Genomic DNA, 88,370 nt, shown 5'->3' with positions numbered 1-88,370 from the left:
TGCCGGGGCCGGGGAGCTCGCTGCCGGCGCGCTCTGGGCCGGGGCCGTCGCGGCTGCCGGGGCGCTCGCCGCCGGTGCGCCCTGGGCGGGGGCGGCCGTCGTGCCGTTCACCGTCGCGCCGTTGGGGCCATCACCACCCGCCGGCTGGTAGTCCTCGAAGAACGACCACCACGCCTTGTCGACGGAGTTCTTGTCGGTCTTGTACTGCTCATAGAGCTCGTCCACGAGCCACTCGTTCGGCCCGAAGGCCGCCATGGGGTCGTTGGTCGGGGACTGGTCGGGCACGGCGGATACGCCTCTTTCGTAGCGTCGACAATGACGGAGCAAACGGCTGGTCCCAGCCTATCCCCGTCCGTGCCGGGCCGGGGAGGCAGGTCGGGGTATGCGGTGGGGCCGGTTTCCGCMCGGAAMCCGSCCCCACGACATACCCGGCAGGGGCGTCAGCTGATGTCGGCGCGCACCGTGCGCCACGAACCCAGACCGGCCATCACGGCCGCGTAGGCAGCGAGGACGAGTGCACCCGCCCACCAGGCCAGCGGCTTGACGGCGTTCTCGCCGCCCTGGCTCACACCATTGGTCATCGCCGCGGTGACGCCGGACGGCAGGTAGGGGACGATGTGCTCGCGCCCGAACTCCCACAGGCCCAGGAGGATCGAGGCAATGGGCTCGACGATCCACGCCACGCCCACGGAGATGAGCAGCGCCGCCACCTGGTTGGGGATCAGGATGCCGGCGCCGAGGCCGATGAGCGCCCAGAGCCCGAGGACGAGGAGGCTGAGCGCCAGCGTCCTGAAGACCCCGGCGGTCGGGAACGCCTCGAAGCCTCGCGCGCTGAGCACGATCGACCCCGCGACGACCGACCCCACCAGGGAGATCAGGCCGTAGAGCGCACCGATCCCCAGGAGGGAGATGACCTTGGCGCCCATGACCGTGGCCCGCTTCGGGGTGCCGAGGAAGGTGCCGGTGATCGTCTTGTGGCGGTACTCGCTGCCGATCTGCATGACGCCGATGACCAGGGTCAACAGGTAGCCCACGGACAACCCGCTGGTGTAGACGCTGTTCGCGATCTGCTCGGCATCGCCGACCGGAGCCCCCTCGGCCCCGCTCGACACGTCACCGTTGGTGAGGAAGAAGCCGAAGGCGACGGCCAGGCCGGCGCCGGCCACGAAGATGGCGATGGCCATGCCCCACCACATCCGGGTGGTGAAGAACTTGCGGAACTCGGCCCTGATGGCGTTGGTCATTCGTTGCCCCCTTCGTGTCCGGCCATGGCGTCCCGCTCGACGGGTGCCCCCTCGGCGGTCGGGAAGCCGGGTGTCTGGCCGAGGTTGCGGTTGGTGCCCTCGGTGAGCTCGAAGAACAACGCCTCGAGGTCGGTCGTCGCCCCGCGCAGCTCGTAGATGGGCAGGCCCGCGCGCAGTGCGACGTCACCGATGAGCCGCAGGTCCGAGGTGTCGGCGTAGAGCGCGCCGTCCTTGACCGACGTCGTGACGTCGGCGACGCGCAGGGCACCGGCGAGCGCGTCGGCGTCCGTGGTGCGCACGATCGACTGGGCGTCGCCGTGCAGGTCCTTCATGGCTCCCTGCTTGACGAGCCGGCCGTTGCTGATGATGACGACGTCGTCGACCGTCTGCTCGACCTCCTGCAGCATGTGGCTCGAGATGAGCACGGTCTTGCCCTGGGCCGACAGGTGGCGCAGGAAGCCGCGAAGCCAGCGGATGCCCTCGGGGTCGAGCCCGTTGGCGGGCTCGTCGAGGATCAGCACCTGCGGGTCGCCCAGCATCGCGGCCGCCAGTCCGAGCCGCTGACGCATGCCCATCGAGTACCCACCCGCGCGCTTGCGGGCGGCGGCGGGGATGCCGACCAGCTCGAGCATCTCGTCGACCCGCGCGTTGCTGACGCCTGCCGTCGCGGCGAGGACGCGCAGGTGGTCACGGCCAGTGCGGCCGGGGTGGAAGTTCGTGGCCTCGAGGGCCGATCCGACGACTGCCGTCGGCGTCGCGATGTCGTGGTAGCTCTGGCCGCCGATGGTCGCCGCGCCGCCCGTGGGCCGGACCAGGCCGAGCAGCATGCGCAGCGTGGTGGTCTTGCCGGCACCGTTGGGCCCCAGGAAGCCGGTGATCCGGCCCGGGTCGACGGTGAAGCTCAGGTTGTCGACCGCCGTGAAGCTGCCGAACCGCTTCGTGAGGTCGCGGATCTCGATGCGCGCACCCTCACGGGGTCTGGCTGTCGTCGTCGGTGTGGTCATGGGGCCCCCTGCTTCGTGAACATGCACCACAGTCTGTCAACTCCCGCCGCGTGAGGGTCAAGCGGGTTCTGGCGCGTCACACCGGCACACGGCGGCGACCTAGGATGAGCGCACTATGACCGAATGGCTGATGGTCCTCGCCGGGGTGGGGCTGACGATCGGCACCGCCGTCTTCGTCGCGACCGAGTTCTCGCTGGTGGCACTCGACCGGCCCACCGTCCAGAAGGCGATCGACGCCGGGGACATCCGGGCCGAGGTGGTCCTGGGGTCGCTGCGACGGCTGTCCACCCAGCTGTCCGCCGCGCAGGTGGGGATCACCCTCACCACTCTGGTGCTCGGGTTCATCGCGACGCCCTCGATCGGCGAGCTGCTCAAGACGCCACTGCGGGCCGTCGGCCTGGGCGGGGGGACGCTCGACTCGGTCTCCGCCGTGCTGGCCCTGGTCCTCGCGACGCTGTTCTCGATGGTCTTCGGCGAGCTGCTGCCGCAGTTCCTCGGCATCTCCGCGCCGCTGTCGACGGCCAAGGTGGTCGCCATGCCGGTCCGCGTGTTCGCCCTCGTGGCCCGGCCCCTCATCGCGGTGCTCAACGGCTCGGCCAACCTGTTCCTGCGCAGCATGGGCATCACGCCGCAGGAGGAGCTCTCCGGCGCTCGCACGCCCCAGGAGCTGGCCTCGCTGGTGCGCCGCTCGGCCGAGGCGGGCACCCTGGACGCCGGCACGGCCCGGCTCGTCACGAAGTCCCTCGACTTCGGTGAGCAGACGGCGGCCGACGTGATGAGTCCGCGGGCCCGCGCGACCTCCATCGAGCGCACCGCCACGGCCGAGGACGTCCTGCAGCTCGCCCGTCGCACCGGCCACTCGCGGTTCCCGGTGACGGGCGAGGGCTGGGACGACATCGACGGCATCGTGCACGTCAAGCGCGCCATCGCCGTCCCGCACGAGCGCCGTCCGGACGTCCCGGTGTCGGCCCTCATGGTGCCGCCGCTGCTCGTGCCCGAGACGATCCGGCTGGACCCGCTGCTGCTGATGCTTCGCGAGCACGGCCTCCAGCTGGCTGTGGTGGTGGACGAGTACGGCGGAACCGCCGGGGTCGTCACGCTCGAGGACGTCGTCGAGGAGATCGTCGGCGAGGTGTCGGACGAGCACGACGTGTTCCGCACGATCGGTCGCGAGTTCACCGACGGCTCGTGGACCGTCCCGGGGCTGTGGCGCCCCGACGAGGTCCGCGAGCGGCTGGGCGCCGAGGTGCCGGACGGGCCGGCGTACGAGACGACCGGCGGCTTCGTGATGGCCGAGCTCGGACGGATCCCCGCGGTGGGCGACGTCGTCACCATCCCAGGCTGGCAGATCGCCGTGCTGGCGATGGACGGCATGCGTGCCGACCGGCTGCGGTTCGTGCCGGTGCCGGAGGCCGAGGCGGGGGACGAGGTCTCCGCTGGCCCGGCCGCCGGCGACCGGCCGTCGGAGGCCGGCCGATGAGCGCCCTCGCGGTCTGGAGCACGATCCTGCTCCTGTTGGTCAACGCGTTCTTCGTCGGCGCGGAGTTCGCGGCGATGGCAGCCCGGCGGTCCGCGCTGGAGCCCCTGGCGGCGCACGGGTCACGACGCGCGCAGATCTGCCTCGACGCGCTCGGGCAGATGGGCTCGCTCCTGGCCTGCGCCCAGCTGGGCATCACCGTCTGCTCGGTCCTGCTCGGTGCCATCTCCGAGGCGGCACTGCACCACGCCCTCGAGCCGGTCGTCCACCACCTCGGCCTGCCGGAGGGCGTCACCGACGGCGTGGCCCTCGCCCTGGCGCTGCTCATCATCGTCTACCTGCACGTCGTGGTCGGCGAGATGATCCCCAAGAACCTCGCCATCGCGGGTCCGGAGCGCTCGGCGCTGGTCCTGGTTCCGGCCCTGCTGTTCATCACCAAGGCGATCCGGCCGGTCATCACCGTCATGGAGTCGATCGCCAAGGGGCTGGTCCGGTTGTTCGGGATCGAGCCCAAGGACGAGATCGCGTCGGCGTTCACGGCCGAGGAGGTCGAGCACATCCTCGCCGAGTCCCACCACGAGGGGCTCATCGAGGAGGGCCCGCACGGGCTCGTCGGAGCGGCGCTGGAGTTCAGCGACAAGGACGCCGTCGACGTGGCGGTCGCGCTCGCGGACCTCGTCACCCTGCCGATCACCGCGACGCCGGACGACGTCGAGCGGCTGGTCGCCAAGCGCGGCTTCTCGCGCTACCCGCTGCTCGACCGCTCCGGGCAGCTGGCGGGCTACCTGCACCTCAAGGACGTGCTCTACGCGGACGACATCGAGCGTGGCCTGCCGGTGCCGGTCAAGCGGGTGCGCAAGCTCGCGACGGTGCAGGCCGCCGACGAGGTCGAGGAGGTGCTGCGGACGATGCAGCGCACCGGGGCCCACCTCGCCCGGGTCGTCGACCCCGAGGGCACCGCGATCGGCGTCGTCTTCCTCGAGGACGTCATCGAGGAGCTCGTCGGCGAGGTCACCGACGCCTCCCAGCGCTGACCGGCTTCCCTGAGCCGGTCAGCACCGCACCGACGCGGTGGCAAACCGCCCTGACCAGACCGGGTGGGGGCGGTTTGCCACCTCCTCGACGCCTAGGTAGCGCCCCAGGCGTCGCAGCAGCGCCATGCGACGCGCAGGGTTGAAGTAGTCGTTCCTGGTCATCTCCACGTACTTCCAGTCGTCGTCCTCCGCCAGCAGCCGACGCGCGATGTCGTCATCGCCGCGCTCGAAGCTGCCGAAGTGCGCGTCGCCCTGGTACTCGCCGATCACCTTGGCCTCTCGCCAGACGAAGTCGCTGCGGCAGAGGAAGCCCGAACCGTCCGCCGCCGTCAGCGTGGCGTTGAGCTCAGGCTCGGGGAGTCCGTGCCGGCAGAACAGCAGCCTGGAGCGGGTCTCCATGCCGGAGTCCGAGCCGACCCGGACCCAGCGCAGCGCCTCGCGCAACCTGACGACGCCTCGGGGGCTGCCGCGCCGCGCGAGGGCCTCGTGGAGTGGCTCGACGGAGTCGGCGCGTCGGGCCACCCGGTCGCCGACCACGACCAGGTCCTGGACACCCAGCAGCATGGCCAGGTCGACCCAGGTGTCGGCTTCGGATACCACGCGCAGGGTGCCTCGCATCGAGACCGTGCGTAGCTCGAGCCCCCTGTGTGCGCTGACCTGCGGCCGGTCCACGGGGTTGCGACCGCTGTGCCGTATGACGTGCAGAGGCTCCACGTGCTCGCGTGGTCGGGGGAGCGGGAGGCCATGGAGGAGCGCAGCGGTGCAGTGCGAGAAGCCCGCGTCAGCCGGCAGGACCAGCGCGGCAGCCCGGGCGAGTTCCCGAGTGCGACGCTGCACGTCCGACTCGCCGCGGCGCAGTTCTGACGGGGGCGTCGCGGCCAGGCGGACCCCGTGCAGCGGCCGCAGCAGCTCACGGTGGCGCAGTCGCTTCTCGCCGACGCCCTCGAGGCGGGCGGTCGCCGGGGTGAAGGCGCCGCTGGTCAGCGCGGCGGGGAGGTCGGAAGGACGGCGGGGCATCGCACGAAGCATGCTGGAGGCGCGGCATACGGCTCTGGGGTCATCCACAGGTATCGCCGAGAGGGTGGGAAACCGGCCCCTGAACGCGTCGAAGGGGCGGTCTCCCACCCCTTCGACGCGTGGTGCCCCCGGCAGGATTCGAACCTGCGCTCCCGCCTCCGGAGGGCGGTGCTCTATCCCCTGAGCTACGGGGGCGACACGGTGCGCTCCCGGGCAGGGGGCGCCCGCAGAGGTTAGCAGCCTGCGGACGCCTGCTTGCTGACCTGCGGTCTCCACCCGGGGCATCGGTCCCGAGGGTGGAACGGCAGAGCCTAGCAGCGAGCTGGACCCACCTCAGCGCCGGGGCGGTGGCTGCCGTCCCTAACCACCTGCAGGTTCTCGCGGGTCGCCGGCACACTGTGTCAGGACGTACAGGTGGTACGGACCTTCCTCGGCGACGAGGTGGAAGGCCGACGACTGACCCACCCGGTCTATCCCGCGGTACTGCGCCAGTCGCCTGGCTCCCGCCGCGGCGAAGGGCTGCCCTCCGGTGATCGCATACTCCACGTGCTGTCGTCGTGCGGCGTCGCACACCTCGGGGGAGGTGCCGGCCCGGTCCAGCTGTGCCGCGAGCAGGGTTCGGTCCCCGGGCGTGAGCGCCTTTTCCGTCGGCACCAGCAGGCGCCGCCCGCTCGTGATGTAGAGGTAGGTGGCGCCGTTCCACGGGTTCGCGGCCGTCACGGCACCCGGTGGGATGTGCCGGGCCATCCGGTTCAGCGCGCGCAGCTCGCCGTCGCTGGCCCACGAACGCGAGGCTGGCGGGGAGAAGTAGCCGTCGACGAAGTCGCGATGTGCGCCGACATAGCCCCGCGTGACGAGGACGAGCGCGGCCAGGACAACGGTGGTGGTCGCGACCGGCGCCCAACGCCTGCTCCGGAGAGGGTGCGCGGCGAGCGTCCCGAGTGCGAGCAGGCCCGCGGAGGCGCAGAGCGCCGCGGGCAGGACGCCGATGGCCGCCAGTCGCACGGGGTCGTTGTACCAGGGCCACGTCAGGTAGCGGACGGTCGGTGAGTCCACCGCGATGTTCAGCAGGAACATGCCCATGTACAGAGCGAGTCCGGCCACCACCCAGCCCGCGCCACGGTGCCGGCGCAGCTGGGCTGCCGCTCCGAGCGCCACGACGATCGACAGGAGGACCAGGGGGAGGCCCTGACGGGGAGCGAAGAAGGCGGTGTCGACCAGAGCCGCCCGCAGGTCCTGCTCAGGGCCGAGGGGTCGGTAACGGACCATCGACGCAGGTCGTACGGCTGTGGCCGCCGCGGCAGCAACCACCGATGCGATGACGAGCCCTGCGACGAGCCCGAGCGACCGGACCGGTCTCGTCCGCACCTCCCAGGCCCTGCGAAGGGTTGCGAGGGCCGCGACGAGGTAGGCGAGGACGAGAAACGAGACCGTCGCGTTGGTGTGGGCCAGCGTCAGCCCCGGGAGCGCCGCGAGCAGCAGGGCCGCTGCGGGCACGGGCCGAAGGACCGGGTCGCGGTGCGGGGCGAAGCGGGCGATCGCGGCTGTCGCCAGGGCGAGCGTGGACGGAAGCAGCGCCTGGCCGAAGAGGTTCGGCCACAGGACGCCGTAACCCATGAGGGCGAAGGGAAAGGCCGTGAACAGGACACTGGCCACCGCCGTCGTCATGACCACCTCGGGACGGGAGCCGAAGATCGCCCGTCCCAGGAGCATCATGCCGAGGGGCCACACGACGGCCGCCATCACCAGCACGCACGCGGAGGTGGCCACGACGACATTGGTGCCACCGAGCAGGGCGGTGGTCGAGGTGACGACGTGGAAGGCCGCGGGGTAGGTCTGCGGGCCGGTACCCGACACGAACCCGTCTGCGTGGAGAACGGACGCGTCTCGATGTTCGACCATCCACCGAGCCGTACCGAGGTGGAAGATGGTGTCCGGATGCTGCGGGAAGTGGTCCGGGGTGACCGAGAGTGGGACGAGAACCGCCGCCACGAGGAAGCCGGCGACGGCGACACCACCGGCCGTCGCCCAGCCCACCAGGCGATCCGTGCGAGCCTGCGAGCCCGGCCCCTGCGCATCCTCTCCTCGGTGGGTCGACCGTGAGCGCCGACGCAAGGCCCGGCCGACGAGCGCTGCGCAGAGCCACACCCCGACGACCCCGGCTGCGAGGGGGGCCAGGCCCCAAGGAACGCCCAGCCACGCGGCGGCGACAGCGACTCCGGCGAGCATCGTGGTGCTGACCACGGGGGCGACGGAGAGGGCGGTGAGGAACGGGGCACCGGCGGCGCGAGCTGTCACGGCACCGGGGACGAGCAGCAGGGCAGCAGCCAGGAGGACCGTGGGTACCAGCTCCAGCCACGACGTGCTGCCTGGAATCACCCGAGCAACCCTACTCTGCGCCCTGACCCGGCCGCCCGGCACCACCGGCGTGCGCGGGGAGGCTCCGTGGGCTGACCATCGGGGACGCCGATTGCCAGACGGAGCAAGCGGATCGGGGATGACGGAGCGGGTGCTCGCAGACCCGGCTGCCGGTGGCGCGGACCCAGGTCGAGCGCACGTGCCAAACGTGGCAGGCTGTCGTCCCGTGGACGTGCGGACGGCACTCGAGGGACGAGATCTCAGCAACGTTGCGATCGTCGCTTCCCAGGCCGCTGCAGCCGACGTCAGGCTGGTGTTGGACGCGATCCAGACTGCTGGAACACGACGACGGACCCGGCTGCACGTCGCGCGGAGGGGACTCGCCAGTCGAGTGCGCGGTGTGCACCACCGGCTGCGAGGGTATGGCGCCCCGCCGCCCGCCTTGGAACGCCAAGGAGTGCGGGTGGTCGTGCTCTCGCCGGAGAGCCCGACTGACGGGGAGCTCCAGCGCCCGGGGGTCTCGCACATCGAGGCGGACACGCTCGTCGACCTGGACTGGCAGCTCAAGCGCCTCGGCCCGTTCGACGCGATCGTCGACGTCTCGCGGGCCGACGGGCTCCCTCATGACACCACCTGGTCCACTCTCTTCCTGCACCTTCGCCACAAGGGCGTCTACGTCTCGCTGCACGGGGGCGAGAACCCGCTGACGGCGAAGCTGGCACTCGTGATGGAGGGTCGCGGCGAGACGTGGGCCCAACCCGCCATCGAAGCAGTCAGCTCCTCCGGACCCGCGCTCGTGGTGGAGAAGAAGGGGAGGCACTACCTGAAGCTCCGCGACCACGAGGTGGATCGCCTGCTCCCCACCCGCGACGAGTCGGCCACGTCGAGGCTCCTGGTGAAGCTGCCGGCAGGCGAGTTCCACGTTCGCACCGAGCTGGTGTCGCACAGGGCCCAGACCGAGATCAGGTGGCTCGAGCCGACCCTCAAGTACCCGGACATGCGCATGCGGATCTACACGGGTCACCTGGGGATGGCCACGCATTCGCTGCTGTTCACCGAAGGGACGATGCTGCCCGAGACCTTTCGTCACCACCTGCACCATCGGCTGCAGCACAACAAGGTCCTCGACAGCACCCGCCAGTTCGGCACGTTGTCCCGCAAGCACCTGCCGGCAGCTCGTCTGGAGGGCGTCTACTACCACCTCGACTCGCCGTTCCCGGGGCACTTCGGCCACATCACCACCGAGGTCCTGTCGCGACTGTGGGGTTGGGACGAGGCCAAGCGGCAGTTCCCGGAGCTCAAGGCGGTCTGGAGGACTCGCAACCCGAAGGACCGGGACTCGCAGCTCGAGCGCAAGCTGTTCCGCGCCTACGGGATCGATGAGCAGGACATGGTCTGCGTCGACGGCCCGGTCTGGCTCAACAATGTCATCGGGGCGACGCCCATGTGGCACAACAGCCCCCCTCACTACGTCCACCCGGACATGGCGCAGGTCTGGAAGCGCATCAGCAGCAACCTCGCCGAGGATCCCGGGTTCGAGGCAGCCCGGATCTTTGTCTCGCGCAAGCCCGGAGGGGCCAGGTCCTGCCGAAACGGCGCGAAGGTCGAGGAGGTCTTCCGTCGCCACGGGTTCACCGTCGTCTACCCGGAGGACCTCTCGCTGGCACAACAGGCGACAGCGTTCCGGAACGCGAAGGTCGTCGCCGGCTTCGGCGGTTCTGCGATGTTCAACATCATGTATGCCGAGGGGCTGACCCAGCTGATCGTGCTGGCCCACGAGGCCTACACCGCCCGGAACGAGTACCTGTTCGCGTCCCTGCTGGGAGGTCGAACGGACTACTTCTGGAGCGCTCCCGACATCTACCACCCCCCGCGCGGCTGGACCCAAGAGGCCTTCACGTCGGACTGGAGCTTCGACTTCGACCGCAACGGCAGCGAGCTCGAGGGGCTTCTCGCCTCACTGGGCTAGCCGCGAATGGTGGCTGGTCTCGACGACCTCGGCGCGGAGCCGGCAACGGGACTCACGGGATCCTGGGGGGAGCAGACCCAGGGTGCACCAAGACGTCTCATCAGGGCCGTTCGCAGCCTAGGGTGACCTCCATGGAACGCGGGGGACTCGTCTACGTCTGCGACGACACCGAGCAGATCAGGCGACTCATCAGGCTGAACCTCGAGCTCGAGGGCTACGACGTCGTCGAGGCCGCAGACGGGCAGCACCTGCTCGACCAGCTCCACGAGGCCGACGAGCTGCCCGGCGTGATCACGCTCGACGCCCAGATGGCGCCCCGCGACGGGTGGTGGGCGATCGGCCGGATCCGCGCGGACCCGCGGCTGGCCGCCATACCGGTCGTCATGGTGACGGCCTCGGTGCAGGTCCACGACCGCGCCCAGGCCGTGGGCTCGGGACTCGACGCGTTCGTCTCCAAACCCTTCGACCCCGAGGAGCTCGTGCGGCTCGTCGGGCGCTTCCTGGCCGAGGGCAGGGCACGCTCGCAGGCGCCCTAGACTTGCGCGGGTGACTCCCGAAGAGCTCTCCGCAGCCATCCGCACCGCACTCACCGCCGCCGTCGACGCCGGTGACCTCCGCGTGGACGTGCCGGCGGAGGTCCGCGTGGAGCGTCCCCGAAACCGTGACCACGGCGACTGGTCGACCAACATCGCCCTCCAGCTCGCCAAGGGCGCCGGTATGCCGCCGCGAGACGTCGCCACGAAGCTCGCCGAGCGCCTCGGCCAGGTGTCCGGGGTCAAGGCGGTCGACATCGCCGGGCCGGGGTTCCTCAACATCACCCTCGACGCCGCGTCCGCGGGCGAGCTCGCGCGCACGATCGTCGAGGCTGGGGCGGCCTTCGGGCACAACGACTCCGAGGCCGGCCACGTCATCAACGTCGAGTTCATCTCGGCCAACCCGACCGGGCCGCTGCACCTGGGCCACACCCGCTGGGCTGCCCTCGGTGACGCCATGAGCCGGCTGCTCAAGGCGTCCGGGGCGACCGTGACCACCGAGTACTACATCAACGATGCCGGCGCGCAGATGGACAAGTTCGCGGCCTCGGTGCTCGCCAGCGCCAAGGGCGAGCCGACGCCCGAGGGCGGCTACCCCGGGGCGTACATCGACGACCTCGCCGCCCAGGCGCTGGCCGCCCGCCCCGACCTGCTGGAGCTCCCGGCCGACGAGGCTCTGGCTGCGGCCCGGGTGGTGGCCTACGACGCCCAGCTGCAGGACATCAAGGACACCCTCGCCGACTTCGGCGTCCACTTCGACGTGTGGTTCTCCGAGGCCGCCCTGCACGACTCCGGGGCGGTCGAGCAGGCGGTCGACCGGCTGCGCGAGCAGGGCCACGTCTACGACGAGGGCGGCGCGATCTGGCTGCGCACCACCGACTTCACCGACGACAAGGACCGCGTCCTCATCCGCGCCAACGGTGAGCCGACCTACTTCGCCGCCGACGCCGCCTACTACCTGTCCAAGAAGGACCGTGGCTTCGACGAGAAGATCTACCTCCTCGGCGCCGACCACCACGGCTACATCAACCGGCTCAAGGCCATCGCTGCCTGCGCCGGCGACGACCCCGAGCGCAACATCGAGGTGCAGATCGGCCAGCTGGTCAACCTCGGCGGCGCCAAGCTCTCCAAGCGGGCCGGCAACATCATCGAGCTGCGTGACCTCATCAGCTGGATCGGCACCGACGCGATCCGCTACTCGCTCTCGCGCTACCCCGCCGACAGCCCGCTGTCGCTCGACGGCGAGGAACTGCGCAAGCAGACCAACGACAACCCGGTCTTCTACGTGCAGTACGCCCACGCCCGGACCTCCAACGTCGCCCGGCTGGCCGGCGAGGACGGCGTGGACCGCGCCGACGGGTTCGACCCGTCGCTGCTCACGGACCCCACCGAGGCGTCCCTGCTCGCCATCCTCGGCGACTTCCCCCGCGTCGTCGCCCAGGCGGCCCACTTGCGCGAGCCACACCGGGTGGCCCGCTACCTCGAGGACCTTGCAGGCCACTTCCACAAGTGGTACGACACCTGCCGCGTCCGGCCGATGACCGCCGACGAGCAGATCACCGACCTGCACCGCACGCGGCTGTGGCTCAACGACGCCACCCGGCAGGTCTTGGCCAACGGACTGGACCTCCTGGGGGTCTCCGCACCCGACAGGATGTAGCCCATGCGCGCTCACGAGGCAGGCGCCCTCCACGCGGAGGGCTACGGCGGCCCCCCGCACTGGCTGCCCTGGCCCACCGACGTCATGGAGCTGATGCCCCAGCTCTGGCCGCTGACCGTGACGCGCGACGACGCGGGCCGGCTCGTCGTCGGGGACGTCGACGTGGTGACGCTCGCCCGCGAGTTCGGCACGGCGGCATACGTCGTCGACGAGGCTGACTTCCGCGCCCGGGCGCGGGCGTTCCGCGACGAGTTCGCGGCGCCGTTCGCCGACCTCGGCGGGGTCGACGTCTTCTATGCCGGCAAGGCCTTCCTGTGCACCGAGGTCGCCCGGTGGGTCGCCGACGAGGGCCTGTGCCTCGACGTGTGCTCGGGTGGTGAGCTCGCGGTGGCCCAGCGGGCCGGCTTCCCTGCTGCGCGAATCGGGTTGCACGGCAACAACAAGTCGGTGGCCGAGATCCGTCAGGCACTGGAGTACGGCGTCGGCCGCATCGTCGTCGACTCGTTCGAGGAGATCGAGCGGATCGCCGCCGTCGCCGCGGAGCTGCAGGTCCGGGCCCCCGTCATGGTGCGCGTGACGGTCGGAGTCGAGGCGCACACGCACGAGTTCATCGCGACGGCCCACGAGGACCAGAAGTTCGGCTTCAGCCTGTCCGGGGGCCGGGCCGCCGAGGCAGTGGCCCGCATCCTCGAGCACCCCGACCGACTCGAGCTGCTGGGGCTGCACAGCCACATCGGCTCCCAGATCTTCGACACCTCGGGCTTCGAGGTGTCCGCCCGGCGGCTCATCGGGCTGCACGCCGACGTCGCCCGGGTCCACGGCATCCACCTGCCGGAGCTCGACCTGGGCGGGGGCTACGGCATCGCCTACACCTCCGAGCACACACCCCTGCACCCCCGCGAGCTGGGCGAGCAGATGGCCGACCTGGTGCGGCGCGAGCTCAAGGCCATCGGCGACGGCAGCCCCGACACGCCCCGGCCACGCATCTCCATCGAGCCCGGCCGGGCCATCGTCGGTCCGAGCACCTTCACGCTCTACGAGGTGGGCACGGTCAAGGACGTCGACCTCGGTGGGGGAGTGACCCGCACGTACGTCAGCGTCGACGGCGGCATGAGCGACAACATCCGCACCGCCCTCTACGACGCCGACTACTCGTGCACGCTGGCGAGCCGTCGCTCGGATGCGACCCCTCGGCTGGCCCGCGTCGTCGGCAAGCACTGCGAGAGCGGCGACATCGTGGTCATGGACGAGTACCTCCCGGACGACATCGCCGCCGGCGACCTCATCGCGGTCCCGGGCACCGGCGCCTACTGCCGCAGCATGGCGAGCCAGTACAACCACACGCCCCGGCCGCCGGTCGTGGCGGTCCGCGACGGGCAGGCCAGGGTGCTCGTGCGCCGCGAGACGGTCGACGACCTGCTGGCCCTCGACCAGGGCTGACCGACCCCGCACCGAGGAAGGACTCGCCGTCGAAACCCGCCGGACCGCGCAGAATCGACGGTGTGTCGTGCCCCAGGTCGGAGAATGTCCGGATGGCGGAACAATGGGCGTCCACGAAGTGGTCACCCGTCACGATGGGCCGGACCGTGAGACAGCCCCACGAGGGCGCGAGGAGCAGGTGTGAGTGAGAGCCAGCAGGTGACGGCGGGGGAGCCCCTCAAGGTGGCGCTCCTCGGGTGCGGCGTGGTCGGGTCCTCGGTCGCCCGCATGCTGGTCGAGCACGCCGACGACCTCGCCGCGCGCATCGGACGACCCCTGGAGCTCGTGGGGATCGCCGTGCGCAGGGCTGGGCGCGACCGCTCTGACCTGCCGGTCGACCCGGCACTGTTCACGACCGACGCCGAGTCCCTCGTGACCCGGGCCGACATCGTCATCGAGGTCATCGGCGGGATCGAGCCGGCCAAGGCCCTCATCGAGACCGCCATGAAGCACGGCGCCTCGGTGGTCTCGGCCAACAAGGCGCTCCTGGCCGAGGCCGGGCCGTCGCTGTACGCGGCTGCGGCCGAGCACGGCGTCGACCTGTACTACGAGGCCGCGGTGGCCGGAGCCATCCCGATCCTGCGCCCGATCCGCGAGTCGCTCGCCGGCGACGACGTCCGCAAGGTGCTCGGCATCGTCAACGGCACCACCAACTACGTCCTCGACAAGATGGACACCACCGGCCAGGGCTTCGCCGAGGCCGTCGAGCAGGCCCAGGCGCTGGGCTACGCCGAGGCCGACCCGACCGCCGACGTCGAGGGTTTCGACGCTGCGGCCAAGGCCGCGATCCTCGCGTCGCTCGCCTTCCACACCCGCGTCAGCAGCGACCAGGTCTACCGCGAGGGCATCACCGAGGTGTCGGCCGCCGACGTCCAGGCCGCCCGCGAGATGGACTGCGTCGTCAAGCTGCTGGCGATCTGCGAGCGCGTCGACAGCGGCGTGAGCGTGCGCGTCCACCCGGCGATGATCCCGAGGTCGCACCCCCTCGGCGGGGTTCGCGAGGCCTTCAACGCCGTCTTCGTCGAGGCCGACGCGGCCGGCCAGCTCATGTTCTACGGCAAGGGCGCCGGCGGCGACCCCACGGCAAGCGCCGTGCTCGGTGACGTCGTGGCGGTCGCGCGGCACCGGGTCGGTGGCGGGCGTGGACCCGGCGAGTCCGCCTACGCCGACCTGCCCGTCCTCGACATGGGCCAGGCGTTGACGCGCTACCACATCAGCCTCGACGTGGCCGACCGTCCGGGCGTGCTCGCCCAGGTGGCCACCGCGTTCGCAGAGCACGACGTGTCGATCGAGACGGTCCGGCAGCAGATCGTCGAGGGCCGCGCGGACGAGCCCGCGAGGGCCCAGCTGGTCGTGGTGACCCACAGCGCGCCCGACGCCGCGCTCGCGGCGACCGTGCGCGCCCTCGCCGAGCTCGACACGGTGCGCGAGGTGACCTCGGTGATGCGGGTGGAGGGACTCTGATGCCGAGCCTGTGGCGCGGGGTGATCCGCGAGTATGCCGACCGCCTGCCGACGCTCGCCGGTGCACCGGTGGTGACGCTCCAGGAGGGCGGCACCCCGCTGATCCCGGCAGAGCACCTGTCCGAGCTCACGGGTGCCACCGTCTACGTGAAGTACGAAGGGCTCAACCCGACGGGCTCGTTCAAGGACCGCGGCATGACAGCGGCGATCTCGGTGGCCGCCAGGAACGGCGCGCGGGCGGTCATCTGCGCCTCGACCGGCAACACCAGCGCCAGCGCTGCGGCCTACGCCACCAAGGCCGGTATGACGTGTGCCGTGCTCGTGCCCGACGGCAAGATCGCCATGGGCAAGCTCAGCCAGGCCATCGCCCACGGCGCGACGCTGCTGCAGGTCGACGGAAACTTCGACGACTGCCTGACGCTCGCGCGCAAGCTGGCCGAGGCCTACCCGGTCGAGCTGGTGAACTCCGTCAACCCCGCGCGCATCGAGGGCCAGAAGACCGCCTCGTTCGAGGTGGTCGACGCCCTCGGCGACGCCCCCGACATCCACTGCCTGCCGGTGGGCAACGCCGGCAACATCACGGCGTACTGGAAGGGCTACCGCGAGTACCACCGCGACAGCGACCAGCCCGGCCCGGCGACGAGGCTCCCGCAGATGTGGGGGTTCCAGGCCGCGGGCGCCGCGCCCATCGTGCTCGGGCACCCCGTCGACGAGCCCGACACCATTGCCACCGCCATCCGGATCGGCAACCCCGCCTCGTGGAGGCAGGCCGAGGCGGCGCGTGACGAGTCGGGCGGGCGCATCGAGTCGGTCACCGACGCGCAGATCCTGCACGCCCACCGGGTGCTCTCTGCCCGCGAGGGGATCTTCGTCGAGCCGGGGTCGGCCGCGTCGGTCGCCGGACTCCTGCAGGCCAGCGAGGCCGGCCAGGTGCCGTCCGGGGCCACGGTCGTCTGCACGGTCACGGGGCACGGGCTCAAGGACCCGCAGTGGGCCCTCAAGAACGCCGACGGGTCGGACGTCGCCCCGACCCGGGTGCCCGTCGACGCCTTCACCGCCGCGCGGGCCCTGGGGCTCCAGGACTGATGGGCCGCGACCTCGCCCCCGGCGCCGCGGTCCGTGTGCGGGTGCCGGCGAGCAGCGCCAACCTCGGGCCCGGCTTCGACTCGATCGGCTTGGCGCTCGGCCTCTGGGACGAGTGCACGGCCACGGTGGTCGACGAGCCCGGACTGCGCATCGACGTCGAGGGGGAGGGCGCCGACCACGTGCCCCGCGACGCCAGCCACCTCGTCCACCGCACCATGCTCCGCACCTGGGACGAGCTCGGCGTGGCCGCGCCCGCAGGGCTGCACCTGCGGTGCCGCAACGGCGTCCCGCACGGCCGGGGACTCGGATCGTCCGCGACCGCGATCGTCACCGGAATCGTTGCGGCACAAGGCCTCCACGACGTATGCCGGTCGGACGAGCCTGCGTCGATGTCGGCCTCCGCGTCGCCTTCCTCGTCGGCCTCGGAGGCGGCCGCGTCCCCGGACCTCGGCTTCGTCAACACCTTGGCGGCGCAGCTCGAGGGCCACCCGGACAACTCGTCGGCGAGCGTGTTCGGCGGGCTGACGATCTCGTGGAGCGACGGCGGGTCCGACGGGACGCACACCGTGCGGCTCCCACTGCACGCCGAGGTCACTCCGGTCGTCGTCGTCCCTGCGGCCCAGCTCTCGACCGCCAAGGCGCGCTCGGTGCTGCCCTCGCACGTCCGACACGGCGACGCCGCGGTCAACGCGGGCCGGGCTGCGCTGCTCGTCCACGCCCTCACGAGCGACCCGTCGCTGCTCCTCCCCGCGACGCGCGAGTGGCTGCACCAGGAGGCCCGTCGCGAGTCGTTCGCCGCGTCGATGGCCCTGGTGGACGAGCTGCGGGCCGCCGGTCATGCCGCCGTCATCTCGGGTGCCGGCCCCTCGGTGCTCGTGCTGTCGACCCACGCCCGCGCCGACGCGGTGGAGGCCATGGTCCACGGGGGCGACTGGCAGGTACTGCGACCCGGGGTGCCGGCCACCGGTGCCCGGGTCGAACGCGTGCCGGGTTGACGACATCCGCGCGAGATGGACTCCCGCCTGCGGGACGGGTGTTACATTGTGAGAGCAGGCGCAGCCGATGCCACCTCTCGAGCATCCAGCAGCGATCTGCACCCAAACCACACGATGGCGGCCTTGACGCTGCCTCTGGCCTCCCCGTGCTTCGTGTGGCTTCCAACCGGCCAGCTCTCCGCTCGGCCCCACCACCGGCCCGGTTCTGACACCGGCCGCATACGAGGGGGAAGGATCCTTCGTGACAGACACCACCACTCTCGACGCCACTGCATCGCAGGACGCCGCAGAGAAGCCGCGCCGCTCGGGCAACCTGACCGCCATGAAGGTGGCGGAGCTGCAGGGTCTCGCCGCGAGCATGGGCATCACCGGCACGGCGAAGATGCGCAAGGGCGACCTGGTGACGGCCATCAAGGCCCGCCAGTCCGGCTCGAGCGCACCGTCCAGCGTGACCACCGAAGCCCCGGCCCGGGACGAGCGGACCGAGCGTCCCGCCGACGAGCAGCGCGAGGGCCGCAGCCAGGGTGACCGTGACGGCCGCCAGCAGGCTGACCGTGGGGACCGCCGGCAGGCTGACCGCCAGGAGCGCGACGGTCGCGGCGAGCGTCAGCAGGCTGATCGCCAGGACCGGGACAGCCGCGCAGACCGTCAGCAGGACGACCGCCAGCAGGGCGACCGCGACGTGCGGGGCGACCGTACGGGCCGTCAGCAGGGCGACCGTCAGCAGGGTGACCGTCAGCAGGGCGACCGCCAGCAGGGCGACCGCGATGCACGAGACCGTCAGGGCGAGCGTGACAACCGGGGCGACCGCGCCGGGCGTCAGCAGGGCGACCGCCAGCGCGGCAACCAGGACCAGGACCAGCGCGGCAACCAGGACCAGGACCAGGGCGGCGCCCAGGGCCAGGGCGGCTACGACGACGACGGTGACGGCCGCGGCGGACGCCGCCGCAACCGCAACCGCAACCGCAACCGTGACAAGCGCGGCCGCACCGGCCGGGGCGAGTTCGGCGGCGACTACGACAACGAGCCGCAGGTGGAGGAGGACGACGTCCTCGTGCCCGTGGCCGGCATCCTCGACGTCCTCGACAACTACGCGTTCGTCCGCACGTCCGGCTACCTGCCCGGGTCCAACGACGTCTACGTCCCGCTCGGCATGGTCAAGAAGAACGGCATGCGCAAGGGCGATGCCGTCACCGGTGCGGTCAGGGCGCAGCGTGACGACCAGCAGCAGCAGACGCAGCGACAGAAGTTCAACGCGCTGGTCCGCCTGGACACCGTCAACGGCATGACCCCCGACGACGCACGCAAGCGCGTCGAGTTCGGCAAGCTCACGCCGCTCTACCCGCAGCAGCGCCTGCGGCTCGAGACCGAGCCGGGCATCCTCACGACCCGGGTCATCGACCTCGTGGCCCCGATCGGCAAGGGCCAGCGTGGACTCATCGTGGCGCCGGCCAAGGCCGGCAAGACCATGGTCATGCAGGCCATCGCCAACGCGATCACGACCAACAACCCCGAGTGCCACCTCATGGTCGTCCTGGTGGACGAGCGCCCGGAGGAGGTCACCGACATGCAGCGCGCCGTCAAGGGCGAGGTCATCTCCTCCACCTTCGACCGTCCGGCCGAGGACCACACCACGGTGGCCGAGCTGGCCATCGAGCGGGCCAAGCGGCTCGTGGAGATGGGTCACGACGTCGTCGTGCTGCTCGACTCGATCACCAAGCTGGGCCGCGCCTACAACCTCTCCGCCCCCGCGAGCGGCCGGATCCTGTCCGGCGGCGTCGACTCGGCCGCGCTCTACCCGCCGAAGAAGTTCTTCGGCGCGGCGCGCAACATCGAGAACGGTGGCTCGCTGACGATCCTCGCGACGGCTCTGGTGGAGACCGGGTCCCGCATGGACGAGGTGATCTTCGAGGAGTTCAAGGGCACCGGGAACATGGAGCTCAAGCTCGACCGTGGCCTGGCCAACCGCCGGATCTTCCCCGCGGTCGACGTGAACAACTCCGGCACCCGCAAGGAGGAGATCCTCCTGTCCGGCGAGGAGCTCAAGATCATGTGGAAGCTGCGCCGGGTGCTCGCCGCGCTCGACCAGCAGCAGGGCATCGAGCTGCTCATCGACCGGCTCAAGAAGACCAAGAGCAACACCGAGTTCCTCATGCAGGTCCAGCAGACGAGCTCGATCCGGCTCGACGACGACGCCAACGACTGACGTCGGACCGACCAATCCGCCGCGGGGTCGGGCGCCGAAATGGTGCCGGACCCCGCGGCATACCCGTGCGCTTTCAGCGCATCTGGCGGCACACGCACGATTGACCGCGAACTGGACCCCAACACGCCGTAGATTGATGACATCGCACGGCTCGGTACGGAAGGCAGGACATGGCAATGGCTGAGGGAGCACGGGTGCTCGTCGCCGACGACGACACCGACATCCGTGACCTCGTGGAGTTCAAGCTCACGCAAGCGGGATATGCCGTCCAGGCCGTCGGCGACGGGGTCGCGGCGTGGGAGGCCTTCCAGGAGCAGACACCGGCCCTGGTGATCCTCGACGTGATGATGCCAGGGCTGTCCGGCATCGACGTGCTGCGCAAGATCCGCGAGGCCGACGGCGACTCGAGCAAGGTGCCGGTCCTCCTGCTGAGCGCGAAGTCACGCGACGGCGACGTCGACACCGGCTTCGCCGTGGGAGCGGACGACTACGTCATCAAGCCGTTCAGCCCACGAGAGCTGCTCCACCGCGTCAACGGGATGCTGGCCCGGACGCGATGACCTGGCGGGTCCTGGTCACCTCCACGCTGGCCGTCTTCCTCGCCGCGCTGGTCATGGTCGCGCTCGTCGCGGTCACCAAGACCGGCCGCACGGCCAGGGCCAGCCGTCGTCGCGCGGTCCTCGCGCCGTTCCGCCACGACCTCATCATGGTGAGCTCCGGTGAGGACGAGGGCGGCCACGCAGCCCAGCGGCTCCGGGGCTCCTCGGGTCCCGCGGGCGAGGAGGTCGACCGCGCCGTCATCCGCCTCCTAGGGAAGATCCGCGGCCTGCCGGCGGAGCAGCTCGTCGAGGTGCTCTGGCACCACGGCACCGTGCGCGCGGCGACCAGGCTGCTGCGACACCGTTCTCCCGTCCGACGAGCCCAGGCCGCCCAGGCGCTGGGTCTCAGCCGCGAGCGTGCTGCCGTCCCGGACCTCATCACCGCGCTCGACGACGACGCGATCGAGGTCCGCACCAGTGCCGCGTACGCCCTGGGCCTGATCGGCGACCGCGCCGCCGCACGCCGCCTCCTCGAGGTCGTCGACCGCCCCGACGCCGGGATCCCCTCGGGCATCACCGCCGGCGCCTTGGTGGGCATGGGGATCGAGATCGGGGACGACCTGCTGGCCGCGCTGGCCAGCGAGCGCGCCGGCGAGCGGCTGGTGGCTGCCTACGTCAGTGGGGTGGGCAGCTTCACCCGCTCCCTGCCACAGCTGCGCGAGCTCCTCACGGGCGACTCGGACGTCACGGTGCGCGAGGAAGCCGGCCGCGCGATCGGCGTGATCGGTGGGGCGGACGACGTGGCCGTGCTCGCCCACCACACCGCGCCGGGGCAGCCGGTGCCGCTCCGGCGCGTCTGCGCGGCGGCTCTGGGCGACCTCGGCGACCCCCGGGCAGTGCCCGTCCTGGCCGGGTTGCTCGACGACCCGGACCCGCGCCTGGCCGAGCTGGCGGCCCGCGCGCTGGTCGAGCTGGGCACATCCGGCCGCGGCGTCGTCGAGGGCTACGTCCAGCTCGACGACCCCGCTGAAGGGCGAGGGCGCCCGGTCGAGGCCGCCCTCACCATCGCCCGGCTGCAGGGAGCCCTGTGATGAGCCCTGTCATGAGCTGGGACGGGGCCCTGGAGTCCACCCGCTCGGCGGTCGTCTGGCTGCTCGAGGCCTCCTCGGTGCCGGTGCTCACCTACTTCTTCGTCATCAACACGTCCTACCTCGTGGTCATCACCCTCGCGGCACTCGAGTTCCGCTCGCAGGCCCGGCGGCGGGACTCCGCGGTGGCGGCGCTGGGAGGCCCGCTCACCCCCGGGGTCTCGCTGGTGGTGCCGGCCTACAACGAGGAGGCGGGCATCGTCACCTCGGTCAAGGCCCTGCTGTCGCTGCGTTACCCGCGGCACGAGGTCGTCGTCGTCGACGACGGAAGTGCCGACGCGACCCTGGCCCGCCTCGTCGAGGCCTTCGACCTCGTCGAGATCCCGCGGGCGATCCCGCAGGACGTCCCGGTCCACGCGACGGTCAAGAGCGTGCACGTGCCGCGCGACGGGCACACCCGGCTCATCGTGGTGAGCAAGGAGAACTCGGGACGCTCCGAGGCGATCAACCTCGGGATCAACGCGTCCACCGAGCCGCTCGTTGCCATGATCGACGCCGACTCGATCCTCGAGCCCGACGCGCTGCTGCGGGTCACGCAGCCCTTCACCGACGACCCGACCCGGATGGTCGCCACCGGCGGGACCATCCGCGCGGTCAACGGCAGCCGGGTCGTGTCAGGGCGCGTCGTCAAGGTCGAGCTCCCGCGCCGCTGGCTGCCCCGCATCCAGGTCGTCGAGTACCTCCGCGCGTTCCTGCTCGGCCGCACGGGGTGGTCGAGGTTCGGTGGGCTCATCCTCATCAGCGGCGCCTTCGGCCTGTTCCGCCGCGACGTCCTCGTCGAGGTGGGTGGGCTCGACCACACCAGCATCGGCGAGGACTTCGAGCTCGTCATGCGGATCCACAAGCGCATGCGCGACGAGGGCCGTGACTACCGCGTGCAGTTCGTCCCGGAGCCGGTCTCGTGGACCGAGGTCCCGAGCACCTTCGGGGTTCTGCGCAGCCAGCGGCGACGCTGGCACCGGGGGCTGTGGGAGACGCTCTGGACCTACCGCGGCATGCTGCTGCGACCGAAGTACGGCCGGGTCGGCATGGTCGCCCTGCCCTACTACTGGCTGTTCGAGCTCATCGCGCCGTTGCTCGAGGCGTTCGGAATCGTCATCGTGCCGATCGCCCTGGCCCTCGACGTCATCAACCTGCCGTTCGCGATCCTCTTCCTGCTGCTCGCCTACGGCTACGCCATCTTCGTGACCCTGTGCGCGCTCGCCGTCGAGGAGTGGGCCTTCCACCGGCACGACCGCTGGCGTGACCTCGGGGCCATCGTGGTCGCGTCGGTCCTCGAGAACATCGGCTACCGGCAGCTCACCGTCCTGTGGCGCCTCGAGGGCTGGTGGGCGAGCCTGCGGGGCAAGAAGCAGGTGTGGGGAGTGATGACCCGCACCGGCTTCGAGGAGCCTGTGACCGACGAGCCGGTCGCAGGGCGGGCCAACCGGTGAAGGGACTGGTCCAGCGGTCCGTCGCCCTCCAGCTCCGGCTCATCGGCTCGGCCCTGATCGCGCTCGTGGCCCTGGTGGCCGTCGCCTCCTACTGGAGCCTCACCTCCCAGAGCCGCGACATCCAGGGGCTCACCCTGGCCTACGGCCCGGCCTTCGACGCCAACAACGCCGTGCTCATTGACATGACCGAGGCGAACGCCGGCTGGAGCCAGCTGGTCGGTGGGTCCGCCCCCCTCACCCGGTACCGGCTCAAGCAGGAGGTCGTCGCCGCCGACCTCCAGACCCTGGAGAACTCGCTCTCCTCCTCGGCCGTGCCGGAGCGGCAGCGCGGCCGCTACCTCAAGGGGCTCACGGAGCAGCGGGCCGCCATCGACGCCTGGTTCACCGCAGCCATCAGGGCCGAGGACGCGCTGTCCACCCGGTCCCTGGCCGAACGCAGCACGCTCGAGGCCGAGGCGATCAACCAGTTCAGGCTCTTCCGCGACAGCAACCGCGACCTCAACGAGGCCGTGCGCAGCGAGCGCGACGCAGCCCGCCGGGGGTCGCGGTCCTCGATCCAGGGCGTGCTCTGGGTCTTCGCCGCGACCGCCCTCCTCGGGACCGGCATCATCGTCGGCGCCGGCGAGCTCCTGAAGCGGTCGCTGGGGGCGCCGCTCGCGCGGCTGCGTCGGGTCATGGACCGCCAGCGGGACGGAGACCGCGAGGCGCTGGCCGACGTCGCCGTCGGTGCCGCCGAGGTGCGCGCCCTGGCAGCGGACTTCAACGGCCTGACCCGTGCCAACGGCATCCTCGAGGAACGCCAGGCCGAGATCCTGCTGGCCCACCGCCTGGCCATCGACGTGGCCCGCGTCGTCCACGGGGCCAAGGACACCCGGGATGCCCTGGGGTTGGTCTGCGGGATGCTCGGCGAGGGACTGGCCGCCGACCGCGTCCTGCTCTACTCCCACGACGAGCTGGGCGAGATCGACCAGCGCACCCAGTGGCACCGCTACGACCTGCCCGACCTCGACCCGCTCCCGCCGTCGCTGGCGAGGGAGGTGCACGTGGTCAACGCCGAGCTGCGTCGCACGGCCAGCTTCTTCGCCCCGTCGGACCTCCTCGCGCCGGAGGTGCAGAGCGACGAGCGGGCAGGTCGCTTCCACGCGGCGACCGGGGCGCGCAGCCTGCTCATGGTCCCGGTCGGGGTCGGTGAGCGCGGCCTCGGCGTGCTGGCCGTGATGATGGTCGACGCCCCTCGGAGGTGGCGGCGCCACGAGGTGCAGACCGTCCAGCAGTGCGCCGGCTACCTCGCCCAGGCCGTGGTCGCGATGCGGCTCTCCGAGATGCAGGACGTCCAGGTGCGGCAGCTCACCGAGCTCGACCGGCAGAAGACCGACTTCATGGCGACGGTGTCCCACGAGCTGCGCACCCCGCTCACCTCCATCGCCGGCTACCTCGAGATGCTCGAGGACGGCGACTACGGCGAGCTGAGCGTCCGCCAGGTCGAGGCGCTCGGCACCATCGGGCGCAACGCGACGAGGCTGCGCGGCATGATCGAGGACCTGCTGGTGCTCAACAAGATCGAGGCGTCCGGCGTCCAGCCGACCCTGTCCGAGGTGCCGGTGAGCCAGCTGTTGACCGGGGTCGTCGAGGTGCTGCTGCCGACGGCCGCCATGGCCGAGGTCGACCTCCAGATGGCGCCGGTCGAGGCCGGCCTCGTGGTGGCGGTGGACCCGGCCCACATGGAGCGCACCTTCATCAACCTCGGCTCCAACGCCATCAAGTTCACGCCGGCCGGCGGTCGCGTCGAGCTGACCGCCGAGCGTGACGGGGAGCGGGTCCGCATCACCGTCGCCGACAGCGGGATCGGCATCCCCGAGGCCGACCAGCAGCGACTCTTCCAGCGGTTCTTCCGCGCCCGCAACGCCCACGACGCGGCGATCCCGGGCACCGGGCTGGGGCTCGTCATCGCCCGGACCATCGTCATCGGCCACGGCGGTGACCTGCGGCTCGAGTCGGTCGAGGGGCAGGGGACGACCGTGCGGGTGTGGCTGCCCCTCGTGGGGCCCGACGCCCCGCCCGACGCGGCCACCCCAGGAGCCCTCACGCGGCAGGACTCCCGGGTCGACTCCGGGAATGGCACGGCGGCCCCCGCCGTTTAGGAGATGTGCGCCGCTCTCTGGCACACTTGACCGCTGACCGGTTCACGGCAGGTCCACTGCTCCACAGCACGGACAGGGCATCCGCCCAGCCGACCCGGCCACACTGACTCAAGGAGCACGCTTTGAAGAAGGACATCCACCCCGAGTACGTCGCCACCACGGTCACCTGTACCTGTGGCAACACGTTCGAGACCCGCAGCACGGCGACCAGCGGCGCGATCCACGCCGAGGTCTGCTCGAACTGCCACCCGTTCTACACGGGCAAGCAGAAGATCCTCGACACCGGTGGCCGCGTGGCCCGCTTCGAGGCCCGCTACGGCAAGAAGGCCGCTGCGAGCTCCTAGCTCTTCCGATGCGCCGGTCCTGACCCTCGGGGTCAGGGCCGGCGCATTCGTTTCCCCGCAGTCCCGCCGCACGCCCCCGAAGGAGCCCTCGATGCTCGAGTCCGCCGCCGCTCTCGTCCAGGAGCACGCCGACCTCGAGAAGCAGCTCGCCGACCCGGCCGTGCACGCGGACCTCGACGCGGTCCGGACCCTCAACAAGCGGTATGCCGCGCTGGCGCCGACCGTGGCGGCATACCACGCGTGGCACGCCGCCACGGACGACCTGGCCACCGCGCGCGAGCTCGCCCAGGACGACGAGGGCTTCGCAGCCGAGGTGCCGGCGCTGGAGGCGACGCTGGCCGAGGCCGAGGGGCGGCTACGCCGCCTGCTGGTGCCCCGCGACCCCGACGACGACCGCGACGTCATCCTGGAGGTCAAGGCCGGTGAGGGCGGCGAGGAGTCCGCGCTGTTCGCGGGCGACCTGCTGCGGATGTACCTGCGGTACGCCGAGCGCAGGGGGTGGCGCACCGAGGTCATCGACGCGACCGAGTCCGACCTCGGCGGCTACAAGGACGTCCAGGTGGCGGTCAAGGCCAAGGGGACGCCGCAGCCGGGGGAGGCCCCCTGGGCGCGGCTGAAGTACGAGGGTGGCGTGCACCGCGTGCAACGGGTCCCGGTGACCGAGAGCCAAGGGCGCATCCACACCTCGGCCGCCGGAGTCCTCGTGATGCCCGAGGCCGAGGACGTCGAGGTGACGATCGACGCGAACGACCTCAAGATCGACGTCTACCGCAGCTCGGGCCCGGGCGGGCAGTCGGTCAACACGACCGACTCGGCGGTGCGCATCACGCACCTCCCGACCGGTGTCGTGGTGTCCTGCCAGAACGAGAAGAGCCAGCTCCAGAACAAGGAGTCGGCCATGCGTGTGCTGCGGGCCAGGCTGCACCAGATCGCCCAGGACGCCGCCGACGCCGAGGCCAGCGCGGCCCGGCGCAGCCAGATCCGCACGGTCGACCGCAGCGAGCGGATCCGCACCTACAACTTTCCCGAGAACCGCATCGCCGACCACCGCACCGGCTACAAGTCCTACAACCTCGACACCGTCCTCGACGGCGAGCTCGACCCCGTCGTGCAGTCGGCGGTCGATGCCGACGAGGCCGCGCGTATGGCCGCGGTCGCCGAGGGCACCGACGCGACGTGACGACGTTCCGACGCGAGGTCGCCCTGGCCAGCGCGGCGCTCGCCGACAAGGGGATCGCCTCGCCCGAGGCCGACGCGTTGGCGCTCGCCGCCTTCGTCCTCGGCAGTGATGTCTCGGACGTCCGACGTCGCATGGTGATGCTGGACGAGGCGGACGCCGGGTTCCTCGACAGGTACGCCGGGCTCGTGGTCGAACGGGCGGCCCGGGTGCCGTTGCAGCACCTGACCGGCCGCGCCGGGTTCCGCCACCTCGACCTGGCCGTCGGCCCGGGGGTCTTCGTGCCGCGGCCCGAGACCGAGTTCGTGGCCGGGCTCGCGATCGAGGCGGCGCTCGCGCTCGACGCCCCCGTCGTCGTCGACCTCTGCACGGGCTCGGGTGCCATCGCGCTCGCCGTCGCCGACGAGGTCCCCGCCGCGACCGTGTATGCCGTGGAGCTCGGCGAGGATGCCCACGCGTGGGCCGCGCGCAACGTGGTGGACACCGGCCTGGCCGTCGACCTGCGGCACGGCGACGCCACCACGGCCTTCCCCGAGCTCGACGGCCACGTGGACGTGGTCGTCGCCAACCCGCCGTACATCCCGGTCGGCATGGTGCCCCTGGACCCAGAGGTGCGCGACCACGACCCCGAGCTCGCGCTCTACGGCGGCAGCGACGACGGGCTGCGCATCCCCCTGGCCGTGGCGCTGCGTGCCGCCGCCCTGCTCCGCCCGGGTGGCCTGCTGGTGATGGAGCATGCCGACAGCCAGGGCGAGACGCTGCCCACAGCGCTGCGCCGCACGGGGCTCTGGACCGAGGTGACGGACCACGACGACCTCACGGGCCGGCCTCGGGCGACGGTGGCCGTCCGCGCCTGACGCCGGGGTGTCGGCGAGGCGTCGGCGGCGTCCCGGGGGGCCGCGAGCGGCGCACCCGAGCCGCGCACCCGAGCCCCTCACCCGAGCCGGTAGAACCGCCAGAACCCGAAGTCGTCCACCGGCAGGTCCGAGACGGTGGTGAACCCCGCGTGCTCTGCGTAGCGGCGGAGCACCGCGGGCCGCATCACCGTCCCGGTCGCCGCGCTCGGCTGGCTCGACATCCCGTCGGGGAGGCAGATGAACAGGCTGAAGCCGTACATCAGGCGTTCCAGCTCGTCACCGAGCGGGCTGAACTCGTCGGCCACGTTCTCGTCCATCACCACCATGAAGCCGCTCGGGGACAGTGCTCGTCGGACAGCGGCCAGCACGTCCACGGGACGGGGCATGTCGTGGATGCACTCGAACGCGAACGCCGCGCTGAAGTGGCCGGTGGGCAGCTCCGCGGCGTCCCCGGCCGTGAAGCGCACCCGGTCCGAGACGCCGGCGGTCTCCGCGTTGTCCCGCGCCAGGGCGATCGAGGGCTCGTCGACGTCGAAGCCGCGCAGCTGCGCCAGCGGGTAGGCCCGGGCCAGGGCGATGGTGGACCACCCGGCACCGCACCCGACGTCGGCGATGACCGCGTCGGGGCTGCCGAGGGCCTGGTCGATCGGGTCGAGGGCGGCCAGTGCGCCGCCCAGCTCCAGCTCGAACCACGGCCGGTTCATGTCCGCCTGCGACAGCCGGGCGTCGTCGCCGAGCTGGTCCCAGCTCACCCCACCGCCGGTGCGGTACGCCTCGAGCAGGTGGGGGAGCTGAGGGCCGACGGCGGCGAACATCCGGGCCAGGGGGGCGAGGTAGTTGAGGCTGAGCTCGTCGGTCATCACCTCGGCCGTGGCCTCCGGGATGGCATAGACCCTCGCGTCGCCGCGCTCCTCGGTGAGGGGCTGCACGGGCTCGTCGACCGTGAGCAGGCCCGTCACGGCCTGCTGCTCCAGCCACTCCCGGACGTACCGCGGGTGGGTGGACGTGCGGGCGGCCAGCTCGAGGGGGGTGGCGGGACCCGCCTCGACGAGGCTGCGGTACCACCCCAGCCGGTCGCCCACGTGGACCGACAGGAGGTCCGCCATGCCCAGGGCTGCGTCGAGGACGCGCTCGGCCAGCTGCTCGGCCGTCGTCTGCTCAGGGGTCTGGACCATGCGTTCCACGGTGTCCGGACGATCGTCCCGGCGACAACGTGCATTCTGCGTAGAGGCGCCCAGAGGTGGCTGCGGGCCACCCCCGCGGGGAAACTAGTCTGGGGTCCATGAGCCCCGTCTATGACTGCACGACCGAGGAGGGGCGCGCCGAGGGCGTCGCCCGGGCCAGCGAGGCCATTCGCTCCGGCGGGGTGGTGGTGCTCCCCACCGACACCGTCTACGGCATCGGCGCGGACGCGTTCTCCCCGGAGGCGGTGGCCTCCGTGCTCGCCGCCAAGGGCCGCGGACGTGAGATGCCGCCCCCGGTGCTCGTGCCCAGCGTCCGCACCGTCGACGGCCTGGCCAGCGACGTGCCGTCGTGGGCCCGCGACCTCATCAAGGCGTTCTGGCCGGGCCCGCTCACCCTCGTCTTCACGGCGCAGTCCTCCCTCATGTGGGACCTCGGCGAGACCAACGGCACCGTGGCCCTGCGCATGCCCGAGGACGACGTCGCCCTCGCGCTGCTCAGCGAGGTCGGCCCGATGGCCGTCACCAGTGCCAACCTCACCGGGCAGCCCCCGGCGACGACGGTCGTCGAGGCGGCCACCCAGCTGGGCGCCGCGGTGTCGGTCTACCTCGACGGCGGGCCGGCGACGGGCACCGAGGTCTCGACGATCCTGGACTGCACCGGCGACGCGCCCGTGGTGCTGCGCGCCGGGGCCATCAGCCAGGAGCAGATCGACGAGGTGCTGAGCCCGGACACCTCGGAAACCCACCCGGACGACGCAATAGAGTTGCCCGCGGATCCCACCGACGAGAGCACCCTCCAGGAGACCCCCGATGAGCGCTGACACCTTCTACGGCTCCGACTTCGGCGCCCTCGAGTCGTTCGACCCCGAGATCGCGGGGGTGCTCCTCTCCGAGCTCGACCGCATCCGCGGCGGTCTCCAGCTCATCGCCTCCGAGAACATGTCGAGCCCCGAGGTGCTCACCGCGCTCGGCTCGACCCTGTCCAACAAGTACGCCGAGGGTTACCCGGGTCGTCGCTACTACGGCGGCTGCTCCGAGGTCGACAAGGCCGAGACGCTGGCCATCGAGCGGTGCAAGGCACTCTTCGACGCCGACCACGCGAACGTCCAGCCGCACTCGGGTGCCAGCGCCAACCAGGCCGTCTACGGCGCGTTCATGCAGCCGGGCGACACGATCCTCGCGATGGCGCTGCCCATGGGTGGCCACCTCACCCACGGCAGCAAGGTGTCGTTCTCGGGCAAGTGGTTCAACGCCGTGCACTACGGCGTCGACAAGCAGACCGAGGACATCGACTACGCCGAGGTCGAGCGCCTCGCCAAGGAGCACCAGCCCAAGGTGATCCTCGCCGGCGGCTCCGCGATCCCGCGGCTCATCGACTTCGAGTTCTTCCGCAGGCTGGCCGACGAGATCGGCGCCATCTTCTGGGTGGACGCCGCGCACTTCATCGGTCTGGTCGCCGGCAAGGCGATCCCCAGCCCCGTGCCCCACGCCGACGTGGTCACCTTCACGACCCACAAGGTGCTGCGCGGCCCGCGCTCGGGTGCCCTCGTCTGCAAGGAGGAGCACGCCGCCAAGCTCGACAAGGCCGTCTTCCCGATGATGCAGGGCGGGCCGCAGATGCACACCATCGCGGCCAAGGCCGTGAACTTCAAGGAGTGCGCGACCCCGGAGTACCAGGACTACGCCAAGCGCGTCGTCGAGAACGCCGCGGTCCTCGCGACGGCGTTGGGGGACAAGGGGATCCGCCCGACCACCGGTGGCACCGACACGCACCTGTCCCTGCACGACCTCCAGGGCGTGGGGGTGACCGGCGCCGACGCCGAGGCGCGCTCCGACGCCGCCGGCATCGTCCTCAACAAGAACGCCATCCCCTTCGACCCGCAGAAGCCCAACATCGCCAGCGGCATCCGCGTCGGCACGCCGTGCGTCACCACGCAGGGCATGGGCACCACCGAGATGGAGCGGATCGCCGAGCTCATCGCCACGGCGGTCACGCAGGGCGACGCCGACCCCGACCACGCGGTCTCCCGCGAGGTCCGCGCCGGTGTCACCGACCTCGTGACCCGCTTCCCGGCATACTCTCGGGGCTGAGCCCACCACCCACCCGAGAGAGCCGGGAGGCACGCCCTAAGTGCGCGAGTACCTCCTCGTCCTGATGGTCGCCGCGGTCATCACGTATGCCGCGACGCCCTTCATGCGCGCGGTCGCCGTCCGCACCGGTGCCTTCACGCCGGTGCGCGACCGGGACGTGCACGCCACCCCGATCCCGCGGCTGGGGGGAGTGGCGATCTTCCTCGGCTTCGCGGCGTCGATGCTGGCCGCGAGCCAGCTGCCGTTCCTCGGACAGGTGTTCCAGCTCGGCCCGGAGCTGCAGGGGGTGCTGCTGGCGTCCGGTCTGGTGTGCCTGCTCGGCGCGATCGACGACATCCGTGAGCTCGACTGGCTCACCAAGATGGGTGGCCAGCTGATCGCCGCGGGGATCATGGCGTTCAACGGCGTCCTGCTGTTCCAGCTGCCGATCGCGGGGGTGACGGTGCTGCCGACGCCGATCACCGTCGCGCTCACGGTGCTGGCCGTGGTGTTCTGCACCAACGCCGTGAACTTCATCGACGGGCTCGACGGACTGGCCGCAGGCGTCGTCGGCATCGCGGCGGCGTCGTTCTTCGTCTACAGCTACCTGATCTCGCGCAGCTACGACCCGCCGAACGTCTTCTCCTCGGCGACCTTCATCTCGGCGGCGCTCATCGGCTGCTGCCTGGGCTTCCTGCCCCACAACTTCTACCCGGCCAGGCTGTTCATGGGTGACTCCGGTGCCCTGCTGCTGGGGCTGCTGCTGGCCGCCGCGATGATCTCGACGACCGGCGGGGTCACGCCCTCGCAGGTGAGCGCCAACCCCGTCGCGGCGACGCTGCTGCCGCTGGCGGTCCCGATGGCGATCATCCTGCTGCCCGTGGTCGACGTGATGTCGGCGGTCGTACGCCGTACGAGGCGCGGGCAGCGGCCGTGGCAGCCCGATGCCCAGCACCTGCACCACCGCATGCTCCAGATCGGACACGGCCACCGGCGGGCGGTGCTGCTGCTCTGGCTGTGGGCCGCCGTCGCTGCGGTGGGCTCGGTGAGCTTCGTCCTGCTGACCGACGCACGGCTGGCGGCCGGGGGAGTGGTGGGCCTCGTGGTCGTCGCAGGCGTGCTCACGGTCTGGCTGCCGCGGTGGGCCCCCGCAGGTCGCGTGCCGCGCAAGGACCTCTGAGGCATCTCCCCGCGGGTCCACCCCCTGCGACGTTGCCGCGGCCGGCTCACCCTGCCGCGAGCACGCCCGCGGCAACCTGCGACGACCGCGGCAACGTCGGACTGCCTGTCCACAGGGCCACCGGCTGGGGCCGCGCGACGCGCGCCGACTGGGCCACGCTGGCCCGGTGAACCTGGGGGACTTCGCCGTCGACGGACTGGTCAGCGCCGCGCAGGCGCGGGCGCTGGGGGTGGAGTGGAACACGCTGCGCCGGTGTGTGGCGTCCGGGACGCTGCACCGCGTCATCCCCGGTTGGTATGCCGTGAACCGCCTGCGAGCCCCGCCGCCCGTCACGTCCTCGAGGCGAGGGCGTGGGTGCGGCACTTCCAGGGTCACGCGCTCGCCAGCCACCACAGTGCCGTCCTGCTGCACGGCCTGCCGACCCTGGGCGTCGACCTGGCCCAGGTGCACCTCACGCGGGCCGCCGACCGTCATACCCGAGCGCGGGCCGGTCTGTCCGTGCACCCCGCGCTGGTCGTCCCCACCGTCACCGACCGCGAGTGCGGCCGCGCCCGTTCGGTGGCGGTCCACGTGGCGCTGTCCGTCGTGCAGACCGGAATGGTCAACGGCTCCCTCAACACCCTCGTGTCGGGCGACGCTGCCCTGCGCACCCGAGCGACGACCATGGCTGACATCGAGGCCGCGGTCCACGTGCTGCGCCGCATGCCGGGGCTGGCCGCCGTGCGACTCGTGGTCGGCCAGCTCGACGGCCGCCACGAGTCGGTGGGCGAGACCCGACTGGCCCACGTGTTCCGCGGGCTGGGCATCGCCGCGACGCCGCAGGTGTGGGTCCGGGGACTCCGGGACTGGCGGGTCGACTTCCTGGTCGACGGGACGCGCGTCGTCGTCGAGTTCGACGGCGGGGTCAAGTACACGGGTCCGGGCGGACGCGATGCACTCCTGGCCGAGAAGCGCCGTGAGGACGCACTGCGCGAGCTGGGGTTCGAGGTGGTCCGCGTCACCTGGGCGGACCTCGCGCAGCCGCAGGTGATCCGCGCCCGGGTGAGGGCCGCCGTCGCGCGGGCAGCGCGGCATACCGCCTGACTGCGCACGCGTTGCCCACGGTGCCGCCCACCACGCCCAACCGCCCACGCTTCGCCCACGGTGCCGCGGCCACCTCACCTTGCCGCGAGCACGCCCGCGGCAGAGAGAGGTGAGCGCGGCAACGTCCGGCGTGACCGGGAGAGAGGGCCGGGCGAAGGCCCCGGTGACGCCCCGACAGCGCTTGTGATACCTTTCACAAGCACCCGACGACGGGTGCAGACCCCCCGTTCGCCAGGCACTCCAGCCGCGACGAAACAGGCAGGCCAGACATGACGCAACCCAGCGCCTCGACGGGTTCCTACCCGTTCAGCGCCACGCTGCGTGGCTCGGTGATCCCGGCCCTCGGCGCCGGTGTGCTGGCATCGGTCGTCCTGGCCCTGTTCCGTGGTCTCGACGGCGGCGTCTCCGCCCTCGTCGGCGTCGCGATCGCCATCGGCTTCTTCGCCTCCGGCCTGCTGCTCATGGAGAAGCTGGTCAAGGACCGCAACCCGATGCTGTTCATGGCGGTGGGCATGAGCGTCTACTTCGCCCAGGTGCTGGTCCTGCTCGGAGTGCTCGTCGTGGCGCGTCGCGTCGAAGCCCTGGACTCGTTCGCCGCAGGCGTCTCGATGCTCGTCACCGTGCTGGTCTGGCAGGTCGCCCAGATGGTCGCCTGGCGACGCGCCCGCGTGCCCGTCTACGACGCCCAGCAGCTGCCGGGGGAGGAGCGTCCGTGAGCGCGATTCCCCGCGTCGCAGGGATGGGTACCCGTCCGGTAGCGTACGTCGTGTTCCGCGCCGGACAGGTGCCGGACGAGTGTCCTCACAGGTTGCCCCGCACCGACCGTGAAGTCCCCGCGGTGAACGGGTTGTTCTTCAGTTCATTCGAGGAGAGGTTGTGACACCGACCGTGGTGCTCTCACACATGATGGCCAACACCGGTGCAGTCGCCGCCGAGGGTGGCGAGGGTGGTTTCCACACCCCCGGCGTCGCGGACTTCTGGTGGCCCCTGATCGGGGGCAACAGCCCGTGGACGCTGACGCGCCCGGCGCTGGTCCTGCTGATCTCGGTCGGTGTGCTCGCGTGGTTCTTCGTCGGCACGAGCAGCAAGCTGTCGGTCGTCCCCACCAAGCGCCAGTTCATGGTCGAGGGCGTCTACAACTTCGTCCGCAACACCATCGGCCGCGACATCATCGGCACCAAGGACTTCATGCAGTTCGTGCCGCTGCTGTTCACCCTCTTCACGGTGATCCTGCTCAACAACGTGTTCGGCATCGTGCCGCTCGTGCAGTTCCCCACGATGAGCCGCGTGGGCATCCCGATCGTGCTGACGCTCATCGTCTACATCGTCTACCACACGGTGGCGATCCGCCGTAAGCACGGCGTCGTCGGCTACATGAAGTCGCTCATCCCGCCCGGTCTGCCCGGCTGGCTCAAGCCGATCCTGTTCGCGCTGGAGTTCCTGACCTACTTCGTGATCCGCCCGCTGACGCTCGCACTGCGACTCTTCGGCAACATGCTCGCCGGCCACCTGATGCTGCTGGTGTTCATCCTCGGCGGCGAGTACCTCCTGCTCCACGGCGACAACCTGTTCCTCAAGACCTCGGGCGTGCTGTCGTTCGGCTTCTCCATCGGGATGACGTTCTTCGAGCTCCTCATCGAGTTCCTGCAGGCCTTCATCTTCACCCTGCTCGCCGCCCTGTACATCTCTGACGCGGTGTCCGAGCACCACTGACAGTCGGGCCCGCCCGACTCGCGCAAGACCCCGCAAGACCAACTGAAAACAACACCCCACGACACCGGGAACTGGTCCCGGTGCCATCGAAAGGAAACGACATGACTGGCGACATCGCCTACCTCGGCTACGGCCTCGCCGCGATCGGCCCCGGCATCGGTGTCGGTCTGATCTTCGCCGCCTACATCAACGGGGTCGCCCGTCAGCCTGAGGCGCGCGGCATGCTCCAGACCATCGCCTTCACCGGCATGGCGATCACCGAGGCCCTGGCCATCCTGGGTCTGGTCTTCGCCTTCGTCTTCCAGGGCTGACACACACCATCCACGGCCCGGCACTACAGATAGGACGCGATGTGATCGCCGCATCCCTAGTCGCAGCTGACGAGGAGACCACCGGTTTCCCCTCGGGGTTCCCGCTGCTCCCGCACCCCGCCGAGATGATCGTCGGGTTGATCGCCTTCGGCATCTTGTACTGGCTGTACAAGACCAAGGTCGTCCCCCGCATGGAGGCGCTGTACGCCGAGCGCACGGCTGCCATCGAGGGCGGTATGCAGCAGGCCGAAGAGGCTCAGCAGCAGGCTCAGGCTGCCCTCGAGCAGTACCAGGCGCAGCTGGCCGAGGCCCGTGCCGAGGCCGCCCGCATCCGCGAGGAGGCCCGCGAGCAGGGTGCTGCGATCGTCGCGGAGATGCGCGGTCACGCGCAGTCCGAGGCCGCGCGCATCACCGAGGCCGCGCACAAGCAGATCGAGGCGGAGCGCCAGCAGGCCGTCGTCTCCCTGCGCAGCGAGGTGGGACGCCTGTCCACCGACCTGGCCGGTCGCATCGTCGGGGAGTCGCTCGAGGACGAGGCGCGTCAGCGCGGCATCGTCGACCGGTTCCTGGCCGAGCTCGAGGCTGGCGACATCAAGCCCGAGAAGGTCGGAGAGGGCGCCTGATGCGTGGGTCGTCGCGGGCAGCCGCCGTCGCTGGGGAGAAGGCCCTCGAGGCCGCCCTCGCCGCGGGGGCGGACCGCAGTGCGCTCGCCGAGGAGCTGCTTGCCGTCACCGCACTGATCGACGGCAGCGCCACCCTGCGACGGGCCCTCGCCGACCCGTCGCGGGAGGCCGAGGGCAAGCAGGCCCTCGCCGAGCGGCTGCTCAGTGGCAAGGTCTCGGCCGAGGCCATCGTCGTCGTGAAGTCCCTGGTGGGACAGCGCTGGTCGTCGGAGCGGGACCTGTCCGACACCGTGGAGCAGCTCGGCATCGAGTCGCTGCTCGCAGCGGCCGAGTCGGCGGGTCGCATCGACCGGGTCGAGGACGAGCTGTTCCGGTTCGAGCGCATCGTGGCGGGCAGCCCCGAGCTGCGCGACCGCCTGACCAACCGCCAGGGCGACGTCCAGGCCAAGGCCGGCGTCGTCAACGAGCTGCTCGAGGCCAAGACCGCCCCCGAGACCCAGCGCCTCGCGCGCCAGGCCGTCCTGGCACCCCGCGGTCGCAAGCTAGACCGGACGCTGGAGCGCTACCTGGCCCTCGCGGCCAAGCGGCGCGAGCAGATCACCGCGGTGGTCACCGCGGCGACCGACCTCACCGAGCAGCAGCGCGAGCGGCTCTCGAGCGCCCTGCAGGGCATCTACGGCAAGCCGGTGCTGCTGCAGGTCGTGCTCGACCCGCAGGTGCTCGGCGGCATCCGCGTGCAGGTCGGCGACGAGGTCGTCGACGGCACCGTGCTGCGCCGGCTCGACGAGGCGCGACGGCACATCGCCGGCTGAGCACCACCTCGCCGGCCGAGCGCCGACCGGCACCCAACTGAAGAGCACCACCCACCACTGGCTTTCGGTTCCACCAGGGACCGGCATCTGCACCGTTAAAGGGAGAAGAGATCACATGACGGAGCTTTCGATCCGTCCGGAGGAGATCCGGGACGCGCTGGACAACTTCGTTCAGTCCTACGAGCCCGGCGCGGCCTCCCGCGAAGAGGTCGGCCGCGTCACCGATGCCGGTGACGGCATCGCCCACGTCGAGGGCCTGCCCTCGGCCATGACCAACGAGCTGCTCGAGTTCGAGGACGGCACGCTGGGCCTCGCGCTCAACCTCGACGTCCACGAGATCGGTGTGGTCATCCTCGGTGACTTCTCCAAGATCGAGGAGGGCCAGGAGGTCAAGCGCACGGGCGAGGTCCTCTCGGTCCCCGTCGGCGACGCCTTCCTCGGCCGGGTGGTCAACCCGCTCGGCCAGCCGATCGACGGCCTCGGCGCGATCGACACGACCGAGCGCCGCGCGCTCGAGCTGCAGGCGCCCACGGTCGTCCAGCGCAAGTCGGTCCACCAGCCCCTGCAGACCGGCCTCAAGGCCGTCGATGCCATGACCCCCATCGGTCGCGGCCAGCGCCAGCTCATCATCGGTGACCGCCAGACCGGCAAGACCACGGTCGCGGTCGACACGATCATCAATCAGAAGCAGAACTGGGACTCCGGTGACCCCGAGCAGCAGGTCCGCTGCATCTATGTCGCCATGGGCCAGAAGGGCTCCACCATCGCTGCCGTCCGCGGCACCCTGGAGGACGCCGGCGCCCTGGAGTACACCACCATCGTCGCCGCCCCGGCGTCCGACTCGGCGGGCTTCAAGTACCTCGCGCCCTACACCGGCTCGGCCATCGGCCAGCACTGGATGTACCAGGGCAAGCACGTCCTCATCGTGTTCGACGACCTGTCCAAGCAGGCCGAGGCCTACCGCGCCGTGTCGCTGCTGCTGCGCCGCCCGCCGGGCCGCGAGGCCTACCCCGGTGACGTGTTCTACCTGCACTCCCGCCTGCTGGAGCGCTGCGCCAAGCTGTCCGACGACCTCGGTGCGGGCTCGATGACCGGTCTGCCGATCATCGAGACCAAGGCCGGCGACGTCTCGGCGTACATCCCGACCAACGTCATCTCGATCACGGACGGCCAGATCTACCTCCAGGCCGACCTGTTCAACTCCAACGTCCGTCCCGCGATCGACGTGGGTGTCTCCGTCTCCCGAGTCGGTGGCGCCGCGCAGATCAAGGCCATGAAGGACGTCTCGGGCCGCCTGAAGCTCGACCTGGCCCAGTTCCGCGCCATGGAGGCGTTCGCGATGTTCGCCTCGGACCTCGACCCGGCGTCCCGCGCCCAGCTCGCGAAGGGCGCTCGCCTGGTCGAGCTGCTCAAGCAGCGCCAGGCCGCGCCGTTCCCGATCGAGGAGCAGGTCGTCTCGATCTGGGCCGGCACCAGCGGCCAGCTCGACTCCGTGGCGGTCGAGGACGTCTCGCGCTTCGAGGCCGAGTTCCTCGACTTCCTGCGCCGCGAGAACAAGGGCATCCTCGACGCGATCCGCGAGTCCAAGAAGTTCGCCGATGAGACCCGCTCGGCACTCGAGGGCGCCGTGACGAAGTTCAAGGAGCAGTTCGCGGCGTCGGGCTCGGAGAACACCCCGGTCGGCCACGAGGCCGACCCCGGTGCCCTCGAGCACGAGGTCGAGCAGGAGAAGATCGTCAAGCAGAAGCGCTGACCGTATGCCGGGTGCGCACCTCGTGCGCACCCGGCACCCAGCGAACGTGCCGCCACCACGCGGCACACCCCAGACACGAACACGGCACCACCACGAACACGGCAACCTGAACACCCCCACGAACGAGAGAGGCGGCAACATATGGGAGCGCAGATGCGGGTCTACCGCCAGCGCATCCGGACCGTCCAGGCGACCAAGAAGATCACCCGGGCGATGGAGCTGATCGCTGCATCCCGCGTGGTCAAGGCGCAGCAGCGCGTCAAGGAGTCGTCGCCCTACGCCCGGGCGCTGACGCGTGCGGTGTCGGCGGTCGCGACGTACTCCAACGTCGACCACCCCCTGACCACCGAGCACGACGACGTGCGCCGCGCCGCGGTCCTGGTGCTCGCCTCCGACCGCGGTCTCGCGGGCGCCTACAGCTCCGCAGCGATCAAGGAGTCCGAGCGGCTCATCGGTGACCTGCGTGCCGAGGGCAAGGAGGTCGTGCCCTACCTGGTGGGTCGCAAGGCCACCGGTTTCTACCGGTTCCGCAAGCGTGAGTTCGCGGCCGAGTGGAGCGGGTTCACCGACCAGCCGACGTTCGACGTCGCGCGCGAGATCGGGGAGCGGCTCGTCGCCGACTTCAACCGGCCGTTCGACGAGGGCGGGGTCGACGAGGTCCACATCGTCTTCACCAGGTTCGTCAACATGGTGACCCAGACGCCCGACGTGATCCGCATGCTGCCGCTCGAGGTCGTCGAGGGCGAGGAGGCACCCGCCGAGGGCGACGTGCTGCCGCTCTACGAGTTCGAGCCGAACGCCGAGCAGGTGCTGGACGCGCTGCTGCCCAAGTACGTCACGGCGCGCATCTACAACTGCCTGCTGCAGGCCGCCGCGTCCGAGCTGGCGTCGCGCCAGCGGGCCATGAAGTCGGCGACGGACAACGCCGAAGAGCTCATCAAGAAGTACACCCGGCTGGCCAACCAGGCCCGCCAGGCCGAGATCACCCAAGAGATCAGCGAGATCGTGGGCGGCTCCGACGCCCTCGCCGACGCCAGTTGAGAAGGTAGAGAGAAACCAATGACTGCCACTGTCACTGAAGAGACCAAGGCCGCCACCCCCGGTGGCATCGGCCGCATCTCCCGCATCATCGGCCCGGTCGTCGACGTGGAGTTCCCCGCGGACGCGATGCCGGAGCAGTACAACCTGCTGACCACCGAGGTCGAGCTCGCGGGTGAGAAGAAGAGCCTCAACCTCGAGGTCGCCCAGCACATCGGCGACAACATGGTCCGGGCCATCTCGCTGCAGCCGACCGACGGCCTCGTCCGCGGCACCCAGGTCCAGGACACCGGTGGCCCCATCTCGGTGCCCGTCGGCGACCAGACCCTCGGCAAGGTCTTCAACACCACCGGCGAGGTCATGAACCTCGCCGAGGGCGAGACCTTCGAGGTCAAGGAGCGCTGGGGCATCCACCGCAAGGCTCCCGCCTTCGACCAGCTCGAGTCCAAGACCCAGATGTTCGAGACGGGCATCAAGGTCATCGACCTGCTGACCCCGTACGTCCAGGGTGGCAAGATCGGCCTGTTCGGCGGCGCCGGCGTCGGCAAGACGGTGCTCATCCAGGAGATGATCGCCCGAGTCGCCCGTGACCACGGTGGTGTGTCGGTGTTCGCCGGTGTCGGCGAGCGCACCCGTGAGGGCAACGACCTCATGGTCGAGATGGAGGAGGCCGGCGTCCTCGGCCAGACCGCCCTCGTGTTCGGCCAGATGGACGAGCCGCCGGGCACGCGTCTTCGCGTCGCCCTCTCCGCGCTCACCATGGCGGAGTACTTCCGGGACGTCCAGAAGCAGGACGTGCTGCTCTTCATCGACAACATCTTCCGCTTCACGCAGGCCGGTTCCGAGGTCTCCACCCTCCTCGGCCGTATGCCGTCCGCCGTGGGCTACCAGCCCACCCTCGCCGACGAGATGGGCACGCTCCAGGAGCGGATCACCTCGACGCGTGGTCACTCGATCACCTCGATGCAGGCGATCTACGTGCCGGCCGACGACTACACCGACCCGGCTCCGGCCACGACGTTCGCGCACCTCGACGCGACGACGGAGCTGTCGCGTGAGATCGCCTCGCTCGGCATCTACCCGGCCGTGGACCCGCTGACCTCGACGTCGCGCATCCTCGACCGCCGCTACATCGCCGAGGACCACTACACGACCGCGGTGCGCGTCAAGCAGATCCTCCAGCGCAACAAGGAGCTGCAGGACATCATCGCGATCCTCGGTATCGACGAGCTCTCCGAGGAGGACAAGATCCTCGTCAACCGTGCCCGTCGCATCCAGCGCTTCCTGTCGCAGAACACCTACGTCGCCAAGCAGTTCACCGGCATCGAGGGTTCTACGGTCCCGCTGACGGACAGCATCGAGGCGTTCACCAAGATCGCCGACGGCGAGTACGACCACGTGCCCGAGCAGGCGTTCTTCATGTGCGGTGGCCTCGACGACGTCGAGCGCCAGGCTGCCGAGATCGAGAAGAACCTCTGAGTTCTGCTCCACCAGCACGACCCTGTAGCGCCACTGGGGGCCAGCCACTCGGCTGGCCCCCACGGCATACAGGTTGGTCCGCAGCGGCGATCCGCGCGGGCCGATAGACTTGACCTGCAACCAGCACCGTGGAGGACCACACCGTGAGCACCCTGGAAGTCGAACTCGTCGCCGCCGACCGCAAGGTCTGGGAGGGCCAGGCCGACATGGTCGTCGCACGCACCGTCGACGGCGAGCTGGGCATCCTGCCCGGCCACACCCCGCTGCTGGGCGTCCTCGTCGAGGGTGACATCCGCATCAAGGCCAGCGGTGGCGACAAGGTGGCGCGCGTGGACAGCGGCTTCCTGTCGGTCGACCGCGACAAGGTCATCATCGTCGCCGAGGCCGTCGACGCCTCGCAGATCTCGGCCTAGGTCGAGCGGGCTCCACGCATGTCGCCCGTCGTCTCCGCGGAGATCGTCGCCGGCGTGCTCATCGTGGCTGCCCTGCTCACGCTGACCTTCATCTTCGTGCGCCGTCGCGTGCTCGCGTCCGGCGCCACCCTCATGCTCTGTGCCCTGCAGCCCCACGGTCGGTCCCAGTACCGCTTGGGGCTGCTGCGTTTCGCCGGTGACTCCCTGGAGTGGTTCTCGCTCGTCGGGCCGTCGCTGCGGCCCGGCCGCACCTGGGAGCGGGCGCGGCTCGAGCTGGACGCGCCCCGGGCCGCACAGGAGCCGATCGCGGGGCTGCCCGACGCCGTGACCGTGCGCTGCCACTACGGCAGCGACGAGTTCGCGGTGGCCCTGGCGCCGTCGGCCTACACGGCGATGCGCAGCTGGCTCGAGAGCTCGCCGCCGGGGTTCAACGTCAACGTCGCCTAGTCGGCCTGGGGGCTGGACCCGCGTTGGGGCGGGCCCTCGGCGCGCCCGCCACCGGGCTGCCACAGGATGTCGCCACCGATCGGCAGGTTCGCGACCCGGGCGAGGACGAACAGCAGGTCCGACAGCCGGTTGAGGTACTTCGCGGTGAGCACGTTGACCCCGCCCTCACCCTTGGTGCCGGTCCCCGGAGCGTCGCCGTATGCCGCGACGGCGGCCCACGCCGCGCGCTCGGCCCGGCGCACGACCGTGGTCGCCAGGTGCAGGTGGGCCGACCCGGGCGTGCCCCCGGGCAGGATGAAGGAGCGCAGCTTGTCGACCTCGGCCAGGTAGCGGTCGCAGTCGGCCTCGAGCTCGTCGATCCACGCTGCGTCGACGCGCAGCGGCGGGTAGTCGTAGGTCTGTTGCAGCGGCGTACAGAGGTCCGCGCCGACGTCGAAGAGGTCGTTCTGGACCCGGCGGAGCACGGTGACGACGTCGTCGCGCAGGTCGCCAGCCGCCACGGCCACCCCGATGGCGGCGTTGGCCTCGTTGGCGTCGGCGTAGGCGAGCAGGCGCGGGTCGGTCTTGCTGGTGCGGCTCATGTCGCCCAGGTGGGTCCGCCCGTCGTCCCCGGTGCGGGTGTAGATGCGCGTCAGGTTGACCATGGCCTCAGCCTGTCAGATGCCTGCTCGGGTGCGCGGATAGGGTGGGTCGGTGGCTGAGAGATTTCGCGTCGTCGGTGGATCGTCCCTGCACGGGCAGGTGACCGTCTGGGGGGCCAAGAACAGCGCGCTCAAGCTGATGGCTGCGGCGCTGCTCGCCGTGGGTCGCACGCGGCTCACCAACGTTCCCGCGATCCTGGACGTCACGATCATGGCCGAGCTGCTGCGCCGGCTCGGGTGCGTGGTCGACTACGACGCGGTCGCAGGGGTCGTCGAGATCGACGTGCCCGAGCAGATCGGTCACCGCGCCGACTACGACCTGGTGCGCGCCCTGCGCGCCTCGACCGCCGTGCTCGGCCCGCTCGTGGCCCGCTGCGGTGCTGCCGACGTGGCGGTCCCGGGCGGCGACGCCATCGGGTCCCGGGGGCTGGACCTGCACGCGGCGGGGCTCGAGGCCCTCGGTGCGCAGGTGCACGTGACGCACGGCTTCCTGGTCGCCGAGGCACCCCGGGGCCTCACGGGGGCCGAGATCAGGCTGGAGTTCCCCAGCGTCGGCGCCACCGAGAACGTCCTCACCGCGGCGGTCCTGGCCCGGGGCACCACCCGGCTCGAGAACGCCGCGCGCGAGCCCGAGATCGTCGACATCGCCGAGATGCTCGGGTCCATGGGCGCCCGGATCAGCGGCGCAGGTGGGGGAGTGATCGAGATCGAGGGGGTGTCGTCCCTGTCGCCCACCGAGCACGCCGTGGTGCCCGACCGCATCGCGGCCGGCACCTGGGCCTTCGCCGCCTCGGCCACGCGGGGCGACGTGGAGGTCGTCGGCGGCCGCGCCGAGCACCTGACCGCGGCGCTCGACCTGGTCCAGGCCAGCGGCTGCACGGTGAGCGAGACGGCCCTGGGGTTCCGGGTCGACTCCGGTGGTCGACGGCCCCGCGCGTTCGACGTCGCGACCCTGCCCTACCCGGGCTTCCCCACCGACCTGCAGCCCTTCGCGCTGGCCTGCAACGCGGTGGCCGAGGGGTCGGCGATGATCACCGAGAACCTCTTCGAGGCCCGTTTCCGCACCGTGCAGGAGCTCAACCGGCTCGGTGCCGAGACCCGCATCGACGGACACCACGTCATGGTGCATGGTGTCGAGCGGCTCTCGGGGGCCCCGGTCGAGGCGAGCGACATCCGCGCCGGCGCGGCGCTGGTCATCGCCGGGCTCGTGGCCGAGGGCGAGACGACCGTGGGCGGGGCCCAGCACATCGACCGCGGCTACGCCGGGTTCGCCGAGAGCATGCAGGGCCTGGGCGCCGACGTCACGCGTGAGCCGGACGACGACCCGTTCCTCTAGGCGGCGCCGGGCTCACCGAGCGGCTCACCGGGCGCTTCACCGGGCGGCTCACCCAGCGGCTAAACGGGCGGCTCACCCAGGCGAACCCGGTCTTTACCAGATCTTGATCTGTCCCGTGACAACCGAAGGCCCCCTGCCGGTCGTCTGTGTGGGTGAATGTCTGCCACGGACAAGGGGGTTCGGATGTCGATCAGCTCGTCGCTCAGCCGCACGGGGATCCTGCCCGTCGCCGTACGGCCGCTGCACGGGGGCCAGGAGGTCGCCATCACCGGCCGGATCGACGTGCACACCGTCCCCGACGTCCGGCTCCTGCTCCACGAGATCATCGACACCGGGTGCGGCGACGTCTTCATGCGCCTCGAGGGTGCCGAGATCGGCGACGCCACGGGCCTCGGCGTCCTGGTCGAGGCCTACAACCGGGCCCGCCGCGCAGGTCGCCGCCTGGCGGTGGTCGACATGACCGAGCGCACCGGCCGCCTGTTGCGTGCATCACGCCTCGACCGGGCGCTCGTGCTCCGCGAGGGCGACGACGAGCCGACTGTGGCCGCTGTCACCGCCTGAACACCTCCCAGCCCGCACCGGGCCGCAGGTACCTTCGGCCCTATGGCCGAGCACAGCGACGTCCCCAGCCCGCAGGCTGCCCGCCCGCAGGAACCTGCGCGCCCCGAGCGTGACCGCCCGTGGGTGATGCGGACGTATGCCGGTCACTCCAGTGCCGCCGCCAGCAACGCGTTGTACCGCCGCAACCTCGACAAGGGGCAGACCGGTCTGTCGGTCGCCTTCGACCTCCCGACCCAGACGGGCTACGACCCGGACCACCCGCTGGCCCGGGGTGAGGTCGGCAAGGTCGGCGTCCCGATCTCGCACCTCGGCGACATGCGGGCGCTGTTCGACCACATCCCGCTGGCGCAGATGAACACCTCGATGACGATCAACGCCACGGCGATGTGGCTGCTCGCGATGTACCAGGTCGTCGCCGAGGAGCAGGCCCAGGCAGCCGGGGAGGACCCCGCGCAGGCCATTCGTGCGCTCGCGGGCACGACGCAGAACGACATCATCAAGGAGTACCTCTCCCGCGGGACCTACGTCTTCGCCCCCGGTCCGTCGCTGCGGCTGATCACGGACATGGTCGCCTACACCGTGTCGGACATCCCGAAGTGGAACCCGATCAACATCTGCAGCTACCACCTGCAGGAGGCCGGTGCGACCCCCGTGCAGGAGATCGCCTACGCGATGTGCACCGCCATCGCGGTGCTCGACGCCGTCCGGGACTCCGGCCAGGTGCCTGCGGAGCGGTTCGGCGAGGTCGTGGCCCGTATCTCGTTCTTCGTCAACGCCGGCGTGCGCTTCGTCGAGGAGATGTGCAAGATGCGCGCCTTCGTGCAGCTGTGGGACGAGCTGACCCTGGAGCGGTACGGCGTGACGGACGCCAAGCAGCGCCGCTTCCGCTACGGCGTGCAGGTCAACAGCCTGGGGCTGACCGAGGCCCAGCCCGAGAACAACGTCCAGCGGATCGTGCTGGAGATGCTGGCCGTCACCCTGTCCAAGGACGCCCGGGCGCGCGCGGTCCAGCTGCCCGCGTGGAACGAGGCCCTGGGCCTGCCCCGGCCGTGGGACCAGCAGTGGTCGCTGCGCATGCAGCAGGTGCTGGCGTTCGAGTCCGACCTGCTGGAGTACGACGACCTGTTCTCCGGCTCGAGCGTCGTCGAGGCCAAGGTGGCCGAGCTCGTCGCCGGGGCGAGGGCCGAGATCGACCGCGTCCAGCAGATGGGCGGCGCGGTCCCCGCCGTGGAGACGGGGTACATGAAGTCGGCGCTGGTCGCCTCGCACTCCCTGCGTCGGCAGCGCATCGAGGCGGGCGAGGACGTCGTGGTCGGGGTCAACAGGTTCCAGACCACGGAGCCCAACCCGCTCACCGCGGACCTCGACACCGCGATCCAGACGGTCGACCACGACGTGGAGGCCAAGGCGGCAGCGGCCGTGCGCGCCTGGCGCGAGGAGCGGGATGCCGACCCGACTGGACGCGACCGTGCTGTCGCCGCGCTCGACCGGCTCCGGGCGGACTCCCGGGCCGGGGTCAACCTGATGGCGGCGTCGCTGGAGGCGGCCCGGGCCGGCGTGACGACCGGCGAGTGGGCCCAGGCCCTGCGCGACGAGTTCGGCGAGTTCCGCGCGCCCACCGGCGTCTCGGGCTCGGTCGGCGTGGCGAGCGGTGGCAGCGACGAGCTGCGGGCGGTGCGCGACGAGGTCCGGCGCACGGGCGAGGAGCTGGGGGAGCGGCTGCGGGTGCTGGTCGCCAAGCCCGGTCTCGACGGGCACAGTAACGGTGCCGAGCAGGTCGCCGTGCGGGCGCGTGATGCCGGCTTCGAGGTCGTCTACCAGGGCATCCGGCTGACGCCCGAGCAGATCGTCGCGGCTGCAGTGGCCGAGGACGTCCACCTCGTCGGCATCTCGATCCTGTCCGGCTCGCACATGGAGCTGGTGCCTGAGATCCTCGACGGTCTGCGGGATGCCGGGGCCGGCGACGTGCCGGTCATCGTGGGCGGCATCATCCCCGACTCCGACGCCAAGGCGTTGCGTGACCTCGGGGTGGCGGCCGTCTTCACGCCGAAGGACTTCGGGCTCAACGACATCATGGGCCAGTTCGTGGGCATCATCCGCACGGCTCGGGGGCTCGAGGCCAAGGCGCCGCTGCCCGCGTGACCGCGCCCTCGGGCGAGGTCAGAGCCAGGCGCCGCGGCGCAGCACCCGCTGCAGGGCGAGCTCGTGGTCGACCACGAGGACGTCGGCCCAGGCGCCAGCCTGCAGCGAACCCACGCCCTCGAGGGCGAGCGCCCGGGCTGGCGTGGCCGAGGCCATGGCCACGGCGTCGGCGAGGGGGATACCGAGCTCGCGCACGGCCCACCGCACCTGGTCGAGCAGCGTGCTCACCCCGCCGGCGAGGCTGCCACCCTCGGTGAGGCGTGCAGCGCCCTCGCTCACCGAGACGGCCAGCCCGCCGAGGCGGTAGGGGCCGTCGGGCAGCCCGCTGGCCGCCATCGCGTCACTCACGAGGACCACGTGGTCCGGTCCGACCGTGTCGTGGACCAGGCGCACGGTGCCGCCGTCGAGGTGCACCCCGTCGGCGATGACCTCGACCACCGCCTCACCGCGAGCCGCCGCCGCCAGCGCGGCGGCGGCTGGTCCCGGCGAACGGTGGTGCAGGGGCGGCATACCGTTGAACAGGTGCGTCGTGAGGGGGAGTCCTCCGCGGACCCCGAGCTCGGCCACGCTGGCGAGCGCCCGGGTGGCGGTCTCGTAGTCGGCGTCGGTGTGTCCGAGGGCCCCCAGGGCGCCCACGTCCGCCAGGGCCCCGGGGAGCCCTGCCGCGCCCGCCCGCTCGGGTGCCCAGGTCATGTGCGCCAGCGCGCCCGGGCCGGCCGCGTCGCCCAGCGCCGCGACCAGGTCGAGGTCGACGTCGACGAGTGTTGCCGGGTCCTGTGCGCCGCACCGGACCGCGGACAGGAACGGCCCCTCGAGGTGTATGCCGGCCAGCGTGCCGTCGGCGACCAGTCCGCCGAGGATGCGGGCGCCCTCGACGAGGTCGGCGGCCGGGGCCGAGACGAGGGAGCCGACCACGCTGGTCGTCCCTCGCGCGTGGTGGTGCGAAGCGGCCCGGGACGAGCTCTCGGGATCGGCGCCGAACTCACCCCCGTTGCCGCCGTGGCAGTGCAGGTCCACGAGCCCGGGCAGCAGCGTCTGTCCCGCGGGCCAGCCCGCTGGAGGCGCCTCGGCGGCCCACTCGGCCGGCAGCAGGGAGCGGGCACCGGCGTACGCGATGCGGTCACCGTCGACTGCCACGGCGCCGTCGTCCACGACGCCGTCGGGGGTCACCACCCGCCCCGTGAGGAGCAGGTGTCGGGCGGCGGCCGCGGAAGAGGTCACGTGAGGATGATGGACCGTGTCAGGTGTCGGGGTCGATCCGGGTCCACCCCGGCCTGTTCGGCCTTGGTCAGGCAGAGCCGGTGCAGGCGGACCAGGTCGGCGAGCGGGTCGATGTCGCGGTGCTCGAAGTGGGCGCCCGTGGCGCGCACGTCCTCGTCGAGCCCCTCGGGGACCTCGCCGAAGGCCCAGGTCGCCCTGCCGGTCGTGGCGATGCTGATCGGGCCGTGGCGGTACTCCATGGCGGGGTAGGACTCGGTCCAGAACTGGGCGGACTCCCGCAGCTTGAGGGCGGCCTCGTGGGCGAGCCCGACCGTCCAGCCGCGCCCGACGAAGGTGATCTGCTCCGCGTCGGCGACGCCGGCGAGGGCGGAGGCGGGGTCCTCGGCGAGCACGGCTCGCGCGTCGGCGATGGCGGGGCCGAGGTCCTCGCCGAGCGTGGCCCGCAGCAGGGCCAGCGTCGTGGTCGCGAACCGGGTCTGCACGACCGAGGACTCGTCGACCTCGCCCAGCAGGAAGGCGTGGGTGGCCAGGGCCGGGATGGCGGTTCCCTCGGTGGCGACGAACGCCGTGGTCGTGGGTGCGTCCGGCAGCCCGCGGAGCCCCTCGAGCAGGTCGATGACCTCGGTGGTGGTGCCCGAGCGCGAGATGACGACCACGTGGTCGTAATGGCGGTCCGACGGGAACTCGCTGGCCGCGAACGCATCGGTCTCGCCGGAGCCGGACGCCTCGCGCAGGGACGCGTAGGCCTGCGCCACGTAGTAGGAGGTGCCGCAGCCGGTCACCGCGACGCGGGCGCCGTGGGGCGGGAGGACGGCCAGCGCCTCGGGGACCCGCGCCAGCACCCGGCGCCAGTCGTCCGGCTGGGTGGCGATCTCGGCGGCCAGGTGGGGGGTGGGGCGCTCGACCACGACGCGGGCTCCTTGTGTGAGAGGGAAGGCGTGAGTGAATAGGACTGCAATCAATCCTGATCCATCAGATTCGATCAGTCAAGATGATGGGAAGAATGCCCTGTTTTGGCCCGATCAGTCAGGGGGGCGTGATCAGAAAGTGCCCTGGAACCCCTTGACGAGCGGGGACGGCGGGGCCAATGTGGCTGTCGAACCTCACCAGTCGTGAGCGAAGCACGCGACAACCGATTGAAAACGATCATGGCAATGGGCCGGATCGGCGAAACCGACAGAGATCGAGGTAGAGACGTGAGCACCAGACGACACCTTCGGGGAGCGGCGCTGGTCGCCGGGACCGCCGTGGCCGCCCTCGGGCTGGCCGCCTGCGGTGGCGGTCAGGGAGCGGGCACCGCCGACGGCGGCGGATCCGGCGGATCCGGCGGCAAGGCCACCACCATCAAGCTGGTCGCCGCCGAGTACTCCAAGGACCACACCAAGGCGTTCTGGGACCAGTTCGCCACGGCGTACAAGACGAAGACGGGCAACACCCTCGAGGTGCAGATCGTCAGCTGGGACGACATCGACCAGCAGAGCTCGACCATGGTCCAGAACAACAACCCGCCGGACATCCTCAACCTCAACGCCTACGCGAGCTACGCCAAGGACGACCTGCTCTACAGCTCCGACGACGTGCTCTCCGACTCGGTCAAGTCCGACCTGCTCGAGGCGTTCGTGAAGTCGGGCACCTACAACGGCAAGATGTACGGCATGCCGGACCTGTCGTCGGCCCGCGCGATGTTCTACAACAAGGCCCTGTTCAAGCAGGCCGGCATCAGCGAGCCGCCGACGACGTGGGCCCAGTTCGAGGCCGACGCGAAGAAGATCTCGGGTCTGGGCAACGGCGCGATCGGCTACGGCCTGCCGCTGGGTCCCGAGGAGGCCCAGGGTGAGTTCTCGATCTGGGCGTTCAACAACGGCGGTGACTGGAAGAAGGACGGCAAGTGGACCGTCAACAGTCCTGAGAACGTCGAGACGCTGACCTTCCTCAAGGGCCTGGCCGACAAGAAGCTGACCCAGAACAACCCCGGCAAGACCAACCGGCAGGACGTGTTCGACCTCTTCGCGTCGGGCAAGGTCGGCATGGTCGTCGGCTTCTCCCCGCTGGCGGCGACGCTCGACAAGGACGGCAAGGTCGACTACGGCGTCGTGCCGATGCCGACCAAGGCCGAGGGCGGCACGCCCCAGACCTTCGGCGTGACCGACTACCTCATGGCCTTCAAGAAGAAGGGGAACCAGGACGCGGTCAAGGCGTTCTACGACCTCTACTACCAGAAGGACCAGGTCAACGCCTTCATCAAGGCCGAGGGCTTCCTGCCCGTGACCAAGTCGGGCATCCAGGAGTTCTCGAGCGACGCCAAGCTCAAGACCTACCTCGACACGCTGCCCAACGCGCACCTCACGCCGACCGACGACCCGACGTGGGACAAGGTCAAGCTCGCCGTCCAGCAGAACCTCGGCACGGCGGTCACGGGCGACCCGAAGGCCGTCCTCGACAAGCTGCAGCAGTCCGCTGAGGCCGGCGGCTGAGGGTGACCCAGCCCATCGGTGCGGGGGCGGGTGCGGTCGGAGGTCCGGCCGCACCCGCCCCGGCAACATCGTCAGAGCCGGCCCCTGCGGCCGGTGGGTGGCGGCGCCCGGCGCGCCGACGGCATACCTCCGAGGTGTCGGGGTGGACCGCACTGCTGTGGCTCGCTCCGGCCCTCGCCCTCATCGTCGGGGTCGTCGTCTGGCCGGCGGTCGAGCTCGTGCGCGCGTCCCTCTCGCGCTACTCCATCACGGGGCTGCGCAAGGGTGACGCGGGCCTCGACAACTTCCGCAACGTCCTCGCCAACGACAGCCTGCCGACCGTCCTGACCAACACCGTCGTGTGGGTGGTCGCGGTGGTCGTCCTGACGATCCTCATCAGCCTCGGGGTCGCCCAGTTCCTCACCAAGGACTTCTGGGGCCGACGCGTGGTCCGCTGGGCCGTCATCGTGCCGTGGGCCGCCTCGCTGGTCATCACGGCCCGCCTGTTCAGCCTCATCTACAGCTACTACTACGGCACCCTCAACGCGGTCCTGCTGAAGCTGCACGTCGTCGACACCCCGATCGACTTCATCGGCAGCGACCAGCTGATCATGCCGTCGATGATCGCCGTCGGGGTGTTCGTCTCCATCCCGTTCACGGCCTACGTCTTCGTCGCGGGGCTCAACGCCATCCCGGGCGACGTCTACGAGGCCGCGCGCATCGACGGAGCCTCGCCGTGGCAGATCTGGCGGCGGATCACCCTGCCGCTGCTGCGCCCGGCGATCCTCGTGGCGACCGTCCTGAACATGATCTACGTGTTCAACAGCTTCCCGATCGTCTACACCCTCAACGAGTCCAACCCCGGCTTCAGCCACGACACCACGATCACGTTCATGTACAAGCTCGCGTTCAAGAGTGCCGAGAAGGACGTCGGCCAGTCGGCCGCGGCCGGGCTGTTCAACGTGTGCCTGATCCTGGTGGCAGTGCTCGTCTACCTGCGCGTGTCCCGCTGGCGAGAGGAGGAGTCGTGAGCACCACCTCGACCCCTATGCCGGGTGCCCCGGCCACGTCGCGGCCGCGACAGCGCGGGTGGCGGGGGATCCGGCCGTGGGCCATGCCCGTCATCGGGCTCGGCGTCGCCTTCGCGTTCCTGTGGCCCTACCTCGTGATGCTGCTCGACGCCTTCCGCCCGAGCAGCGACGTGGTCAAGACCCCACCGTCGCTGCTGCCCGAGCAGTGGAAGTGGACGACCTTCTCGGAGGTGCTCGGCGACGACCGGTTCCTCGCCTGGCTCAAGAGCTCGCTGGTGATCTCGCTGTCCTCGACGGCCATCGTGGTCGTCGTGGCGATCCCGGCCGCCTACTTCACGGCGCGGTTCCGGTTCCGCGGCCGCATGGCGTTCCTGTTCCTGGTGCTCGTGACGCAGATGTTCGCCCCCACCTCGCTGGTGGTCGGCATCTACCGCGAGTTCTACGCGCTCACCCTCGTCGACACCTACCAGGCGCTCATCCTCACGAACGCGGCCTTCAACCTCGCGTTCGCGATCTGGATCCTGCACGGCTTCTTCGCCTCGATCCCGCGCGAGATCGAGGAGGCCGCCGAGCTCGACGGGGCGGGCCGGCTCGGGCGGCTGTGGCGGGTCATGCTCCCGCTCACCCTGCCGGGCCTCGTGACCGCGACGATCTTCACGTTCATCGCGGCCTGGAACGAGTACGTCGTCGCACTGACCCTCATGCTCAGCGACGGCAAGAAGCCGCTGACGGTCGGCATCAACTCCTACGTCACGGGCTACGAGCAGAACTGGGACCAGCTGTTCGCCGCGTCGATCGTCGCCATCGTGCCGGTCGTGGTGCTGTTCGCCCTCATCGAGAAGCACCTCGTCGGAGGACTCACCTCGGGGGCCGTCAAGTGAGCGAGCCCGAGCCGCGCGGCGGCAGTGGCATGGACCGCGGCGCCCGGTGGAGCGCGTTGCTCGGCCTCCTCGCCGAGCACGGCCGGCTCAGCGTCGCGCAGGTCGTCGACGAGCTCGGTGTCTCCGAGGCGACGGTGCGGCGTGACTTCGGCGAGCTCGCGGCCCAGCAGCTCGTGACGCGCACGCACGGTGGCGTGGTCGCCAGCGCGGTGGCCTACGACCTGCCCGCCCGCTACAAGCCGGCCGACGGCGACTCGGCCAAGGAGCGCGTCGCCGCCCACGCCGCCGACCTGGTGCCCGAGGGCTCGGTCGTCGGCTTCAACGGGGGCACGACGACCAGTGCCACAGCACGCCGGCTCGCCGCGCGGGCCGACCTCGCGGCCAGCTCACGCCGTCCCGCGATCACCGTCGTCACGAACGCGCTCAACATCGCCACCGAGATGGTGCTCCGCCCGTTCATCCGCTGCGTGTCCCTCGGTGGCGTGGCCCGCCAGGAGTCCTACGAGCTGTCCGGCCCCCTCGCCGCCATGGTCCTCGGAGAGCTCTGGCTCGACACCGTCGTCCTCGGCGTCGACGGGGTCTCGGCCGCGGGCGGCGCCAGCTGCCAGCACGAGGGCGAGGCCGGCATCAACTCGCTGATGGTCCAGCGGGCCGACCGCGTCGTGGTGGTCGCGACCGGCGACAAGGTCGGGCGTCGCGCGTTCGCCCGGATCTGCGCCAGCGAGCGGATCTCGGTGCTGGTCACCGATGCCAGCGCACCCGACGAGGCCGTGGCCGACCTGCGCGCCGCCGGGGTCACGGTCCAGGTGGTCTGACGCGGGTCCGGGGTCGGGCACCCCGGTGCCCCACGGCATACAGTCGTCGGCATGGGCGACCTGCACTGCGCGGCGACGATCCTGCTGGCCCGCCACGGCGACGCCGAGTACGGCCACGCGTCCGTGCTCTCCGACGACGGCGGGTGGCTCTCACCCCTCGGGGTCGAGCAGGTGACGGCGCTCGCGGAGTCGGTGCGCGACCGGCGCGTGGCACGGGTCTACACGAGCACGATGCAGCGGGCGGCCGAGTCGGGTGCCCGCGCGGCCGAGGTCCTCGGCGTCGACTCGGTGGCGCTGGAGGGGCTCGAGGAGTTCTCGGTCGGGGCGCTCGCGGGACGACCCCACGACGACCCCGAGCTGCACTCGGTGTTCAAGGCGTGGCTGCACGGAGACCTCGGCCGGTTCATCCCCGGGGGCGAGACCGGCGAGGAGGTCGTGACGCGTTACCGCGAGGCGCTGCAGTCCATTGCCGACCTGCACCGCGGAGAGACGACCTTGGTCTTCAGCCACGGCGGGGTCATGTCGTTCGTCGTGCCCCAGCTGTCCGGCAACGTCCGGCCCGACCTCGCCGAGCGCAAGTTCCTGCCGAACTGTGCCGTTGCCGAGGTGTCGGTCGACGAGGGCGGCTTTCAGGTGGTCAGCTGGCCAGGTACGGCGGACCGCTCGGTGGTCTGAGGCTGGCCGGCCCGGCGCCTCAGAACAGGCGGTGCTCGCTGTTGTCGACACCCTTGAGGGCGTCGTAGTCGAGCGTCACGCAGCGGATGCCCCGGTCGGTCGCCAGGGTGCGCGCCTGGGGCTTGATCTCCTGGGCCGCGAAGACCCCGGTCACGGGCGCCAGGTGCGGGTCGCGGTTCATCAGCTCGAGGTAGCGGGTGAGCTGCTCGACCCCGTCGATGTCACCGCGACGCTTGATCTCGACCGCCACCGAGCCGCCGGACCGGTCCCTGGCGAGGATGTCGACGGGACCGATCGCGGTCATGTACTCGCGACGCACCAGCGTGAAGCCGTCGCCCAGGGTGTGAATGTGCTCGGCCAGCAGCTTCTGGAGGTGGGCCTCGACGCCGTCCTTGATGAGCCCCGGGTCGACGCCCAGGTCGTGGCTCGAGTCGTGCAGGACCTCGTGGATCAGGACGCGCAGTCGGTCCTCGGACTTCGCGTGCTGCACCGACCAGACTGCGGTGACGCCGTCAGCCGCCTCGTGCTCCTCGGGCGTCACCTCGGCCATCGCGCACGGAGGTGACATCCAGTTGAGCGGCTTGTAGGACCCGCCGTCGCTGTGGACGAGGACCGAGCCGTCGGCCTTGACGAGCAGCAACCGGGTCGCCAGGGGGAGGTGGGCCGACAACCGACCGTCGTAGTCCACCGAGCACTTCGCAATCACCAGCCGCACGAGGCGTCACTCTACGGGCTGGGCCATTGCATCGCGCATCGCCTCGGCGCACACTCTGAGGACGAGGAGAGTGCAATGCCGAACGTGCTGGGCAACGTGGCCGGGCTCGCCGTGGTTCTGGCCGCCATGGTGGGTGGGGTGCGCTGGATGAACACGGGCCAGCCGCCCCGCCTCCTGCAGCCTGCCGTCGACCGGGCCGCCGCCTGGCGCGACTCCCGCCGACCACACCCCGTTCCCCTGCCCCCGGTGCTGCTGGCGCTCGAGCTCAGTCGGCTCGCCGCCCACGTGAGGTTCGTGGAGGAGTCCGACCTGCCCAACAAGGCCGAGCGGCTCATGGCGGCCCGGCTGGCCTACGACCACGCCCTGCGCGACTACTGCCGCGCCGTCGACATCCCCGTGCCGCGGGCGATCCGAGGGCTGTCCCGTGAGCAGCGCTTCCACATGGAGAGCGCCCTCATCGGGGCCGGCCACGAGTGGTGAGGCAGGCGCCAGGCCCGGGAGCCTGACTCCACCTGCGAGGGTGGTGACCGTCACGCCGCCCGGGGGTCCCCGCGGCATACCCGCTCTGACAGACTCGCGGCATGGCTCGTGAGTTCAGCACAGTTGGCGTGATCGGTCTCGGCACCATGGGTGCCGGCATCGTCGAAGTGTTCGCCCGCAACGGCATTGACGTCGTGGCGGTCGAGGTCGACGACGCGGCCGTGGACAAGGGGCGGGGGGTGCTCGAGCACTCCACCGGCCGTGCCGTCAGCCGCGGCAAGCTGACCGAGGAGGACCAGGCCGCCCTGCACTCCCGCGTGCAGTTCACCTCGAGCATGGACGACCTGGCGCAGTGCCAGCTGGTCGTCGAGGCGGTGCCGGAGCACCTCGACCTCAAGAAGGAGGTCTTCGGCAAGCTCGACGCGATCGTGGGGCCCGACGCCATCCTGGCGACCAACACCTCGTCCCTGTCGGTCACCGAGATCGCCGTGGCCACGGCCAACCCCAAGCGCGTGGTCGGGATGCACTTCTTCAACCCGGCGCCGGTCCTGCAGTTCGTCGAGGTGATCCGCACCGTGGTCACCGAGGACGAGGTGTTCGAGGACGTCAAGGCGCTCGCCCTGCGGCTCGGGAAGCAGCCGGTCATCGTGGGCGACAAGGCCGGCTTCATCGCCAACGCGCTGCTGTTCGGCTACCTCAACCACGCGGTCTCCATGTTCGAGTCCAAGTACGCCTCGCGCGAGGACATCGACGCGGCCATGAAGCTCGGCTGCGGCTACCCGATGGGCCCCCTCGCGCTCATGGACCTCATCGGCCTCGACACGGCCTACGAGATCCTGGACACGATGTACAAGCAGGGTCGCGACCGCCTGCACGCGCCCAGCCCCGTCATCAAGCAGATGGTGAGCGCCGGCCTCAAGGGCCGCAAGAGCGGACGCGGCTTCTACACCTACGCCGAGCCCGGCAGCTCCACGGTCGTCGACGACTCCCTGACGCCCCGGCCGGCTGGTGACTCCGCCGTCGCACTCCGCCCGGTCAGGACCGTGGGCGTCGTGGGGTCGGGCACGATGGCGACGGGCATCGTCGAGGTCTTCGCCAAGGCCGGCTACGACGTCGTCTACGTGACCCGCAGCCAGGCCAAGGTCGACGCGGTCACGGCGTCCATCACCAAGTCGCTCGAGAAGGCCGTCCAGCGCGGCAAGCTCGAAGAGTCCGCCCGCGCCGAGGCGCTCTCGCACCTCACCGGGACGACCTCGCTCGACGACCTCAAGGACGTCGACGTGGTCGTCGAGGCCGTCGTCGAGGACCTCGCCGTCAAGCGCGCCCTGTTCGAGAACCTCGACGAGATCTGCAAGCCCGGCGCGATCCTCGCGACGACCACCTCGTCCCTGCCGGTCGTCGACCTCGCCGCGGCGACCTCGCGCCCGCAGGACGTCATCGGCATGCACTTCTTCAACCCGGCCCAGATCATGAAGCTGGTCGAGGTCGTGCACACCGTGTCGACGGACGCCGACGTCGTCGCCACGACCCAGGACCTGTGCGCGGCGGTCGGCAAGCACGCCGTGACCTGCGGCGACCGGTCGGGCTTCATCGTCAACGCGCTGCTGTTCCCCTACCTCAACGACGCGGTCAAGATGCTCTCGGCCAACTACGCCACCGCCGATGACATCGACACCGCCATGAAGACCGGCTGTGGGCTCCCGATGGGGCCGTTCGAGCTGCTCGACGTGGTCGGCAACGACGTCTCCCTGGCGATCCAGCGCGAGCTCTACCTCGAGTTCCGCGAGCCGGGCTTCGCGCCCGCGCCGCTGCTCGAGCACATGGTCACGGCGGGCTACCTCGGCCGCAAGACCGGGCGCGGGTTCCGCACCTACGCCTGAGCCTCGGGATGCCCGGGTCTCCGGGGCTTCCGGGGCTTCCCGGGCCTCCTTGGACCGCCGGGCCTGCCGCGGCCTGAGAGACTGGGCTCGTGCCCAGGGCCAACCGCCGCCGTCGTGACGACGTCCCGCTGAACGTCGACCGCGCCGTCGGTGGGCTCGTCCGGCGCGAGGCGTATGCCGGCGCCGAGTGGTTCGTTCGCCGCGTCACCGGGGCGGGGGCGACCCGTGACTACCTGTGCCCGGGCTGCCAGCAGACGATCGCGCCCGGCACCCCGCACGTCGTGGCGTGGCCGGCCGAGGGGATGGGCGGCCTCGACGACCGTCGGCACTGGCACACGCCCTGCTGGCAGGCTCGCGAACGTCGCCACACCCGGGGCTCCATCCGCTGACGCGGTGGCGAGCACCCGTCATACGACCTCGCTCGTCTCCCGCAACCCCGGCCTCACCCAACCTCTGCTAGCCGAGGTTGGGTGAGGCCGGACACCGTGGAACTTGTCCGGATTCACCTAACCCCTGCTAGCAGGGGTTAGGTGAATGGGGCGGGACGAGGGGGCGGGCGTATGGCGCCGCGTGGGGGCGGGCGTGGTCAGTGGCGGCGCTGGCGGGGGAGCAGGACCTCTTCGTAGAGCAGCAGCAGGCCGGCCGCCACGGGGATGGCCAGGAGCGCGCCGAGCACCCCGAGCAGCGTGCCTCCGGCGAGGGCGGCGACGACCGTCACCGCGCCGGGCACCGACACGGTGCGCTGCATGATCTTGGGGGCGACGACGTAGTTCTCGATCTGCTGGTAGACGACGTAGTAGACGGCGGCGATGATGGCCTTCTTGGGCTCGTCGAACACGGCGACCAGGCAGACCAGCGAGGCGCCGATGGTGGCGCCGACCATCGGGATGAGCCCGAGGAAGCCGACCGCGACGGCCAGCACCGCGGCATACGGGATGCCGACGATCACCATCATGATCCACGAGGCGATCGCGTTGATCGTGGCGACGGCGACCTGGCCGATGGCGTAGGACCCCGTGCGCCGCATGATCTCCTCGGACAGGGAGATCACGCGCGGGCGGCGGGACGCGGGGACGATCGCGTAGGCCGCCTGCTTCACCCTGGGCAGCGAACCCAGCAGGAAGAGGGTCAGGACCAGGACGGTGAACGCCTGGAAGATCCCGCCGATGACTGCGGCGCCGACGCCCAGCACCCCGCCGAAGATCTGGCTGAGGAAGTTGCCGTCGGTGAGCCGCTTGTTGAACTCCTCCTGGACCTTGTCGACGACGTCGTAGTGCCGGTCGAGGTCCTGCACCCAGCGGCTCTTGAGGATCTGGTCGAGCCAGTCCGGTGCGGCTTTCACCAGCTCGGAGCCCTGGCTGACGACCGGTGGCACGACGACGACCCCGATGAGGGCGAAGACGCCCACCAGACCGGCGAAGACGATGGCCACGGCCCCCGCGCGCCGGACCCCTCGACGGGTCAGCGTCTCGACCAGCGGGTTGAGCGCCAGGGTGAGGAAGAAGGCCACGACGACCAGGGTGAGGACCGTGGTGAGTCGGCCGAGGGTGTGCCACAGCAGCAGGGCGGTGAGCACGCCGATGGCGCCGACGAAGCCCATGTAGAACGGGGACTGCCGGTTGAGCGGGCGCCCCGCGCGGCCGTAGCGCGGCCCCGAGTTCTCGTCGTCGGCGTCACGGTCGTCCGGCGCGGGCCCGCGGTGACCGGGCTGCTCCGCCGGCGCCTGCTGCGGCGTCGGTGCCCCCTCGGACTCCTCGCCGGTCGCACCCTCCGCGGGCTGCTCCTGGTGTCCGTGCTGGCCCACACGGGTCAGCACCTCCCGCAGGATGCTGGGGTCGTCGTCCGGCCCGGAGGGCTGCTCGTGGGGGTGGTTGCTGGCCCGCAGCGCAGCACGCTGGTTGATCCGGTACTCACGCCAACGGTCCAACACAGACATGGCTCGACCCTAAGGCACCGGGTCCGGTGAGGTCGGCGTTGCCGCAGGTCAGGCGTTGCGGAACCGGTTGATCTCCGGCAGCAGCGCTGCACGCTTCTCGGGGTCGGAGACGCCCAGGCCCTCCTCCGGCGCGAGCGTGAGCACGCCGACCTTGCCCTGGTGCGCGTTGAGGTGCACGTCGAGGGCGGCCTGGCCGACCTCGTCCATGAAGTAGGTCTTCGACAGTGTCGGGTGGATCAGGCCGCGGTTGATGAGCTCGTTGGCCTCCCACGCCTCGCGGTAGTTCGCGAAGTGCGACGAGACGATCCGCTTGAGGTTCATCCAGAGGTAGCGGTTGTCGTACTCGTGCATGTAGCCCGAGGTCGAGGCGCACGTGACGATCGTGCCGCCCTTGCGGGTGACGTAGACGCTGGCCCCGAAGGTCTCGCGTCCCGGGTGCTCGAAGACGATGTCGACGTCGTGGCCGCCGGTGAGCTCGCGGATCTTCTTGCCGAGCCGCTGCCACTCCCGGGGGTCCTGGGCGGTGTTGTCGTCGTTCCAGAACCGGTAGCCCTCGGCGTTGCGGTCGATGATGAGCTCGGCACCCATGGCGCGGCAGATGTCGGCCTTGTCGGGGGAGGAGACCACGCAGATCGGCGTGGCTCCGCCGGCGAGGGCCATCTGGGTCGCGTACGACCCGAGGCCACCCGATGCGCCCCAGATGAGGACGCGGTCGCCGAGCTTCATGGCGGCGCCGTTCTTGGAGACGAGCTGGCGGTATGCCGTGGAGTTCACCAGGCCGGGCGACGCCGCCTCCTCCCAGGACAGGTGGGCGGGCTTGGGCATCAGCTGGTTGGACTTGACGATGGCCAGCTCGGCGAGGCCGCCGAAGTTGGTCTCGAAACCCCAGATCCGCTGCTGCGGGTCCAGCATCGTGTCGTTGTGGCCGTCCGCGTCCTCGAGCTCGACCGAGAGGCAGTGCGCGACGACCTCGGTGCCGGGCTTCCACTTGGTGACGCCCGGACCGGTGCGCAGGACGACGCCAGCGAGGTCGGAGCCGACCACGTGGTACGGCAGGTCGTGCCGCTTGGCGAACTCGGACGTGCGGCCGTACCGCTCGAGGAAGCCGAACGTCGACACCGGCTCGAAGATCGAGGTCCACACGGTGTTGTAGTTGATGGCGCTGGCCATCACCGCGACGAGCGCCTCACCGGGGGCGAGCTCGGGCACCGGCACGTCGTCGAGGTGGAGGGACTTGCGGGGGTCCTTCTCCTTGGTGGTCAGGCCCTCGAACATCCCCACCTCGTCCTTGTGCACCGTCACGGCGCGGTAGGACTCGGGGATGGACAACCCGGCATAAGTGTCCTGGGTGCGGTCCCCGGAAAGGATGGCGTCGCGGATTTCCTGCATCGGTGTGGCTCCTCGGCTCGCTGAACACGGGTCGTCGGCAGTCGTCGGCATGCTTCGTGCCCGAAACTACTGGCGCGTAACGGTGTTCGCAGCCGAGTGAGACTCCGGTCACGCGGTGACCTGTCTCACTTGGGTTCAGTCGGGCTCGCGGGGGCTGCCACTGTCAGGCCGCGTCGTCGAGCAGGGCCCGCAGGGTGCGCACGGCGTTCCCGGACATCGCGGGGTTGGTGGCGCGGTAGTAGTCGAGGCAGCCGACCGCCTGGGCGAACGCCCACCCCCGGCCGCGGTCCCACTGGTCCTGGGTGGGGCCCAGTGCGGCCCGGAAGGCGGCCCGGCCGGGGCCGGTCAGGAGGTTCCAGGCAGGTTGCAGGTCGATGGCCGGGTCCGCGGGCCCGACCGTGGCGACGTCGATGACGGCGGTGAGCCGGCCGGCGCTGACCAGCAGGTTGCCTGGCATGAGGTCGCCGTGGGTCATCGTGTCGGCGTCGTCACGTGGGGTCTCCCGCAGCCGCCCCCAGAGCGCCCGGAGCGCGCTGGCAGTGAACGGCGCGGGGTCGAGGACGAGGGAGCGGTCGACGTACGCGTCGACGTCCTTGAGCGCGCCGCCTCGCCCCGGGCGGTCGAAGACCCGGCCGCCGGTGTCGATAGCCCCCACGGCGGCGACGAAGAGCGCGAGGTCCCGGCCGAACCGCTCGGACCCCGCCACGTCGTCCCCGGCCGTCGTCCCGGGCAGCCAGCGGTAGACCGACCACGGCAGGGGGAACCCGGCCCCCGGCGCCCCGGTCGCCACCGGCTCCGGGGTCGCGACCGGCACCCGGCCGAGCAGCTGCCGTGCGGCGCGCTGCTCGGCCGCCACCGCGGCATACCCGTCGTCGGGCTCGGCGGGCAGCATGGGCAGGCGTGCCACGAGGTCGTCACCGAGGCGAAAGAGCAGGTGGACGGTGCCGTGCGACGGCACCGGAGCCACCGGGAGGGCGGCCCACTGCGGGAACTGGTCGGCCACGAGGCCGGCCACCGCCTCCGGCGTGACCTCGAGCTGGTCCTGGTGCATCCGCATCCGGCGAGCCTGTCGGCCCGCCGCCCGCGGATCAAGGCAGTTTTGGCGTGAGTGGGCTCAGTGGGTCTCGTGGGCCGGCTGGACGAGCTCGACGAGGATGCCGCCCGCGTCCTTGGGATGGATGAAGTTCACCCTCGAGTTGGAGGTGCCGCGACGTGGCTCGTCGTAGAGCAGGCGCAGGCCGCGGTCGCGCAGCACCTGGCTGACGACCTCGACGTCCTCGACGCGGTAGGCCACCTGCTGGACGCCGGGGCCGGAGCGGTCGAGGAACTTGGCGATGGTGGACTCCGGAGTGAGCGGGGCGAGCAGCTGGATGTGGGAGCCGCTGGCGCCGACGGCCATCATCGCCTCGCGGACGCCCTGCTCCTCGTTGACCTCCTCGTGCGCGAGCTCCATACCGTAGACGTCACGGTAGAAGGCGATCGCGGCCTCGAGGTCGCTCACGGCCACGCCCACGTGGTCGATGGCGGTGAACAGTTCGGTCGGCAGTGCGCTCATGCCGCCCACCCTAGATCGGGGCGGGTACGGCCGGAACGAGTCGTCGATCACACGCCCCTAGACTGGCGGGCATGTCCGCACTGTCCCGGGACGACGTCGCGCACCTCGCCGGCCTCGCCCGCATCGACCTGTCCGACGCCGAGCTCGACCGCATGGTCGGAGAGCTGGGCGTCATCCTCGAGTCCGTCGCGAAGGTCCAGGAGGTGGCGGCCGACGACATCGAGCCGATGTCGCACCCGATGCCGCTCACCAACGTGACCCGTCCCGACGAGGTGCGCCCGTCCCTCGGCGCCGCCGCGGCGCTCTCGGGCGCCCCGGCCCAGGAGCAGCAGCGCTTCTCCGTGCCGCGCATCCTCGCCGAAGACTGAGCTCAGCTCCCTGCCGACAGACCAAGGACCCCTCGTGAACCCCGACCTCACCCGCTCCAGCGCCGCGGAGCTCGCCCATGCCCTCGACACCCGCGAAGTCAGCTCCGTGGAGGTCGTCCGGTCCCACCTCGACCGCATCGCGGCGGTCGACGGCGACGTGCACGCCTTCCTCCACGTCGACGCTGAGGGCGCGCTGGCCGCGGCCCGGGCCGTCGACGAGCGCCGAGCCGCCGGCGACGACCTGCACGTCCTCGCCGGGGTGCCCATCGCCGTCAAGGACGTGATGGCGACCCAGGGCCTGCCGACGACCTGCGGCTCCAAGATCCTGGAGGGCTGGATCCCGCCCTACGACGCGACTGTCGTCGCCCGCCTCAAGGCGGCCGGCATGCCGATCCTCGGCAAGACCAACATGGACGAGTTCGCGATGGGCTCCTCCACCGAGCACTCGGCCTACGGCCCCACCCACAACCCGTGGGACCTCACGCGCATCCCCGGCGGGTCCGGCGGTGGCTCCTCCGCCGTGGTGGCGGCCTACGAGGCCCCGCTGGCCATCGGCACCGACACCGGTGGGTCGATCCGCCAGCCGGCCTCGGTCACCGGCACCGTCGGCGTCAAGCCGACCTACGGCGGGGTCTCCCGCTACGGCCTCGTGGCGCTCGCGTCCAGCCTCGACCAGGCCGGTCCGTGCACCCGCAGCGTCCTCGACGCGGCGCTCCTGCACTCGGTCATCGGCGGGCACGACCCGATGGACTCCACCTCCATCGACGCCCCGGTCCCGGCCCTCGTCGAGGCGGCCCGCCGCGCCGACGTCTCCGGCCTGCGGGTCGGCGTCATCAAGGAGCTCGGCGGCGAGGGCTACCAGGCGGGGGTGCGGGCCCGGTTCGACGAGTCCGTCGCGCTGCTCCAGGAGGCCGGCGCCGAGGTCGTCGAGGTGTCGTGCCCCAGCTTCGACTACGCGCTGGCGGCCTACTACCTGATCCTGCCGAGCGAGGCGTCGTCCAACCTCGCGAAGTTCGACGGCATGCGCTACGGCCTGCGGGTCCTCCCCGAGGGTGTCGACGACCCGAGCGCCGAGCAGGTCATGGCCGCGACGCGCGACGCCGGGTTCGGCGACGAGGTCAAGCGCCGCATCATCCTGGGCACCTACGCCCTGTCCAGCGGCTACTACGACGCCTACTACGGCCAGGCCCAGAAGGTCCGCCAGCTGATCGCGAACGACTTCGCGGCGGCGTTCGCCCAGGTCGACGTGCTCGTGAGCCCGACGGCGCCCACGACGGCGTTCCGGCTGGGCGACAAGCTCGACGACCCCATGTCGATGTACCTCCAGGACGTGGCGACGATCCCGGCCAACCTCGCCGGGGTGCCGGGCATGTCCCTGCCGAGCGGCCTCGCCGACGAGGACGGGCTGCCCACCGGCATCCAGATCCTCGCCCCGGCGATGGCCGACGAGCGCCTCTACGGCGTCGGCTCCGCCCTCGAGAAGATGCTGACCCAGAAGTGGGGCGGCCCGTTGCTGGCCCAGGCCCCCGAGCTCGCGAAGGGACTCTGATGTCGAACGCAGCAGGAACCACGACCGCCGGTCCCGACGAGATCGTCGACTATGACGAGGCGCTCGAGCGCTACGACCCCGTGATGGGTCTCGAGGTCCACGTCGAGCTCAACACGGCGACCAAGATGTTCTGCGGGTGCGCCACCGGCTTCGGCGCCGAGCCCAACAGCCAGGTCTGCCCCGTCTGCCTCGGCCTGCCCGGCGCGCTGCCCGTGGTCAACGCCACGGCCGTCGAGTCGGCGATCCGCATCGGCCTGGCGCTGAACTGCGAGATCGCCTCATGGTGCCGGTTCGCCCGGAAGAACTACTTCTACCCGGACATGCCGAAGAACTTCCAGACGTCGCAGTACGACGAGCCGATCGCGTTCAACGGCTTCATGGACGTCGACCTCGACGACGGCACCACCTACCGCGTCGCGATCGAGCGCGCCCACATGGAGGAGGACACCGGGAAGTCGCTGCACGTCGGCGGCTCCACCGGTCGCATCCACGGCGCCGACTACTCGCTGGTCGACTACAACCGGGCCGGCATCCCGCTCATCGAGATCGTCACCAAGCCGCTCACGGGTGCCGGCGAGCGTGCGCCCGAGGTCGCCAAGGCGTATGTCGGCGCCCTGCGCGACCTGCTGCGCGCCCTTGGCGTCTCCGACGTCAAGATGGAGCAGGGTTCGCTGCGCTGTGACGCCAACGTCTCGCTGCGTCCGCGGGCCGCGGACGGGCAGGACCAGGACGCCGTGCCGCTGGGCACCCGCACCGAGACCAAGAACGTGAACTCGCTGCGCAGCGTCGAGCGCGCGGTCCGCTACGAGATCACGCGGCACGCGGCGATCCTCGACAAGGGCGACAAGATCCTCCAGGAGACGCGCCACTGGCACGAGGACACGGGGGTCACGACGAGCGGGCGCGAGAAGTCCGACGCGGACGACTACCGCTACTTCCCCGAGCCCGACCTCGTGCCCGTCGCCCCGACCGCCGAGACCGTCGAGGCACTGCGCGGCACCCTGCCCGAGCCACCGGCCCAGCGCCGCAGGCGACTCCAGGCCGACTGGGGCTACAGCGACCTCGAGATGCGCGACGTCATGAACGCCGGTGCCGTCGAGCTCATCGAGCAGACCGTCGCGGCGGGAGCCACCCCGGCCGGTGCGCGGAAGTGGTGGACCGGTGAGCTGGCCCGGCGCGCGAACGTCGAGGGCAGGTCGGTCGAGGAGTTCGGCGTGACCCCTGCGCACATCGCCGAGCTCGACGGCCTGGTCAAGGCTGGCCGGCTCAACGACTCGATGGCCCGTCAGGTCCTCGAGGGGGTCATCGCGGGTGAGGGTGGTCCGGCGCAGGTCGCCGACGCCCGGGGGCTCGAGCTCGTCCAGGACGACGGTGCCCTCGAGGCGGCCGTCGACAAGGTCATCGAGGCCAACCCCGACGTCGCCCAGAAGGTCCGCGACGGCAAGGTGCAGGCCGCCGGTGCCCTCATCGGCCAGGTCATGAAGGAGATGAAGGGGCAGGCCGACGCCGGCAGGGCGCGCGAGCTGATCCTCGCCAAGCTGGCCTGAGGCTCTCCCACGCAAGCACGAGGGCGTGTGCCGGGTCCGGCCCGGGCACACGCCCTCGGCGCGTCTGGTGTGCGGGGTGTCAGCGGCGGCCGCCGCCGAGCAGGCCCCCGAGCACGTCGCTGATGATCGACCCGGTGTCGACGCCCCCGGACTGGCTGCCCTTGGTGGCGCCGCCGAGGACCTGACCGAGCACGTCGCCCAGCCCACCGCCGGGGGCGCCGGACGAGCCGGTCGACTGGCCGGGCTGCCCTGCGCCGCCACCGCCGCCGAGGACCTTGCCGGCCAGCCACGACAGGACGATCGGGGCAAGGATCGGCAGCAGCTTGGCGACGATGCCCTTGCTGGCCGTGCCCCCGACACCGCCGAGCTGGTTGACGACCTGCTCACGGTTGTCGCCGAAGATGTGCTGGGCGATGCGCTCGCCGTCGTTGGGGTCCACCTGGGCGAGGTCGACCCCACCCTCGACCAGCGAACCGTCGTGCTGCCCCAGTGCCTCGGTGAGCGACTGCGCGCCCGAGGGGTCTGCGGCGTTGGCCTGCAAGCCGCCGAGCAGCGCCGGCAAGGTCGTGCGCGCTGCCTGCTCCACCTCCGCGCGATCGGCGCCGACCTGCTGTGCGAGCTGGTCCAGGTCGACCGACGACAGGATCTCGTCAACTGCTGACATGCCCATACCTTTCTCCCGGGCGACGGCGACCGTGACGGCCGCGCTGGTCGCGCTGCTCGTCAAGGTAGCCGTTGCGTGCCCTGCTGACGACGGGGTCGCTCAGGCGAAGGCATCCGGCGGGCGCGCGACCAGTCGGTCGTCGCCCTTGGCCGGGGTGCCTCGGAACGTGTTGCTCGTGAGGAACCACAGCCGCCCGTCGGGTGCGTGCACGACGTCCCGCAGCCGCCCGAACTCGCCGTGCAGGAGCCGCTGCGGTTTCCCTATCCTGTTGCCCGACAACGGGATACGCCACATCGACTCACCGCGCAGGGCAGTCATCCAGACCGCGCCATCGGCCACGGCGATGCCGCTCGGGGAGGCGTCGGCGGTGGCCCACTGAGCCAGCGGGTCGTCGAAGCCGCGTCGACCCGCCCTGCCCTCGACCTCGGGCCAGCCGTAGTTGTGTCCGGGGACGATCCGGTTGAGCTCGTCCCAGGTGTTCTGGCCGAACTCGCTGGCGTACATCGTCCCGTCCGGCGCCCAGGCGATGCCCTGCACGTTGCGGTGCCCGAGGCTCCAGACGGGGGAGTCTCCGAAGGGGTTGCCGGGGGCGGGCTTGCCGTCCTGGGTGATCCGCAGGATCTTGCCGCCGAGCGACCCCTTGTCCTGCGCACGGTCCGAGCGCGAGGCGTCGCCCGTGGTGGCATAGAGGAACCCGTCGGGACCGAAGGCCAGGCGCCCGCCGTTGTGGTTCCCCGCCTTGGGTATGCCGGTGAGGATCGGCTTCGCCTCGCTCGCCGAGCCGCCGGTGAAGGTGAGCCGCGCGACCCGGTTGTCCCGAGCCGCCGTGAAGTAGACGAAGACCCGGTGGTCACTGGCGAAGGTGGGTGACACGGCGACCCCCAGCAGCCCTCCCTCGCCGTCCGGGTCGACGCCCGGGATGGTCCCGAGGACGCGGGGTGCCTGGCCCGGGCGGACGTGGAGCAGCTCGGCCCTGTCGCGAAGCGTCACGAGGGCAGTCCCGTCGGGCAGGAAGGCCACCGCCCAGGGCACGTCGAGGTTGCGCGCGAGGGTGGCGCTCACGGTCGACGTCGTGGGGGCGGTCGTCGGGCTCGAGGAGGTGGTCGACGACGGCGGCGAGGACGTCGTGGACGGCGAGGGGGTGGTCGACGGAGCAGAGATGCGCGCACTCGTCGAGGGCTCGGCGTCCGAGCCGGGGTCGGTGCAGGCACTGACCCCCAGGCCCATCGCGAGCACGGCGCCCCACAGGGCCGGTCGGCGGTGTCCCCGAGCGCGCGGCATACCCCATTGTGCGTGACGACACGGGAGGTGACGAGGAGGTCATCGAGGGGGTGGGGCTGCCCTGGCAGCCCCACCCCCTCGACGGCCCGGCGCTGGACGGTGCTCAGCGGGGCGGGAATCCGCCGAGCCGGACGAGGTTGCCGTGGACGTCGATGATGTGGAACTCCACCGCTCCCCAGTCCTCGAGCTCGGGTGCGCTCATGCTGGCCGGCTCGGGGACCGCGACTCCCGCCCACGCCGCATGGCAGGCCACGGCCTCGTCGGGCGTGTCGAACCGGATGTAGCAGGCCACGTCGTTGGTCCACCTGTCGACGGTGGCGTCGTGCCAGAAGTGCAGCTCGATGGCGAGGTCCTCGTGTCGCAGGATGAGGTACTCCCGCTCCCACCGTCCGATCTCGGCGAAGTCGAACGGCGACCAGAAGGCGGCCGTCGCGTCGAAGTCCCGGCTGGGGAGGATGGGGATCGTGATGGCGCCCACTGGTCGAGGGTGGCACACCCGCGGCTGGGGTGCGTGGTGGTCGCCGGGATAGCGTGACGGGCATGACGCTCGTGACGCTGCCGGGACGTGACTGGGTCGACCGGGTGGGGCCGATCAGCGGCCTCGAGCTGGCGGTGTGGGACATGACCGCAGCGCCGGACCGAGCCGACGAGGTGCGTGTGGTGGTGCCTCCGTACATGGGCGCCGGCGACCTGGTCCACCGGCTGTCGCTGGTGCCTCAGGTCGAGCTGGTCCAGCTGTTGACTGCAGGTTACGAGACGGTGCAGCCGGTCCTGCCCGAGGGTGCCAGGCTCGCGAATGCTGCTGGTGTCCACGACGCCTCGACCGCCGAGCTGGCTGTCACGCTGTGCCTGGCCTCGTTGCGCAGCGTGCCGGACTTCGTTGTGGCACAACGGGATCGCACCTGGTTGCCGACGACGTCGTTCCACCAGGCGCTGGCGGACAAGCGCGTGCTGGTCCTGGGCTATGGCTCGATCGGCCGCGCCATCGCAGCTCGGCTCACGCCCTTCGAGGTGACGGTGACCGCGGTCGCGAGCCGCCCGCGGGCGGGGGACGAGCTGGTCGCGTCGGTGCACGGCGTCGACGAGCTGCCGAGCCTGCTGCCGGCGCACGACGTCATCATCGTGGTGGTGCCCTTGAGCAGCTCGACGGCCGGGCTCGTGGACGACGAGTTCCTGGCCGCCATGCCCGACGGTGCCCTGCTGGTCAACGTCGCCCGCGGTGGGGTCGTCGACACCGCCGCCCTCGTCCGCCACGCGGAGGCCGGTCGGATCCGGGCCGCCCTGGACGTCACCGACCCTGAGCCGCTGCCGGGCGACCACCCGCTGTGGTCTGCCCCCGGCGTCCTCATCACGCCGCACGTGGGTGGCGCCTCGACGGCCTTCGTGCCGCGCGCGGTGCGCCTGCTGCAGGAGCAGCTGGGGGCGTTCGCTGCCGGGAGGCCGCTGCGCAACCTGGTCTAGCGGTGCAAGCTGGTGCCGATCCGGTCCACGACGAGGGCCGGGACGTGGGCGGCCTCGGCCCGGTCGCCGGGGGTGGCTCGCTCGGGGAAGTCGAAGACGGCGACCATGGACTGCATCGGGTAGTCGGGGACGAGGTCGACACTGCGCACGACCTCACCGTCGACGAGGAAGCGGGCACCGTCGGGCGACCAGTCGAGCTCGTAGGTGTGGAAGCGGCTCACGTCGACCGCCACGCGGGGCGCCGCGAAGTCGTCGAGCAGCCGGGGGTCGCGGAACGGGTGCACCCCGGCGCCCACTGCCGCCCCGTCGGGGGTGAGCGCGTCGCCGAACACCTCGACCACGCACAGCTCACCACTGCGCTCGGGCTGGTCCTCGAGCCCGACCAGCCACCAGGCCGCCATCGAGCGGGGCGAGAGGTCCATGCGGGCCCGCATCGCCAGGCGCCCGAACCGTGGGGTCCACCCCCACATCGTCTCCTGGGCCTCCCGCACCACGGCGCCGTCGTGTGACGGCTGCTGGCCGACGGTGCTGCCCACCGGGCCGGAGAAGACCCCGGACTGCACGCCCGAGACCCGCAGTGGGTCGTGGTCACCCGGGCACCAGAGACCCTGCTCGGGCGGGATGGTGAGGTGCAGGCAGGAGTCGCGCACGGCATACGTGGCGGCGCTCTCGGCGCGTGAGCTCCACTGCGGGAGGTAGTGCGGGACCCACACCGACAGGTCGAGGTCGGTGCCGTCGAACTCGTCGACGAAGTCCTGGTGGTCGCGGTCGGCGGCGTGCGTGGAGCCGGGCATGGCTCCATGGTGACGCGTGCCACCGTCAGCGGTCGGTGCCATGCTGGGGGCCATGAGCGAGACCATCGTCGGGATCGGGACACGCAAGGGGCTCTGGCTGGCCCGCAGTGAGGACCGCCGCGAGTGGCGGGCCGAGGGGCCGCACTTCCTCATGAGCGAGGTGCTGTCGCTGCTGTTCGACACCAGACGCGAGGCGCCGCGGCTGCTGGTGGGGTTCCGGTCCTCGCACTGGGGGCCCTCGCTGCAGCACTCCGACGACCTCGGCGCGACGTGGGTCGAGCACCCCGAGGGCTCCATCAAGTTCCCCGACGACACCGACACGGCGCTCAAGGCCACCTGGCAGCTGGTCGCGGACCCGCACGACCCCCAGGTGGTCTGGGCGGGCACCGAGCCACAGGGGCTGTGGCGCAGCGCCGACGGCGGCGAGACCTTCGAGCTCAACCGTGGCCTCTGGGAGCACCCGCACCGTCCCGAGTGGGGTGAGGGCTTCGGCGGGGGAGCGATCCACACCGTGCTGCCCAGCCCTGCCGACCCGAGCCGCCTGCTCGTCGCGATGAGCACCGGCGGCGTCTACAACACCCGCGACGGTGGCACGTCCTGGCAGCCGGGCAACAAGGGCATCCACGCGTACTTCCTGCCCCACGACGAGTGGCCCGAGTTCGGTCAGTGCGTCCACAAGGTCGCCCGTGACTCTGCCACCGCGACCCGGCTCTACGCCCAGAACCACAAGGGCGTCTACCGCTCCGACGACGACGGCGAGACCTGGACCTCGATCGAGCAGGGCCTGCCGACCAACTTCGGCATGACCGCGGTCGCCAACCCCGCCCGGGGCGACTCGGTCTGGCTGGTCCCGATCGCCTCCGACGGCGAACGCATCCCGCCCGACGCCACCCTGCAGGTGCAGCGCACCGACGACGCCGGTGCCACCTGGACCACCCAGTCCAACGGCCTGCCGTCGCCGAGCTTCACCAACGTGTTGCGCGATGCGGCCGGCACCGACACCCACGAGCAGCCGGGCCTGTACGTCGGCACCCGCAACGGCGAGGTCTACGCCTCGACCGACGGTGGCGAGTCGTTCTCCCGCATCGCCGAGCAGCTGCCCGACGTCCTGTGCGTCCGAGCGGTCACCCTCCCGTGACCGCTCGCGTCGTCCTGCCCGGCCTGCTGCGCGACCTCGCCGAGGGGGCCGCCGAGCTGCCCGTCGAGCTGTCGTCCGAAGCCACCCTCGCCGAGCTGCTCGACCGGGCCTTCGAGCCGTGGCCGATCCTGGCGTCCCGGGTGCGCGACGAGCGGGGTGAGATCCGCCGGCACGTCAACGTGTTCGTCGACGGCGAGGACGCCAAGCGCGCTGGCGGGGTTGAGACGCCAGTGACGCCGACGTCCACCGTGCACGTCATCAACGCCGTCTCCGGCGGCTGACCGCTCCCTACTCGCTCCAGACGCCGTCGTCCCAGGCCCGGGTCAGCACGGAGCGGTGCGGTTCGAGGTCCCACCCGCGCTCGGTGAGCCAGGCGTCGTTGCGGTACGTCCCGGCATACCTTTCCGACCCGTCGCACAGCAGCGAGACGATGCTGCCCTGCTCACCCCGCTGGCCCAGCTCGCAGGCGAGCCGGAGGGCGCCGTAGAGGTTGGTGCCCGTCGAGGCGCCGGCGCGCAGCCCGGTCCGCTCGGTGAGGAAGCGCATGGCCGCCACCGAGGCGGCGTCGGGGATGAGCATCATCCGGTCCACGACCGTCGGCACGAAGCTGGGCTCGACCCGAGGCCGCCCGATGCCCTCGATGCGTGACCCGCACGCGGCGCTGACCCCGGCGTCGTCGCCACGGAAGGCGGGCAGGAACGCCGAGTTCTCCGGGTCGACGACGCACACCTGGCTGGCCAGCCCGCGGTAGCGCACGAACCGTCCGATGGTCGCACTGGTGCCGCCGGTCCCGGCGCCGACGACGACCCAGGACGGCACGGGGTGCCGCTCGAGGGCCATCTGCTCGAAGATCGACTCGGCGATGTTGTTGTTGCCCCGCCAGTCGGTGGCCCGCTCGGCGAAGGTGAACTGGTCGAGGTAGTGCCCACCCCGCTCGTCGGCCAGCCGCCGCGCGACGTCATAGACCTCGGAGGCATCCGCGACGAGGTGGCACCGCCCGCCCTCGCGCTCGATGAGGGCGATCTTCTCCGGGCTCGTGGTCGCGACCATGACGGCGATGAACGGCAGCCCGAGCATCCGCGCGAAGTACGCCTCGCTCACCGCGGTCGAGCCGCTCGAGGCCTCGATGACGGTCGTGCCCTCGTGCAGCTCGCCGTTGCACAGGGCATAGAGGAACAGCGAGCGCGCGAGCCGGTGCTTGAGGCTGCCCGTGGGGTGGGTGGACTCGTCCTTGAGGTACAGGTCGACCTCGGGCAGCCCCGGGATCGGCACGTGCACGAGGTGGGTGTCGGCGCTGCGGTTGGCGTCGGCCCGGATGCGCCGGACGGCCTCGTCCAGCCAGGCACGGTCAGCCGGCACGGGGGAGACGGCGTCGACCAGCCCAGGGGAGGGCAGGTCCGCGTGGAGTCCGCTGGCCATGGTGGTGGTCACCTCGCGTTTCGGGAGGGGTATGCGGCTGTGCCGGGTCGCGGTCAGCGTCCACCCCTTCGTGGTGCCCCGAGGCTAGCGGGCTCTCGTCGTCGCGAACTGCGGGCGGGCCGCATCGCGGCGGGAGGTCCGGGCCGCGACGGGGAAGTCAAGACTGCCGACGGTGAGTCCGCGCCGCCGACGGGGAAGTCAAGACTGGTTGTTCCGGGGCAACAGGTCCATGCTCGAAGCATGACCCTCGCCAGCGATGACAAGGTGCTCATCCTCTTCCGTCACGCCAAGGCGGAGCAGGTCCTCGGCAAGCCCGACCACGAGCGCGAGCTGACCCCTCGGGGCATGCGCGACGCGCGGGAGACCGGCCGCTGGTTGCACGAGCACGAGCTCGGCGCCGAGCTGGTGCTCTGCTCCACCTCGACCCGCACGCGCCAGACCTGGAGCGCCGCTGCCGAGGGTGGTGCCTGCGGCGAGACGGTCGAGTACGACCCCGGCGTCTACTCCGGCGGCGAGCAGGCAGTCCTGCAGCTGATCCGCGAGTCGGCCGCCGAGGCCCAGGTCGTGATGGTCGTCGGCCACAACCCGACGATGGCGATGCTGGCCAGCGCGCTGTCCGACGGCGACGGCTCGTCCCAGGCGCACGAGTGCCTCGCCGCGGGCTTCCCGACGTCGACCGTGGCAGTCCTGCGGTACGCCGGCCCGTGGCACGCACTCGACCACGGCACCGCAACCCTCGACCGCTGCCACACCTCACGCGGATGACGCCGCGGCGTTGGCGCGTGGGCGCCGGTTTGCCACGTGAGACCGGCGTCCCATCCTGTGGACCCGGCTCCTAGACTGCCGCCATGACGACCACCGAGCACGGCGCCAGCAAGGGCGTCGACATCAAGCCGCGCAGCCGCGACGTCACCGACGGCATCGAGAAGACCGCCGCGCGCGGCATGCTTCGCGCCGTGGGCATGGGTGACGACGACTGGGTGAAGCCGCAGATCGGCGTGGCCAGCTCGTGGAACGAGATCACGCCCTGCAACCTGTCGCTCGACCGGCTGGCCAAGGCCGTCAAGGACGGCGTCCACGCGGCGGGGGGCTACCCGCTCGAGTTCGGCACCATCTCCGTCAGCGACGGCATCTCGATGGGCCACGAGGGCATGCACTTCTCGCTGGTGAGCCGCGAGATCATCGCCGACTCGGTCGAGACCGTCATGAACGCCGAGCGGCTCGACGGCTCGGTCCTGCTCGCGGGCTGCGACAAGTCGCTGCCCGGGATGCTCATGGCCGCCGCCCGCCTCGACCTGTCCAGCGTGTTCCTGTATGCCGGGTCGATCCTCCCGGGGATCGCCAAGCTCTCCGACGGTTCCGAGCGGACCGTCACGATCATCGACGCGTTCGAGGCCGTGGGCGCGTGTGCCGCGGGGCTGATGTCCCGGGCGGACGTCGACGCGATCGAGCGGGCCATCTGCCCGGGCGAGGGTGCCTGTGGCGGCATGTACACCGCCAACACGATGGCCTCCGTCGCCGAGGCCATCGGGATGTCCCTGCCCGGGTCAGCGGCACCGCCCGCGACCGACCGCCGGCGTGACGGGTTCGCCCGCAAGTCCGGCGAAGCCGTCGTCGGGCTGCTCCGTCGAGGCATCACCGCGCGGGACATCATGACCAAGGAGGCCTTCGAGAACGCCATCGCCGTCGTCATGGCCTTCGGCGGCTCGACGAACGCGGTGCTGCACCTGCTCGCGATCGCCCACGAGGCCGAGGTCGACCTCACCCTCGACGACTTCGTCCGCGTCGGCGCGAAGGTGCCGCACCTGGCCGACGTGAAGCCGTTCGGGCAGTACGTCATGACCGACATCGACCGGGTCGGGGGAGTGCCCGTCGTCATGCGGGCGCTGCTCGACGCAGGCCTGCTGCACGGTGACTGCCTCACGGTCACTGGCAAGACCATGGCCGAGAACCTCGCCCACATCGCGCCGCCCGACGTCGACGGCAAGGTCGTGCGCGCCATGAGCGAGCCGATCCACCGGACCGGCGGGATCACGGTCCTCAAGGGGACGCTGGCGCCCGAGGGCGCCGTCGTGAAGTCGGCCGGCTTCGACTCCGACGTGTTCGAGGGCACGGCCCGGGTCTTCGACGGCGAGCGCGCCGCGATGGACGCGGTGGCCGAGGGGTCACTGAAGGCCGGGGACGTCGTCGTCATCCGTTACGAGGGGCCCAAGGGCGGTCCCGGCATGCGCGAGATGCTCGCGGTCACCGGCGCGATCAAGGGCGCAGGCCTGGGCAAGGACGTCCTGCTGCTCACCGACGGCCGCTTCTCCGGCGGGACCACCGGTCTGTGCGTCGGGCACGTGGCACCCGAGGCGGTCGACGGTGGACCCATCGCCTTCGTCCGGGACGGCGACCGCATCACGCTGGACGTGGCGAACGGTGTGCTGGACGTCCACGTCGACGAGGCCGAGCTGGCCCGGCGCGCCGAAGGTTTCGTGCCGCCGGAGTCGAAGTACCCGCGCGGCGTGCTGGCCAAGTACCGCAAGCTGGTCGGCAGCGCCAGCGGCGGCGCGGTCTGCGGCTGAGCGCGACCGGGTGAGGGTGCGCCGTGGCCGACCTAGCCGAAGGTGAAGCGGGTCGCGTCGCGCGTGATGTCGGTCCAGGCCAGCACCGCGTGCGGCCGCACCTGCCAGACGCCGGCCCGGAACGCCGCGGCCGGCGGGGCGTAGCCGTACTTGGCCTTCGAGGCCGCCGCGAGCGAGCGCGCCTGTCGCTCCGGTGGAGTGAGCCACTGCGCGACCCCCTCGACGATGGTCGGGGTGTCCGCGTCGGGCAGGTGGACGGTGACGGCGGGAGTGGCCTCGAGGTTGCGCGAGTGGACCGTGTCGCGGTCGCCACCCACGACGAGCGTGTCGTCGACCCAGAGCCCGTCGACGGGCACCGTGTGGGGGCGCCCGTCCGGGCGCACCGTGCCCAGCCAGTACCGCAGCGAGGTCATGAGCGCGGTCGAGACCGGCGCCCAGGGCAGCAGCTCGGTGGGCGCGCCATATGCAGCGGGTATGACGAGCTGCTGGGCGCGGGGCTCCATGGACCGGAGTATCCGCGCGCCCGGGCCTGGCGGCAACAGCCGCCCGCAGCGCGGCAACAGCCGCCCGCAGCGCGGCAACAGCCGCCGTCCGCGCGGCAACAGCCGCCGGCAGCGTCCTGTGACCGAGACGACAGGTCCGGATCGTGGGACCGGCCGTCTCGCCCGTTGACACGCGGCGGACGGGACGGGAGAGTGCTCGTGTGGCACGAATTCTCGTACTTCCCTAGCGCGCAGGCCCTCCAGCACCAGAGCCCGCGCGCCGCCCTCCGCTGTCCTCACCGCAGGACTGGAGGGTTTTTTCATGAGCAGATGCAGCACGCAGACCCGAGCAGACCCGAGCAGACCCGAGCAGACCCGAGCAGACCCAGTGACCCGACCACGGCAGATCCGAAAGCGGTAGTGAAGTGAGCGACGCACGGTCGACACCGACCCCCAGCCCCTCGCAGGTGGCCCAGCAGGCACGGGCCAAGACCCCTCCGGCACCGCAGTCGGTGACCGGCGCGCAGAGCCTCGTGCTCTCGCTCGAGGCCATGGACGTCGACACGGTCTTCGGCATCCCGGGCGGCGCGATCCTGCCTGCCTACGACCCGCTGCTGGACTCGGTCAAGGTCCGCCACATCCTCGTTCGCCACGAGCAGGGGGCCGGCCACGCGGCCGAGGGGTACGCCAGCGCCACCGGCAAGGTCGGGGTCTGCATGGCGACGTCCGGCCCCGGCGCGACCAACCTGGTCACCGCGATCGCCGACGCCTACATGGACTCCGTCCCGATCGTCGCGATCACGGGTCAGGTCAGCTCGGCCTCCATCGGCACGGATGCCTTCCAGGAAGCCGACATCCGCGGCATCACGATGCCGATCACCAAGCACAACTACCTCGTGACCGACGCCTCCCAGATCCCGCGTGTCATCGCCGAGGCCTTCCACATCGCCGCGACAGGACGACCCGGCCCGGTCCTCGTCGACATCGCCAAGGACGCCTTGCAGGCGCGGACCACGTTCTCCTGGCCGCCGAAGTTCGACCTGCCCGGCTACCGCCCCGTCGCCCGCCCGCACAGCAAGCAGATCCGCGAGGCCGCCCGGCTGATCTCGCAGGCGTCGCGCCCGATCTTCTACGTCGGCGGGGGCGTGGTGCGCGGTGGCGCGTCCGACCTCCTGCGCGAGTTCGTCGAGCTCACCCAGATCCCGGTCGTCACCACCCTCATGGCGCGCGGCTCCGTCCCCGACAGCCACCCGCTGCACCTGGGCATGCCGGGCATGCACGGCTCGGTCGCCGCCGTGACCGGGCTGCAGAAGTCCGACCTGCTCATCACGCTGGGGGCCCGGTTCGACGACCGGGTGACCGGTCAGCTGTCGACGTTCGCCCCTGACGCCAAGGTCATCCACGCCGACATCGACCCCGCCGAGATCTCCAAGAACCGCGTCGCGGACGTGCCGATCGTCGGTGACGTCAAGGAGGTCATCGCCGACCTCATCGCGGCCGTGGGTGCGGACATCGAAGCGGGCAGGGCCGGCAGCTACGACGCCTGGCGGCAGCAGACCGCTGGCTGGAAGGCCACCTTCCCCCTGGGCTACACCACGCCCGAGGGAGGTGAGACCGTGGCGCCGCAGCAGGTCATCGAGCGCATCGGTGCGATCAGCGGACCCGAGTCGATCTACGTCGCCGGCGTCGGCCAGCACCAGATGTGGGCGGCGCAGTTCGTCCAGTACGAGCGCCCCAACGCGTGGCTCAACTCCGGTGGGCTCGGGACGATGGGGTATGCCGTGCCCGCCGCCATGGGTGCCAAGGTCGCCCAGCCCGACCGCACGGTCTGGGCCATCGACGGCGACGGCTGCTTCCAGATGACCAACCAGGAGCTCGCGACCTGCGTCATCAACAACATCCCGATCAAGGTCGCGATCATCAACAACAGCAGCCTGGGCATGGTGCGCCAGTGGCAGTCCCTCTTCTACAACGAGCGCTACTCCAACACCGACCTGCACACCTCGGTCGGCAGCCGGATCCCGGACTTCGTCAAGCTCGCTGAGGCCTATGGCTGCGTGGGACTGCGGTGCGAGCGCCCCGAGGACATCGACGCGACCATCGAGAAGGCCATGGAGATCAACGACGTCCCCGTGATCGTCGACTTCGTGGTCCACCGCGACGCGATGGTCTGGCCGATGGTGCCCGCAGGCGTCAGCAACGACGCCATCCAGGTCGCCAAGGACACGGCGCCGCAGTGGGACCGCGAAGAGGACGAGGCCACCGAGCAGCCCGAGGACGCGGACAAGGACGGAAACTGATGGCGATGAGCAAGCACACCCTGTCGGTCCTCGTCGAGAACAAGCCCGGCGTCCTCGCCCGCATCGCGGCGCTGTTCTCCCGGCGCGGGTTCAACATCGACTCCCTCGCGGTGGGCCCGACCGAGCACCCCGAGATCTCGCGCATGACGGTGGTGGTCGACGTCGACGCGCTCCCGCTCGAACAGGTCACCAAGCAGCTCAACAAGCTGATCGAGGTGCTCAAGGTCGTCGAGCTCGAGCCCACTGCCTCCGTCCAGCGCGAGATCCTGCTGGTCAAGGTCCGCACCGACATCCACAGCCGCAGCCACGTCCTCGAGACCGTGCAGCTGTTCCGCGCCAAGGTCGTCGACGTCGCCAGCGACACGTTGACGATCGAGGTGACCGGCAACCGCGACAAGCTGGCCGCCTTCCTCGAGGTCGTCGAGCCGTTCGGCGTCAAGGAGCTCGTCCAGTCCGGCATGGTCGCGATCGGCCGCGGCTCGCGCTCGATCACCGACCGGGCCCTGCGCAGCGCCTGAGCCCCCACGGCCGCGCAGGCGACTGCGCGACTTACCAACCCAGCACCACCCTTGAACCGCAACGCAAGCACACAACCGAAGGAGTTGGCCGACGTGGCCGAGATGTTCTACGACGACGACGCAGACCTGAGCGTGATCCAGGGCCGCAAGGTGGCCGTCATCGGCTACGGAAGCCAGGGCCACGCCCACGCGCTCAACCTGCGCGACTCCGGCGTCGACGTCCGAGTCGGGCTCGCCGAGGGGTCCAAGAGCCGCGCCAAGGCAGCGGCCGAGGGGCTCACGGTCACCTCGGTCGGTGACGCCGTGAAGGAGGCCGACCTCGTCGTCATCCTCACGCCCGACCAGGTGCAGCGCACCGTCTATGCCCAGGAGATCCAGCCCAACCTCAAGGAGGGCGCTGCGCTCCTCTTTGGGCACGGGTTCAACATCAGGTTCGACTACATCAAGCCCGAGGCGGGCTCGGACGTGCTGATGGTCGCCCCCAAGGGGCCCGGCCACCTCGTGCGCCGCGAGTACGTCGACGGCCGTGGCGTCCCCGTGCTCCTCGCTGTCGAGCAGGATGCGAGTGGCAGCGCCTGGGACCTCGCGAAGTCCTACGCGAAGGCCATCGGGGGCCTGCGTGCGGGTGGCATCAGGACGACCTTCACCGAGGAGACCGAGACCGACCTGTTCGGGGAGCAGTCGGTGCTCTGCGGCGGCGCCTCGCAGCTGGTGATGTACGGCTTCGAGACGCTGGTCGAGGCCGGGTACCAGCCCGAGGTCGCCTACTTCGAGTGCCTGCACGAGCTCAAGCTCATCGTCGACCTCATGGTCGAGGGCGGCATCGCCAAGCAGCGCTGGTCGGTGTCCGACACGGCCGAGTACGGCGACTACGTGTCCGGCCCGCGGGTCATCGACCCGAGCGTCAAGGAGAACATGCAGGCCGTCCTCGCCGACATCAAGAACGGCGCGTTCGCCAAGCGCTTCATCGATGACCAGGACGCCGGAGCGCCGGAGTTCAAGGCGTTGCGCGAGAAGGGGGCCCAGCACCCCATCGAGGCGACCGGCAAGGAGCTGCGCAAGCTCATGAGCTGGATCAAGGAGACCGACTCCGACTACGTCGAGGGCAGCGCCGCACGCTGACACCCGACCCAGGACGCCCCCCGCCGCACCGCGGCCGGGGGCGTCCCGTCGTGAGGGGCGCGCCTCGTGGTCAGGCAGCAGGGCGGCATCTCGTCGGCTCGCCGCCGGTGTGACCTGCGTGTCACATGTCGAGCCAGAGCATCCACATGGTGAGCGCCGCCGTATGCTGACCGCGGGCACAGCGTGGTGCCGGACCCCCATCAGTGACCCAGACAAGGACTCACAGTGAGCAAGCCGATCGTCCTCATCGCCGAGGAGCTCTCGCCGGCGACCATCGATGCCCTCGGGCCCGACTTCGAGATCCGCACCGTCGACGGTGCCTCCCGCGAGGCCCTGCTGCCGGCCCTCGCCGACGTCGACGCCGTGCTCATCCGCTCGGCCACCAAGATGGACGCCGAGGCCATCGCCGCCGCGAAGAACCTCAAGGTCATCGCCCGCGCCGGCGTCGGCCTCGACAACGTCGACGTGCCGGCTGCCACCCGGGCCGGAGTCATGGTCGTCAACGCCCCGACCTCCAACATCACCTCGGCGGCCGAGCTCGCCGTCGGGCTGCTGCTCGCGACGGCCCGCAACATCGCCCCGGCCAACGAGGCCCTCAAGGGCGGGGCCTGGAAGCGCAGCAAGTACGGCGGTGTCGAGCTGCTCGACAAGAAGGTCGGCGTCGTCGGCTTCGGTCGTATCGGTCAGCTCGTCGCCGAGCGGCTCAAGGGCTTCGGCGTCGAGATCCTCGCCTACGACCCCTACGTCTCGCCCCAGCGGGCCGGCCAGCTCGGAGCCCAGCTCGTCACGCTCGACGAGCTCCTGGAGCAGAGCGACTTCATCACGGTCCACCTGCCCAAGAGTCCCGAGACCCTCGGCCTCATCGGCAAGGACGCCCTGACCAAGGTCAAGCCCACCGTCCGCATCATCAACGCCGCCCGCGGTGGCATCGTCGACGAGGACGCGCTCGCCGAGGCGATCCGCGAGGGCCGGGTTGCTGGTGCCGGCATCGACGTGTTCGCGACCGAGCCGACCACCTCGAGCCCGTTGTTCGAGCACGAGTCGGTCGTCGTCACCCCGCACCTGGGCGCCTCCACCGAGGAGGCCCAGGAGAAGGCCGGCGTGGCCGTCGCGAAGTCCGTGCGCCTGGCCCTGGGCGGCGACCTCGTCCCCGACGCCGTCAACGTGTCCGGTGGTGCGGTGCCCGAGGAGGTCCGGCCGGGCATCGCCCTCGTCGAGAAGCTCGGCCGCATCTTCACCGCGCTCGCGGGGTCGGTGCCGGTGCAGCTCGATGTCGACGTCAAGGGTGAGATCACCGCGCACGACGTGTCGATCTGGAAGCTCGCCGCGCTCAAGGGCCTGTTCACCGACGTGACCGAGGACCCCGTGACCTACGTCAACGCGCCGCTGCTCGCCGAGCAGCGCGGCTGCGAGGTGCGGCTGCTGACCGACCCGGCCACCGAGGACTTCCGCAACGTCACCACCCTGCGCGGCACCCTCGCCGACGGCACGACCGTCTCGATCGCGGGCACGCTGACCGGCCCGCGGCTCATCGAGAAGATCGTGGGCGTCAACGGCTTCGACCTCGAGGTCCCGCTGGCCGACCACCTCGCGTTCTTCACCTACGTCGACCGCCCCGGGGTCATCGGCACCGTGGGCCAGCTGCTCGGCGACAGCAACATCAACATCGCGGGCATGCAGGTGGCCCGCAAGGAGCAGGGCGGCCAGGCGCTGGTCACCCTGACGGTCGACACCCGGATCCCGGCCGACGTGCTCGGCAAGATCGCCTCCGAGGTGGGCGCCGAGGTGCGCGTCGTCGACCTCGACGACTGACCCGGCCCCCTCACCACTGGTATGCCGGTGGGTCCCCTCCCCGGGGACCCACCGGCAGCTGTGTGTCCGGGTGGGTGTCGGAGTGACTCGTAGCAGGCAGGCCCTACTGGCGGACCTGAGTAGCCAGGCCGCCCTCTAGCGAGCAGCGTGATGCGCGCCACGTCCAGAGGCGTCTCAGGGAGTGGGAAACCGGTTTCGAATAGTTGGACGTCCACGTAATCTCGAAGCATGACGCGGCAGGTCGTGATTCTTATCCGCCGCGGCGAGTTCCGGTAGTCAGCCAACTCGCCGCGGAGATCCCGCGTGCATGGCTGACAGCGGCCCCCTGGAACCCAGGTGGGGCCCCCAGGAACCAACAGACCCCGACCCTGTTCTGTGACAGGGAGATTCGTGAAGGAAGTGGCGAGATGAGCGAAGAGGCCGAAAAGGCACGTCAGGCACTGCAGGAGTCGATGGACCTGCGCGAGCAGGGTCACTCCGACGACTGACGCACGCAGTCCCGGACGCCGCGACAGGCGTCCATGACGAACGGCCCCCGGCGACCCGCCGCGGGGCCGTTCGTCATGTGAGACATGGGTTTCGGATGGCAAGACGGTCTCTAGTCTGGGAGGCATGCCCTCTGACACGACCTCGACCGTCTCCGCGCCCGACACGGTGAACCTCGCCGTCATCGGTGGCGACGGGATCGGCCCCGAGGTGGTCGCCGAGGGGCTGAAGGTCCTGGAGGCCGTGACCGCAGGCAGCGGCACCAAGTTCCACACGACCGACTACGACCTCGGCGCGCGGCGCTGGCACACCACCGGCGAGACGCTGCCGCCCTCCGTGCTCGAGGAGCTGCGCGGGCACGACGCGATCCTGCTCGGAGCCATCGGCGACCCGACCGTGCCGAGCGGCGTCCTCGAGCGGGGCGTGCTGCTTCCGCTTCGCTTCGCGCTCGAGCAGTACGTCAACCTGCGGCCGGCCCGGCTGTACCCCGGGGTCCAGAGCCCCCTCGCCGTCGAGCGCGTCGCGCCGGACGGCATCGACTTCGTCGTCGTGCGCGAGGGCACCGAGGGTCCCTACGTCGGCAACGGCGGGGCGCTGCGCGTCGGCACCGCCCACGAGGTCGCCACCGAGGTCAGCGTCAACACGCGCTTCGGGGTCGAGCGGGTCGTCCGCGACGCCTTCGCCCGTGCGCAGGCCCGCCCCCGCCAGCACCTCACGCTGGTGCACAAGCACAACGTGCTCACCCACGCCGGCCACCTCTGGCGCCGCACCGTCGAGGAGGTGGGTGCCGAGTTCCCGGAGGTCACGACGGCATACCAGCACGTCGATGCGGCCACGATCTTCCTGGCGACGGACCCGGGACGCTTCGACGTGATCGTCACCGACAACCTGTTCGGCGACATCATCACGGACATCGCGGCGGCGATCGTGGGCGGCATCGGGCTGGCGGCCAGTGCCAACATCAACCCGGAGCGCACCGCCCCCAGCATGTTCGAGCCGGTCCACGGCTCGGCCCCCGACATCGCCGGTCAGGCCAAGGCCGACCCCACCGCGACGATCCTGTCGGTCGGCATGCTGCTCGAGCACCTCGGTCGCGGTGAGGAGGCCGCCCGTGTCGAGCGTGCGGTCGCCGCCGACCTCGCCGAGCGCGGCACGGCCGTACGCTCGACCCCCGAGGTCGGCGACGCCATCGCGAACCGCCTCTAGACCACTGGCTGCATCCGACGTCTCCTGCCCGGGTGGTACGCCGGGCAGGTAATCTCGGCAGGAGGAACCCCGCCCCCGACGAGGGGTGACCCACCAGGAGGACTCCATGAGCCAGACCACCGCCCCGCTGACCTTCGAGGTCACCCGCCGCAGCGACCCGCGGCCGGACGCGGAGCGCGAGGCCGTACTGGCCAACCCGGGGTTCGGCACCACGTTCACCGACCACATGGTCACGGCCGTGTGGCGCAAGGGTGAGGGCTGGGGCGACGGCAAGGTGTCGGCATACGGGCCGATCCAGCTGATGCCCTCGGCGGCGGTCCTGCACTATGCCCAGGAGATCTTCGAGGGCATGAAGGCGTACCGCCACGCGGACGGCTCGATCTGGACCTTCCGCCCCGAGGCCAACGCCCAGCGCATGATCCGCAGTGCCCGCCGGATGACCCTGCCCGAGCTGCCCGAGGAGGACTTCATCGCCTCCCTCCGGGCGCTCGTCGAGGTCGACCAGGCCTGGGTCCCGACCACCACCGACGGCGCCGAGAAGAGCCTCTACCTGCGGCCGTTCATGTACGCCTCCGAGGCGTTCCTCGGCGTCCGCCCCGCCAACGAGGTGACCTACTCGGTCATCGCCTCCCCGGCCGGCGCCTACTTCAGCGGCGGCATCAAGCCCGTGACGCTGTGGCTGTCCAACCACTACGCCCGGGCGGGCGAGGGTGGCACCGGCGCCGCGAAGTGCGGTGGCAACTACGCGTCCAGCCTCGCCGGCCAGCTCGAGGGCATCGAGAACGGCTGCGACCAGGCCGTGTTCCTCGACGCCTCGACGCACACCTACGTCGAGGAGCTCGGCGGCATGAACCTCTTCTTCGTCACCCGGGACAACCGCCTGATCACCCCCGAGCTCACCGGGTCGATCCTCGAGGGCGTCACGCGCTCGTCGGTGCTCGAGCTGGCCAAGGGGCTCGGCCTGCAGCCGGAGGAGCGGCGCATCCCGATCCAGGAGTGGAAGGACGGCGCGGCCAGCGGCGAGATCGTCGAGATCTTCGCGTGCGGCACGGCGGCGGCCGTCACCCCGGTCGGCGAGCTGCGCTGGGAGGGCGGCTMGGTCGACCACCGCGGCGGCGTCGACTACGGCGACGTCACCCGGGCGATCCGCGAGAAGCTCCTGGCCATCCAGTACGGCCGCGCCGAGGACACGCAGGGCTGGATGACCCGCCTGGTCTGAGTCGGCCGCTCAGGGCCGCCGACGTGGCGGCCCGGTCGCCGGGGTCGCCCCGTTCGCTCAGGTCCACGAGCCGACCTGAATGGTTTGCGTTCGGACCATTGACAGGTCCAGTCCGCTGGGTGAAGCATTCGCTCACCTTCGTTGCGTGGACTAGGAGCTTGCTGTGTCCGATGTGCGATCACTGTCCGACGACGAGCGCCGGCTGGCCGAGCTCGGCTACAAGCAGGAGCTCGACCGCTCCTGGTCCGGCTTCTCGAACTTCGCGATCTCGTTCTCCATCATCTCGATCCTGGCTGGGTGCTTCACCACGTTCGGGCAGGGCTTCAACAACGGCGGCCCCATCGCGATCTCGTGGGGCTGGCCGATCGTGTCCGCCTTCATCCTGCTCATCGGGTTCACGATGTCCGAGCTCGTCTCCGCCTACCCGACGTCGGGTGGCATCTACTGGTGGGCCAGCAAGATGGGCGGCGCCAGGGCTGGCTTCTTCACGGGCTGGCTCAACCTCATCGGGCTGATCGCCGTGACGGCCTCGGTCGCCTACGGGTGCGCGACGTTCCTCGACCTCACCCTGAGCACGTTCTCGTCGGGCTACGCCGACTCCTACTCGCTGTCTCGGGTGTTCTGGCTGTTCGTCGGCCTGCTGGTGCTCGCGTCGGTGCTCAACATCTTCAGCGGTCACCTGATGGCCATCATGAACAACGTGTCGGTCTGGTGGCACGTCGTCGGCGCCACCGTCGTGATCCTGATGCTCATCTTCATCCCCGACCACCACCAGAGCTTCAGCTACGTCTTCACCGAGCGGTTCAACAACTCCGGCTACAGCGGCGGCAGCAACAGCTCGCTGAAGTACTGGTTCCTCGTGCTGCCGTTCGGCCTGCTGCTCACCCAGTACACGATCACCGGGTTCGACGCCTCCGCGCACCTCTCGGAGGAGACGTCGTCGGCGTCGAAGGCCGCGGCCAGGGGCATCTGGCAGTCGATCTTCTACTCCGCCATCGGCGGCTGGATCCTGCTGCTGTGCTTCCTCTTCGCCGTGCCGAACGGTGAGGACGGCAAGCCCGACAACGCCGGCGTCGGTGGTGGTGGTGTGGCCTACATCTTCACCCACGCCATGGACAGCAAGTGGGCGGGCACCATCCTGCTGATCTCCGCGGTGGGGCAGTTCTTCTGCACGACCTCCTGCATGACCAGCGCCTCCCGCATGACGTTCGCGTTCAGCCGCGACGGCGCCATCCCGGGGTCGCGGCTCTGGTCGACCCTCTCCAGCAGCAAGGTGCCCGCCAACGCCGTGATGCTCGTCGCCGTGGTGGCCGCCCTCATCACGCTGCCCGCCCTCAAGGAGGTCAACATCGGGACGGCCGACAAGCCGCTGATCGTCCCGGTGGCCTTCTACGCGGTCGTCTCGGTGGCCGTGATCGGGCTCTACCTCGCGTTCCTCATCCCCATCTGGCTGCGCTGGCGGATGGGCGACGCCTTCCAGGCCGGCAGCTGGAACAACGGCGCGAAGTACAAGTGGATGAACATCATCGCCGTGCTCGAGATCGCGATCATCTCGGTCTACTTCATCCTGCCCTTCGTGCCCGCGGGTGTGCCGTTCACCGAAGGCTTCGACTGGAAGTTCGTCAACTACGCACCGATCCTCACCATCGGCTCGCTCATCGTGCTGTGGGTCTGGTGGCAGGTCTCGGCGCGTCACTGGTTCAAGGGACCGAAGCACACCATCGACCAGGCGGTCGTGGAGGCCTTCGGCGAGTGACGTCGGGCCTGACGCTCGACGAGGCGCTCGCCCGGCTGCCCCTGCTCGCCGGACCCCGCGAGGTCACCGTGCTGCCGGGCGGGCTCACCAACCACAACTACCGGGTCCGGACGGCGACGCACGACGTCGTCGTCCGGATCTCGCCGCCGGGCACGGAGCTGCTCGCCATCGACCGCGAACACGAGTGGCACAACAGCACCGTGGCCGCGTCCGCCGGTGTCGGGGCGCCGGTCGTCGACTACCTGCCGGGGGAGGGCGTCCTCGTCGTCGAGTTCCTCCCGGGGCGCACCTACGGGCCGGCCGACGTCGCGGCCAACCTTCCGCGCCTGGCCGCGGCTCTGCACCGGCTGCACGCCGCGTCACCGTTCGCCTCGCGCTTCGACATGTTCGAGGTCCAGCGCGGCTACCTGCGGATCGTCCGCGAGCGAGGGTATGCCGTGCCGCCGGGCTACGAGGCGCTGGCGCCGGTGGCCGCCCGCGTGGAGGCGGCCCTCGGCCGCCACCCCGAGACCTTGGTCCCGTGCCACAACGACCTGCTGGCCGCCAACATCCTCGACGACGGGGGCGACCTGCGCCTCATCGACTACGAGTACTCCGGGATGAACGAGGCGTCCTTCGAGCTGGGCAACCTCGTCGCCGAGTCGCAGCTCGACCACGACCACCTGGTCACCCTGGTGGAGGCCTACCACGGCCGGGTCACGGCAGGGCTGGTGGCCCGCGCCGAGCTCTGGGGACTGGCCGGTCGCTATGCGTGGACGCTCTGGGGAGCCATCCAGCACGGGGTGTCGGACGTCGCCCACGACTTCTGGGACTTCGCCGTCGAGCGGTTCGAGCTGGCTGCTCCACTGCTGACCAGCGCGCGCCTGGCCGGGCTCCTCGACGACGCGGCGGGGGAGGAGCAGTGACCACCCTGCCCCAGCGGGCTCGCGTCGTCGTCATCGGTGGCGGGGTGATCGGCTGCAGCGTGGCCTACCACCTCACCACGCTGGGCTGGACCGACGTGCTGGTCTTGGAACAGGGGACGCTGTCCTGCGGCACGACCTGGCACGCAGCCGGTCTCGTGGGGCAGCTGCGGGCGAGCGAGGCCGGCACCCGGCTGGTCCAGTACTCCACCGAGCTCTACTCGCGGCTGGAGGAGGAGACCGGCCTGACCACCGGCTACCGCGTGTGCGGCGGGCTCACCGTCGCACGGACGCCCGAGCGGATGGTGCAGCTGCGGCGCACCGTCGGCAGCGCCGCGGCATACGACCTCGAGTGCGAGCTGCTCACCCCCGGGCAGGCGCAGGACCGCTTCCCCCTCATCCAGGTCGACGACGTCCTGGGGGCGATCTGGCTCCCTGGCGACGGGCGGGCCAACCCCACCGACCTCACCCAGTCGCTGGCCAAGGGCGCCCGCATGGGCGGCGCCACCATCGTCGAGCGGGTTCGCGTCACGGGAGTGACCACGCGACAGGGCAGAGCCGCGGGCGTGTCCACCGACGCCGGCGACGTCGAGGCCGACGTCGTGGTCAACTGCGCCGGTCAGTGGGCCAAGGCCGTCGGCGCGCTCGCGGGGGTCACCGTGCCGTTGCACTCGGCCGAGCACTTCTACGTCGTGACCGACCAGATCGAGGGAGTGCACCGCGACCTGCCGATCCTGCGCGACCCGGACGGCTACACCTATGTCAAGGAGGAGGTCGGCGGCCTGCTCGTGGGCGGGTTCGAGCCGGTGGCGAAGCCGTGGGTGGCGCCGGACCAGATCCCGTACCCGTTCGAGTTCGCGCTGCTCGACGAGGACTGGGAGCACTTCGAGATCCTCATGGACAGTGCGGTACACCGGATCCCGGCGCTGGCCGAGACGGGGATCCGCAAGTTCTACAACGGTCCCGAGAGCTTCACGCCGGACAACCAGTTCCTGCTCGGCGAGGCCCCCGAACTGCCGGGCTTCTTCGTCGCGGCCGGGTTCAACTCGGTGGGCATCGCCTCGGCGGGCGGCGCCGGTCGCGCGCTCGCGGAGTGGGTCGTCGAGGGCGGGCCGACCTCGGACCTGATCGGCGTGGACCTGCGGCGGTTCTCGCCCCTGTCCGGCAACACCACGTGGCTGCGCCAGCGCGTGGGGGAGGTGCTGGGACTGCACTACGCAGTGCCGTGGCCCAACCGGGAGCTCGAGTCGGCCCGCCCGCTGCGCCGGTCCCCGGTGCACGACCTCCTCGTCGACCAGGGCGCCTGCCTCGGCAGCCGCAACAGCTGGGAGCGCGCCAACGTCTTCGCGCCACCGGGGACGACGCCGACCCTCGGCTACTCGTGGGAACGGCCGACCTGGGTGGACTGGTCGGTCGCCGAGCAGCTGGCCACGCGCAGCGCGGTGGCGGTGTTCGACCAGACCTCCTTCTCCAAGTACGTCGTGACAGGCCCCGACGCCGTGCGGGCGTTGCAATGGCTCTGCACCGCCGACGTGGACGTCCCCGTCGGTCGCGCGGTCTACACCGCGATGCTCAACCGCCGCGGCACCTACGAGGCCGACCTCACCGTCACGAGGACCACCGAGACCGAGTTCCTCGTCGTCAGCAGTGCCGCGACCACGGTGCGCGACCTCGACTGGATCCGCCGGCACCTCCCCGAGGACGCCCGCGCCGGCGTCGTCGACGTGACCGGTGCGTATGCCGTGTTCGGCGTGATGGGGCCGCGCTCGCGCGACCTGCTGCAGGCCCTGTCACCGGACCGATTCGACGACGCCTCCTTCCCGTTCGGCACCAGCCGCGAGGTGGTCGTCGGCACCGCCGTCGTGCGCGCCACCCGGATCACCTACGTGGGCGAGCTCGGCTGGGAGCTGTACGTCCCGGTGGAGCTCGCCAGGGCTGTCTACGAGGACCTCGTCAGGGCGGGCGAGCCGCTCGGCGTCGTCCCGGCCGGTTACTACACGATCGAGTCCATGCGGCTGGAGAAGGGCTACCGCGCGTTCGCCCGCGAGCTCACGACGGAGACCGGCCCCGTCGCGGCCGGGCTGACGTTCGCCTGCAAGCTGCGCGGYGACGTCGACTTCCTCGGTCGTGGGGCAGTGGAGGCCTCGCGTGAGGCCCCACCCGCGCGACGGGTGGTCTCCCTGGTCGTCGGCGACCCCACGGCATACCTCTGGGGTGGCGAGCTGGTGCTGCGCGACGGCGAGCCCGCCGGCCAGGTCACCAGTGCGGCCTGGGGGGCCTCGGTGGGGGCGTCGGTGGGTCTCGCGCTGGTCGGTGACCGGCGCTCGGGCACGGCGACGACGGACTGGCTGCGCAGCGGTTCGTGGACCGTGGACCTGGCCGGCGAGCGCTGGCCGGTCGAGGTCTCGCTGCGGCCGCCGTTCGACCCCGACGGGACCAGGCTCGGTCGCGGGACGGGTGGCTAAATGGTTCTATCTCAGACCATTGACGTGGTTGGGCAGGAGGTATTGGATCGGACGGTGACCCCCGCCCAGCCGAGGATGTCGTTGCCCCACGTCGTCCTGCGACCTGCGTCGGGCAATGCCTTCGAGGTGACCGTCGAGCAGCTGGCGACGGCCATCAGGCTGGGGGTGTTCACCGACGGCGAGCAGCTGCCCCCGGAGCGTGAGCTCGCCGACCGGCTGGGTGTCAGCCGCAGCACGCTGCGCGACGCGATCGCCGCGCTGCGCGACTCGGGCCTGGTGACCACGCGTCGTGGGCGCGGTGGTGGCAGCGTCGTGACCTACGCGGGGCTGGAG

The 88,370-nt window shown here is 71.0% G+C and carries 81 protein-coding genes and 1 tRNA gene; 61 read left to right on the top strand and 21 right to left on the bottom strand.

Translation table 11 applies throughout. The features are described from left to right. The 3 genes from AC1DV7_RS08835 to AC1DV7_RS08825 all read right to left on the bottom strand — a co-directional run. A partial coding sequence (locus AC1DV7_RS08835; RefSeq protein WP_477596630.1) for a 2-oxoglutarate dehydrogenase E1 subunit family protein occupies positions 1 to 285 on the bottom strand: 285 nt, incomplete at its 3' end. A 155-nt stretch (positions 286 to 440) separates the two neighbouring features. Continuing rightward, a complete protein-coding gene (locus AC1DV7_RS08830) occupies positions 441 to 1,244 on the bottom strand; it encodes an ABC transporter permease (RefSeq protein WP_477596628.1) in 804 nt (267 codons plus the stop codon). Continuing rightward, complete coding sequence (locus AC1DV7_RS08825) at positions 1,241 to 2,248, bottom strand: ABC transporter ATP-binding protein (RefSeq protein WP_477596626.1); 1,008 nt, start codon at positions 2,246 to 2,248, stop codon at positions 1,241 to 1,243. Before AC1DV7_RS08825 ends, AC1DV7_RS08830 begins: the two co-directional genes overlap by 4 nt. A 115-nt stretch (positions 2,249 to 2,363) precedes the next feature. On the opposite strand from AC1DV7_RS08825, the gene AC1DV7_RS08820 reads away from it, so the two are divergent. After that, complete coding sequence (locus tag AC1DV7_RS08820; RefSeq protein WP_477596624.1) at positions 2,364 to 3,728, top strand: hemolysin family protein; 1,365 nt, start codon at positions 2,364 to 2,366, stop codon at positions 3,726 to 3,728. After that, positions 3,725 to 4,759, top strand: coding sequence for a hemolysin family protein (locus AC1DV7_RS08815; RefSeq protein WP_477596622.1), 1,035 nt, complete (start codon positions 3,725 to 3,727; stop codon positions 4,757 to 4,759). The genes AC1DV7_RS08820 and AC1DV7_RS08815 overlap by 4 nt, the downstream gene beginning before the upstream one ends. Positions 4,760 to 4,777: 18 nt before the next feature. Here AC1DV7_RS08815 and AC1DV7_RS08810 read toward each other — a convergent pair whose 3' ends face one another. The 3 genes from AC1DV7_RS08810 to AC1DV7_RS08800 form a co-directional block, all read right to left on the bottom strand. After that, complete coding sequence (locus AC1DV7_RS08810; RefSeq protein ID WP_477596620.1) at positions 4,778 to 5,776, bottom strand: hypothetical protein; 999 nt, start codon at positions 5,774 to 5,776, stop codon at positions 4,778 to 4,780. 120 nt (positions 5,777 to 5,896) lie between these two features. Then, a tRNA-Arg gene (locus AC1DV7_RS08805) sits at positions 5,897 to 5,971 on the bottom strand. 165 nt (positions 5,972 to 6,136) lie between these two features. Next, positions 6,137 to 8,155 carry a DUF6541 family protein gene (locus AC1DV7_RS08800; protein WP_477596618.1) on the bottom strand — a complete coding sequence of 673 codons (2,019 nt, stop codon included), beginning with the start codon at positions 8,153 to 8,155 and terminating at the stop codon, positions 6,137 to 6,139. Between the two features lie 442 nt (positions 8,156 to 8,597). Between AC1DV7_RS08800 and AC1DV7_RS08795 the strand changes: the two genes are divergently transcribed. From AC1DV7_RS08795 to prmC, 15 genes are all read left to right on the top strand, one after another. Further along, positions 8,598 to 10,103: a glycosyltransferase family 61 protein gene (locus AC1DV7_RS08795; protein WP_477596616.1), complete on the top strand. Its 1,506-nt coding sequence runs from the start codon at positions 8,598 to 8,600 to the stop codon at positions 10,101 to 10,103. 131 nt (positions 10,104 to 10,234) lie between these two features. Beyond that, complete coding sequence (locus AC1DV7_RS08790; RefSeq protein ID WP_477596614.1) at positions 10,235 to 10,639, top strand: response regulator; 405 nt, start codon at positions 10,235 to 10,237, stop codon at positions 10,637 to 10,639. Positions 10,640 to 10,649: 10 nt separating this feature from the next. Then, a complete protein-coding gene (gene argS, locus AC1DV7_RS08785; RefSeq protein ID WP_477596612.1) occupies positions 10,650 to 12,296 on the top strand; it encodes an arginine--tRNA ligase in 1,647 nt (548 codons plus the stop codon). A 3-nt stretch (positions 12,297 to 12,299) separates the two neighbouring features. After that, positions 12,300 to 13,736: a diaminopimelate decarboxylase gene (gene lysA / locus AC1DV7_RS08780; protein WP_477596610.1), complete on the top strand. Its 1,437-nt coding sequence runs from the start codon at positions 12,300 to 12,302 to the stop codon at positions 13,734 to 13,736. Positions 13,737 to 13,916: 180 nt separating this feature from the next. Continuing rightward, the gene (locus tag AC1DV7_RS08775; protein WP_477596608.1) at positions 13,917 to 15,239 is read left to right on the top strand and encodes a homoserine dehydrogenase; all 1,323 of its coding nucleotides are present in this window, start codon (positions 13,917 to 13,919) and stop codon (positions 15,237 to 15,239) included. Continuing rightward, the gene (gene thrC, locus AC1DV7_RS08770; RefSeq protein WP_477596606.1) at positions 15,239 to 16,324 is read left to right on the top strand and encodes a threonine synthase; all 1,086 of its coding nucleotides are present in this window, start codon (positions 15,239 to 15,241) and stop codon (positions 16,322 to 16,324) included. Before AC1DV7_RS08775 ends, thrC begins: the two co-directional genes overlap by 1 nt. After that, entirely contained in the window at positions 16,324 to 17,319 is a 996-nt protein-coding gene (thrB, locus tag AC1DV7_RS08765; protein WP_477596604.1) for a homoserine kinase, read from the top strand. Before thrC ends, thrB begins: the two co-directional genes overlap by 1 nt. 241 nt (positions 17,320 to 17,560) lie before the next feature. After that, a complete protein-coding gene (gene rho, locus AC1DV7_RS08760) occupies positions 17,561 to 19,525 on the top strand; it encodes a transcription termination factor Rho (RefSeq protein ID WP_477596602.1) in 1,965 nt (654 codons plus the stop codon). A 176-nt stretch (positions 19,526 to 19,701) separates the two neighbouring features. After that, the gene (locus tag AC1DV7_RS08755; RefSeq protein WP_477596600.1) at positions 19,702 to 20,085 is read left to right on the top strand and encodes a response regulator transcription factor; all 384 of its coding nucleotides are present in this window, start codon (positions 19,702 to 19,704) and stop codon (positions 20,083 to 20,085) included. Then, on the top strand, positions 20,082 to 21,155 hold the full coding sequence (locus tag AC1DV7_RS08750) for a HEAT repeat domain-containing protein (RefSeq protein WP_477596598.1): 1,074 nt from the start codon (positions 20,082 to 20,084) through the stop codon (positions 21,153 to 21,155). The genes AC1DV7_RS08755 and AC1DV7_RS08750 overlap by 4 nt, the downstream gene beginning before the upstream one ends. Before the next feature lie 11 nt (positions 21,156 to 21,166). Beyond that, positions 21,167 to 22,645 (top strand): glycosyltransferase family 2 protein, encoded by a 1,479-nt coding sequence (locus AC1DV7_RS08745; protein WP_477596596.1) that lies wholly within the window; start codon positions 21,167 to 21,169, stop codon positions 22,643 to 22,645. After that, complete coding sequence (locus tag AC1DV7_RS08740) at positions 22,642 to 24,786, top strand: sensor histidine kinase (RefSeq protein ID WP_477596594.1); 2,145 nt, start codon at positions 22,642 to 22,644, stop codon at positions 24,784 to 24,786. Before AC1DV7_RS08745 ends, AC1DV7_RS08740 begins: the two co-directional genes overlap by 4 nt. 122 nt (positions 24,787 to 24,908) lie before the next feature. Continuing rightward, on the top strand, positions 24,909 to 25,130 hold the full coding sequence (gene rpmE / locus AC1DV7_RS08735) for a 50S ribosomal protein L31 (protein WP_477596592.1): 222 nt from the start codon (positions 24,909 to 24,911) through the stop codon (positions 25,128 to 25,130). Positions 25,131 to 25,221: 91 nt separating this feature from the next. After that, positions 25,222 to 26,310, top strand: a complete 1,089-nt coding sequence (prfA, locus tag AC1DV7_RS08730; protein WP_477596590.1) for a peptide chain release factor 1 — start codon at positions 25,222 to 25,224, stop codon at positions 26,308 to 26,310. Continuing rightward, positions 26,307 to 27,164 carry a peptide chain release factor N(5)-glutamine methyltransferase gene (prmC, locus tag AC1DV7_RS08725; RefSeq protein WP_477596588.1) on the top strand — a complete coding sequence of 286 codons (858 nt, stop codon included), beginning with the start codon at positions 26,307 to 26,309 and terminating at the stop codon, positions 27,162 to 27,164. Before prfA ends, prmC begins: the two co-directional genes overlap by 4 nt. 77 nt (positions 27,165 to 27,241) lie before the next feature. On the opposite strand, the gene AC1DV7_RS08720 is transcribed toward prmC, so the two are convergent. Further along, entirely contained in the window at positions 27,242 to 28,339 is a 1,098-nt protein-coding gene (locus AC1DV7_RS08720; RefSeq protein WP_477596586.1) for a class I SAM-dependent methyltransferase, read from the bottom strand. 107 nt (positions 28,340 to 28,446) lie between these two features. On the opposite strand from AC1DV7_RS08720, the gene AC1DV7_RS08715 reads away from it, so the two are divergent. The 14 genes from AC1DV7_RS08715 (at position 28,447) to AC1DV7_RS08650 (ending at position 41,270) form a co-directional block, all read left to right on the top strand. After that, on the top strand, positions 28,447 to 29,169 hold the full coding sequence (locus tag AC1DV7_RS08715; RefSeq protein ID WP_477596584.1) for an L-threonylcarbamoyladenylate synthase: 723 nt from the start codon (positions 28,447 to 28,449) through the stop codon (positions 29,167 to 29,169). Beyond that, positions 29,159 to 30,439, top strand: coding sequence for a serine hydroxymethyltransferase (locus AC1DV7_RS08710; RefSeq protein WP_477596582.1), 1,281 nt, complete (start codon positions 29,159 to 29,161; stop codon positions 30,437 to 30,439). The genes AC1DV7_RS08715 and AC1DV7_RS08710 overlap by 11 nt, the downstream gene beginning before the upstream one ends. A 40-nt stretch (positions 30,440 to 30,479) precedes the next feature. Next, positions 30,480 to 31,598 (top strand): glycosyltransferase family 4 protein, encoded by a 1,119-nt coding sequence (locus AC1DV7_RS08705; RefSeq protein WP_477596580.1) that lies wholly within the window; start codon positions 30,480 to 30,482, stop codon positions 31,596 to 31,598. A gap of 354 nt (positions 31,599 to 31,952) precedes the next feature. Next, positions 31,953 to 32,681 (top strand): hypothetical protein, encoded by a 729-nt coding sequence (locus AC1DV7_RS08700; protein WP_477596578.1) that lies wholly within the window; start codon positions 31,953 to 31,955, stop codon positions 32,679 to 32,681. A gap of 269 nt (positions 32,682 to 32,950) precedes the next feature. Next, positions 32,951 to 33,397: a hypothetical protein gene (locus AC1DV7_RS08695; RefSeq protein WP_477596576.1), complete on the top strand. Its 447-nt coding sequence runs from the start codon at positions 32,951 to 32,953 to the stop codon at positions 33,395 to 33,397. A 187-nt stretch (positions 33,398 to 33,584) separates the two neighbouring features. Next, entirely contained in the window at positions 33,585 to 34,394 is an 810-nt protein-coding gene (gene atpB / locus AC1DV7_RS08690; protein ID WP_477596638.1) for a F0F1 ATP synthase subunit A, read from the top strand. 101 nt (positions 34,395 to 34,495) lie between these two features. Further along, a complete protein-coding gene (gene atpE, locus AC1DV7_RS08685) occupies positions 34,496 to 34,705 on the top strand; it encodes an ATP synthase F0 subunit C (protein WP_056140202.1) in 210 nt (69 codons plus the stop codon). Between the two features lie 41 nt (positions 34,706 to 34,746). Next, positions 34,747 to 35,328, top strand: coding sequence for a F0F1 ATP synthase subunit B (locus tag AC1DV7_RS08680; protein ID WP_477596574.1), 582 nt, complete (start codon positions 34,747 to 34,749; stop codon positions 35,326 to 35,328). Further along, on the top strand, positions 35,328 to 36,140 hold the full coding sequence (locus AC1DV7_RS08675) for a F0F1 ATP synthase subunit delta (RefSeq protein WP_477596572.1): 813 nt from the start codon (positions 35,328 to 35,330) through the stop codon (positions 36,138 to 36,140). The genes AC1DV7_RS08680 and AC1DV7_RS08675 overlap by 1 nt, the downstream gene beginning before the upstream one ends. Positions 36,141 to 36,255: 115 nt before the next feature. Continuing rightward, complete coding sequence (gene atpA / locus AC1DV7_RS08670) at positions 36,256 to 37,893, top strand: F0F1 ATP synthase subunit alpha (protein ID WP_477596570.1); 1,638 nt, start codon at positions 36,256 to 36,258, stop codon at positions 37,891 to 37,893. Positions 37,894 to 38,034: 141 nt separating this feature from the next. Then, positions 38,035 to 38,934: a F0F1 ATP synthase subunit gamma gene (locus AC1DV7_RS08665; protein WP_477596568.1), complete on the top strand. Its 900-nt coding sequence runs from the start codon at positions 38,035 to 38,037 to the stop codon at positions 38,932 to 38,934. A gap of 18 nt (positions 38,935 to 38,952) precedes the next feature. Continuing rightward, on the top strand, positions 38,953 to 40,410 hold the full coding sequence (gene atpD, locus AC1DV7_RS08660) for a F0F1 ATP synthase subunit beta (RefSeq protein WP_477596566.1): 1,458 nt from the start codon (positions 38,953 to 38,955) through the stop codon (positions 40,408 to 40,410). A gap of 143 nt (positions 40,411 to 40,553) precedes the next feature. Continuing rightward, positions 40,554 to 40,823: a F0F1 ATP synthase subunit epsilon gene (locus AC1DV7_RS08655; RefSeq protein WP_477596564.1), complete on the top strand. Its 270-nt coding sequence runs from the start codon at positions 40,554 to 40,556 to the stop codon at positions 40,821 to 40,823. Positions 40,824 to 40,841: 18 nt separating this feature from the next. Further along, positions 40,842 to 41,270, top strand: a complete 429-nt coding sequence (locus AC1DV7_RS08650) for a DUF2550 family protein (protein ID WP_477596562.1) — start codon at positions 40,842 to 40,844, stop codon at positions 41,268 to 41,270. On the opposite strand, the gene AC1DV7_RS08645 is transcribed toward AC1DV7_RS08650, so the two are convergent. Then, complete coding sequence (locus AC1DV7_RS08645; RefSeq protein WP_477596560.1) at positions 41,267 to 41,914, bottom strand: cob(I)yrinic acid a,c-diamide adenosyltransferase; 648 nt, start codon at positions 41,912 to 41,914, stop codon at positions 41,267 to 41,269. The two genes, AC1DV7_RS08650 and AC1DV7_RS08645, sit on opposite strands and share 4 nt — an antisense overlap. A gap of 49 nt (positions 41,915 to 41,963) precedes the next feature. Here AC1DV7_RS08645 and murA point away from each other — a divergent pair, with 49 nt between their 5' ends. The 3 genes from murA to AC1DV7_RS08630 all read left to right on the top strand — a co-directional run bounded on the left by murA (position 41,964) and on the right by AC1DV7_RS08630 (position 45,950). Next, positions 41,964 to 43,247 carry a UDP-N-acetylglucosamine 1-carboxyvinyltransferase gene (murA, locus tag AC1DV7_RS08640; protein WP_477596558.1) on the top strand — a complete coding sequence of 428 codons (1,284 nt, stop codon included), beginning with the start codon at positions 41,964 to 41,966 and terminating at the stop codon, positions 43,245 to 43,247. A 183-nt stretch (positions 43,248 to 43,430) separates the two neighbouring features. After that, a complete protein-coding gene (locus tag AC1DV7_RS08635) occupies positions 43,431 to 43,808 on the top strand; it encodes an STAS domain-containing protein (protein WP_477596556.1) in 378 nt (125 codons plus the stop codon). Positions 43,809 to 43,934: 126 nt separating this feature from the next. After that, complete coding sequence (locus AC1DV7_RS08630) at positions 43,935 to 45,950, top strand: protein meaA (protein WP_477596636.1); 2,016 nt, start codon at positions 43,935 to 43,937, stop codon at positions 45,948 to 45,950. 18 nt (positions 45,951 to 45,968) lie between these two features. Here the strand turns inward: AC1DV7_RS08630 and AC1DV7_RS08625 are convergent, their stop codons facing one another. Both AC1DV7_RS08625 and AC1DV7_RS08620 read right to left on the bottom strand, forming a co-directional pair. Beyond that, positions 45,969 to 47,171, bottom strand: coding sequence for an N-acetylglucosamine-6-phosphate deacetylase (locus AC1DV7_RS08625; protein ID WP_477596554.1), 1,203 nt, complete (start codon positions 47,169 to 47,171; stop codon positions 45,969 to 45,971). After that, positions 47,168 to 48,079: an SIS domain-containing protein gene (locus AC1DV7_RS08620; protein ID WP_477596552.1), complete on the bottom strand. Its 912-nt coding sequence runs from the start codon at positions 48,077 to 48,079 to the stop codon at positions 47,168 to 47,170. The genes AC1DV7_RS08625 and AC1DV7_RS08620 overlap by 4 nt, the downstream gene beginning before the upstream one ends. Before the next feature lie 288 nt (positions 48,080 to 48,367). Between AC1DV7_RS08620 and AC1DV7_RS08615 the strand changes: the two genes are divergently transcribed. From AC1DV7_RS08615 to AC1DV7_RS08595, 5 genes are all read left to right on the top strand, one after another. Continuing rightward, a complete protein-coding gene (locus AC1DV7_RS08615) occupies positions 48,368 to 49,645 on the top strand; it encodes an extracellular solute-binding protein (RefSeq protein ID WP_477596550.1) in 1,278 nt (425 codons plus the stop codon). 134 nt (positions 49,646 to 49,779) lie between these two features. Continuing rightward, positions 49,780 to 50,655, top strand: coding sequence for a carbohydrate ABC transporter permease (locus AC1DV7_RS08610; RefSeq protein ID WP_477596548.1), 876 nt, complete (start codon positions 49,780 to 49,782; stop codon positions 50,653 to 50,655). Further along, positions 50,652 to 51,536, top strand: a complete 885-nt coding sequence (locus AC1DV7_RS08605) for a carbohydrate ABC transporter permease (protein ID WP_477596546.1) — start codon at positions 50,652 to 50,654, stop codon at positions 51,534 to 51,536. Before AC1DV7_RS08610 ends, AC1DV7_RS08605 begins: the two co-directional genes overlap by 4 nt. Then, entirely contained in the window at positions 51,533 to 52,351 is an 819-nt protein-coding gene (locus AC1DV7_RS08600) for a DeoR/GlpR family DNA-binding transcription regulator (protein ID WP_477596545.1), read from the top strand. The genes AC1DV7_RS08605 and AC1DV7_RS08600 overlap by 4 nt, the downstream gene beginning before the upstream one ends. A 51-nt stretch (positions 52,352 to 52,402) precedes the next feature. Next, the gene (locus AC1DV7_RS08595) at positions 52,403 to 53,026 is read left to right on the top strand and encodes a histidine phosphatase family protein (protein WP_477596543.1); all 624 of its coding nucleotides are present in this window, start codon (positions 52,403 to 52,405) and stop codon (positions 53,024 to 53,026) included. A gap of 19 nt (positions 53,027 to 53,045) precedes the next feature. On the opposite strand, the gene nucS is transcribed toward AC1DV7_RS08595, so the two are convergent. Beyond that, positions 53,046 to 53,741 carry an endonuclease NucS gene (gene nucS / locus AC1DV7_RS08590; protein WP_477596541.1) on the bottom strand — a complete coding sequence of 232 codons (696 nt, stop codon included), beginning with the start codon at positions 53,739 to 53,741 and terminating at the stop codon, positions 53,046 to 53,048. A 75-nt stretch (positions 53,742 to 53,816) separates the two neighbouring features. On the opposite strand from nucS, the gene AC1DV7_RS08585 reads away from it, so the two are divergent. The 3 genes from AC1DV7_RS08585 (at position 53,817) to AC1DV7_RS08575 (ending at position 56,490) form a co-directional block, all read left to right on the top strand. Beyond that, the gene (locus tag AC1DV7_RS08585; RefSeq protein WP_477596539.1) at positions 53,817 to 54,221 is read left to right on the top strand and encodes a hypothetical protein; all 405 of its coding nucleotides are present in this window, start codon (positions 53,817 to 53,819) and stop codon (positions 54,219 to 54,221) included. A gap of 101 nt (positions 54,222 to 54,322) precedes the next feature. After that, positions 54,323 to 56,101, top strand: coding sequence for a 3-hydroxyacyl-CoA dehydrogenase family protein (locus AC1DV7_RS08580; protein ID WP_477596537.1), 1,779 nt, complete (start codon positions 54,323 to 54,325; stop codon positions 56,099 to 56,101). 89 nt (positions 56,102 to 56,190) lie between these two features. Further along, the gene (locus AC1DV7_RS08575) at positions 56,191 to 56,490 is read left to right on the top strand and encodes a hypothetical protein (protein ID WP_477596535.1); all 300 of its coding nucleotides are present in this window, start codon (positions 56,191 to 56,193) and stop codon (positions 56,488 to 56,490) included. Positions 56,491 to 56,687: 197 nt separating this feature from the next. Here the strand turns inward: AC1DV7_RS08575 and AC1DV7_RS08570 are convergent, their stop codons facing one another. From AC1DV7_RS08570 to mce, 4 genes are all read right to left on the bottom strand, one after another. After that, on the bottom strand, positions 56,688 to 58,037 hold the full coding sequence (locus AC1DV7_RS08570; protein WP_477596534.1) for an AI-2E family transporter: 1,350 nt from the start codon (positions 58,035 to 58,037) through the stop codon (positions 56,688 to 56,690). Between the two features lie 48 nt (positions 58,038 to 58,085). Further along, entirely contained in the window at positions 58,086 to 59,426 is a 1,341-nt protein-coding gene (gene ccrA, locus AC1DV7_RS08565; RefSeq protein WP_477596532.1) for a crotonyl-CoA carboxylase/reductase, read from the bottom strand. 163 nt (positions 59,427 to 59,589) lie between these two features. Beyond that, entirely contained in the window at positions 59,590 to 60,483 is an 894-nt protein-coding gene (locus AC1DV7_RS08560) for a phosphotransferase (protein ID WP_477596530.1), read from the bottom strand. 57 nt (positions 60,484 to 60,540) lie between these two features. Continuing rightward, the gene (gene mce, locus AC1DV7_RS08555; protein ID WP_477596528.1) at positions 60,541 to 60,981 is read right to left on the bottom strand and encodes a methylmalonyl-CoA epimerase; all 441 of its coding nucleotides are present in this window, start codon (positions 60,979 to 60,981) and stop codon (positions 60,541 to 60,543) included. Positions 60,982 to 61,052: 71 nt separating this feature from the next. Here mce and gatC point away from each other — a divergent pair, with 71 nt between their 5' ends. Genes gatC through gatB form a run of 3 tightly spaced genes read left to right on the top strand, consistent with a single transcriptional unit; the run spans position 61,053 to position 64,445 of the window. Continuing rightward, the gene (gatC, locus tag AC1DV7_RS08550; RefSeq protein ID WP_477596526.1) at positions 61,053 to 61,349 is read left to right on the top strand and encodes an Asp-tRNA(Asn)/Glu-tRNA(Gln) amidotransferase subunit GatC; all 297 of its coding nucleotides are present in this window, start codon (positions 61,053 to 61,055) and stop codon (positions 61,347 to 61,349) included. A 34-nt stretch (positions 61,350 to 61,383) separates the two neighbouring features. After that, the gene (gene gatA / locus AC1DV7_RS08545; RefSeq protein WP_477596524.1) at positions 61,384 to 62,898 is read left to right on the top strand and encodes an Asp-tRNA(Asn)/Glu-tRNA(Gln) amidotransferase subunit GatA; all 1,515 of its coding nucleotides are present in this window, start codon (positions 61,384 to 61,386) and stop codon (positions 62,896 to 62,898) included. Beyond that, positions 62,898 to 64,445, top strand: a complete 1,548-nt coding sequence (gene gatB / locus AC1DV7_RS08540) for an Asp-tRNA(Asn)/Glu-tRNA(Gln) amidotransferase subunit GatB (RefSeq protein ID WP_477596522.1) — start codon at positions 62,898 to 62,900, stop codon at positions 64,443 to 64,445. Before gatA ends, gatB begins: the two co-directional genes overlap by 1 nt. A 79-nt stretch (positions 64,446 to 64,524) precedes the next feature. Here the strand turns inward: gatB and AC1DV7_RS08535 are convergent, their stop codons facing one another. Next, the gene (locus tag AC1DV7_RS08535; RefSeq protein ID WP_477596520.1) at positions 64,525 to 65,109 is read right to left on the bottom strand and encodes a DUF937 domain-containing protein; all 585 of its coding nucleotides are present in this window, start codon (positions 65,107 to 65,109) and stop codon (positions 64,525 to 64,527) included. Positions 65,110 to 65,208: 99 nt separating this feature from the next. After that, the gene (locus AC1DV7_RS08530) at positions 65,209 to 66,171 is read right to left on the bottom strand and encodes a PQQ-dependent sugar dehydrogenase (RefSeq protein ID WP_477596518.1); all 963 of its coding nucleotides are present in this window, start codon (positions 66,169 to 66,171) and stop codon (positions 65,209 to 65,211) included. Here AC1DV7_RS08530 and AC1DV7_RS08525 point away from each other — a divergent pair. Continuing rightward, the gene (locus AC1DV7_RS08525; RefSeq protein ID WP_477596517.1) at positions 66,161 to 66,406 is read left to right on the top strand and encodes a hypothetical protein; all 246 of its coding nucleotides are present in this window, start codon (positions 66,161 to 66,163) and stop codon (positions 66,404 to 66,406) included. The genes AC1DV7_RS08530 and AC1DV7_RS08525 overlap by 11 nt on opposite strands. Positions 66,407 to 66,493: 87 nt before the next feature. Here AC1DV7_RS08525 and AC1DV7_RS08520 read toward each other — a convergent pair whose 3' ends face one another. Continuing rightward, on the bottom strand, positions 66,494 to 66,868 hold the full coding sequence (locus AC1DV7_RS08520) for a VOC family protein (RefSeq protein ID WP_477596515.1): 375 nt from the start codon (positions 66,866 to 66,868) through the stop codon (positions 66,494 to 66,496). A 62-nt stretch (positions 66,869 to 66,930) separates the two neighbouring features. Between AC1DV7_RS08520 and AC1DV7_RS08515 the strand changes: the two genes are divergently transcribed. Next, on the top strand, positions 66,931 to 67,851 hold the full coding sequence (locus AC1DV7_RS08515) for a 2-hydroxyacid dehydrogenase (RefSeq protein WP_477596513.1): 921 nt from the start codon (positions 66,931 to 66,933) through the stop codon (positions 67,849 to 67,851). On the opposite strand, the gene AC1DV7_RS08510 is transcribed toward AC1DV7_RS08515, so the two are convergent. Beyond that, on the bottom strand, positions 67,848 to 68,645 hold the full coding sequence (locus AC1DV7_RS08510) for a glycoside hydrolase family 16 protein (RefSeq protein ID WP_477596511.1): 798 nt from the start codon (positions 68,643 to 68,645) through the stop codon (positions 67,848 to 67,850). The genes AC1DV7_RS08515 and AC1DV7_RS08510 overlap by 4 nt on opposite strands. Positions 68,646 to 68,697: 52 nt before the next feature. On the opposite strand from AC1DV7_RS08510, the gene AC1DV7_RS08505 reads away from it, so the two are divergent. Both AC1DV7_RS08505 and AC1DV7_RS08500 read left to right on the top strand, forming a co-directional pair. Continuing rightward, positions 68,698 to 69,783 (top strand): WD40/YVTN/BNR-like repeat-containing protein, encoded by a 1,086-nt coding sequence (locus AC1DV7_RS08505; protein WP_477596509.1) that lies wholly within the window; start codon positions 68,698 to 68,700, stop codon positions 69,781 to 69,783. After that, positions 69,780 to 70,064, top strand: coding sequence for a MoaD/ThiS family protein (locus AC1DV7_RS08500; RefSeq protein ID WP_477596507.1), 285 nt, complete (start codon positions 69,780 to 69,782; stop codon positions 70,062 to 70,064). The genes AC1DV7_RS08505 and AC1DV7_RS08500 overlap by 4 nt, the downstream gene beginning before the upstream one ends. Before the next feature lie 7 nt (positions 70,065 to 70,071). Here AC1DV7_RS08500 and AC1DV7_RS08495 read toward each other — a convergent pair whose 3' ends face one another. Continuing rightward, on the bottom strand, positions 70,072 to 71,202 hold the full coding sequence (locus AC1DV7_RS08495) for a PLP-dependent cysteine synthase family protein (protein WP_477596505.1): 1,131 nt from the start codon (positions 71,200 to 71,202) through the stop codon (positions 70,072 to 70,074). Between the two features lie 240 nt (positions 71,203 to 71,442). Here AC1DV7_RS08495 and AC1DV7_RS08490 point away from each other — a divergent pair, with 240 nt between their 5' ends. Both AC1DV7_RS08490 and ilvD read left to right on the top strand, forming a co-directional pair. Continuing rightward, positions 71,443 to 71,967, top strand: a complete 525-nt coding sequence (locus AC1DV7_RS08490; protein WP_477596503.1) for a SixA phosphatase family protein — start codon at positions 71,443 to 71,445, stop codon at positions 71,965 to 71,967. Between the two features lie 83 nt (positions 71,968 to 72,050). Further along, positions 72,051 to 73,769 carry a dihydroxy-acid dehydratase gene (gene ilvD / locus AC1DV7_RS08485; protein WP_477596501.1) on the top strand — a complete coding sequence of 573 codons (1,719 nt, stop codon included), beginning with the start codon at positions 72,051 to 72,053 and terminating at the stop codon, positions 73,767 to 73,769. 32 nt (positions 73,770 to 73,801) lie between these two features. On the opposite strand, the gene AC1DV7_RS08480 is transcribed toward ilvD, so the two are convergent. Beyond that, positions 73,802 to 74,272, bottom strand: a complete 471-nt coding sequence (locus AC1DV7_RS08480) for a pyridoxamine 5'-phosphate oxidase family protein (protein ID WP_477596499.1) — start codon at positions 74,270 to 74,272, stop codon at positions 73,802 to 73,804. Between the two features lie 446 nt (positions 74,273 to 74,718). On the opposite strand from AC1DV7_RS08480, the gene AC1DV7_RS08475 reads away from it, so the two are divergent. The 10 genes from AC1DV7_RS08475 to AC1DV7_RS08430 all read left to right on the top strand — a co-directional run. Continuing rightward, positions 74,719 to 76,551 (top strand): acetolactate synthase large subunit, encoded by a 1,833-nt coding sequence (locus tag AC1DV7_RS08475; RefSeq protein WP_477596634.1) that lies wholly within the window; start codon positions 74,719 to 74,721, stop codon positions 76,549 to 76,551. 5 nt (positions 76,552 to 76,556) lie between these two features. Further along, positions 76,557 to 77,069 carry an acetolactate synthase small subunit gene (gene ilvN / locus AC1DV7_RS08470; protein ID WP_477596498.1) on the top strand — a complete coding sequence of 171 codons (513 nt, stop codon included), beginning with the start codon at positions 76,557 to 76,559 and terminating at the stop codon, positions 77,067 to 77,069. Between the two features lie 93 nt (positions 77,070 to 77,162). Further along, entirely contained in the window at positions 77,163 to 78,191 is a 1,029-nt protein-coding gene (gene ilvC, locus AC1DV7_RS08465; RefSeq protein WP_477596496.1) for a ketol-acid reductoisomerase, read from the top strand. 225 nt (positions 78,192 to 78,416) lie between these two features. Next, the gene (gene serA / locus AC1DV7_RS08460) at positions 78,417 to 80,003 is read left to right on the top strand and encodes a phosphoglycerate dehydrogenase (RefSeq protein ID WP_477596494.1); all 1,587 of its coding nucleotides are present in this window, start codon (positions 78,417 to 78,419) and stop codon (positions 80,001 to 80,003) included. Between the two features lie 612 nt (positions 80,004 to 80,615). Next, on the top strand, positions 80,616 to 81,695 hold the full coding sequence (locus AC1DV7_RS08455) for a 3-isopropylmalate dehydrogenase (protein WP_477596492.1): 1,080 nt from the start codon (positions 80,616 to 80,618) through the stop codon (positions 81,693 to 81,695). Positions 81,696 to 81,801: 106 nt separating this feature from the next. Next, positions 81,802 to 82,914, top strand: a complete 1,113-nt coding sequence (locus AC1DV7_RS08450) for a branched-chain amino acid aminotransferase (RefSeq protein ID WP_477596491.1) — start codon at positions 81,802 to 81,804, stop codon at positions 82,912 to 82,914. Positions 82,915 to 83,077: 163 nt separating this feature from the next. Then, positions 83,078 to 84,670, top strand: coding sequence for an amino acid permease (locus tag AC1DV7_RS08445; RefSeq protein ID WP_477596489.1), 1,593 nt, complete (start codon positions 83,078 to 83,080; stop codon positions 84,668 to 84,670). Beyond that, the gene (locus AC1DV7_RS08440; RefSeq protein WP_477596487.1) at positions 84,667 to 85,575 is read left to right on the top strand and encodes a choline/ethanolamine kinase family protein; all 909 of its coding nucleotides are present in this window, start codon (positions 84,667 to 84,669) and stop codon (positions 85,573 to 85,575) included. The genes AC1DV7_RS08445 and AC1DV7_RS08440 overlap by 4 nt, the downstream gene beginning before the upstream one ends. Beyond that, positions 85,572 to 88,037 carry a GcvT family protein gene (locus AC1DV7_RS08435; RefSeq protein ID WP_477596485.1) on the top strand — a complete coding sequence of 822 codons (2,466 nt, stop codon included), beginning with the start codon at positions 85,572 to 85,574 and terminating at the stop codon, positions 88,035 to 88,037. The genes AC1DV7_RS08440 and AC1DV7_RS08435 overlap by 4 nt, the downstream gene beginning before the upstream one ends. Positions 88,038 to 88,112: 75 nt before the next feature. Continuing rightward, a partial coding sequence (locus AC1DV7_RS08430; RefSeq protein WP_477596632.1) for a FadR/GntR family transcriptional regulator occupies positions 88,113 to 88,370 on the top strand: 258 nt, incomplete at its 3' end.

Source organism: Pedococcus sp. P2_E4, assembly GCF_056403935.1.
Note: the sequence above shows the minus strand (reverse complement) of the source record. Positions and strands in the feature narration are given on the sequence as shown.

Bases quoted from the DNA above. Each gene is read 5' to 3' on its own strand.
- AC1DV7_RS08825 (WP_477596626.1), bottom strand. From the start codon at position 2,248: ATGACCACACCGACGACGACAGCCAGACCCCGTGAGGGTGCGCGCATC.
- AC1DV7_RS08720 (WP_477596586.1), bottom strand. From the start codon at position 28,339: ATGGTCCAGACCCCTGAGCAGACGACGGCCGAGCAGCTGGCCGAGCGC.
- AC1DV7_RS08675 (WP_477596572.1), top strand. From the start codon at position 35,328: ATGCGTGGGTCGTCGCGGGCAGCCGCCGTCGCTGGGGAGAAGGCCCTC.
- atpE (WP_056140202.1), top strand. From the start codon at position 34,496: ATGACTGGCGACATCGCCTACCTCGGCTACGGCCTCGCCGCGATCGGC.
- mce (WP_477596528.1), bottom strand. From the start codon at position 60,981: ATGAGCGCACTGCCGACCGAACTGTTCACCGCCATCGACCACGTGGGC.
- AC1DV7_RS08745 (WP_477596596.1), top strand. From the start codon at position 21,167: ATGAGCTGGGACGGGGCCCTGGAGTCCACCCGCTCGGCGGTCGTCTGG.
- AC1DV7_RS08455 (WP_477596492.1), top strand. From the start codon at position 80,616: ATGCCCTCTGACACGACCTCGACCGTCTCCGCGCCCGACACGGTGAAC.
- atpA (WP_477596570.1), top strand. From the start codon at position 36,256: ATGACGGAGCTTTCGATCCGTCCGGAGGAGATCCGGGACGCGCTGGAC.
- AC1DV7_RS08695 (WP_477596576.1), top strand. From the start codon at position 32,951: ATGACGCAACCCAGCGCCTCGACGGGTTCCTACCCGTTCAGCGCCACG.
- lysA (WP_477596610.1), top strand. From the start codon at position 12,300: ATGCGCGCTCACGAGGCAGGCGCCCTCCACGCGGAGGGCTACGGCGGC.
- atpB (WP_477596638.1), top strand. From the start codon at position 33,585: ATGATGGCCAACACCGGTGCAGTCGCCGCCGAGGGTGGCGAGGGTGGT.
- AC1DV7_RS08515 (WP_477596513.1), top strand. From the start codon at position 66,931: ATGACGCTCGTGACGCTGCCGGGACGTGACTGGGTCGACCGGGTGGGG.
- AC1DV7_RS08630 (WP_477596636.1), top strand. From the start codon at position 43,935: ATGCGGACGTATGCCGGTCACTCCAGTGCCGCCGCCAGCAACGCGTTG.
- ccrA (WP_477596532.1), bottom strand. From the start codon at position 59,426: ATGCAGGAAATCCGCGACGCCATCCTTTCCGGGGACCGCACCCAGGAC.
- AC1DV7_RS08810 (WP_477596620.1), bottom strand. From the start codon at position 5,776: ATGCCCCGCCGTCCTTCCGACCTCCCCGCCGCGCTGACCAGCGGCGCC.
- AC1DV7_RS08710 (WP_477596582.1), top strand. From the start codon at position 29,159: ATGAGCGCTGACACCTTCTACGGCTCCGACTTCGGCGCCCTCGAGTCG.
- thrB (WP_477596604.1), top strand. From the start codon at position 16,324: ATGGGCCGCGACCTCGCCCCCGGCGCCGCGGTCCGTGTGCGGGTGCCG.
- AC1DV7_RS08480 (WP_477596499.1), bottom strand. From the start codon at position 74,272: ATGGAGCCCCGCGCCCAGCAGCTCGTCATACCCGCTGCATATGGCGCG.
- AC1DV7_RS08560 (WP_477596530.1), bottom strand. From the start codon at position 60,483: ATGCGGATGCACCAGGACCAGCTCGAGGTCACGCCGGAGGCGGTGGCC.
- AC1DV7_RS08495 (WP_477596505.1), bottom strand. From the start codon at position 71,202: ATGGCCAGCGGACTCCACGCGGACCTGCCCTCCCCTGGGCTGGTCGAC.
- gatC (WP_477596526.1), top strand. From the start codon at position 61,053: ATGTCCGCACTGTCCCGGGACGACGTCGCGCACCTCGCCGGCCTCGCC.
- AC1DV7_RS08580 (WP_477596537.1), top strand. From the start codon at position 54,323: ATGGCTCGTGAGTTCAGCACAGTTGGCGTGATCGGTCTCGGCACCATG.
- gatB (WP_477596522.1), top strand. From the start codon at position 62,898: ATGTCGAACGCAGCAGGAACCACGACCGCCGGTCCCGACGAGATCGTC.
- AC1DV7_RS08820 (WP_477596624.1), top strand. From the start codon at position 2,364: ATGACCGAATGGCTGATGGTCCTCGCCGGGGTGGGGCTGACGATCGGC.
- AC1DV7_RS08585 (WP_477596539.1), top strand. From the start codon at position 53,817: ATGCCGAACGTGCTGGGCAACGTGGCCGGGCTCGCCGTGGTTCTGGCC.
- AC1DV7_RS08715 (WP_477596584.1), top strand. From the start codon at position 28,447: ATGAGCCCCGTCTATGACTGCACGACCGAGGAGGGGCGCGCCGAGGGC.
- prfA (WP_477596590.1), top strand. From the start codon at position 25,222: ATGCTCGAGTCCGCCGCCGCTCTCGTCCAGGAGCACGCCGACCTCGAG.
- AC1DV7_RS08595 (WP_477596543.1), top strand. From the start codon at position 52,403: ATGGGCGACCTGCACTGCGCGGCGACGATCCTGCTGGCCCGCCACGGC.
- AC1DV7_RS08510 (WP_477596511.1), bottom strand. From the start codon at position 68,645: ATGCCCGGCTCCACGCACGCCGCCGACCGCGACCACCAGGACTTCGTC.
- AC1DV7_RS08750 (WP_477596598.1), top strand. From the start codon at position 20,082: ATGACCTGGCGGGTCCTGGTCACCTCCACGCTGGCCGTCTTCCTCGCC.
- AC1DV7_RS08490 (WP_477596503.1), top strand. From the start codon at position 71,443: ATGACCCTCGCCAGCGATGACAAGGTGCTCATCCTCTTCCGTCACGCC.
- AC1DV7_RS08830 (WP_477596628.1), bottom strand. From the start codon at position 1,244: ATGACCAACGCCATCAGGGCCGAGTTCCGCAAGTTCTTCACCACCCGG.
- atpD (WP_477596566.1), top strand. From the start codon at position 38,953: ATGACTGCCACTGTCACTGAAGAGACCAAGGCCGCCACCCCCGGTGGC.
- AC1DV7_RS08815 (WP_477596622.1), top strand. From the start codon at position 3,725: ATGAGCGCCCTCGCGGTCTGGAGCACGATCCTGCTCCTGTTGGTCAAC.
- ilvN (WP_477596498.1), top strand. From the start codon at position 76,557: ATGAGCAAGCACACCCTGTCGGTCCTCGTCGAGAACAAGCCCGGCGTC.
- AC1DV7_RS08645 (WP_477596560.1), bottom strand. From the start codon at position 41,914: ATGGTCAACCTGACGCGCATCTACACCCGCACCGGGGACGACGGGCGG.
- AC1DV7_RS08665 (WP_477596568.1), top strand. From the start codon at position 38,035: ATGGGAGCGCAGATGCGGGTCTACCGCCAGCGCATCCGGACCGTCCAG.
- AC1DV7_RS08755 (WP_477596600.1), top strand. From the start codon at position 19,702: ATGGCTGAGGGAGCACGGGTGCTCGTCGCCGACGACGACACCGACATC.
- thrC (WP_477596606.1), top strand. From the start codon at position 15,239: ATGCCGAGCCTGTGGCGCGGGGTGATCCGCGAGTATGCCGACCGCCTG.
- AC1DV7_RS08650 (WP_477596562.1), top strand. From the start codon at position 40,842: ATGTCGCCCGTCGTCTCCGCGGAGATCGTCGCCGGCGTGCTCATCGTG.
- AC1DV7_RS08635 (WP_477596556.1), top strand. From the start codon at position 43,431: ATGTCGATCAGCTCGTCGCTCAGCCGCACGGGGATCCTGCCCGTCGCC.
- ilvD (WP_477596501.1), top strand. From the start codon at position 72,051: ATGACGACCACCGAGCACGGCGCCAGCAAGGGCGTCGACATCAAGCCG.
- AC1DV7_RS08535 (WP_477596520.1), bottom strand. From the start codon at position 65,109: ATGTCAGCAGTTGACGAGATCCTGTCGTCGGTCGACCTGGACCAGCTC.
- AC1DV7_RS08790 (WP_477596614.1), top strand. From the start codon at position 10,235: ATGGAACGCGGGGGACTCGTCTACGTCTGCGACGACACCGAGCAGATC.
- AC1DV7_RS08505 (WP_477596509.1), top strand. From the start codon at position 68,698: ATGAGCGAGACCATCGTCGGGATCGGGACACGCAAGGGGCTCTGGCTG.
- AC1DV7_RS08570 (WP_477596534.1), bottom strand. From the start codon at position 58,037: ATGTCTGTGTTGGACCGTTGGCGTGAGTACCGGATCAACCAGCGTGCT.